Origin of the sequence: Streptomyces sp. CA-288835 (assembly GCF_050936385.1) — a bacterium.
Lineage (GTDB): Bacteria > Actinomycetota > Actinomycetes > Streptomycetales > Streptomycetaceae > Streptomyces.
Genome location: NZ_JBNJMW010000001.1, coordinates 5,458,238 through 5,573,028, shown reverse-complemented (window position 1 = coordinate 5,573,028; position 114,791 = coordinate 5,458,238). Strand labels below are relative to the sequence as shown.

The following is a 114,791-nucleotide window of genomic DNA, read 5'->3' as shown; positions in this document are numbered from 1 at the left end:
GGTGGCCTCGACCGGCGCGCCCGCGCCCGTGTCGAGGTCGACCGTGTTCATGCCTTCCTTGGCGTACGACAGCTCCATGTAGCCGATCGCGCCCTCGGTCTGCTTCACCTGCGCGGCGACACCGGAGGACTGCGGAGCGGACTGGCCGCCCGGGGCCTCCCAGGCCTTACCGCCCTCGTACTTGCCCCAGACGTCGGGGGCCGCTTCCTTGAGGTACTTGGTGAAGTTGTCCGTGGTGCCGGACTCGTCCGAGCGGTGGAAGGCCTGGATCTTGGTGGAGGGCAGCTTCGCGTCGGGGTTCAGCTTCGCGATCGCCGGGTCGTTCCACGCCTTGATCTCGTCGTTGAAGATCTTGGCCAGGGTCTCGGCATCCAGGACCAGGTTGTCCACGCCGGAGAGCTTGTAGCCGACCGCGATCGGGCCGCCGACCATCGGGAGGTTGATGCCCTGGCCGCCCTCGCACTGCTTCTTGGAGGCGGCGACCTCTTCGGGCTTCAGCGCGGAGTCGGAACCCGCGAAGGCGACCTGCCCCTGAGTGAACGCCGTGACACCGGCACCCGAGCCGCCGGCCTTGTAGTTGATCTCCACCCCGCAGGCGGGCGAGAACTGCTTGACCCAGGCCTCGATCGCGTTCTTCTGCGCGGACGAACCATCGGCGAGCAGCTGCTGCCCCTTGGTGTCGTCACACTTGATGTTGCTTTCCGCAGCGGTTTCGCCGCCACTGCCGCCGGTGTTGCCGCCGGTGTCGTCGGAGCCGCACGCCGTCAGGGCCAGGGCGCTGGAGACGGCGACAGCACCGAGGGAAAGGGCGCGAAGCCGGTTCTTGCGCTGAAGCTTCACTTTCGGGAGTTCCTTCCAGGAGCCGCCTCAAAGGCGGCGTGCGAAGTCGTGGTGCAGCCTCTCGTCCGCACGAGGCTGCCGTCTGTAACTTGCCAACGTCGTACATGCCGATACGTACCGGTTCAGGCACGCACCTGCCGAATTCGAGTGATACGTGAGCGAACCTCAGCTCGCACAACGCACCGCGTAAGGCCGAAATTAGGCAGAAGAGGTGAAGCGGCCGATGGCCGTGAGTGAACGGAAGGTGAACCCCTGCCGTCAGTGCGGTGAGGTCACGGAATGCTCACGGGGAGAACACGTGAGGGTTTCCGCACCTCCCTGCTTCCTGGTCAACGTATAGGGCAGGCGCCCGGCCCTCACCGACCATCTCCCCAAGTCTCGCTCACCTCCCACTCACCGGCAGGAGATGGAACCCTCGACTCCGCAAGCCCGTCTCGTTCCACGTGAAACAACGGGAGGCAGCCATGCGACGGCGTACGTTCGTAGGCGGAGGCACCGCGGCCCTCGCCGCCGCGGTCACCGCAGGGTGCAGCGGCAGCGGGTCCAAGCCGCAGTCCACCGAGGGGGCGCCCACGTCAAGTACGCCGATCAAGACGCAGAGCGGGCCGGCCGCGGCCAACCTCGCGGGCCTCGCGAAGGACCTGGACGGCAGCCTGGTCCGCCCGGGCGACGAGGCCTGGGCAGCCGCCCGCCAGCTCTACAACACGCGGTTCGACTCGCTGAAGCCGACGGCCGTCGCGTACGTCTCCCACGCCGAGGACGTCCGTACGGCACTGGCGTACGCCCGTGCCCGCAAGGTCCCCGTCGCCATCCGCAACGGCGGCCACTCCTACGCCGGCTGGTCCTCGGGCAACGGCCGCCTCATCGTCGACGTATCGAAGATCGCCAAGGTCCGGGCCTCGGGCAACGAGGCGGTCATCGGCGCGGGCGCCAAGCTGATCGACGTCTACCGCGCGCTCACCGCGAAGGGCGTCACGATCCCGGCCGGCTCCTGCCCGAGTGTCGGCGTCTCGGGCCTCACGCTCGGCGGCGGCCACGGTGTGGTCTCCCGCGCGTACGGCCTGACCTGCGACAGCCTCACCCAGGCCACGCTGATCACCGCCGACGGCAAGGAGCTGACCGCCGACGCCGGCGACAACAAGGACCTCTTCTGGGCGCTGCGCGGCGCGGGCAACGGCAACTTCGGCGTCGTCACCGAGCTGCGTTTCCGCACCCACCCGGCCCCGCAGGCGGTCACCGCGAACCTGACCTGGCCCTGGTCCCGGGCCGCAGCCGTGCTCGCGGCCTGGCAGGAGTGGGGCCCGGACCAGCCCGACGAGATCTGGTCCTCGCTCCACCTCGCGAACACGGCCGGCGCCGCCCCGACCATCTCGATCACCGCCTTCTCCCTCGGCACCCAGGGCGAGCTGCAGAACGCGGTGGACCGCCTGGCCGACCGCATCAGCGTCCAGCCCAGCAACGCCGCCCTTCAGCGCCGTACGTACGAGGAGTCGATGGAGGTGTACGCGGGCTGCTCGTCCTTCTCCTCCGACGCCCAGTGCCATCTGCCCGGTACTACCCCCGGGCGCTCCCCCGAGGGCGCGCTGAGCCGCGAGACGTACGCGGCCCGCTCGGACTTCTTCGACCGCGCGATCTCGACGACGGGCATCCAGACGCTGCTGAACCAGATCGAGTCGGTACGGGGCGGAGCCGGCACCGTCCAACTGACGGCGCTCGGCGGCGAGATCAACCGCGTGGCCCCCACGGCAACGGCCTTCGTGCACCGCCGCTCCCGCCTGCTGGCCCAGTACATCGCGTCCTGGCGCGCGGGAACCTCGGGCACGGCGGCCCAGTCGTGGCTGGGCGAAGCCCACGCCGCGATGAGGCGCCACGCGTCGGGAGCGGCGTACCAGAACTACACGGACTCGACGCTCAGGGACTGGCGCAAGGCGTACTACGGACCGGCGGCGAACCGGCTGGAGAAGCTGAAGAGGCGCTACGACCCGGACGGCTTCTTTGCTTACCCGCAGGCGCTGTAGGGCGGTGCGGGTCGCTGGGGCGGGATCGGTGGCGGGACGGGGGCGCAAGGCGCGTATGCCGTCCTATGCGGCGAGGTCCCGTTCCTCCGCATCGGCCTCAAGGTCAGCCTCGGCGTCGGCCCCGGATATCGCCTGCTCATCCCCCTCATCGTCGTCCTCATCAGGGGAGTTGCCGCGAGCCCGGATCACCCACCCCGCCCGAGCCGACCGCTCCGCGGCCCGCGTCACCGGCGTCAGCAACGCCATGGCGAGCGGCGAGAGCAGCAGCACGACGGCCGTCCCCAGGGCGAACCCGCCGATGACGTCGGTCGGGTAGTGCACGCCCATATAGACCCGGAGGAACCCCTCGAGCAGCGCAAGCCCGAGCCCCAGCAGCCCGAACTTCCGGTTCGCCATGAACAGCCCGACAGCCAGCGCCATGACGAGCGTCGCGTGATCGCTCACGAACGAGTAGTCGGTCTTGCCCCCGATGAGGACCTCGAGTCCTTCGTGCTCGCGGAAGGGCCGCGGCCGCTCCACAACGCCCCGTATCGGCACGTTCACCAGCACCGCGATACCGGCCGCGAGCGGCGCCCAGATCAGCGCGGCCACGGAGGCGGCGGCGTCCTCGCCACCCCGTCGCCGTACGGTCCACCAGCACCCGAGCACCAGCAGGACCATGGCGAGCAGGATCCCCCACTCACCCACGAACCTCATGATCCCGTCGAACCAGCCGGGGGCGTCCTTGGCCAGTCCGTTGATGTCGTAGAGCAAGTCGACGTCGGGGTTCGACCCGGATTCGGCGAGTCCAGCCATGGTGCAGCGGCCCCTTCGTCATGATCTTTCGTCGTGCAATTCGTGCAATTCGAGCGCACCTGTCCGATGCGCCGAGCCATCTACCCCCGTGATCGGCTACGTCGTACATCCATCGCTAGTCGCTGGTCGCTCTAGTCAGGCGTACGTCCATGGAACGCATGGTCCCCTCCTCTACGTTCCACAGTCCACCGAATGATCACGCAGACGTTATCGAAGAGAGATACGTTCTCGCAGCTCAGAGGCTGGGCGAGAGAGCGACTGTAACAGCCAGTAACAGAAGGATTCGGCCAGATCACACGGGAGTGGGCAACGCCTTCGCGCCATCTTCGGTGACCCTGGTCGCCCCGAAGTAGTCGGGCGTATCGATCGGGTCGAACCGGATCACGGCACCCGGCCGCGGCGCGTTGATCATGTATCCGCCGCCCACGTAAATGCCCACATGCCGGATGGCCCGGGAATTGGTGAGGTCGTCCGAGAAGAACACCAGATCGCCCGGCAGCAGTTCCTCACGCTTCGGGTGCGGCCCGGCGTTGTACTGATCGTTGGCGACCCGAGGCAGCTCGATCCCCACACTCTCGTACGCGGCCTTGGTCAGCCCCGAACAGTCGAAGCGTCCGCCCTGGTCAGCGGTACCGTTCCCGCCCCACAGATACAGCGTCCCGAGCTTCTTCTGCGCGTACCCGATCGCCCCGGCCGCCTGCTGCGAGGGCTGCACGCGACCGACGGGCGCGGCAAAGCTGTCCTGGAGCGTGGTGATCGTCTGGACGTAGTTCTGCGTCTCCTTGTACGGCGGCACGCCCCCGTACTTGATGACGGCGTACGCCCCCGCGTTGTACGCGGCGAGCATGTTCTTCGTCGGGTCGCCGGGCGCGTCCTTCACATACGAGGCGAGCTTGCAGTCGTACGAAGCGGCCGACGGAATCGCGTCATTCGGATCCCATACGTCGCGATCACCGTCACCGTCCCCGTCAAGCCCATGCGTGGCCCAGGTCCCCGGAATGAACTGAGCTATCCCCTGCGCGGCGGCCGGACTCTGCGCCTTCGGATTGAACCCGCTCTCCTGATACAACTGCGCCGCCAGCAACGCCGGGTTGATGGCCGGGCACAGATTCCCCCACTTCTGCACCAGCGCCTGATACGCCCCCGGCACAGCCCCCTTGGCGAGCCCGACGGCGCCCTTCCCTACCCCGTTGGCAAGGTTCCCCGCGGTCATGTAGACCCCGACAACGAGCAGCATGACGAAGCTGAGCCCCGTCCCCGTGACGGCGATCCCCGCGACCCACGCCTTACGCACCGTCAACCGCCCCTCGCCGCACGGTAGTCCTAGTCCGCCGACCGTCAGTGTAGAGGCGGGCGCCCCACCACGGAATGATCACCGCCCGCCCACCGGCCGGCAGAGCACCAGACCTCGCCACGTGCCGGCCGCCTCCTACAAGCCAGTCCTCCGCCCGGCACGTGGCGAATCCCCGTACAAAGGGAAGCGATCCGTGGCGACTTCGAACCCGAGAGGCGCGGGAAGCGGCACCGGCTCCCCGAACTTGCCGGGCAACACGTCCTGATAGGCGCCGTTGTCCGGACGGGTGTGCAGGGCCCAGGTGCCCTTGCGGGGGTCGATGACGAGGAGAACACGCACGCGCGCGACCGCGTACCAGTCGGCCTTGTCCCTGATCTCGCGGGACTTCTCGGACTGCGAGATGACCTCAACGGCGAACACGGTGTCCTCCGGGTCGGCAAGCCAGTCATCGTCCTCCTCCCACTCCTTGGGCAGGACGATCAGATCCGGCGTCACATAGTCGTCCGGGTCTTCCGGCAGCGCGATCGAGGACATCTCATACGCCCCCAGCCCGTCCGGCAGCAGCGCTTCGAGCTGCCGACGCATCCTCACCACCGCACCCGCGTGCTTTCCACGCGGAGTAGGGGACATCACGAGCTTTCCTCCCACAATCTGCACGCGCAGACCCGTAGCGTCCTCGATCTTCTCGGCGATCTCACGCAGATTCCCCGGGCGAGGGCGCGGGTACATCCAGGCACCCGGCGATACCGACATGGCTCGCTGCCTCCGTCCCTCCACGTCTGCGGCTGCGCGAGCGGGGTCGATGGGAGGTCCGACGTCCCGCTCGGCGTCGTATTCACCGTACTGTCCGGCCCCCTCCATCGCCTCGGCTTCACGGCCCGCACGTGTGCACGCAGCCCTCGTGAGCCGCTCCTCAAGCTGTGCCATGCCATCCCCGTTCACGCTCCGATTACGTGCAATCACCGTAAGGCATTGCACTGACACTCGGCCCACAGCAGCTTGCCTTCCTCGGAGCCGCCCAGCTCGGGCGGCACGGAGGCCCCCCACGCGTCGGCGCAGGCCCGTACAAGGTGCAGGCCACGGCCGTTTTCAGCTTCTGGGGCGGCTTCCGGCGGCACGTAGGTCGCGTCGCCGAAGCCGGGCGGGAGTCTCGGGTCGGAATCCCATACGGCGACGTAGAGCCCGTGGGGTTCGCTCGATCGGAGCCGGAGGGCGTACGGGCCCTTGGTGTGCAGGTGAGCGTTGGTGAGGAGCTCGGAGGCCAACAGCTCGGCGGTTGGGGTGAGTTCGGTGAGGTCGTGTGCGACCAGGACCGTACGGAGGGTTGCACGGGCGATACCCGGTGCGCGTGGATCGTGCGGGAGTTGGAGTGTGTAGGACCAGGGCGGAGATACGGTTGCCATCGGAAGTCTCCTGATTCGGAGGGAAGTTGGGTGGTTTGGGAAGTGGGTTGGTTACGTTGCCCAGTGACCGCGGCCGCTCCGTCGAGCGGGGTGCTTCTGGGCGGAGGCGCCGAGTTATAAGCTAGCGGCATCCGTGTAACGCATTACACGATTCCTCTTAAATCCGTGATACACCACCCGTGTGGGTGACCCGCAACGAGGAGGCGGACCAAGCCCGTGAGAAGCAACCCGACGGGTCGTCAACTCCGCTTGGGCGTTGAGCTGCGCAAGCTTCGAGAGCGCGCAGGGCTGAATGCCACCGAGGCCGGTCAACTGCTTGGCGTCAAGCAGAACCAGATCAGCAACATGGAGGCCGGACGGGCGGGCGTGAGCCCTGAGCGCGTACGCACCATGGCCTGCCAGTACGAGTGCTCGGACAAGGCACTGATCGAAGCCATCGTCGCGATGACCGGCGACCGCAGGCGCGGCTGGTGGGAGCAGTACCGCGAGATCCTGCCGAGCCCGCTACTCGACCTCGCCGAACTGGAGCATCACGCCCAGTCGTTGCGCACCACCGTCACGGCACGCATCCCCGGCCTGCTCCAGACCGTCGACCACGCCCGCGAGATCTTCCGCCAAGGCGTCACGGAACTTTCCCCGCCGGACATCGAGCACCGCATCTCGTTCCGCGTGAAGCGCCAGGCCGTGCTCTACAGGGATGACCCCACTCCGTACGAGGCGATCATCCACGAGGCAGCACTGCGGATGAAGGTCGGCGGCTCGTCAGTGTCCCGCCAGCAGCTCAAGCATCTACTCGACGCAAGCGAGCGGGAGCACATCACCTTGCGCGCGATCACCTTCGACGCCGGCGCTTACCCCGGCTCAGGCCAGTCCATCTACTACGCACACGGCCCAGTGCCAGAACTCGACACGGTCCACCTGGACCAGTCCCACGGCCTCAAATTCCTGGATGCCGAGGCCCAACTACGCAAGTACCGCATCCTCTTCGAGCGCCTCGATGCCGTCGCTCTTCCACCCGACAAGACCCGAGACTTGATCCTCGCCGTCATCCACGACCTATAAGGGAGCACCCATGAGTGCGTACGCCTGGCAGAAGTCGACCTACTGCTCCGAGGGCGACTCCTGCGTACACGTCGCCGCAAGTGCAGGAACGCTCCATCTCACCGAAAGCAGCGATCCCACCCAAGCGATACTCAAGACCACCCCAACCACCTTCTCCACCCTCCTCACCACCCTCAAATCCCCCAAGGAAACCCACCGTGGCTGACATCCCCCCGAACCTCGACTGGGTCCGCGCCGCACCCGACGACGCCGAAGGCCCCGGCCCCTGGATCGAAATCGCCTTCGGCGAGGGAGACGACGCCGAATCCCCCGTCTACATCCGCGAAACAAGCGACCCGGAAAACGTCGTCACAACCAACCGTCGCAAGTGGGACGCCTTCGTACTAGGCGTACAGGCAGGCGAGTTCGACCATTTCGTGGAGGGCATCGAAGACGCGGAAAACAGCGCACCATAGGTCGAGCCCCGAGCCTCATCCGCGCGAGCCGACCTCAGGAGCCACCCGCCCAGCCATGACCGCTTCAATGAACGGATCAGGCGGCAAGTAGGAATGGGCCGCTACGTAGTGGTAGACGAGATCTGGCGCAACGAGCCAGTCTCCTGACCCCGCATCCCCATTTCCCTGGCCACAGATCAGGCGCGGTAACTCCACAGCACCTCGCCGCCCTCGAGCTCCCCGAAGGGATCCGTTCCGCCCAGCAGGGCACGGACTCCTCTGCACAGCACCAGGCCGGTGCCGGCCTCGGTTCGCAAGGCGAGGGCGATGTGGCGTACGCCTGCACCTGACTGAGCCAATGCCTCCAGTTCCGCGCGCTCGCGCTCTGTGGCGAGCAGCACCTCGGGGGCGACGTACCGGATCCCGAGCTGGACAGCGGCGACGCCGTCAAAGTGCAGGTCGGCACAGCGGGGCTCAGCTCCGCTCGGGGCCGCACGTAGCAGCAACTGGGAGTGGCCCACTCCGTAACGCCACATTCGAAAGATGCGGGACGACTTGAACCGAATCTCGCTCCCGACTTCCTCTGCAGCCATGGCCCTACGTTACGAGGGTTGCTGTTGGCGAATCCTCTCCGGCCAGGTGGTCTGTCGCGGGAATGTGACAGGTGGGCGGCAGACTGTCACATTCCCGCGACTGCATACCGAGAGTCCGGGAGCGTCGGGCGATGCGCTCATACTGCCGCCGGGATTCGCCAACAACATCCCTACGCGACGAGGAAACGGGCATTCGCGGAGTCCGTCTCACCGCGGCTTCCGTTGTTGCACCGCCTGCCCGCAAAGGCCAGGTGGCATGGGCCAGCCAACCCGAGTGAGTGGAAGGTTTGGGACGCCCTGGCCGCTCATCTGGTGTCCCAAAGCTTCCAATCACCCTCGGCCCGACGCTTTGCGGCGGGTGCGAAGGGCGTCCGTCGCGCGCGTGGTGCCGTAGCCGAGCAGCCAGGGCAGCGCCGTGATGCCCAGAACGTAAACGGCAAAGTAGACCAGAAGGTCTTCCGTGCACGTCGGCTGGTCCCGGACCGTCATGACCATCAAGGTCGACGAGGACACGACCGGCGCCAGCGGTAACAGGACCGACCACAGGCGTGGCGCCCGGCCAGGAATACGGGCGCACCACACCCCCATGCCGAGCATGATGAGGGGGCCGAATAGGACCCACAGCAGCGCCGGGTAGAGCAGCAGCTGCCACCCGTCCTGCGAACAGCAGCCGATCATGGAAGCCTCCACGCTTTCGGGCGAGCCTCCCATCCGCCGGCCCCGGGGACTTCCGTGGAACTACGCGTTCGCATACGTACGTTGACCTGCGGTCAGCGGCTCGGTGCCGCAACGTCGTCTCCGTCGGCCGCATCTGAGGTCAGGCACGTACGCATGGCAATGGGCCCGGGCGGAACGGCTCTGTCGCCGTCGCGTCCGGGCCCGCGGTAGAGGGGAGGGAGTGCGGAAGGACCAGGATCAGTCCACGGAATCCGCCGAGCCGGCCGAACCGGCAGAGTTCGCGGAGGAGACGCTCGCGGCACTGGCCGCGCTGTTGCCGGAGTCCGCGCTACCGGGTGCCGGAGCGGCAGGAGAGTCGGCCGAGTCGTCCGCAACCGGCTTGGGCGCGGCGGGCTTCACGGGCGCGTTCGGGCTGTCGCCGGAGGCGGCGGACGGGCTGTCGGCGGACGAGCCGGACGGGCTGTCGGCCGAGTTACCAGCCGGACTGTCAGCCGAGGAACCCTCCGGGCTGCTGCCCGAGTCCGCTCCACCACCAGGCGCGTTGGGCGAGTCCGCCGAGTCGAACGGCGAGGCGAGCGGGCTGTCCGCGGACTCCGGCGAGCCGTCACGGGAAGCCGGAGACCCGGCCGACGAGTCCGCGGACCCCGACGAGTCGTCGGCGTCGTCGCCACGGCCGTCATCATCGCGGCCGTCGTCCCCACGACCATCATCGTCGCGGCCGTCATCGTCCCCGAGCTGCGTGCTGACACTCACTGCGTCGGACTTGTCGTGCAGGTCGATGCCGCGGTCGGTGGCTGCCGCCGCGCCGCCCAGTCCGGCGAGTACTGCGGTGGCGCCGACACCGGCAACGGCTATGCGCCACGGTCTGGTGATCCGCATGATGGTGTTCCTTCCTGGGTGCCCGCCCCTGAGCGGTTCGGGCTCTGCTTCCAAGTTCGGCCCCGGCGATGAAGCCTTCATGGGCCGCCCGTGAAAGACCCCTCATCCGAACGTGAAGGCCCCCTCATCCGGGGATCGAACGACCCCACCCCTCATCCGGGATGCAGCCAGCGCATAGCCAGGTCCAGCCGGGCACGCGTAGCCGCCTGCCACCCCGCTTCCTGCACCCGATGCGGACCGGTGGCAAGCGACAGCACCACGGCAGCAGTACGACGCCGCAGCTCGACGGGGTCCACCAGTCCCGCAAACGCCGTCAGATAAGCGGCGCCCAACCGATTGATGGCATCGGCCCGCTCCCGGTCGATCTGGGCGAGAACGGACAGATGCCCGAGAAGACAGCCCAGGTCATCGACACGTTCACCGGGCCCCGCAGTGTCCACGTCCAACAGCCCGCTGATCCGCCCGCCCTCCACAAGCAGCTGACTCTCGTACAGGTCACCATGCACAGCGACGACAGGCCCGGAGCCGACGCCCACCGTCACCTCCTCAGCCAACTCCCTCGCCTGAGCCGCCAGTTCAGGCACCGCAGCCCCGACAACAGCCGCGTAATGCGGAGCCTTGGCAGCCCACGAGGGCCGAGCCGCCCCCGAAGCCAGTTCGGGCGGCAACCGGTCGAGCAGGCCAAGCACCGCCTCCGCGGACGGCGCGCGGCCACCGCCACCGCCCCCACGCAGCACCTCCCGCAACGTTCGACCGGGCAGAGCCTGAAGGACGACCAGCCCGTCCGGCGTAAAACCGAGGCTGGCCGGCGCGGGCACACCGGCCTCGGTGAGCAGACGGTGCCGCCGATGCAGGGCGTCGACACGGCTCGGACGTACGACCTTGATGAACAGCCGCCCGTACGAACCGGTCACCTCGACGACGGCCCGACGCCCGGGCCGGTACGCACGCACCCGATACCGAACCGGACCACCCCCACAACCGACGTCCTCCAGCAACCGCGCGAGCGCCCCCGAATCGCAGGCCGAAGGAAGGGCAGGCAGCCACGGGTCGTACGGGAAACGCCACACAGCGACCCGGTTGACCCCGTCCTCCAACACCGTCGCCCCGCGCGGCAAACGCCCGGCACGGGCACCGATCCGCTCCTCATCGGTACGCCCGTCGGACCCCCGGACCTGCACCCGATACACAGCGGTACAACTGTCCCCGGGCTGATGGTCGACGTTCTCGACGCGCCAGGTCAGCAACTGCCGGCCGGCCGGCTCAAGGGCCGCCGCCAACAGCTCACCGGCATCGGGACCGGTCAGCAGACGCAGATCCGGTACGCCGTCGGAGGCACCGCCCGCCAAAGGCACAGGCTCGGACGCCGAAGGCAGCGGCAGAGAAGACTGCTCAGGAGGTATAGGCAGAGGCATGCGCACGACGGTGCCCGCCCTTGATGAATCGCCCCCGCGCCTTCGATGAAGGTTCTTTCATCTACCGCCGCCCCTCCCCGCTTCAGGACTCCGGCGGCGCCTCCGCCCCGGTGTACGCGGCAGTCGTCGCGTCCGCCGCCGCCCGAGCCGTATCCGGGTCCTCGCCGGAGGCCACATTCGCCTCGTACCAGCCCTCGCTGCTCAGCTCGACGAAGCGCTTGCCCTCGTCGGACATGACCCAGGCCTCCGCCACCTCGTGATCCACAGGGCGACCGGAGGACAGATGCAGATACAGGCCCATGACCATCAGGTCCCAGCCGACACCGACCGCACCGGGCCCGTACTCCGGCCACTTCGTGTCGTCGTCGACGTGGGCGATGTGGTCGACCTCGAAACGCGTCCGCCCCTCCGCCTCCGGCGTGAGCCGCAGCTCGATCCAGGTGACGCTCTGCTCGAACTCCCAAGTGGCGGCGAAGCCCTTGGGCGGATCGCAGCGCTCGATCGTGCCGTGCGCGTTGCCGTGCAGCTGGTACTGGCCGCCCAGCCTCAGCTCGCCGGAGACGGGCATGAGCCAGCGCGGGATGCGCTCGGCGTTGGTACACGCGTCCCAGACGTCCTCGATGTCCGAGTCGTACGTCTGACTGATGGTCACGACGCGCGCCTCGCCGGCCTTGAACACACGCTTGCCGACCTGGCGCCGTACGGCATTGATCTGCTGGGTGACATCGATCATGGCTTGCTCCTTGGAGGAGGTACGTGGTCTTCTGCGCCCCCGTCCTCGCCGGCTTCGCGGAGCCGCCGCCCGCGCTTGCCCCGGGCGAGCTCGGTGGCCAGGGCCTCGAGCGGCGGGGTCCAGAACCGCCGGAACCGGTCCAGCCACGCGTCGATGTCACGAAGCGGCTCCGAGTTCACCGCGTAGAGCCGCCGGGTGCCTTCCGCCCGCACGGTGGCGAACCCGTTCTCCCGCAGCACCTTGAGATGCTGCGAGACCCCAGGCTGCGATATCCCGAACTCCCGCCGGATGACCTCGCTGACCTCCCCCGAGCTCATCTCCCCCTCGGCGAGAAGCTCAAGAATCCGCCGCCGTACGGGATCTCCGAGCACATCGAACGCGTGCATACGGAGCACTGTATCACTGCACACTTATATAAGCACGGGCTGAGAAAAGATGGCCTACGACTCGGACCAGGCCAAGGTCACTCGAAGCCCGGCGGACGGCGCACGGTCCAGTCGGCCGGCTCTTCAAGGGCGGAGGCCAGCCGCAGGAGTGTCGCCTCGTCCCAGGGACCGCCGATCAGCTGGCTGCCGATGGGCAGACCGTCGGGCGAGGTGTGGACCGGCAGTGAGATGGCGGGCAGACCGGTGATGTTGCAGACGGAGGTGAACGAGATCATCTGGTTCTCGGTCATCCGGAACCCGCCGGGATCGGCGTTGGCCTCGGCCAGGCAGGCTCCGGCCGGCGGGGGCGGGCAGGCCAGGGTCGGGGTGAGCAGCACGTCGAAGTCGCGGCCCCACTGGGCCCGGACCTCCACGGCCTCCTGCTGCAGAAGCGCGGCCATCCGTGTGTACTCGCCCGCGTGGCGCGTCTTGGCGCGCTCCATCCGGAACCGCAGATGCGGTTCGGCCAGCTCCGGCCGGTCGTAGGGCGCGGTCCACAGTGCCGCGTCCAGGACGGTCTGCGCGTACCCGAGGCCCGTCTCCTCGCTGAAGAAGCGCGGCGACACCGGGAAGACCGCGTGGCCGAGCGACTCCAGCAGCTTTCCGGTCCGCTCGGCCGCCGCCACGCACACCGGGTCCACCGGAACTCCGGTGGGCGCCTCCAGCAGCAGGCCCACCCGCAGCGGTGCGGACTCCCGCCCCACTTCCTCGGAGAACGGCCGCTCCGGCGCGGGCGCACCGTACATGACCAGGCTGTCCGGCACGCTCATGACATCCAGCAGTGCCGCCGCGTCCTGCACCGTCCGGGTGATCGCTCCCTCGACCGCGGCGTGCTCCCAGGCCGCCAGGTACTGCGGTACCCGGCCGCGGCTCGGCTTGAGCCCGACCAGCCCGCAGCACGAGGAGGGCATACGGATCGAGCCTCCGCCGTCGTTGGCGTGGGCGACGGGCGCGAGCCCCGCGGCGACGGCCGCCGCGGCACCGCCGCTCGATCCTCCCGGCGAGTACTCGGTGTTCCAGGGGTTGCGGGTGATGCCGTAGCGGGAACTCTCCGCAGCCGTCAGCATGCCCATGTCCGGGGTGCTCGTCCTGCCCATCAGCAGGAAGCCGGCGTCCAGGAACCTGGTCACGACCGGGTCGGTGACCGTGCGAGGCGTGTCGTCACACCCGAGGCTGCCGAACGTGGCGGGCTGCCCGGCGACCAGGTTCACGTCCTTGATGGGTATGGGCACCCCGTGGAAGGCGGGCAGTCCCCCGCCCTCCATCACCGCCCGCTCGGCCTTCAGCGCGGCTTCGCGGACCTCCTCGTCGTTGCGCCAGACGAACGCTCCGATCTCAGGATCGAACCGCTCGATGCGCTCCAGATAGGTGTCGGCGATCTCGACGGGGCTCAGCTCGCGCTCGCGTACCGCCTCTGCCAGACGCACGGCGGAGTCGAACGGGTCCATGGGGGCTCCAACCTGTAGCCATTTGGGGGGAGTTGAGGGAAGGGAGTGGCGGAGAAGTGGCGGGGCAGGGAGTCAGGCGACGGCGAGCAGCCGGTCGAGCTCCTCGCGGTTGTCCGTGCTGCTCGTGCCGTCGAAAACGACCCGGCCCGTCTGCATGACGATCGCGCGGTCGCAGCGCTCGAGAAGGAGCCCGGCATGCTGGTCGACCATCACCACTGCCACTCCGGTGGCGGCGATACGGGTCATCGCCTCCAGGACCTGCTGGACGAACGACGGCTGCAGACCCTGGGTGAGCTCGTCCACGACGATCAGCGACTGCCCGGACAGGATCGACCGGGCGATGCCGAGCTGCTGTTTCTGCCCGCCGGACAGCGTTCCGGCGGGCTGCCGGCGGCGTTCGGTCAGCAGGGGGAAGATCTCGTGGGGATCGACCGCGGGGACGAAGCCCCGGCGCGTGGCCAGGCGGAGGTTCTCCGCGACGGTGAGGGTGGGGAACACTCCCCGGTCCTCGGGCATCAGTGCGGCGCCGCGGCGCGCGAGCAGGTCTGGGCGGCCGCGCGGCACGGGGCGTCCCGCCAGACGCACCTCGCCGCCCTGCCGGTCGGCCAGCCCGAAGACGGTGCGCAGCAGGGTGGTCTTGCCGGTGCCGTTGCGTCCCAGCAGGGCGATCCGCTCGCCCTCGGCGACCCGCAGGGTCACATCGCGGACGACGGCGGCCTGACCGTACCCGCCGCCAAGTCCCTCCAGTTCCAGCATCATCAGCTCACCCCCAGGTAGGCCTGACGCACCGCCGGGTCGGCGGCGATCTCGTCCATCGACCCATGGGCGATCACCTGACCCTCGTGCAGGACGACGACGTCGTCGGCCAGCTCCCGGACGATCGCCATGTCGTGTTCGACGACGACCAGTGCGCATCCCGTACGCCGGGAGACCTGCTTCAGCTCGTGGACGAGCGCGCGGGCGTCGTCGGGTCCCAGCCCGGCCGCGGGTTCGTCGAGCAGCATCAGCCGGGGCGCTCCGGCCAGCACCATGGCCAGCTCCAGCCGGCGCCGGTCGGCCAGCGGCAGGGCCCCGGCCTCACGAGTCTCGTCGCCGGCCAGGTCGTCGTACTCGGCGGGCAGCTCGACATGCCGTGGCGCGTCCAGGCGGGCCAGCCGGATGTTGTCGGCCGGAGACAGCGCCGTCAGGACGCTGGGGATCTGGAACATCCGGCCCACGCCCAGGCGTACGCGGTCCTGGACCGGGAGCGCGGTGGCGTCCGCGCCGAAGATCCGCACCTCGCCCGCGTCGGGGGCGAGTTGGCCCGCGACGACGGCGAGCAGGGTGCTCTTGCCCGCGCCGTTGGGGCCGATCAGGCAGACGGTTCGGCCGTCCTCGACCGTGAGGTCCACGCCGCACAGCACGTCCACCGGGCCGAAGGACTTGCGGATCCCCGTCAGCGCGAGGGCGGCTCCCTCGCGGGCCGTGTCGTCAGCACGGTGCCGTGGCGCCGCCGCAGCCGGGGGCAGCTTCACCGCCGGGCCGCGTGCCCATGGGCGGGCCAGCCCCGCCAGACCCGCCGGGGCGACCTGTACGACCAGAACGAACAGGGCGGCGAGCGCGAGAACGTACCAGCCCTGCCACGTACTGCCGAGCATCTGAGCGCCCGCCGTGATCAGGATGGCGCCGAGGAACGGGCCCACGGTCGACTCCCGTCCGCCCAGTGCGAGCCAGACCAGCACGCTGGTCGACAGGGCGAGCCCGAAGACCTGCGGTGACACCAGCCCGGCGGCGGGCGCGTACAAGGCGCCCGCGACCGCCGACACGGCCGCCCCGACAGCGAACGCCGCGGTCCGCACGCGCACCGGGTCGATGCCGGCCTGGGCGGCGCGCTCGGGGTTGCGGGACGCAGCGATCAGCCGCGCGCCGAACCGGCTGCGGACCACCGTCACGCTGGTGACGGCCACCACGGCGGCCACCACCACGAGCGTCAGGTAGTAGGCGGAGACCACTCCCCGGCCGCTCACCGACAGCCCGTTGGTCCCGCCGGTCAGATCCGTGAGGCTGTTCGCCGCGTGCTGGAGCAGCAGGCCCACTCCGATCGTCAGCAGGATGAGCGGCGCGTCGGGCACACGGGACGCCAGCCCGATCCGGACCACCAGCACCGCGATGCCCACGGCCGCCGCCAAAGCCGCCGCCAGCAGGACGGCAAGCGGCCAGCCGTGCTCCTGGCTGAGCGCGACGGCGTAGGCACCGAGCCCGAAGAAGGACGCGTGACCCACGCTGAGCAGCCCCGCCCGCCCCCAGGAAAGGTCCAGGCCGTAAGCGAACAGCCCGTTGCACAGGCCCAGCGTCAGGGTGGCCACCGCGAAGGCGCTCAGCCCGAACGGAGCCGCCGCCAGCAGCACGAGCAGCAGCGCGAAGCGCACCGCCGGCCCCACTCGGGCGCTACGTCCGACTCGGGCGCTAGGTCCGACTCGGGCGCTACGTCCGAGAGGCGCGGCCGGGAGCCGACGGCGTACACCGCGCGCGGACGGTGCCGACAGCACCTTGACCTGCTCGTCGCCGCGCCCGTCGGTGTTATGGCCAGGGCTGATCATGAGCACCCCGGCATGGGCGTGGTGTCGGCGAAACGACCGAGCTCGCGGCTGACCTCGTACGCTCCACCCGGCTTGATCGTCGCCTGGAACATGTCGGCCTGCAGGATGTGATTGGCCGCCGAGAAGCGGGTGTTCTCGCCGAGCGGCGAGTCGAAGGTCAGCCGCCCGATCTCGGTGTTGATCGCCTCACCGTCGGCGCTCTCGGCCTTCTTGGCGGCGGCCAGGAAGAACTGGATGCCGAAGTACGCGTTGCCCGCCACCTCGGGCATCGGGCCTTTGAACTTGTACGCCTTCCGGTAGTCGGCCACGAAGGCGCGGCTGTCCGGGTCGTCCAGCCGGTCGGTCCAGCGCACGGTGTGCGTACGACCGTCCACCAAGGCGTTGAGGGCGGGGTAGTAATCGCTGTCCAACGGAGCGCCGTCGTAGCCGAGTTGTGGGCTGAGCAGACCGAACTGCTTGGCCTGCTGGCTGAACGACACCGCGTCGGAACCGACGACCATGGCCAGCAGCACATCCGGCTTCGCGGCCTTGAGCCGCTTGATCACCGGCTGCCAGTCGGTCTGCCCGATCGGGCTGAACTCCTCGGCGACGACCGAGCCGCCGGCGCGTTTCACCTGCTCCTTGGCGACGCGCAAGTAGTAGTGCGGGAAGTTGTAGTCGGAGCCGACGACGGCGACCCTCTTCCCGTACTTCTCCAGCAGCGCGGGGATGGTCGGGGTGAGCAGCTGGCGCGTGCTCTCGCCGAACCCCCACGCGTAGGGATGGCACTGCCCGGTGTCGCCGAGGATCGCCGTCCCGAACGGGACCTTCGCGTCATCGGCGACCTTGGTCACGGCCTCGGCCGTGTCCCCGGTGATCGTGCCGAACAGCATCGACACCTTTTCCCGCTGGACGAGCCTGCGAGCCAGCTGGGTGGACGTGGCCGGGTCGCCCCCGTCGTCGACGACGACGAACTCGACGTCCGCGCCGTTCACGCCACCGTCCTCGTTGACCTTCTCGACGCCCAGTTCGAAGGCGTTGCGCAGGGCCTTGCCGGTCGAGGAGACGGGCCCGGTCAGCGGCACGATCAGGCCGACTTTCAAGGGTCCGTCCCCCTCGCTCCCGGTGTCCGAGATCGCCGAACCACCGCAGCCGGTCACCGCCAGCAGAGCGGCGGCGGTCAGGATGCCCGCGCCGGCACGCGAACGCGTGTGAGCCATGACATGTACCTCCGAATCCAGGGACGCGAGCGCAGCGCCGCGACCGCGACGACGATCAGGTAGAAGAAGACCTCGGCCAGCACGTCGGTCAGCCAGGTGCGCAGCAGCACCGACAGCGCGGCGATGGCCAGGGCGGCACCCGCCGCCGTCCCGAGCGCGCCGGGGCGGCTGAGCAGCAGACCGAAGAAGACGGGGACCAGCAGGCCGAAGCCCATGGTCGGATTCACCGCGAGCAGCGGGCTGTACAGCGCTCCCGCCAGCACGGCCAGCAGCCCGCCGAGGATGAACGCGATGGTGCGCAGCCGTCGCGGGTCGGTGCCCAGCAGCGCCGCCATGGCCGGGTTGTCGGCCACCGCGCGCAGGGTCAGGCCCCAGTCCGTGCGGTAGGCGGCGAGCAGCACAAGACCGATGACCGCGACCGCGATCAGGCCGCACACCAGCCGGTACGCCGGATAGGGCGTGCCCAGGACCGTCACCGTGCCGCCGACCGGCGCATCGACCGACCGGGAGGTGGAGGTGAACCACAGCTCCGCCGCCTGCCGCAACGCCATGCCGACACCCCAGGTCACGAGCATGGTCGCCAGCCCGTCCGCGAGGGGACGCCGCAGCAGCAGCCGTTCGATCAGCAGCAACAGCGGTGCACTCGCCACCAGGGCGAGGGTCACGCGCCAGCCGAACGCCGGGCCCGTGAGGACCGCCGCCGTGTAGGCGCCCACCATGATGAGGTCGCCCTGCGCGAGGTTCACCACCCGGGTCGCCGCGAAGATCACGGCCATGCCGAGGGTGGTGAGCCCGTAGAGGCCGAAGAGCGTGATGATGGCCAGGAGTACGTCCACGCGGTGACGTCCTTCCACTTCCGCGGACCGGGGATGAGTGGGACTATCGGCCAATTCCCGCCGCCGTGCTGTCACCAGAGCGCACGCTTCTGGTGCTGGAGTGCAGAGGAGGAACCGATGCCTCTCGAAGCCCGGACGGACGGCACGCTCGTCTCCGGCTACCTGGACCCCGTCTCCGACGACCGCGCCAGGGCGTCCGACGCCGTACTGGTCAAGACGGCGACGCCCTGGGCCGCCGAGCTGCGGGCGGAGCGGTTCGGCGCGATCACCACGTGTGACATCGCCGGCGAGCAGCGGGCGCAGGTCGTGCCGCACGCGTCGGTCTCCCCTGTGGGAATCGACTCCCTGGTCGGGGTGCTTCTGGCCGGAGAGGTGACGATCGAACAGAACGGCCGCCAATGCGCCCTGTCCCCGGGCGACTTCGTCCTCTACGGCGGCGGGCGTCGGTTCCGTCTCGACCTCGGTCGCGACTACCGCTGGTTCCTGATGAGACTCGATCCGGGCACGAGCACGCTCCTGCGGCAGACCCCCGACGCGATGGTCGCCCAGGAGCTCACGTCTTCCCCCGGCGGCCGGATCCTCTCCTCAATGCTCGTCGAACTCGCCGACCGCGGTCATCGCCTCGGACCGCTGTCGAAAGGGGAGATGGGCGAGCACGTGACCGGCGTCCTCCGGACCCTCGTCCGCGAGTACGCAGGCCGGCACACGCCCCCTGCGCACGCGCACCGGCTGCTGCGCGTCCTGGAACACATCGACCGGCACCTGACCGAGGAACTCTCGCCCGCCCGGATCGCCGCCGCCCACCACATCTCGGTCCGCTCCTTGCACGCCCTGTTCCAGCATCGAGGGGAAACACTCGGCGACCACATCCGGCAACGGCGCCTGAGCCGAATCCGCCAGGACCTGGCCGATCCCGCCCTGGCCGATGTCCCGGCGTATGCCGTGGCGGCCCGCTGGGGCATCACCGACCCGAGTTACTTCGGCAGAGTCTTCAAAAGCGAATTCGGCCTCTCCCCACGGGAGTTCCGCCGCCGGTCACTTCCCGACGGGTACGCCCCGTAAGGGACGCGGGAAAGTCGCAGGCTTCTGCTCTTCCAGGGGCGCGAGGCTGTGACATTTGCGGCTCCGCCGCGGGGCGACGCCCCTTTAGGGCGCGGGGCTGTATCTATTTGCGGCTCCGCCGCGTGGGCGCGCCCAGCCACAACGCCCCGTAAGGGGCGCGGGGAACTGCGCGACAAGCCACATCAAACCCGCAGCCGCGACACGCAGTGTCACCGACCACCCCCTGGCGGGGGGCCTGGGGCGCAGCCCCAGTTTCGGGAAGGGGCGGGACTGGGGAAAGAAACCCCCACCAGCGAACCGCACAGCGAACGTCACATTGACGCCAGCCAAACCCGAGCCCCACGCTCAACTCCATGACCACGCACCCGTACACGAGATACGTAGCCATCGGCGACAGCCAAACCGAGGGCATCGGCGACGGCGACGAGGCAATCGGGTACCGAGGCTGGGCCGACCGCCTCGCAGAACTCCTGGCGGAAGGCCAGCCAGACCTCACGTACGCCAATCTCGCCGTACGCGGAAAAGTGACCGCCGACATCAAGGCGGAACAACTCGCCCCAGCCCTGGCACTCAAGCCAGACCTGGCAACCGTGGTGGCCGGCATGAACGACGTGCTACGCCCCAGCTTCAACGCCGACCGAGTCATGGCAGACATAGAGGAGATGTTCGCGAGACTCACCGAGGCAGGCGCCCAGGTAGCCACCGTCACGTACCCCGACATGGGCAAGCTTTCCCCCCTCACGCGCCGCGCACTCCCCCGCGTACTCGACCTCAACGCCCGCCTACGCGCAGCCGCCGACCGTCACGGAGTAGCCGTCCTGGACGTGTTCCCACACCCGGTCACCACCGACCCCCGCCTCTGGAGCCAGGACCGCATCCACGCAAGCCCACTCGGCCACACCCGCATCGCCGAGGGCATGGCCCACACCCTCGGCCTGCCGGGCCACGAGGACTGGTACGCCCCGCTGCCACCGCTAGCCCCCGTCCCCGCCCTACGCACCCTGACCGCCGACACACGCTGGGCGATGGGCTTCCTCGGCCCCTGGCTATGGCGGCGCCTGAGGGGCCGCTCCTCGGGAGACGGACGTACGGCCAAACGCCCCGAGCTGACACCGTGGACGGCCCGGACCGCAGACCCTGCCCCGGAGCCCCACTCCTGACACCCCGACAGCTCCCCCACCGCCACATCGAGATAGCCTTCGCGAAGCCGGAACGGGCGGCGTCTACACACCAGGAGACGCAACGACCCAGAGGGCATCGTCTCGACGGACCGGCGCACATGGGACGTGAGCGGACTCACGAAGGCGGGGCGGAGTAGTCGACCGCCGCGTAGAGGGGGTCGACGACGGAACCACACAGCAGGTTCCGGAACTACTTCATTGCCCGGCGTGACCTGCCGTGATACACAGAGTGACTGTACTACTACTTGCCTACCGTCCCACGCACCGCAGCGGTTCCCGAGGGCCGGCGGCAAGCGGTACGTACGAAACCCGCCAATCAATGACGCCAAGTCGACATACGACAGCGTCATCGTCGGCGACAATGATGCCTGACCTCTGCGCGGAGGCAGGGGATACGGAACTACCCACAAGGGGCGGTGACTTACATGTTCTTCGCAGCCGAAGAGGGCGACATCACCACGATCATCGGCGGAATCGCCCCGGACTGGGGCCCGTTCGGCGACTTGGGCAACGAAGCTCGAGTGATGATCGAAGTCGTGATGGCGGTCGCCATCCTGCTCTGCCTCGGCATCGCGATCTGGGGCGCGGCCAAGCAGCGTATCGGCGCGACGGCCCTGCGCGACACCTTCAGCGCGGAACAGGGCAAGGGCCTCATCATCGCGGGCCTCACCGGGGTCTTCATCATCGGCTCACTGGGCACGCTGTTCACCATCGTGTACGGAATGGCCGTGTAGGCCCGCCCGGCCCGTTGACCCGGCCGGGTGCGCCCGGTTCCCTCCAACCCACCCGTCCGACGTGCCCACCGGCTGAGGTTGCGTTTCCCTGATGTCGAGTCACCACACCGCGCCCGCGAAGGAAGCAGCGCGGCTACCGTCGTACTACGACTACGCGGTCCAGCACGAGGTTGAAGGGGCGTACGCGGCATGAGTCTCGGCGACGAGCACGGTTCGCGCGGCGACAACGGCGGATACGGGGGCTCCGGCCAGACCCGTACGCGCTACCCCGACAGCGCCGGCGACGTCTACGGCGGCGCGCGCCGCGGCGGCCGTTCGTCCTCCCGCAGCCTCATCACGGTGGTGGGCGTGGTGGTCCTCCTGATCGCGGCCATCGCCTTCGCGAACCGTGGCGGTGGTGATTCCGGTTCGTCGGAGGGGGGCGAGGAGAGAGCGGACGTGGCGCCTACGGCGGCGTCCGGGGAGCAGCCCGTTGAGACGAAGGCCGGGGGGATTCCTTCGGGGTTCGCGCAGGATGAGCAGGGGGCGGAGTCGGCGGCGGCGAACTACTCCGTGGTGCTGGTCTCGGCCGACATCGTCAAGCCCGCGCGGCGGGACGAGATCGTCCAGCAGGTGTTCGTCGCGGACAAGGTCGCCGAGCTCAAGGACAGGATGGACAAGGCGTACTCCACGGAGTTCCTGCGCAACGTCGGCCTGGACAAGAACGGCAACGCAGCCGCCGGACAGACGTACGTCTCGCGCACGATGCCGGTGGGCACCAAGGTCACGGACTACTCGGAGAGCGCGGCGACCGTCGAGGTCTGGTGCACGGGCGTGTTCGGCACGGCGGGGGACGACTCGAAGAACCCGGTCAGCAACGACTGGTTCACCATGACGCTTCAGCTGCGATGGGCCGACGGCGACTGGAAGGTTGACAACTTCTCCCAGAAGGAAGGCCCAGCGCCCGTGAACGGCGACAACAAGATCTCGCCGTCCGACGAGATCTCGAAGGCCGTCGAAGAGTACGGAGGCTTCACCTATGCCCGGTAGCCGACGCCGCGTACTCAAGGTCACCGGCGCCCTCACAGCCGTACAGGCCACGCTTGTCGTGCTGGCCACGCGCGCGGCTGCCGCGCCGACACCGACGCCAACGCCGTCCGAGGACAACTGCGACCTGATCGTCGGGCCGGCCAAGGAGTACTGCGAGAACGGCGAAGGCGGCTCCGGAGGTGGAGGCGGCGGCGGCCTGACCGACCCCACCTCCACCCTCGACCCCCTCTCCTCCCTGGCAAAGGGCTGCGCCGACGCCGCCTCCTGGACCATCGACAAGCTCAGCGAAGCCGTCAAAGAAACCGCGGGCGTCGACTTCACGAACCCCAAGTTCCTCCAGCAGTACGCCGTCGTCTTCGCGGCCTCGACAATCCTCACCCTCGTCCTCTGGCTGCTCGCGGTCGCCAAGCGAGCCGTACGAGGCGTGCCGCTCACCACGGCCATCTCGGAGGCGATCGGCTTCCTCTGGCTGACCGTGCTGGCCTCGGCGTTCACGCCGCTGATCCTCTACACCGTCGTCTCGGCGACCGACGGCGTATCAGAAGTCCTCGCCCAGAGCACCGGCAACCAGACGGACACCTTCTTCGGCAACTTCTCCGGCGCCCTGGAGAAGGGCGAGGACATCGGCGGCGGCCCGATCATGCTGATCGTCGTCTCCCTGGTGTCCATCCTCGCCGCGGGCGTCCTGTGGCTGGAGCTGGTCATCCGAGCCGCCCTCCTCTACGTGGGCGCGCTGCTCGGGACCGTCGTATACGCGGGCCTCGTCGACAAGAACCTGTGGGGCCACGTCCGCCGCTGGGCGGGCATCATGATCGCGGTGATCCTGGTCAAGCCGGTGATCGTGATCGTGCTCGGCCTCGCGGGCGCCCTGTCCGCCGAGGACGGGCCCGACGCCTTCTCCGCCGTCGTCTCCGGCCTCTCCATCATCCTGCTGGCCATCTTCGCGAGCGCGATGATCTACCGCTTCGTACCGGGCTTCGGCGACGAGATCGCCAACTCCCGCAACAACCGCATCATGCAGGGCGCCGAAGGCAAGGCCGCGGCCGTCATGACCTCTCCGGCCACCTTCGTCGCGCAGGGCATCAAGACGCACAGCACCCGCGCCGACAACGGCGGCGGCAACCAGGGCGGAAACCAAAGCGGCCCCCGCCCCTCCAACCCGGCCTCCGGCGGAGTCGCCGCCCACAGCACCCGCCCGTCCTCCAACGGAGGCGGCGGAGGCGGATCCGTACCAGCCGCAGCACCCCCGCCGCGCAACAGCCCGGCGAACACCCCCCATGCCGGCACACGTAACAGCAGCAGTAGTACCAACCGCTCGGGAGGTGAAGGGCGTTGACGACCGAGTCCCACGTGTCCGTGTCCCATCCGGTCACGCCCCGCCGTACATATCTGATCGGCCGCGCCCGGCCGAACGCGATCGTCGGGAAGAACCGCGAGACCGGCGAAATCGCGCTGATCATCGTGGGCGCGTTCCTCGGCATGATGTGCGGCCTGCTCGTCCCCGTCCTCTCCCTGCGCATCGTCCTGCTCGTGGGCTTCCCGATGGTGGCGCTGGCCGCGGTGTACGTGCCGTACAAGCGCCGCACGTTCTACAAGTGGTTCGAGATCAACCGCAGTTACAAGCGGACGCTGCGCAACGGCACCACGTACCGCAGCAACGTCATGGAGGCCGGCACCCGCATCGACGGCCGCGAGGTCGAGATCGGCCCGCCGCCCGGCATCGGACGCATTACGTGGCTGGCGGCGCCCTTCGGCCCCGACGAGATCGCCGTCCTGCTGCACGCCGACCGGAAGACCGTCACGGCCGCGATCGAGATCGAGGGCCCGGGCGTCGGCCTGCGCGACTCCGAGGACCAGGAAGCCCTCGTCGACCGCTTCGGGGTGCTGCTGAAGCACGTCGCGAACGGCGACGGCTTCGTCACCCGCCTCCAGATGCTCGCCCGTACCCTCCCCGCCGACCCGGACGCACACGCCAAGGACGTCGCCGTACGCGGCGACGAGCGCGCCCCCGGCTGGCTGCAGCAGTCGTACGACCAACTCCAGTCCATGGTGTCCACCAGCAGCGAGCAGCACCGCGCCTACCTGGTCGCCTGTATGCACTACTCGCGCGAACTCGCCGCCGAGGCGCACGCGATGGCCCGCGCCGCGCGCGGCCAGGGCGGCAAGAAGCTGGACAAGGACGCGGGGCTCGCGGTCGTGATGGCGCGTGAGCTGACGGACATCTGCTCCCGGCTGCAGGAAGCCGACATCCGCGTACGCCAGCCACTCGGGCAGGGCCGCCTGGCGTCCCTCGTCCACTCCATGTACGACCCCGACCACCCCATCGACCACATCCAGGCGATGACGAAACGCAACGCCTGGCCGGCCGAGCTGGACGCCATGGAGCCGACGTACCTCCAGGCGAAGACCCGCGAGTCCTCCACCCGCGCCCCCTGGTGCCACGCCACGGCCTGGGTGAAGGAGTGGCCGATGACCCCGGTGGGCGTCAACTTCCTTGCCCCGCTGCTCGTCCACACCCCGGACGTCATCCGGACCGTGGCCGTCACGATGGACCTCGAACCCACCGAGGTCGCCATCGAGCGGATGCTGACCGAGAAGACGAACGACGAGGCGGAGGCCAGCCGCCAGGCCAAGATGAACCGGACCGTCGACCCCCGCGACATCGCCTCGCACAGCCGCCTGGACCAGCGCGGCGAGGACCTCGCGAGCGGCGCGGCCGGCGTCAACCTCGTCGGCTACATCACCGTCTCGTCCCGTACCCCCGAGGCACTCGCCCGCGACAAACGGACGATCCGCGCCTCGGCCGGCAAGTCGTATCTGAAACTCGAGTGGTGCGACCGCGAGCACCACCGCGCCTTCGTCAACACACTCCCGTTCGCGACCGGCATCCGGAGGTAGGACTCTATGCGGGACCCGCTGTCCGCCCTCACGGAAACCTTCACGTCCTTCCTGTTCGGCAAGGTCGAGACGACCCGGCTGCCGGTGCGCACCTCGACGGGGCAGGCCCAGGCGGTCTACCTCCCGACCGCCGCGCCCGGCCTCGGCGACTCCGGCGTCATCATCGGCCGCGAGGTGTACTCCGGGAAGGGCTACATCTACGACCCCTTCCAGCTGTACGGACAGCAGCTCCCGGCACCGCACTGGCTGGTGCTCGGCGAGTCCGGCAACGGCAAGTCGGCCCTGGAGAAGACGTACGTACTACGGCAGTTGAGGTTCCGCGACCGCCAGGTCGTCGTCCTGGACGCACAGGGCGAGGACGGCGTCGGCGAATGGAACCTCATCGCCCAGGAGCTGGGTATAACTCCCATCCGCCTCGACCCGACAGCGGCCCTGGACATGGGAATCCGCCTCAACCCGCTCGACCCCGCGATCACCACGACAGGCCAGCTGGCCCTGCTCCGCACGATCATCGAGGTCGCGATGGGCCACGGCCTCGACGAACGCTCCGGCTTCGCCCTGAAGGTCGCGCACGCCTACGTCAACGAGACGATCACCAACCGCCAGCCCGTCCTCACCGACATCGTCGAGCAACTGCGCCACCCCGAACCGGAGTCGGCCGAGGCGATGAACGTCGCCCTGGACGACGTACGCGCCTGGGGCCTGGACGTAGCCCTGGTTCTCGACCGCCTGGTCGACGGCGACCTGCGCGGCATGTTCGACGGCCCGACGACGGTCGGCATCGACCTCGACGCCCCCCTCATCGTCTTCGACCTGTCCCACATCGACCGCAACTCCATCGCCATGCCGATCCTGATGGCCATCGTCGGCGTCTGGCTGGAGCACACCTGGATCCGCCCCGACCGAAAGAAGCGCATCTTCCTCGTCGAGGAGGCCTGGCACATCATCAACAGCCCGTTCGTGGCCCAGCTGTTCCAGCGCCTGCTGAAGTTCGGCCGACGGCTCGGCCTGTCCTTCGTGGCGGTGGTCCACCACTTGAGCGACGTGGTGGACGGAGCGGCGGCAAAGGAAGCGGCGGCCATCCTCAAGATGGCGTCGACACGGACGATCTACGCCCAGAAGGCGGACGAGGCAAGAGCGACAGGCCGCGTCCTCGGCCTCCCACGCTGGGCGGTGGAGATCATCCCCACCCTCTCGCCCGGCATCGCGGTCTGGGACGTCAACGGCAACGTCCAGGTGGTCAAACACCTGATCACCGAGATGGAACGCCCCCTCGTCTTCACCGACCGCGCCATGACCGAGTCCTCCACCCCCGACCTCTCGGACGACGCCCTACGAGCCGCCGAGCTCGAGGCGGAAGAACGAGCGGCGGCCTTCATGGAACAACACCTCAGCGACCTCGACGACTCGTCCGAGTCCACAGTGGCGTAAGCAGGGTGAGAGCGGTGGGGGCAAGATGAGTCCGTACGACGACCGACACCGGTCTCACGAACGCGCCGAACGGTCCGAAGGAGGCGTCCCCGACGGCCTGCTGATCGGGGTCCTCGCCTTCCTCCTGGGCATGACGTTGCTGGTGTGGTCGGCGACGGGCTTGGCGGCCGTGTTCGACCACGGCTCCTGGCCCTCAAAGGTCACCTTCGCCCGTACGCCCCTGGCGATGCGCCACCTGGTCCAGCACCCCCACGACGTGACAGGCGCCTGGCCGGACACTCCGGAGAGCGAGCTGACGGGGTACGGCCTGTTCTGGGGGCTGTTCATCGGCCAGCTGATGGTGCTGGTCGTGCTGACGGTGTTCGTGATGGGAACGGTGGCCAGGTGGCGGGCGGGGAGGGCACGCCGGCGTAAGGCTGCGGCGTACGGTCCGGAGTTCGGGCCGGGGGACACGGCGACGGCTGGGTCGGGCGCTGCGACTGGGGGCTCGGGTGTTCCGCAGGGCGAGGTGCCCGGTTCGGGGGTTCAGCGGGGGGACTCGGGGCTCCGGCCGGGCGAGCGACCCGACTCGGAAACGGCGCTGGGCGGGGCGTACGGCTCGGGTGTTGTGCCCGGGGGTGCAGCTGGTTCGGACGGTCGATCTGGGACCGGCTCGGGACTCCGGCCGGGCGTCGACACCGGCCGCGGCTTCCCAGCCGGGGGCGCCACCGCCCCAGGGTTCCCATCCACCGCCGGTATCGAAGTTCCGTCCGCGGGCGCGACAGGCTCCGGACATCCGTCTTCTACCGACTCCGGCTCGGGTTTCCCAGCCGGAGGCACGGCAGGCTCCGGACTACCGGCGGCCGGCGTCGGCTCGGACCGCTCGCCCGGGGGCGCCGCCGACTCAGACCTCCACCCCACGGCCCACTCCGGCTCCGACCCAGTCCTCCGCCCCTTGGGCGCCTCCGGCCCGACGGACCCCCACGCGCCCGCTCCCCCCGCAACCCCCTTCGCCCCGGCGGAGCCGACGGGCCCGGCGGCGGAGCCGCCGTCCGGTACGGCTCCCTATGCAGCCGACAGTAAACGGGCGGGCGGGCGGGAAAAGCCCCCCATCCCAAACCCGCGGCGCCGCGGCCCCGTAATCCTCGGCCCCCCACAAACCCGCCACCCCCTGGCCACCGAGGCAGTCCGCGACGCCGAGGGCCCCGCCCTCGTTATCACCTCCAGCCCCACCCTCTGGTCGGACACCAAGGACGCCCGCGCAAAACTCGGCCCCGTCCTCCTCTACGACCCCTCCCACCTCTGCGACACCCCGGCCCGCCTCCACTGGTCCCCCTCAACCGGCTGCCAGGACAAGGACACCGCAAGGGCAAGGGCGGCAGCCCTCCTAGCCCCCGTCCGCCCCGCCGCAAAAATGGACCAGGCGGTCGCAGACACCGCGGAAACCCTCCTCCGCAGCTACCTCCACGCCGCCGCCACAGACGGCCGCGCCATCCGCCACCTCCACCGCTGGGCCCAGGGCACAGGCGTCCAAGAAGCCGTACGCATCCTCCGTACGAACCCCAAGGCCGCCGCCGGCTCCGCAGGCGAACTCGAGGCCGCCCTCACCTCGTACCCCGAACGCCGCGACATCGCCCAGGAGTTGACAGCTCGCGCCCTCTCCTCCCTCTTCACAGTGAACGTCCGCGAGGCCTGCACCCCCAACCGAACTGACGCCCTCACCTTGGATTCCTCCGTCAACGAAGGGGGCACGCTTTATGTGGTGGGTGAACCCATCGAGGACCCCAAGGCGAACCCGGGCGCGATGCCACTTCTGACGGCGCTCGCCTCAAGCGTGGTCGAGCGCGGCCGGCGCATGGCCGAACGGTCATCCTCCGGCCGCCTCGACCCACCACTCACCCTCGTCCTGGAAGACGTAGCCGCGGTGGCCCCGCTCCCCCAACTCCCGGACCTGCTCACCACAGGCCCCGACCGAGGCATGCCCACCCTCGCGCTCCTACGCTCCAGAGAACAGGCCCGCACCCGCTGGCCCAACGAGGAACTCCCCACCTGAGCAAGCCCCTTCAGACCCGCGTCATCACAAGCTCCAATTCCCGCGCCCCACTCTCCCCCGGCGCCGGAGCACTCACCCCAGACGGCACAAACCCGAACTTCCGGTAAAACCCCTCGGCCCGCGAGTTCCGCTCATCCACAAACAACCGCACCCGTTCAACCCCGGCCACCTCCCACGCCCACTCCACCGCACACGCGAAAAGCCGCTCGGTAACCCCGCGCCCCCGCCACTCAGGCCGCACAAAAACCCCCACGAGATGCCCCTGCCGCACCTCACTAACGCCCCCGAACGTCCCCTCCGCCCCCGCCTCCTCAACCAGCACAACAACGGACCCAACCCACCGCCCGTCCACCTCAGCCACAAACTGCTGCCGCTCGACCACCCCCTCCGCAGCCCCAGCAGCCCGCTCCCGCCAAAAACTGTCAGGCTTCCCCACCGCCTCCTCATACGTCTCGAGAAAGGCAAGATGCGCCACCGGATCCCGAAGCGCATCCAGCCGAATCTCCTTCACCGCTGCCCACTCATCAGCACGTATAGAACGAATCACCGGCTCCATGAGCGCCACCGTAATACCGAGGTACTACGCCCCTCACCCCATTTCCCACCCCCGTCCGACGCCCCGCACACCGCCCCGGACGAGCATCAAAGCCATGACGACCACACAAGGAACGACCGGACGGGGAACGGCCGAACGGGGCATCAGCGCACAAGGACTGACCAAGCGTTACGGCGACAAGACCGTCGTAGCCGACCTCACGTTCACCGTCCGGCCAGGCACCGTCACCGGCTTCCTCGGCCCCGACGGCGCCGGCAAGTCCACCACCATGCGGATGATTCTCGGCCTCGACGCCCCGACCCGCGGCCACGCGACGGTCGGCAACCGCCCGTACGCCGCCCACCCCGCGCCGCTCCACGAGGTCGGCGCCCTCCTGGAGGCCCGATCGGTCCACCCCGGCCGCACGGCGTACCACCACCTGACGGCACTGGCCCTCACCCTCGGCATCCCCTGCAGCCGGATGTCCCACGTCCTGGACCTCACAGGTCTGGCAGAAGTCGCCCATCGCCGCGTCAAGGGTTTCTCCCTCGGCATGGGCCAGCGCCTCGGTATCGCGGCCGCCTCCTCGGCGACCCGGCCACCGTCATCCTCGACGAACCGGTCAACGGCCTCGACCCCGAGGGCGTCCTGTGGATCCGCAACCTCCTCAAGTCCCTTGCCGCGGAAGGCCGTACGGTCTTCGTCTCCTCCCACCTGATGAGCGAGATGGCCCTCACGGCCGAGCACCTGATCATCATCGGCCAGGGCCGTCTCCTGGCCGACACGACCGTCGACGCCTGCCTCCGCACCCTCCTGCGCGACGCCCCGGCCACCCTGCTCACCACCGACGGCCCGGCCCACGGCGCCTTCACCAAGCACTTCTACGACCAGCGCCTGACCGGCGCCCTGACCAACGCCAGTCGGAGGCATCGGCTCAGTCCGGCAGCCCCCACGGCTTCGCGTGGCCGACGGCCGGTACGTCACGCGGGCCCAGGTCCGGGTCGGTGCCGCGCGGGAGGACGATGGCCGTCTCGTCCCGGCCCAGCGGGATCTCGATGCGGCCGGGCGCCGTCTCCCGGTACCGCAGCCGCCGCCCGCGCGCGTCCCGTACGTCGATCGCGCCCTCGATGCCGTGACCCAGCACGAGCGGCGCGCCCGCCTCGCTGTGCACCCGTACCCACCTGGTCCGGCCACCCGAGCGGTCCGCGTCCACCAGGAACGCGCCCTGGGTGCGCAGGCTCTGGACGGAGGCGTCGGGCCAGCGCCGGGACACGGAGGGGAAGACCCGTACCACCCCGCCATGGCTCTGCACGGCCATGTCGAGGACCGACTGGGCCGCCGACAGCGGACTCTCCGTGGCCAGGTTCCCGCCCTCCACATACATGGTGTTCGGCGTCATCCAGGCGTTCTTGATGACATTGCCGTCGGTGAAGAAAGTCAGGAAGCCGAGGGCCTCCTCGGGCCGTTCCATGCGGGAGGCCATCGAGGATGCGGCGGCGTAGCTGTAACCGGCCCACAGACTCCGGTCCCTGACCCAGTGGTCGAAGGTCGTGCGCATGGCGTCCCGGTCGCCCGGCCGGTCCCAGGTCAGCTCATGCAGCGGGTACAGCCACAACATGTGCGAGAAGTGCCGGTGGGACTCGGTGAGCGGCTTCCCGGCGCCGATGATGATGCCGGTCGAGTCACGCGGATAGGGCACCAGGCGCTGGAGTATCTCGCGCCAGCGCGCAGCGCGCGGATGGTCCGTACGCAGAATGCGCAGGCAGTCCAGGAGGGTGGCGCAGCCCCAGCGAATCAGGGAGAGGTCGTAGACGCAGTCCTCGGCGTCGGCCCACTCGGGCGACCGGGTGAGCGGCAGGTGAAGCTTTCCATCGCTGCCCTCGTGCAGGAAGTGGTCATAGAAGTTCACCGCTTTGACGAGGATCGGGAAGAGGACGTCGCGCACGATCGACACGTCCATGGTGTGGCGGTAGCTGAGCCAGACGTTGTGCATGGCCCAGATGAGATTGCCGTTGTTGTCGGTCTTGGTGGAGGTGCCGGGGATACCGACGGTCTTGGCGCCGGGGCGCAACATCCAGTCCGAGGGGTGGGCCAGGGCGTAGGTCTGCCCGTCCTGGTACTCCGGCGGGACGGAGAGCGGCAGGTACTTCTCGAAGTTCTTGAAGGTGGAGGTGACGGAGTCGAGTTCGAGGTGATCGGAACCCTGGATCAGCCAGGTGGCGATCTGGACGTTGAGGTTCCACCACACGGCGGTCCAACTCCCGCCGGTCTCCGGGTACCACGGTCCCCACTCGGACATCGACGGACCGCCGGCCCGGGTGGCGCAGGCCGCTTTGTAGAGCTGGATCCAGTAGAAGTCCTGAATGCGTTTGTCGGGTACGGACACCAGGCTCCGCCGGTAGAAGCGGTGCCACCAGGCGCGGTGCTCGCGCACCAGCCGGTCCGGGTCCGCGGACAACGTGCGGGCCACTTCGGCGACGGCCAGTTCCGTCGTGCGCGACAGGTCCTCGGGGAAGCGGTAGACGATGTGCGCGGCCAGCAACCTGCCGGTGCCGACGCGCCGTTCGCGCCAGGCCGTGGTCCACCCGCCGCCGGCGATCAGCGGCTGCTCGACGTACCTGGTGGCCCCGGTGTCTCCGGCGGAGCCGGTGCGGGGGTCGGGGTTTCCCGTGTAGTCGGCGGGTTTGTCCTTCGTACGTGGCGAGGTCGCGGGCATCCATGTGAACGACCAGGCTGCCTCCTCCTCGCCCGCGCTGGGCCGGGTGGAGATCAGCAGCGCGGTACGGGTGTTGTGCACCAGCATCGAGAAGCGGACGCTGCCCCGAGTGGTGGTGATGGTGCCGCGCAGCTCGGCATCCCAGAGGTCGAGGGTCCAGTCGACGCCGGTCACCTCACCGGCGAGCGTGAGGTCGAAATGCCCTATGGGCAACCGGGAAAAGCCGTACGGGGCGCGCCACTGAGGCCGCTGGTCCTGCACATGGCTGTGGCTGACCATGACTTTCACGGAGTTGGCCGTCGCACCTCGGTAGACCTGCACCCCGAGCAGGCCATTGCCGAGGAAGGGGCCGTCCTTCCAGTCGCCGGGCATCCGCCGCCACCGCAAAGCAGCGGCCCTGGCCATCCGTTCGTGTAAGCCCTTCGCCGGGTTCGGCTTCTGAGACGCCGCCCAGACGGTGCCGGACCCGGCCGACCAGCCACCGGCGGCGACCGCGGCCGCCGTGCCGATCACACCTCTTCGAGAGATCCCGTTCCCTGGAGTCGCGGTCACGTAGGTGCCTCCCATCTCTGTTTGTGAACTACCTGCATGGTGCAGGGCGTTCAGTGAAGGGGGAAGACCTCCGACGTATCGGGAATCGAAGGGATCCGTATCCGCAGGTGAGCTGCGGACGCCCGGCCATGTCGGACCGATCGGGGGGCGAGCCGACCGATGTCTGCCGCAGAGCGGCCCTGATTCCCCCGTCGATGCCGGGATGCGATCACTCGGTAAAACGCGTCGTCGCGGGCCGGTCAGACAAGCAAGGTTCCGTAAGCGGTGATGACCGCTGATCCGCTGACCTCGACCGTGTGCGGACGCTGACCGGTGCCGTCCGCCCTGGCGGACATGTGCGACGGGCGCCCCATCTCCACACCTTGCAGGATCTCGATCTGCTGTCCGAACGGGACCAGGCCGTACCGCGCGAGGTGGACCGCGAGTGGCCCGGCGGCCGATCCCGTCGCCGCGTCTTCGGCCACCCCGTAGGCCGGTGAGAACATCCGCATCCGCCAACGCTTTCCCGAACCCGCGAAGCAGATGGCGGCCATGTCCGGATGCCGCGCCAGCGCGCGCAGATCGGGTTGGACGCGGGAGAGGGCCGCCTCGCTGTCGACTCCGACATAGACGTGCCGTGGCCCGTTGCGGTAGGCGTCCACCGGAAGGGTGGAGGACTTGATGCCGAGCGCGTCGAGGAGGTCCTCCTGCAACCGGTACGGCTCCCAGACGGGGATGGGCTGACGCATGCAGGCCGAGACGGTTCCCTCACTCGGGTACTGGAGGTCGACCGGGATGGTGCCGGCCTCGGTTTCGAGCCGCAGCCGGCTGCGCGCCATGGACTTGCCGAGCACCGCTGCGGTGCCCAGTACCGGGTGTCCGGCGAACGGCAGTTCATTGACCGGGGTGAAGATCCGGACCCGCCGGTCCCCGTCGCCCCGGGCGGGGAGGACGAACGTCGTCTCCGAGAGGTTCATTTCGCGGGCGATCAGTTGCATCCTGCCGGCCGGAATATCAGCGGCGCTCAGGAAGACGGCCAACGGGTTGCCTTCCAGGGCCACCGTGGTGAACACGTCGACGATCACGTAGTGGTTCATCTTGATTGAGATCAGTCCCCGTTGTGTGAGATCAGTCCCTGGCCGCTGCTCTGCCCGCCTGGACGCCTGAGACGAGAGCGAGGCCGATCGTCGTTCCGGTTCCCGGGTAGGCGGACCCGAACGGGCTCGACGCGACGTTGCCCGCGGCGTACAGCCCGGGCACGGCCGTACCGTCGTCGCACAGCACGCGCCCGTCGAGGTCGGTACGCGGGCCGCCACTCGTTCCGCCGAGTCCGAGGTGCACCGGAACGGCGTAGAAGGGCGGCTCACGCAACGGCCCCAACGTCGGATGCTCAGCTTGGGGATCGCCCATGACGCAGTCGTAGGGGTCTGCCCCGCGGTTGAAGTCCGGATCCAGGCCGTCGACCGCCGCCTGATTGAACCGGCTGATCGTCTCGGCGAGCGTGTTGCCCGGAATGTCGATGAGTCGCGCCAGTTCCGACAGGGTGCCCCCTCGTCGTAAGGGCCGGACCGGAGCGATGGGATAGCGGCGGCGGTAGGCGGCGTCGACGATCAGCCAGGACGGCTCGGCGTTGCGGAAACCGTGTCCCGTGGCCCCGGACCGGTGCAACGATCGCCCCACCTCGTGATAGCTCTGGGCCTCGTTGGTGAACCGGCGACCATGGCGGTCGACCAGCACGGAGCCGGGGCGCGCACGCTCGGCGAGGAGTACCCGGTACACCGGCTCGCCGTCGATCGCGTCGCCGGGTATCCGGATCGTCGGGCACCACCAGGCCTGCGACATGTTCCGCAGCTCCGCCCCGGCGGCGATGGCCATGCGCAGTCCGTCACCGCGGGCGCCGGGCGCTCCCGCGAGGCCGGGGACCGGGCCGCCCAGAAACCTGCGGACGAGCGCTTCGTCGCGTTCGAACCCACCGGTCGCGAGGACGACCCGCCCCGCGAGCGGTACGCCGTCGACCTCCACGCCGGTGCCCAGGAACCGTGTCGCTCTGGCGCGTGTGCGGATGGCGACGCCGGCGTCGAGGGCGGCGGTGAGCAGCGCGGCCACCAGCGCCTGCCCCGACGTGCGTGTCCGGGCGCGGCTGCGCTGCTCGATGAGGCCGGGTGAGGCCTGTCCGGTGACGAGTTCGGTGAGGGTCGCCGGCCGTCGCCAGGGCAGGGCGGCACGCACCAGGGCAGCGACCTGCGGCGCGGCGTCGAACGGCCGTGGCCCGAGTGACCGGCCGCCGGACCTGTACGCGCCGGGCAGACCACCATGGCAATCCGGGATGGGAAGGGCGGCCCAGCGCAGCGGTGTCCTCTTCTCCAGCCATCGCGCCACGTGTGGCGCCTCGGCGACGAACCGGTCGAGTGCGGCGGTGTCCGTGTCCGCGGGCCCGCCGACGCGGCGGAGGTGACACAGGTACGTGCGGGTGAGTTCGGGGCTGTCGCCGGCCGCGGGCGGCAGGTGGTTGTTCGGTAGCCAGACCGCCCCGCTGGACAGCGCGGTGGTGCCGCCCAACGCCGACGCCGCCTCCAGAACAGTGACGTCGGCGCCCGACTCCCGTGCGGAGAGGGCCGCGGCCAGGCCTGCCGCACCTGAACCGACGACGATCACCGAGGTCATTTCAGATCCCCGTCATCTCCCTCATCCCCGTCCATGGGAATCCCGCCTCGCTTGACGACAGGCACGTCGATGCCGAGGGCACGCATCTGCTCACACGGGTTCATGAACTCCCGCATCTCCGTGATCAACCCGTTGTCGAGGCGGAACGAGTGGATGAAGTGGTTGCGGTAGATGCCTGGGGGATAGTCGGGGAAAAGGATCTGCCCTTCTCCGTCGCACTCGACCCAGATCCGGTTGGGATCCTGGGTCTCGTGGATCTCGATGTTGGTCCACCGCCAGTCGGGGAAGCATTCCAGCGACCACGCGGCCATGCGGTACAGGTTCTGCTTCCCCGCGACCGCCGCCGGTTGTCCGGTGTCGGTCGTCCACAGACCGCCGACCGCGTCTTCGGTGAAGAGGTGGTGGCGTTGGAGCCTTGCCGGGCCTTCCGTCATGGCCAGATACCGCTCCACGGTGGCCCGGTTCGTACGGCGGAGCTCGGCGTCTCGGTCCCATCGCTGGGACGTTGTGTCCGGTGTCACGGTCGACCTCCTGGGTCGTCGGGTTCGGCGTATGTCAGGGGGCGGAGGGAGCCGGATAGGTCGGGCGCAGCGCCTCTTCGATGCGCGCGGCGAGAATGGCGGGGCCGTTGCGGGTCAGCACTGACTCGGCATGGAACTGCAGGGAGGCGAAGCCAGGTCCGCGGAGTGCGTGGACCTCCCCGGTGTCGATGTCGCGGCTGATCTCCACCAGGCCGACGCCGGGAACGTCGAGCTTGTCGGTGTCGCTGTGCGCGGAGAAGGTGTTGTAGAACCCGACCGTTTCGTTCCCGCCGAACAGCGCGATCTCGCGTTGCGTGCCCTGGTGGGGCACGGCACGGCGGCGCGCCTCCAGGCCGAGGATCAGGCTGAGTATCTGGTGGCTCAGGCACACGGCGAGGAACGGCTTTCGCTGGGACAGCAGCATGTCGATCGCCTGGCGGACGTGCGACATTCTGGGATCGCCGGCGTCTTGGGGGTCGCCCGGCCCGGGACCCATCACGACGAGGTCGTCCGCGTCCCACTCGTACGGGTCGTCCCAGCCCCGGACGGTCACCTCCCAGCCCAGCGACCGGAGTTGTGACGCGATCATCGCGGTGAACATGTCCTCGGCGTCCACCACCAGGACCCGGCGCGAGGGCGAAGCCGGCGCGAGTTCCGGCGGTGAGTGTGCCTCGCCGAGCCAGAACCCGGCGAGGCCGCGTCTGCGGCGATCGAGTGCTGCTCGTACGACGGGAAGCTCGCCGAGCGGGCCGCGTGCTGCTCGTACGACGGGATGCGGGCCGGGCGGGTCGGGGCGCATGGCACGCAGCAGGGTCGCTGCCTTCGCGTGGGTCTCGGCCGCCTCGGCTGCCGGATCCGAGTGCCGTACCAGCGTCGCGCCGACGCCGATCTCGACCCGGCCCGTAGGGTCGAGATCGGCCGTGCGGATCAGGATGGCCGAGTCGAGGCAGGGACCGCCCTGGCCGTCCCGGCCGATCAGCGCGGCGACCCCGCCGTAGTAGCCGCGTCCGGTCGGCTCGTACCGGGCGATCACCCGGCAGGCGCTGGCCAGCGGGCTGCCGGTCACCGTGGGTGCGAACATCGTCTCCGACAGGATGTCCAGCGGATGCCGGTGGGATCGGCCGGTGATGAGGTACTCGGTGTGCGCGAGTCGGGCCATCTCCTTGAGCCGTGGCCCCACGACGCGGCCACCGCCGTCACAGATACGAGCCATCATCTTCAGTTCCTCGTCGAGCACCATGTGCAGCTCGTCGGATTCCTTGTCACTGTCGAGGAACTCCATCAGTCCGGCCAGGCAGGGGCCGTCTGCGGGATAGCGGTACGTGCCGCTGATCGGGTTCATCACCGCGTTGCCGTGGTGCAGGCTGACGTGACGTTCCGGTGTGGCGCCGACGAAGGTGCGTGTTCCGGTGTGGATGAGGAACGTCCAGTACGCGCCGGACTCCTGTTCGCACAGCCGACGGAAGACTGTGCGTGCCACGGCGACGCGGTCGTCGGCGATGTGCCCGACAAACGATCGTCTGATCACGAAATTCGACCCTGTACCCCGGCCGATCTCTTCGGTGACGATCTGTCTGACCGTACGGGCATAGGTGTCGTCGTCGATGTCGAAGTGACCGTCCCGGAGTCGGACCGGCGTCTCCGGGATGAGCCGGAGCACGTCGGGCAGCGGCGCCACCGCCTGCTCGGTGATCCGCATCGCGGTCAGCGGCGCGCCGTCGTCGACGCATGCGAGACCACGTTCGCCGAGTTGCCGGTAGGGGATGACCGCAAGAACCTGATGACCCGGCCCGTCGAAGTCCTCGGCGACCGGGATGCCGGCAATCGTCTCCGGCTCGTACTGCTCACCCGTCAGCACCTCGAGCCGGTGCGGACCGGTCCAGTCCGGACGGTGCAGCAGCGCGAACGGGGGCGGATCCGGCGCCAGCACCCGGGTGAGAAGGTCTGACGTGGCGGTCACGGCAGGACCTCTGCCCTCGTGCCCACGACGGCGCAGTGTTGCGCCGCGTACTCCATGGCGCGTCGGTGGTCCTCGGCCGAGAAGCCGACGGTCGCGTCGGCCACGAAGAACGGTTGGATGTCGTTGCTGAACGCGTCGACCGCGCTGATCAGGACGCCCACGCGGGCGTACACACCGCAGATGACAAGCTGATCAGCACCGTGCCGACGCAGCCATGGCAGCAGATCGGTACGGAAGAACGCGCTGTACCGCCACTTCGTGAACACCGCGTCCTGCGGGCCGGGGGCCAGCGGTTCGGGCACGTCGCGATGGGCCGGTACGGCCTCCATCCCGGCCCCCCAGAAATCGGCCAGCAGACCGCGCTGCCGTGAGCTCATGCCACCGGGCTGCATCGTGTACGCCACCGGCATGCCCAGTTCCCGGCACCGGTCCCGCACCGAGACCGTGTTCCGCACGAGTTGTGCGGCCATGGCTTCGGGTAAGGGGCGCAGGAAGAACTGTTGCATGTCATGTATCAACACAGCGCTGCGCCGCGGGTCGACAGTCCAGGCAGCCACATTTTGCGGCATATCCGCTGCCGTCGGCAGCGGATATGGCTCGATCGCCGGAATGCCTGTCATTGGATACCCCAAGTTGTACGGCGACCGGCAATTGCGCAGGACGGCTCCGCTGCAGGAGCATTCGCTGGGTCGACGGTGCCGGGCGTCACGTCGGTCACGACAACCGATTCCTTTCGTATGCCGGAATCAGCTTCTCCGTTGACCCTAGGAAGATCCGTACAGTGCACGCTTGAATCTCAGCGACACTCTGACGGAACATCAGCGCCTGGTCAGGGGTGAAGGCCGGCTCCGGCGAGGCCGCGTGCGGCGACGAAGGCCCTGGACGCCGTCACCCACGCCCAAACGCCCGCGGACATGGCCTCACCAGGCGCGGCCCTGCTCGCCCTGTCCCTGAAATGCAGAAAGCCCCACACCGAAAGGTGTGGGGCTTTCTCAATATTTGTTCGGCGGTGTCCTACTCTCCCACAGGGTCCCCCCTGCAGTACCATCGGCGCTGTAAGGCTTAGCTTCCGGGTTCGGAATGTAACCGGGCGTTTCCCTCACGCTATGACCACCGAAACACTATGAAACACTCAACCGGCAACCGTCCTGTGGCCCAGGACAGGGGTTGTTCGTGGTTTCAGAACCAACACAGTGGACGCGAGCAGCTGAGGACAAGCCCTCGGCCTATTAGTACCAGTCACCTCCACCCGTTACCGGGCTTCCAGATCTGGCCTATCAACCCAGTAGTCTCCTGGGAGCCTTAACCCCTCATAGGGGGTGGGAGTCCTCATCTCGAAGCAGGCTTCCCGCTTAGATGCTTTCAGCGGTTATCCCTCCCGAACGTAGCCAACCAGCCATGCCCTTGGCAGAACAACTGGCACACCAGAGGTTCGTCCGTCCCGGTCCTCTCGTACTAGGGACAGCCCTTCTCAAGACTCCTACGCGCACAGCGGATAGGGACCGAACTGTCTCACGACGTTCTAAACCCAGCTCGCGTACCGCTTTAATGGGCGAACAGCCCAACCCTTGGGACCGACTCCAGCCCCAGGATGCGACGAGCCGACATCGAGGTGCCAAACCATCCCGTCGATATGGACTCTTGGGGAAGATCAGCCTGTTATCCCCGGGGTACCTTTTATCCGTTGAGCGACGGCGCTTCCACAAGCCACCGCCGGATCACTAGTCCCGACTTTCGTCCCTGCTCGACCCGTCGGTCTCACAGTCAAGCTCCCTTGTGCACTTACACTCACCACCTGATTGCCAACCAGGCTGAGGGAACCTTTGGGCGCCTCCGTTACTCTTTAGGAGGCAACCGCCCCAGTTAAACTACCCATCAGACACTGTCCCCGATCCGGATCACGGACCCGGGTTAGACATCCAGCACGACCAGACTGGTATTTCAACGACGACTCCCCCACCACTGGCGTGGCAAGTTCACAGTCTCCCAGCTATCCTACACAAGCCGAACCGAACACCAATATCAAACTGTAGTAAAGGTCCCGGGGTCTTTCCGTCCTGCTGCGCGAAACGAGCATCTTTACTCGTAGTGCAATTTCACCGGGCCTATGGTTGAGACAGTCGAGAAGTCGTTACGCCATTCGTGCAGGTCGGAACTTACCCGACAAGGAATTTCGCTACCTTAGGATGGTTATAGTTACCACCGCCGTTTACTGGCGCTTAAGTTCTCAGCTTCGCACGCCCGAAAGCGCACTAACCGGTCCCCTTAACGTTCCAGCACCGGGCAGGCGTCAGTCCGTATACCTCGCCTTACGGCTTCGCACGGACCTGTGTTTTTAGTAAACAGTCGCTTCTCGCTGGTCTCTGCGGCCACCCCCAGCTCACCGTGCAAAACGGATCACCAAGAATGGCCCCCCTTCTCCCGAAGTTACGGGGGCATTTTGCCGAGTTCCTTAACCATAGTTCACCCGAACGCCTCGGTATTCTCTACCTGACCACCTGAGTCGGTTTAGGGTACGGGCCGCCATAAAACTCGCTAGAGGCTTTTCTCGACAGCATAGGATCATCCACTTCACCACAATCGGCTCGGCATCAGGTCTCACCCACAAGTGCGACGGATTTGCCTATCGCACGGGCTACACCCTTACCCCGGGACAACCACCGCCCGGGCTGGACTACCTTCCTGCGTCACCCCATCACTCACCTACTACCAGATCGGGTCACCGGCTCCACCACTCCCCTCAACTCCGAAGAGATCAGGGCGGCTTCACGGGCTTAGCATCACTGGATTCGATGTTTGACGCTTCACAGCGGGTACCGGAATATCAACCGGTTCTCCATCGACTACGCCTGTCGGCCTCGCCTTAGGTCCCGACTTACCCTGGGCAGATCAGCTTGACCCAGGAACCCTTAGTCAATCGGCGCACACGTTTCCCACGTGTGAATCGCTACTCATGCCTGCATTCTCACTCGTGAACCGTCCACAACTCGCTTCCGCGGCTGCTTCACCCGGCACACGACGCTCCCCTACCCATCACAGCGGGCGTTGGCCCTCATGCTGCAATGACACGACTTCGGCGGTACGCTTGAGCCCCGCTACATTGTCGGCGCGGAATCACTTGACCAGTGAGCTATTACGCACTCTTTCAAGGGTGGCTGCTTCTAAGCCAACCTCCTGGTTGTCTCTGCGACTCCACATCCTTTCCCACTTAGCGTACGCTTAGGGGCCTTAGTCGATGCTCTGGGCTGTTTCCCTCTCGACCATGGAGCTTATCCCCCACAGTCTCACTGCCGCGCTCTCACTTACCGGCATTCGGAGTTTGGCTAAGGTCAGTAACCCGGTAGGGCCCATCGCCTATCCAGTGCTCTACCTCCGGCAAGAAACACACGACGCTGCACCTAAATGCATTTCGGGGAGAACCAGCTATCACGGAGTTTGATTGGCCTTTCACCCCTAACCACAGGTCATCCCCCAGGTTTTCAACCCTGGTGGGTTCGGCCCTCCACACGGTCTTACCCGCGCTTCAGCCTGCCCATGGCTAGATCACTCCGCTTCGGGTCTTGAGCGCGCTACTATGTCGCCCTGTTCGGACTCGCTTTCGCTACGGCTCCCCCACACGGGTTAACCTCGCAACACACCGCAAACTCGCAGGCTCATTCTTCAAAAGGCACGCAGTCACGAGAATGAAGACAAGTCTTCATTCCGACGCTCCCACGGCTTGTAGGCACACGGTTTCAGGTACTATTTCACTCCCCTCCCGGGGTACTTTTCACCATTCCCTCACGGTACTATCCGCTATCGGTCACCAGGGAATATTTAGGCTTAGCGGGTGGTCCCGCCAGATTCACACGGGATTTCTCGGGCCCCGTGCTACTTGGGTGTCTCTCAAACGAGTCGCTGACGTTTCGACTACGGGGGTCTTACCCTCTACGCCGGACCTTTCGCATGTCCTTCGCCTACATCAACGATTTCTGACTCGTCCTGCCGCCGGCAGACGACAGAAGAGAGATCCCACAACCCCGTACACGCAACCCCTGCCGGGTCTCACACGTATACGGTTTAGCCTCATCCGGTTTCGCTCGCCACTACTCCCGGAATCACGGTTGTTTTCTCTTCCTGCGGGTACTGAGATGTTTCACTTCCCCGCGTTCCCTCCACACCGCCTATGTGTTCAGCAGTGGGTGACAGCCCATGACGACTGCCGGGTTTCCCCATTCGGAAACCCCCGGATCAAAGTCTGGTTGACGACTCCCCGGGGACTATCGCGGCCTCCCACGTCCTTCATCGGTTCCTGGTACCAAGGCATCCACCGTGCGCCCTTAAAAACTTGGCCACAGATGCTCGCGTCCACTGTGCAGTTCTCAAACAACGACCAACCACCCGTCACACACCACAACCGTGATGCTGCACCGGGGCCGGCAACCGAAGACAACCGGGCTTCCGCCCGTGCCTTCAGACACCCAACAGCGTGCCCGACACCCTCGCCACTGCCCGTTCCGATCCACGCCCGAAGGCAGTACTAGGAAGAGAAGCTGGTCGAGTGTGCCGAATAATCAACGTTCCACCCATGAGCAACCACCGCAGAACATTCGCCTGCGTTGTGGCCCTGGACGCCGACTCCAGTGGAGTGGGCGCCTAGATGCTCCTTAGAAAGGAGGTGATCCAGCCGCACCTTCCGGTACGGCTACCTTGTTACGACTTCGTCCCAATCGCCAGTCCCACCTTCGACCGCTCCCTCCAGACAAGCTGGTTGGGCCACGGGCTTCGGGTGTTACCGACTTTCGTGACGTGACGGGCGGTGTGTACAAGGCCCGGGAACGTATTCACCGCAGCAGTGCTGATCTGCGATTACTAGCAACTCCGACTTCATGGGGTCGAGTTGCAGACCCCAATCCGAACTGAGACCGGCTTTTTGAGATTCGCTCCACCTTGCGGTATCGCAGCTCATTGTACCGGCCATTGTAGCACGTGTGCAGCCCAAGACATAAGGGGCATGATGACTTGACGTCGTCCCCACCTTCCTCCGAGTTGACCCCGGCGGTCTCCCGTGAGTCCCCAACCCTCCGAAGAGGTTGCTGGCAACACGGGACAAGGGTTGCGCTCGTTGCGGGACTTAACCCAACATCTCACGACACGAGCTGACGACAGCCATGCACCACCTGTACACCGACCACAAGGGGGGCACCATCTCTGATGCTTTCCGGCGTATGTCAAGCCTTGGTAAGGTTCTTCGCGTTGCGTCGAATTAAGCCACATGCTCCGCTGCTTGTGCGGGCCCCCGTCAATTCCTTTGAGTTTTAGCCTTGCGGCCGTACTCCCCAGGCGGGGCACTTAATGCGTTAGCTGCGGCACGGACAACGTGGAATGTTGCCCACACCTAGTGCCCACCGTTTACGGCGTGGACTACCAGGGTATCTAATCCTGTTCGCTCCCCACGCTTTCGCTCCTCAGCGTCAGTATCGGCCCAGAGATCCGCCTTCGCCACCGGTGTTCCTCCTGATATCTGCGCATTTCACCGCTACACCAGGAATTCCGATCTCCCCTACCGAACTCTAGCCTGCCCGTATCGACTGCAGACCCGGGGTTAAGCCCCGGGCTTTCACAACCGACGCGACAAGCCGCCTACGAGCTCTTTACGCCCAATAATTCCGGACAACGCTTGCGCCCTACGTATTACCGCGGCTGCTGGCACGTAGTTAGCCGGCGCTTCTTCTGCAGGTACCGTCACTTTCGCTTCTTCCCTGCTGAAAGGGGTTTACAACCCGAAGGCCGTCATCCCCCACGCGGCGTCGCTGCATCAGGCTTGCGCCCATTGTGCAATATTCCCCACTGCTGCCTCCCGTAGGAGTCTGGGCCGTGTCTCAGTCCCAGTGTGGCCGGTCGCCCTCTCAGGCCGGCTACCCGTCGTCGCCTTGGTGAGCCATTACCTCACCAACAAGCTGATAGGCCGCGGGCTCATCCTTCACCGCCGGAGCTTTTAACCTCCACTCAGGAGAGTGGAAGTGTTATCCGGTATTAGACCCCGTTTCCAGGGCTTGTCCCAGAGTGAAGGGCAGATTGCCCACGTGTTACTCACCCGTTCGCCACTAATCCCCACCGAAGTGGTTCATCGTTCGACTTGCATGTGTTAAGCACGCCGCCAGCGTTCGTCCTGAGCCAGGATCAAACTCTCCGTGAATGTATTCCCGTAATCGGGATGACACCACGAGAGCGGAACAGCCAGGCGGAATAAGCCCGGCCGTTCACAGCGTCCTCGCTGTGTTTTCTTCAAAGGAACCTCGTTCCCGACCGAATGGCCGGAGACGGGGTATCAACATATCTGGCGTTGATTTTTGGCACGCTGTTGAGTTCTCAAGGAACGGACGCTTCCTTTGTACTCACCCTCGCGGGCTTTCCTCCGGGCTTCCCTTCGGTCTTGCGTTTCCGACTTTAGCAGACGTTTTCGCGTCCGATTCCCAGTCGGGGGGTCTCGCTTTCCGGCCTTTCGGCCTTCCGGCGACGTTGACTGTATCAGATCCTTTCGGGCCTGACTCCAGTCAACTGGCTTTGTCCTCGCGGCTGTTGGGCCGTTCCGACGTTCCAAACTTTAGCGGATGCTGTCGGCAGTTCCTAATCGGGGCTGCCGGTCCCCATGGGAATTCAATTCGGGCATGCCGAAATTGACCCCGTAGGGAGATCGCACTAGTGGTTTGGTGTGCCGCTTCTGCGGCGGGAGGTGCTGTCGCAGAACCGTTACGGCCCCGTGGCAACTCGAAGAACCTTACGGATCCACGAGGGGGTTGTCAAGCTTCCCCTTGGCGACGGCTCGGCAAACCTCGGGGTGCCGTCAGTCCAGGTCGGTGAGCCGGCCGCCGGCGTCCGGCTGGGCGTGTTCCACGCGGCGGAGGAGGCGGGTCAGGACGTCGCCGAGTACGCCTCGTTCCTCCTGGGAGAGGTCCTGGAGCAGGTCCTCCTCGAAGACGCTGGCCTGGCGCATGGCTGCCAGCCACTTCTCGCGGCCTTCGGTGGTGAGCTCGACGATGACGCGAACGCGGTTGGACTCGTCGCGTTCTCGGGTGACCAGGCCCTCGGCCACCATGCGGTCGATCCGGTGGGTCATCGCGGCCGGAGTCAGGCCTAGGCGCTTGGCGAGGTCGCTCGGGCCCATGCGGTAGGGGGCGCCGGAGAGGACGAGGGCCTTGAGGACCTCCCACTCGGCGTTGCTGATGCCGAGGGTGGCGGTCTGGCGGCCGTAGGCGACGTTCATACGGCGATTGAGGCGGCCGAGGGCCGAGACGATCTTCTCTACCTGGGGGTCGAGGTCCTGGAACTCGCGCTGGTACGCGGCGATCTGCTCTTCGAGTGTCGGCTCGCCGGCGCCGGGGGTGTCGCCCATGGGCCGAAGTATGGCATGCGCTCGCTTGGCGTCTAAGTCCTTCAGTGTGTAGAGTTCAGAGTCTAAGTTTAGCTTTGAAGTCTTCACTTCTAAGTTCTCTGACTCTACTGAAGCAGGTGACAGTGACCAGGGCGAGGGGCGCGGCAATGCGTCGGATCCATGTCGGCAACGCACTTGGCGCGTTCGGGCTCGGCTTTACCGTTCCGTATCTGTACGTCTATGTGGCGCAGGTGCGGGAGCTCGGTGCTGTGACGGCGGGGCTTGTGCTCGCCGTGTTCGCGGTGGCCGCGCTGGTTGTGCTGCCGTTTGCCGGGCGGGCCATTGTGCGGCGTGGTGCGCTGCCGGTGTTGCTCGTTGCCCTGGTCACCGCCGCGTTGGGTGCGCTGGGTTTGGGGCTTGCCAGCAGTGCGACGGCTGTGTTGGTGGCTGCGGGGGTGCTCGGGGCGGGGCAGGCCGTGATGCAGCCGGCGCTGGCGACGATGATCGTGGACTTTTCGACGACCGGGACGCGGTCGCGGGCCTTCGCCATGCAGTTCTTTCTGCAGAATCTTGGGCTTGGGGTCGGTGGGCTCATCGGGGGGCATCTCGTTGATGCCACGCGGCCGGGTTCCTTCACGTTGCTGTTCTCGATCGAGGCGGCGATGTTTCTGCTGCTGGTCGTGGTGATGGGGACCGTACGGATGCCGCGTGCGCCGCGGATCGGAAGTGAGGCGCCGCGGGCCAAGGGGAGCTGGACGGAGCTTCTTGGTAATCGGGCCATGGTGCAGTTGTGTGTGCTGGGGTTTGTGCTGTTCTTCGCCTGTTATGGGCAGTTCGAGTCGGGGCTGAGTGCGTACGGGGTTGAGGCGGCGGGGATCTCGACTTCCGCGCTGGGTACGGCTCTTGCGGCGAACACGGCGGTGATCGTGGTCGCGCAGTTCGTGGTGTTGAGGTTCGTGGAGCGGCGTCGGCGGTCGCGGGTGATCGCGGCTGTGGGGCTGATCTGGGCCGTCGCGTGGGGCGTGGCCGGGTATGCGGGGCTCGGAAACGGGAGTCAGGCGATGGCGACGGCCGCGTTCGTCTCGACGTACGCGCTCTTCGGGCTTGGGGAGGCGATGTTGTCGCCGACTGTGGCGCCGTTGGTCGCTGATCTGGCGCCGGCGGGGATGGCGGGGCAGTACAACTCGGCGTTCGCCCTGGTGAAGCAGCTTGCGTTGGCGGTCGGTCCGGCTGTGGGTGGGCCTATGGGGGCGGCGCTGCACGGGCCGTACGTCGTGACGTTCCTGCTGTTCTCGCTGGGCATCACGTTCCTGGCCGTGCGGCTGGGGCGGCAGCTGACGCCCGTACAGAATCAGCCGTCGATGGCGAGGAGTCGGGTGGTTGCGCGGGGTGCGGAGCCCTCGGAGTCCGTAGCGGCGAAGGTCTGAAGGCATGCGGAGGCGGCCGTCACCTTGTGGTGGCGGCCGCCTCTGGCATGTGTCAGCGGGTGGCTGTGATCAGGGTCGAGGTGAAGGAGAGCGTCGCTGTGCCGTCGGGGGCCGTGTGGTCCTTGAGGAGGGTGTGGACCATGCGGCCGGCGTTGGTGAGGGCTTCCTGACCGCCGGTTTCGGCGATGGTCTGGCCCCAGGGGAGCGCGGAGAGGTGGTTGGCGGCGTAGTCGGGTAGTGGGGGCAGGGCGATGCCGAAGGTGACCTCGCGGGCGACCACGTCCTGGAAGCCCGCCTGGCGCAGTGCGGCCGTGACGCGTTCCGCGGAGGAGAAGGCGGCGGCGAAGCCTGCGGCGGCTTCTGGGCCGCCGTGTTCTGCGATGGCTCGGTGCTGGGCGGCGAAGTAGGGGGACTTGTCGAGGGAGGCCCATGTGGTGGCGGCGAAGTGGCCGCCTGGGCGGGTTACGCGGGCCGTTTCCGTGAGGGCCGCGTTCAGGTCGGGGAAGAACTGGGCGCCTTGTTGGCAGACGACCGCGTCGAAGGTGTCGTCGGCGTACGGGAGTTGGTCGGCGGGGGCCACGGTGAACTCGATGTCCGGGTACATGCGGGGGTGGTGTGCTTCGGCCACCTTGAGCATGGCGTCGTTCGGGTCGGCGCCGAAGACCCGGCCCGCGGGACCGACCCGGGCGGCGGCCACCCGTGCCGCGAAGCCGGTGCCGCACGCGAGGTCGAGCACGGTGGCTCCGGGGAACAGGTCGACGGCGTCCACGACCGCCTCGACGAATGGCGCCATGATCGGCGCGACGTACCGCTCGTAACGCTCGGGAGCACTGCCTGAGAGCTGGAAGCCCGTTTCCGTTTCCTCTGCCATGGAGGAGCTACTAGCACTGTGTGGGGCGATCGGCCAGATGGCGCGCGGCCTCGGATCTATGTGACACGCGGAAGTGCGAATTCGCACCACACCGACTTGCCGCCGCCGGGTGTGCGGCGGGAGCCCCAGTTGGAGGCGATGGTGGCGATGATCGCGATGCCGCGGCCGGCCTCGTCGGCGGGTTCGGCGCGGCGGCGGCGTGGGAGGTGGTCGTCGCCGTCGGTCACTTCGACGATCAGGCGGCGGTCCGTGCGGCGCAGGCGCAGGCGCATGGGCGGGGTGCCGTGCTGGAGGGAATTGGCGACGAGTTCGCTGGCGGCGAGGACGCCGAGGTCGTGCAGGTCCGTGGGGAAGCGCCAGCTCGTCAGGACGCCGGAGGCGAAGGCACGCGCGCGCGGGGCCGCTTCCACGCCGCCGAGCAGCTCCAGGGCGGCGTTTCGGAAGAGTTCGCCGTCGGAGCCCGTACGGGACGGGTGCTGGAGTACCAGGACCGCCACGTCGTCGTCGTGGTCGGCCGTCATGCCGGCCGAGCGGACGAGGCGGTCGCAGATCACCTGGGGTGTGCCGGTGGCGCCTGCGAGGGCTTCTTCCAGGGCGGCGATGCCCTCGTCGAGATCCTTGTCGCGGCGCTCGACGAGGCCGTCCGTGTAGAGCACGGCGGTGGAGCCGGGGCCGAGCGGGATGGAGCCGGAGGAGTGCATCCAGCCGCCCGTGCCGAGGGGCGGGCCGATGGGTTCCTCGGCGCGCAGGACGGTGCCGCTGTCGTCGCGTACGAGGATCGGGAGGTGGCCGGCGGAGGCGTACACGAGGCGGCCCTCGTTGGGGTCGTGGACGGCGTACGCGCAGGTGGCGATCTGGTTGGCGTCGATCTCTGTGGCGAGGCCGTCGAGGAGCTGGAGGACCTCGTGCGGGGGCAGGTCGAGGCGGGCGTACGCGCGGACGGCGGTGCGGAGTTGGCCCATGACGGCTGCCGCGCGGACGCCGCGGCCCATGACGTCGCCGATGACCAGGGCCGTACGGCCGCCGCCGAGGGTGATGACGTCGTACCAGTCGCCGCCGACCGCGGCCTCCGTGCCGCCGGGGTGGTAGACGGCGGCGACGCGCAGGTCGTCGGGTTCTTCCAGGTCCTGGGGCAGCAGGGAGCGTTGGAGGGTGACGGCGGTCTCGCGCAGCTCGCGCTCGCTGAGGCGGAGGCGGTCGGCGGCTACGGCCTGGTCGGTGACGTCGGCGGCGAAGATCAGTACGCCGCCCCCCTCAGGGGTGGATCCGTCGATGGGCACGGGGGTGCACGTGAAGGTGTACGAGCGGCCGCTGGGGACCTTGCGGGACAGGACCGTACGCGGCTTGGAGCTGCGCAGGACCTGGTCGAGGAGGGACAGGAGGCCGATCTCCTCCAGCTCGGGCAGCGCCTCGCGCGCGGGCTCGCCGACGGGACGTGCGCCGAAGGCCGCTACGTAGGCGTCGTTGACGTACGCGAGGCGGTGTTCCCGGCCGTGTACGAGGGCGACGAGGGCCGGGATGCGGTCGAGGACCTCGCGGACCGGCAGTTCGTCGACGGCGGGGACCGGTTGGTTTTTGGGGTCGTCGGTGTCGGCGTCTTCGGCGGCTTCCTTGCCGTGTTGCCGCTCGGCGCGGGCCGCGGGCACGGAGCCGCCCTCCGGGGAGAGCGCGTTCGACGAGCTGCCGGTCCGCGCCTCGGCGCGGCGCTGCGTTCCGGGGAGCAGGGCGCTCAAGCGCGTGAAGTTCACTGTGGGACAGGCCTCGTGGGATTGAAGGGCGAGCGGTCGGCCCGCCCATGGTCGTGGACCAGTGTGTCCGACCGGACCGACATCCGTCAGACGCCGGTCCCTGAGGTGGAGTTCCTGAGTCCGGTCAGGACGACCCCTTCGGGTCCTCTGGAGGCTTTCCACCGGCCGCGAGTTCGAACTCCGCACGGGGATGTTCGAGCGAACCGAGGGAGACGATCTCCCTCTTGAAGAGCCCCGCCAGCGTCCACTCGGCCATCACGCGGGCCTTGCGGTTGAAGGTCGGCACCCTGCTCAGGTGGTACGTGCGGTGCATGAACCAGGCGGAGTAGCCCTTCAACTTGCGCCCGTAGACGTGCGCGACGCCTTTGTGCAGTCCCAGGGAGGCCACCGAGCCGACGTACGCATGGGAGTACGTCTCCAGGGGCTCGCCGCGCAGGGAGTGGACGATGTTGTCGCCGAGGGTCCTGGCCTGGCGCACCGCGTGCTGGGCGTTGGGGGCGGTCTCCGTGCCGGGCTCCTTGGAGGTGACGTCGGGGACGGCGGCGGCGTCTCCGGCGGCCCACGCGTGCGTGACGCCCTCGACGGTGAGCTCGGCGGTGCACTTGAGGCGTCCGCGTTCGTTCAGCGGCAGGTCGGTGGCGGCCAGGATGGGGTGCGGTTTGACGCCGGCGGTCCAGACGACCGTACGAGTCGGGAAGCGCGCACCGTCACTCAGTACGGCGACCCGGTCAACGCAGGACTCGAGGCGAGTCTCCAGGCGTACGTCGATATTGCGGCGGCGCAGCTCGGTGACGGTGTACTTGCCCATCTCCTCGCCGACCTCGGGCAGGATGCGGTTCGAGGCCTCTACGAGGATCCACTTCATGTCCTCGGGCTTGACGTTGTGGTAGTAGCGCGCGGTGTAGCGGGCCATGTCCTCGAGTTCGCCGAGGGCCTCCACTCCGGCGAAACCGCCCCCTACGAAGACGAAGGTCAGGGCGGCGTCGCGGATCGCGGGGTCGCGGGTGGAGGAGGCGATGTCCATCTGCTCGATGACGTGGTTGCGCAGGCCGATGGCCTCTTCGACGGTCTTGAAGCCGATGCCGTGGTCGGCGAGGCCGGGGACCGGGAGGACGCGCGAGATGGAGCCGGGCGCGAGGACGAGCTGGTCGTAGGAGATCTGCTCCGGCTCCGCGCCCTCCTCCTGGGTGGCCAGGGTGGTGAGGGTCGCGGTGCGCTTGGCGTGGTCGATGGACTGGGCCTCGCCGATGACGATCTTGCACTGGTCGAGGACGCGGCGCAGCGGCACGACGACGTGGCGGGGGGAGATGTTTCCTGCGGCGGCCTCGGGCAGGAACGGCTGATAGGTCATATACGGGTCTGGCGTGACCACGACAATTTCTACGTCGCCACGTTTGAGCTCCTGTTTCAGCTTCCGCTGGAGACGCAGAGCCGTGTACATCCCGACGTAACCGCCGCCGACGATGAGAATGCGCGTACCGTTCCGGGGTCCGGGGGTTGCCCCCCGGTTGATCGCAGTCTTCACCCACCCATGACGCAACGCGCTCTTGATTTTGTCCACAGCCCCGGCAATTTGTGTGACCGACCGCCTGAGACGCGCAGAGTTGGCCGATTTGCCGGAGTGCGGGGAATATGCGCAGGTCAGATGGGGGGTATGGGGCGACGGTACGTGTCTTAATCGGGACGTAAGCGGCCCGTACTCCGATCGAGGGGCGCACTGTGCGGAACCTGCCCCTTCTGAATTGACCCTTGCTCAACTATTGTTCGTCTCTCATCGGGGTGTAGGGGGAAGCACTCGGCCGGCCCGCACGACTGGTACGACGGGTATCCGGGTCGTGGGACCGATGCCTGTTCCGCTCCGCTCCGGCTTGTCAATGGCGGGGAGAGTCTCCGGGGGGAGACGTCATTACCGGGGGAACACATATGCATGTTCAAGAAACTCATTGGTCAACTGCGTCTGCCATCGCTTCCGGCGGCGCGGTCGGTGCGGCGATGGGGAACGGACGTGGTGCGGGGGACGCATCACGGTCGACACCGCTGCGCGTGGATGCACAGCGCAATCTGGAGCACGTACTGCGTGCGGCGCGCGAAGTCTTCGGCGAGCTGGGATACGGCGCGCCGATGGAGGACGTGGCGCGGCGCGCACGGGTCGGCGTCGGCACGGTGTACCGGCGCTTCCCGAGCAAGGACGTTCTCGTCCGGCGGATCGCCGAGGAGGAGACCTCCCGGCTGACCGACCAGGCCCGTTCGGCGCTCGGCCAGGAGGACGAGCCGTGGTCGGCGCTCTCGCGCTTCCTGCGGACGTCTGTGGCGTCGGGGGCGGGGCGGTTGTTGCCTCCGCAGGTGTTGCGGGTGGGCGTCGTGGAGGACGGTGCGGGTCTCGACGAGGCGCTGGTGCCGCAGCAGCGGGCTCAGCCGGTGGCTGTCTCCGGGTCGGGATCCGGCAACGGGTCGGGGTCCGTCTCCGGTTCGGGGTCCGTCTCGGGCTCGGGTTTGGCCTCGGGCTCGGGCTCGGGTGAGCTGCGGCTCGTGGAGCAGCGGTCGGCCTCCGACGGGGAGGTCGCGGAAGTCGACGACGCCGGGGCTGCGCAGTTGCTCGAGGTTGTGGGGCGGCTTGTGGAGCGGGCTCGGGCTGCGGGTGAGCTGCGGGCGGACGTGACCGTGTCGGACGTACTGCTGGTCATCGCCACGGCGGCGCCTTCGCTGCCGGATGCGGCGCAGCAGGCTGCGGCTTCGGCTCGGTTGCTGGACATACTGCTGGAGGGGCTGCGGTCGCGTCCCGCGTAGGGCGTTGGGGCCGGGGGCGGGTGTGGGGTTTCTTTTCCCCAAGCCCGCCCCTTCCCGTAGCCAAGGGGCTCCGCCCCCTGGACCCCCGCTGGGGCTGCGCCCCTGGCCCCCGCTCGGGGCTCCGCCCCGGACCCCGTTCGGGGGCCAGCCCCCGGACCCCGTTCGGGGGCCAGCCCCCGGACCCCCGGTCCTCAAACGCCGGACGGGCTGATTTTTCAGCCCGTCCGGCGTTTGAGGACGAGGCCGTTCAGGCCGATGGGGGTCTGGGGCGAAGCCCCAGCGGGGTCCAGGGGCGGAGCCCCTTGGTATGGGACGGGTAAGGGCGGCGGGGGCGAGACACCTACCCCCGTCGAGCCGTCGCTCCCGCCCCCAACGCCCCCCGCTCCGGAGCAATCCCCCCAGGCACCGCCCGCGCCCGCGCAGGCGTGCCCGTCCAGCACGTGCCCCTGCGGTCCAGCAAGCGGCCCAACCACAGCTCCAGGGAGACGAGGTCTGCCAGGCCCTCCAGGGGCAGGGGTTCGCCCTCTGCTGCCGCTCGGAGGGCCTTGCGGACCACCCTGGCCTCTATGAGGCCCGCCTGGGCCAGGAGGGGCGTGTCGAAGAGGTCCACGAGGGTGTCGGCGGCGGCGCGTAGACCCGTGCGGGCTGCGGCTGCTGAGGTGGCGTGGGAGGGGGCGCCCCAGCCCGGCGGGAGGTCTGCTACTCCGGCGCCTTCCAGGACCGTACGGAGTATGGCGGCTCGGGCTCCGGGCTGGACTCGGAGGGCCTCGGGGAGGGCGCGGCAGGCTCGTACGACCTGGTTGTCCAGGAAGGGGGCGTGCAGGCGCTGGAAGCGGACCTCGGCGGCCTGTTCGAGGATGCGGAGGTCGGCGGCGTGCCGGGCGAGGGCGGCGCGGGCGCGGAAGTCGCCGGGGCGCTGGCCGGGGCCGACGCTCGCCCGGCTCGTCGCGCCCGTCAGGCGAACCGATACTTCAGCGAGCGCCTCGCCGGTGAGCCAGCGCGCGGCGGGGCCCGGTCTGCCCCAGGTGAGCGCGGCGAGGGACGCCCCTACGGCACCTCCGGGCTCGTCGAAGTTCCGGTGCAGCAGGCGGTCGGCGAGGCCCTGTATGCCGACGAGATAGGGCGTACGGGCGAGCTTGCGCGCCGCGCCGTACACGCGCGCGGGGACCAGGACCGAGCCGTCGGCCTTCGCCAACGCGGCGACCGGGCGGACGAGATGACGGCGCTTACGGTCCATCAGGAGGTCGGCGAGGCGCGCCGGGTGTGCGTCCAGGACCTGCCGGGCGCCGTACCCCGTGAAGTGGTCCGCGCTGCCCGCGGCGAGCCGCGCGCGGTGGCGGGCGGCAGTCACCAGGGAAGGGCCCGGCTCGTCCGTCAGCGGGCCCTCCAACTCGGCGTAGGGGAGGACCTCTTCGCCGCCGGTGACCACTACGTGGTGCAGCCGCGGGTTCGCGGCCAGGGTTCCGGCGCGCTCCAGTTCGGCTTCGCGGCCCTTCACGGCGAGGTCGTTGAAGGTGACGGCAAGGAGACGCTCACCGGCGCCCGTGCCGTGCCCCAGGACGGTGCCCGGCATTCCGGGGAGGCCGGCGGCAAGGAGGGCCAGGGTTCCCGAAGCAGGGCCTCCGGAGAGGTCGGCTCCTATGCCGGGTACGGGCATGCCGCGCGCCGCACGCCGCTCGGCGGGGCCCATACCGGGCACGGGGCCGGGGTCCACATCGGTACCGGGGACATGGCGGGGAGCGGCGAGACGGGCGCGTACGGCCTCCACGAGGGCGTCGCGTACGGCGTCCACCGCGCTGTCGGGGTCGGCGATGGGGGCCGCGACGGCGAGGGAGGCGACCGGTTCGTAACCGGCTATCTCGCGGGCGCCGGCGCGCAGGATCAGCGCGTGCCCCGGCGGAATGCGCTGTACGCCCTGGTAGGGCGTGGAGTCGTGCAGGGCGGCGGGTACGTCGGGGGCGGCGAGGATGGCCGCGAGGTGTCCGAAGTCGAGGTTGGCCTCGATGAGGTCGGCGAGGGGGAGCGCGGCCGTGGCGTACGCCGTGCCGCCCGCCCAGGGGGTGTAGAACACCGGCCGGGCGCCCGCCAGATCGCCGCACACCATGACCCGGCGGCCGACCTGGACGATGGCGGTGTAGCTGCCGGACCAGGCCGTCAGATGGCGAAGTGCCCCTCCGCGCGCGGCGACCAGGCCCACCCGCAGCTGTTCGTCGGAGGCGCCGCAGGTGCCGAGCACCGCGATCCGGTTCTGTGCGTCGGCCTTCACGACGCGCACCTCGTCGGGGCGCCAGTCGCCGACCGCCCAGAGCGGATCGGGGTCGCCCCACAGGAGTTGGGACCCCACCGGGTGCACGGTCTCGCCGTCGCTTCCCGTGGCCCCCGCCGAGCCGATTTCAGGAGCCGCAGTGGCGGTACTGCTCCACCCCACCAACCACCGCATCGCCGCCTCCACAGGCTGTGGACAACCAGTGCACCGTACGAACTGGGCACCATGCTGCCACGAAGAGAGCGCGCCGGTGGGTCCCTGCCGCCGCTTATGCACCCCAGAGTGCGCCCCTTGGGAGATGCCCGCAATGGAGCGAACGCACGCACGGAGCACGGAGATTACGACGCGAATGCGCCCCCGGTTCGCTCCCCCAGGACACCCAACGCGCCCTCAAGTGCCATGGTAGAAGGGATTTTCGGGCGCAGAAGGCAGGGGCGAAAATCAGCCAAATCGGCGGCGGGCGCACGGGCGTGCACACGCTCCGTACAGGCTTTGCTCAACGCACGATCCGGGAGGCGGAGTTCGCCTCCCGGACCGGTCCGCCGCCCGCGGGGATATGTGACGGCGGTGTCCCCCAGCCCGCTGGATCCAGTACAGCGGGCCGACCCACGCAGGATCCATGGAAGCGATTCGACGATGGCCGGAGAAGAGCGCACGGCCGGGCGCACAGCCACACACCGGGAGCACACCACAACGCTGCGTACTTCCCCGCGGACCACAATCCCGCCATCCGGAACTATGCCTCTTAACGCATGGGATGCGGCGAACTACGCTGGGTTTACGAATGCCGCGTGGTTATGCCAACGCGGCAGCCGTCTGTGTCGAGGGGTGGCGCATGTCCAGGGAGCAACGCGGGCCGAACGAAAAACTCGGCGCCGTTCTCGCCCTCGCGGGAATCAGCAACGCAGGCCTCGCCCGTCGCGTCAACGATCTTGGCGCACAGCGCGGACTGACTCTTCGCTATGACAAGACCTCGGTGGCGAGATGGGTGTCGAAGGGCATGGTGCCGCAGGGTGCGGCCCCGCATCTCATCGCCGCGGCCATCGGCCAGAAGCTCGGCCGCCCCGTACCGCTCCACGAGATCGGTCTGGCGGACGCGGATCCCGCCCCGGAAGTGGGCCTCGCCTTCCCCCGTGACGTAGGACAGGCCGTGCGCGCCGCGACGGACCTGTACCGTCTCGACCTCGCCGGGCGCAAAGCCGGCTCCGGAGGCATCTGGCAGTCGCTGGCCGGATCGTTCGCGGTGAGCGCGTACGCGACTCCCGCCTCCAGGTGGCTGATAACCCCGGCCGACAGTTCGGTGGCCCGCGACGCGAGCCCTGTGGATGGCTCCGGAGCACCGCTGAAAGTCGGCCACAGCGACGTACAGAAGCTGCGTGAGGCCGCCGAGGACGCCAGGCGCTGGGACTCCAAGTACGGAGGCGGCGACTGGCGTTCGTCCATGGTGCCCGAGTGCTTACGAGTCGAGGCGGCGCCGCTGCTGCTCGGCTCGTACTCCGACGAGGTGGGCCGGGCGCTGTTCGGCGCCTCGGCCGAGCTGACCCGGCTCGCCGGGTGGATGGCCTTCGACACCGGCCAGCAGGAGGCCGCCCAGCGCTACTACATCCAAGCGCTGCGTCTCGCGCGCGCGGCGGCCGATGTGCCTCTGGGAGGCTACGTACTCGCCTCCATGTCCCTCCAGGCGACGTACCGCGGCTTCGGCGACGAGGGCGTCGACCTCGCCCAGGCCGCCCTGGAACGCAACCGTGGCCTCGCCACGGCCCGCACCATGAGCTTCTTCAGCCTCGTCGAGGCACGCGCACACGCGCGCGCCGGTGACGCCCAGGCGGCCGGCGGGGCCCTGAAGGCCGCCGAGGGCTGGCTGGAGCGGGCCCGCGACGGCGACCAGGATCCGTCCTGGCTCGGCTTCTACTCGTACGACCGTTTCGCCGCCGATGCCGCGGAGTGTTATCGCGATCTCAAGGCTCCTCGGCAGGTTCGGCGCTTCACCGAGCAGGCGTTGTCCAAGCCGACGGAGGAGTTTGTGCGGTCGCATGGGCTACGGCTCGTCGTCTCAGCTGTCGCCGAGCTCGAGTCCGGGAACCTGGACGCGGCGTGCGAGCAGGGGGTGCGGGCGGTGGAAGTGGCGGGGCGGATTTCGTCGGCCCGCACGACGGAGTACGTGAAGGATCTTCTGCATCGGCTGGAGCCGTATGGGGATGAGCCGCGGGTTGTTGAGTTGCGGGAGAGGGCTCGGCCGTTGCTTGTAGCTCCGGCGTAAGCGCTCCGCTGGGGGCGGGTTCCTTCGCGTCTGCCTGGTTGACGTGTTCTGAGGGCTGCGGGCTTCGTCGTGGCTTGTCGCGCAGTTCCCCGCGCCCCTTTCGGGGCCTGCGGCCCCTCAAGCGGCCGCGCGGCCTTGCGGCGACTTGCGGGTTTCGGCGCGTTGTCAGTGGCGCAGTGCACTATCTAAGTGGGAGGTGGGAAAGTGCGGCGCGTGATCGTTTATGACTGTGATGTGGTCGTGGTCGGCGGGGGGATCGTCGGGCTGTCCACGGCCTATGCGATTACGCGGGCCGCGCCGGGGACTCGGGTGATGGTGCTGGAGAAGGAGCCGGGGCCGGCTCGGCACCAGACGGGGCGCAACAGCGGGGTCATCCACAGCGGGATCTACTACCGGCCCGGGTCGCTCAAGGCGCGGTTTGCCGTGCGGGGTGCGGCCGAGATGGTCAAGTTCTGTGCGGAGTACGGGATCGCGCATGCCGTGACGGGGAAGCTGATCGTCGCCACGGAGCGGGACGAGTTGCCTCGGCTGCATGCGCTGGTGCAGCGGGGGCGGGAGAACGGGATTCCGGTACGGGAGCTGGGGGCGTCCCAGATCGCCGAGTACGAACCGGAGGTGCAGGGGCTCGCCGCCATTCACGTCGCAACGACCGGCGTCTGCGACTTCGTGGGGGTCGCCCGCCAGCTTGCCGAGGCTTCGGGGGCGCAGATTCGGTACGGGGCGGAGGTCACGTACATCGATCGGCGGCCTGACCTCGGGGTGGCCGTGCGTACGGGCGATGGGGACGTCGTACGGGCGCGTGTGCTCGTCAACTGTGCGGGGCTGCACTGTGACGAGATCGCTCGGCTTGCGGGGGACGAGCCGGGGATGCGGATCGTGCCGTTCCGGGGGGAGTACTACTCGCTGGCGCGGCCTTGGCTGGTGAAGGGGCTGGTGTATCCGGTGCCGGATCCTGCGTTTCCATTCCTCGGGGTGCATCTCACTCGGGGGATCGACGGCGGTGTTCATATCGGGCCGAATGCTGTGCCTGCGTTGGCCCGGGAGGGGTATGACTGGCGGACTGTGCGGGCTCGGGAGTTGGGGGCGACGCTTGCCTGGCCGGGGGCTTGGCGGATTGCTCGGCGGCACTGGCGGTATGGCGGGGGTGAGCTTCGGCGGTCGGTGTCGAAGAGGGCGTTTGCTGAGGCTGTGAGGCGGTTGTTGCCGGCGGTGACCTCGGATGACCTGGTTCCGGCTTCTGCGGGGGTTCGGGCGCAGGCCGTTCTTCGGGACGGCACGTTGGTCGACGACTTCCTTCTGCGGGAGGGGGCGCGGACGGTTCATGTGCTGAACGCGCCGTCGCCTGCGGCTACCGCTTCGCTGCCGATTGGGCGTGAGGTTGGGCGGAGGGTTCTGGTGGCGCTGGGGCGGGCGTAAACGCGGGGTTTTCTTTCCCCAGCCCCGCCCCTTCCCGAAACTGAGGGCTCCGCCCCCAGGCCCCCGCCTCCGGCGGGGTGGGTGGCGCCTACGGCGGGTGGGTGGGGGCGGGTGCCTACCGGGGTGGGGGGTGACAGTCGTGTCGCGGCTGCGGGTGCGTCGTGGCTTGTCGCGCAGTTCCCCGCGCCCCTAAAGGCAAAAGCCTGCGACTGCCCGCACCCTCATGGCCCCGCAGCCGCCCACGGCGGCAAGGGGACGGGGCGGGGGTGTGCGCCCGCAGCGGCCGGCGCGCCAACACCGGCACCCTCTACCAGCCAACAGCAACGCGCGCCGGTCCGAGGACGGACACCCCCGACGCGGCCCCGCACCCACCAGAAACCCAGGGGCGCGAGGAACGGCGCGAGCAACCACACACAACCCGCAGCCGCCCAACCGCCGGAGGCACCCCGCGTGGGCGCGACCAGCCACAACGGCGCCGCAGCCGACAACAAACCCAACCGCCCCACCGCCGGAGGCACTCGTACAATCAAACCCACTGTGTCTGAGCGTCAAAACACCGAAGAGCCGCGCCGCTCCCGCCCCCGTGCCAAAGGCGAACCCCGTTTCCCCGATGGCCCCCGCGCCGACCCGGCCGGCTCCCACTTCGAGCGCCGGATCCGTAGCTTTCAGCCGCGCCGGAGCCGGGTCACCCATGGGCAGGCGGACGCCTTGCAGCGGCTGTGGCCCAAGTGGGGGCTGGATATCGATGGGCGGCGGACGATCGATCTGAGCGATCTGTTCGGGAACGACAAGCCCGTGGTGCTGGAGATCGGGTTCGGGATGGGCGAGGCCACCGTGCAGATGGCCGCCGATGATCCGGACACGAACATCCTCGCCGTCGATGTGCACACCCCGGGCCAAGGGAACCTGCTCAATCTCGCCGACCGGAACGGGCTGTCCAACATCCGGGTCGCCAACGGTGACGCGATCATCCTGCTCAGGGAGATGCTCCAGCCCGACTCCCTCAGCGGACTGCGCGTCTACTTCCCGGACCCCTGGCCCAAGAAGCGTCACCACAAGCGTCGCCTCATCCAGCCGGACTTCCTCACGCTCGCCGCGTCCCGCCTCAAGCCCGGTGCGCTGTTGCACTGTGCCACGGACTGGGAGCCGTACGCCGAGGTGATGCTCGAAGTCCTCAGCGCGCACCCGGACTTCGAGAACACCCAGCCGGACGGCGGCTACGCGCCCCGCCCGGACTTCCGTCCGCTGACCCGTTTCGAGAGCCAGGGCCTGGACAAGGGCCATGTGGTGCACGACCTGCTGTTCCACCGCGTGCCGCACCGCACCCCAAACGGCGCCCGACGCAGCACCCCATAAGCCATCCCGAACCCAGCGAACCCAGCGGGGCGCAAACGTACCGTCGCGTGCCCACCCCCTCCCTGGTTAGGGTCGATGTTGTGGCCACCAGTCCCCCGTATCCGGCGTACCCGCCGTACCCCCCACCCCCCGGCACCCCGGTCGGAGGCACCCGGCGGCATACGCACTGGTGGCGCCGCAGATGGGTGCGTTACGGCGCGCTGATCACCCTGCTCGCCCTCTCCGGTCTCGTCATCCTGGCCCTGGTCCGCGAACAGACCGGCACCGAGGGCTTTTTGGTGGGCCTCGGCCTCGCCGTGCTGCCCGTCCCGCTGCTGATCGCCGCGTTCCGCTGGCTGGACCGGGTCGAGCCGGGCCCCTGGCGGAACCTGACGTTCGCGTTCGCCTGGGGGGCCTGCGCGGCGGCGCTGATCGCGATCGTGGCGAACAGTTTCGCGACGCGTTGGATAGCCACGGCCACCGCGGACCCCTCCAGCGCCGACACGATCGGCGCGACCGTCATAGCGCCCATCGTGGAGGAGAGCGCGAAGGCCGCCGCCGTCTTACTCGTCTTCCTGTTCCGCAGACGGGACTTCACCGGCATCGTCGACGGCGTAGTGATAGCCGGAGTCACCGCGACCGGCTTCGCGTTCACCGAGAACATCCTCTACCTCGGCACCGCCTTCGGCACCGACCAGCTGAGCGGCGACGGCGGCATCGCCTCCGTCACCGCCGCCACCTTCTTCGTACGCGTGATCATGTCGCCCTTCGCGCACCCGCTGTTCACCGTGCTCACCGGCATCGGCTTCGGCATCGCGGCGCTCTCCGCGGACCGCCAGCACATACGACGCGTGCTCCTGCCCTTCACGGGCCTGCTGCTGGCGATGGGCATGCACGCCCTCTGGAACGGCTCGTCGACCTTCGGCACGTACGGCTTCTTCGCGGTGTACGCGGCCTTCATGGTGCCCGCGTTCGGCCTGCTGACCTGGCTGGCCATCTGGACCCGGCAGCGCGAACTCGGCACGATCCGCACCGAACTGCCCGCGTACGCGATGGCGGGCTGGCTGACGGTTCCCGAGCCGTTCGTGCTGGGCTCGATGAAGGCGCGGAGGCTGGCCCGCGAGTGGGCCACGCATCACGGCGGCCGCCCGGCGGGGCGGGCGGTCGCGGAGTACGAGGCGTACGCGACCTCTCTCGCGTTCCTCCGCCACCGGGGGCGCCGCGGCCGCGCGGGCACCGATTTCGTCGTACGGGAACGGGAGTTGCTCAACGAGCTCTGGGCCCGCCGTGAGCTGGCTCGCCCCGCGCTGGCGTACGCGGCCCGGGCCACGGCTCCGCCGCCGGCGCCGCCGCCGTGGCCGACGTACGGGAACTCGTACGGGCAGGCGTCGCCCTACCCGGCGTACAACCCCTACCGGAACTAGGCGCTCCGCTGGAGGTGCAGTGATTCGGCTGCGGGCCGGTGGGGGCTGGTCGCGCCCACGCGGCGGAGCCGCAAATCGACGCAGCCCCGCGCCCCTATCGGGGCCTGCGGCCCCTCAAGCGGGCGCGGTACCGCACTGGGCTTCACCAAAGCCGCCCAGCCCGGAACCAGGCGAAAACCAAGACGCCACCCGCTTCTCGTCCGAAAGCGAATGGCGTCAAAGATCTTGCAGGACTTACGGGTTGAGCCCCTTGCTCCGCAGCCAAGCCATCGGGTCGATCCCATCCCCGCCCGACGTCTTGACCTCCATGTGGAGGTGCGCCCCGGTGACATTGCCGGTCGCGCCGACGCGGCCGATGACCTCGCCCGTGCTGACCTTCTGGCCGACGCTGACGCTGATCGAGGACTGGTGGGCGTACCAGACCTCCGTGCCGTCGTCGAGCTTGAGCTTGGTGAGGTAGCCGTACGAGCCGTTCCAGCCGGCCTCGGTGATGGTGCCGCTGTGGACGGCCTTGAGCGGCGTGCCCGAGGGAGCGGCGAAGTCCAGGCCGGTGTGGGTCCCGGAGGACCACAGCGCGCCGGACTGCCCGAAGGTCGAGGTGATGGTGTACGAGGACGTCGGCAGCGCGAAGCTCTTGGCGAGCTCGGCGAGGCGCTCCGCCTCAGCCTTCTGCCGGGCCTCCTCCGCCGCCTTCTCCTTGGCGGCTTCGGCCTTGGCCTTGGCCTCTTCCCGCTCCTTGGCGGCCTGGTCGGCGGCCTTCTTCGCGGCGGCGGTCGCCGCGGCCTGCCGGGCCTCCTGGTCCACCTGATCCTGCTGGCGCTCGGCCTGGAGGATGATGCGGGCGCGCAGGGCCTCGCCTGCGTCGGAGTTGCCCTGCTCGGCGTCCGCGGTGCTCAGACCGGCGTGGGTGAGCGGAGTCGTGGAACCGGGCTCTTCGTCCGTGTCGCCCGAGATCAGCGGAAGGTCGGGAAGCGTGATCGAGACCGGCGGCTTGCCGGTGTTCGCGCTGGCCATGCCGCCCGCGCTGACGGCGGCGATGACGCCGACGCCCAGAACCGTGGAGCTGCGTGCGAGGCCTCCGCCGCGCTGCTTGCCGACGCGGTGCCTGCCGCGTACGGGCTTGAGGGAATCCTCAGAGGGGTTCCACTCCTCCCAGGTCTCCTCGTCCTGGCGTTTGCCGTAGCCGAATGTGTCGGGCTCCTCATTCGGCGCGAACGAAGTCTGGGGGGCAGGCCGGTTGGACGCCACGTAGGCGCACTCCTTTCCTTCCTTCCGCCTACCGGGTTAGCTGACGGGTTCGGAGCAGGAAGGTCTCCTACGCGCGTTGCTCACGGTGTCTCCACCGGAACAACGCCCGATTCACCCCAAGTTGGTGGTTCCCCGGTTCCCTTGCGGGATTCGGCGCGTGCGCACGGAGCCGACTCTTGTGTCGGCTGGGACGACCGCGCTGCGTTATCGAACGTTAATAGAGGCAGGCCCTGGATTCCAAGCTGTTCTGGAGATTCGTTGGCAGTCTTGGCCTGGACTTTCAGGTCATCACTGGGATGAATCGGGCGAGTTGATCGTGACTCAGCTCCAATTCACTGCTGTGACTGCTGTTGACAATGTTTCAGTTGTTATGCGGAGTGGGTTCGTCCGACTACGGAAGGTGATACGACGCCGCCTCCGGCATCATGCGTCCGCCTCACCAGTCGCCCTCACGGTCTCCGGACCGCCAGCAGCGCCATGTCGTCCGTCGCGCCGCCGACTCCCGTATGCCGTACGACTTCCTCCACGAGCGTGGCCAGCAGCGCCCGGGGTCCGTGGAAGGTCCGGCCCGCGAGCCTGTCCGCCGGGTCGAAGAAGACGCCGTGCCGGTCCCGGGCCTCGGTCACCCCGTCCGTGTAGAAGAGCAGGGTGGCTCCGGCGGGGAACGGGACCTCCTGCGCCCGGTCGGGCCACGGGCCCAACTCGCCCATCCCGAGCGGCAGTGCGGGGTCCTCGTCCTTCAGCGTGTCCAGCGAGCCGTCGCCGTAGAGCATGAGCGGCCCCGGGTGGCCGCGGTGGACGAGGCGTACGACGGCGTCGGCGTGCGGGATTTCGGCCAGTACGGCGGTGGTGAAGCCCTCGAACGCCTCGAGGCCGCCGCGCCGGGCGGCCTCGCGCACCAGTGCTCGCTCCAGCCGCTGCGCCACCGCCTCCAGGGTCGCCTCCTGCTCGGCGGCCTCCCGGAAGGCCCCGATGAGCACGGCCACGGCCGCCACCGCGCCCATGCCCTTCCCGCGTACGTCGCCGACGACGAGCCGTACGCCGTGCGGGGTGTCCTGCACGGCGTACAGGTCGCCCCCGATGAACGCGTCCGCCTGCGCCGCCTCGTACCGCGCCGCGATGTCGAGCCCGCCGATCCGTTCGGCCGGTTCGGGCAGTACGGCGCGCTGGGCCGCCTCCGCGATCTCGCGGGCGGAGGCGAGACGTTGGTCACTGCGGCGCACGAGGCGGTTGATGGCGAGCGCCAGCACGGCAACCGCGGTCGCGGTGGCCACCTCGGTGGCGGCGCCCACGTCGAAGTCGCCCCTGATGTGCAGCAGGGACAGGGCGGCGACGGAGACGACTCCGGTGCGCAGCGTGTTGGCGAAGGTGGAGAGGGGCGCGGCGATGAGCGGGGCGACCGTGAAGAAGGGCACCGCGGTGAAGGGAGGAGGGGTGAGGAGGTCGTAGCAGACGCCCGCGATGATCAGCAGCACCGGGAGGGCCTGGACGAGGGTGCGGAGGTACGCGACGCTCCGTCCGCCAGTCTCCACTTCTCCGGGCCCCGCCACTGGTCTCCTGCCCTTCACCGCGTCACCGCGCTCCGTCCAGGGTTCCCGGCGGGTGGTCGGGGGGCGACCTGTGCGGGCCGAGTGGGTGAGCGTTGCCATCGGGACAGGACCGGCGGGAACCCCGGAAAGCACTCAGGGCCGGAACCCGTAGGTTCCGGCCCTGAGTGTTCAGTAGCGGGGACAGGATTTGAACCTGCGACCTCTGGGTTATGAGCCCAGCGAGCTACCGAGCTGCTCCACCCCGCGTCGGTAAGACCAGTGTACGCCATCCGCGGGACGCTCAGCACACGGGTTTTCGCTCCCCGCTCTTAACCGAGCCGGCACCCTGCCTTCCACCGACCCTCAACCGAGCAGATGGCGGTTGGGCTCGGCGGCCCGTTCCGCGTATTCCGGGAGTACGACGACCTCGGCGCCCTCGGCGGCCAGCAGACCGCTGCCGTCCGCGGACCGGACGAACGTGTCCGGCTCGCGCCAGGCGGTGACCACGCGGCGTACTCCCGCGTCGAGGATCAGCCGGGCGCAGGGGGCGGGCCGGGAGGCGCGGCGGGCACAAGGTTCCAGGCTGCTGTAGACGGTGGCGGTGGGCAGGCGCGGATCGGCCGGGTCGAGCTTCGCGAGCGCGGCCTCCTCGGCGTGCGAGACCGGGTCGGACTCGCGGGAGTAGCCGCGGGCCAGTTCCGTACCGTCCGCGGCGACGACGACCGCGCCGACGCTGAACGCGGTCCGCGAGGGCGGGCACTGGGCGGCGAGCTCGCAGGCGATCTCCAGCCAGTGACGGTCGGCGGCGGAGGCGAGCCCGCCCGCTCCGGGCGCCGTGGGCACGTAGCGCATGAGCACCACATCGCCTACGGGCCGCGTCTCCACCAACCGCATCCGGTTGCGGATCCCGCCCGGGTAGCCGCCGGGTCCGAACATCCGGGGGGCGTCCGGCTGCCCCACGAGGAGGGGCGCGAGAGCGAGTTGCAGCTCGTCTGCGAGGCCCTCCTGGAGCAGCTGTGTGTGCACGCGCCCGCCGCCCTCGACCATGAGCCGCCGTACGCCTCGTACGTCGTGAAGGTGCTCGAGTACGGTCGGCCAGTCGAGCTCCGGGCCGACGGGGACGACGTCGACGCCCAGGCCGCGGAGGGCAGCGGTGGCTTTCGGGGCGCCCTGGTCCGTCGTGTACACGACCTTCTCGCCGCCCGTGGACCAGAAGTTGAGGGCCGGGTCCAGGTCTCCGCCGCCGCTGACGGTGACCTTCAGCGGGTACTCCGGGCGGCCTTCCGCGACCCTGGCCGCGCGCCGCTCGGCGGAGTTGACCAGGAGGCGGGGGTTGTCGGCGCGCAGGGTGCCCGCGCCGACCAGGATCGCGTCGGAGTGGGCCCGCACCTCGTCGACCCGGTCGAAGTCGGCGGGGCCGGAGAGCCGCAGCCGTTCGGGGCCGGTGTCGTCCAGGTAGCCGTCGAGGGAGACGGCCGCGGACAACAGGACGTAAGGGTGGGGCATGGGGCGTACTCTCCGCTCGTACTGGGCCAATGGTGGTTCAATTTTTAAACAGTACCTACAATGGTGGCATGACGACCCGCTGGCTCACCCCCGAGGAGCAACGCGCCTGGCGCGCGTACATCGCCGCCTCCTACCTCCTGGAGGACGCGCTCGACCGGCAGCTCCAACAGGAGGCCGGTATGCCGCACCTGTACTACACGATCCTGTCCGCCCTCTCCGAGACTCCGCGGCGCACGCTGCGGATGACGGATCTCGCCCAGGCGTTGAAGATCACCCGCAGCCGGCTGACGTACGCCGTGACCCGCCTGGAGAAGGACGGTCTCGTACGCCGCGAAGACTGCCAGATGGACAAGCGCGGGAGCCTCGCGGTCCTGACCGACGAGGGGATGGCGGTGCTGGAGCGGGCGGCGCCGGGGCATGTGGAGATGGTGCGCACGGCGCTGTTCGAGCACCTCACCGAGGAGCAGGTGGGGCAGTTGGAGGAGATCTTCACGGGGGTTGCGGCGGCGCTTCAGGGGGACGGGGGGAAGGCCGCGTCGGACGACCTGCCGTGGCGGCGGCGGTCGTCCAGCCAGCAGTGCTCGTAGATTCCAGTGCGGGCGTCAGGTAGTGGTGAGGATGACGAGTTGCTGGGTCGCCCGGGTCATCGCGACGTAGTGGTCGACGGCTCCTTCGATGCCCTCGCCGAAATGCTCCGGGTCGATCAGGACGACCAAGTCGAACTCGAGTCCCTTTGAGAGCTCCGGGGTGAGGGAGCGGACGCGGGGCGACGCCGTGTGGAATCGGGACGTCGCCGGGGATGTCGTACGGGATCCGGATGTCGTACGGGATGTGGGGGCGGCGATGACGCAGGCGGTCCCCTCCGCGTGTGTGGCCAGCCAGTCGTCGAGGATCGAATCCAGCTCCGAAGCTGATCCGTGGACGACGGGGACGCCGCCGCTGCGGATGGAGGTCGGGACGTTGGCGTCGGGGAGGGCGGCGCGGATGACCGGCTCGGCTTCGGCCATGATCTCTTCCGGTGTGCGGTAGTTGATGCTCAGGGACGCCGGGTTGATGCGGTCGAAGCCGATTCGGGCCAGCCGTTCCTGCCATGACTCCGTGAAGCCGTGCCGGGCCTGGGCGCGGTCGCCGACGATGGTGAAGCTGCGGGACGGGCAGCGGAGGAGCAGCATCTGCCATTCGGCGTCGGTCAGTTCCTGGGCCTCGTCCACGACGATGTGCGCGAACGGGCCGGCGAGCAAGTCCGGGTCGGGGGTGGGCAGTTCGGACTCGTCGACCAGGCTGACCTTGGCGTCCTCGCCGCTCAGCATCCTCACCAGGCCGATGCCTTCGTCGCCGTCGGCGCCGGAGTTGGCCACGGCCCCGATCAGGTTGTCGACGACCTGCTCCATGCGTTCGCGCTGGGCGGCGAGGATGGCCTGGTGCCGGCGCTTGCGCCGGGCCGTCTCCGGGTCGCCGAGCCGCTGCCGGGCCGCGTCCAGGAGGGGCAGGTCGGACACCGTCCAGGCCTGCGGGGCCTCCTTGCGCTGCAGCTTCTTGACCTCGTCGGGGGTGAGCCAGGGGGCGCATTTGCGGAGGTAGGCGGGGACCGACCACAGGTCTCCGACGAGGTCGGCCGCTTCGAGCAGTGGCCAGGCGTGGCTGAAGGCCGCGAGGAGTTCCCGGTTCTGGTTGAGCGACTTCCGGAGCAGGGCGGGTGTGGCCTCCTCGGCGTCGTGTTTGTCCGACAGGATGGCTAGCAGTTCGTCCCAGACCTGGGCGCGGGCGTCGTTGTGCGGAGTGCCGGGTTCCGCGGCTTCGAACGCTTCGGTCCAGTCGTCGGCGCTCAGCCAGACATCGGACCAGTGGGTGGTGACGGTCATCCCCTTGGCGGGCGGCTCCTCGTAGAACCGTACGGCCGTCTCGATCGCCTTCACCAGGTCCGCGGACGACTTCAGCCGGGCCACGTCCGGGTCGGTCTCGACCGACGCCGAGGCTCCCTCGTCGACGAGGTCGCGCAGGGTGCAGGTCTGCACGCCCTCCTCTCCCAGGCTGGGGAGGACATCGGCGACGTAATCCAGGTACGGCCGGTGCGGGCCGACGAACAGTACGCCGCCGCGGCGGTGTCCGAGGCGGGGGTCGGAGTAGAGGAGGTAGGCGGAACGGTGCAGGGCGACGACCGTCTTGCCCGTACCCGGACCGCCGTCCACGACGAGAGCACCGCGTGATCCGGCGCGGATGATGGCGTCCTGGTCGGCCTGGATGGTGCCGAGCACGTCGCGCATCCGTGGCGACCGGTTGGTGCCCAGGCTGGCGATGAAGGCGGACTGGTCGTCGAGCGCGGCGTGCCGTTCCAGCCCGTCGGCGGTGAACACCTCGTCCCAGTAGTCGCTGATCCGGCCGCGGGCCCAGCGGTACCTGCGGCGGCTCGACAGGCCCATGGGGTTGGCGTGGGTCGCTCCGAAGAACGGCTCGGCCGCGGGGGAACGCCAGTCGACCAGCAGCCGACGGCCCGTGCTGTCCGTGAGGCCCAGTCGTCCTACGTATACAGGTTCGGAGCCGTCCTCGGCGACCATGTGGCCGAGGCACAGGTCCAGGCCGAAGCGGCGCAGTGTGCGCAGACGGGCGGTCAGCCGGTGGATCTCCGTGTCCCGGTCCATCGCCTGCCGGCCGGTGCCGCCGGGCGCCCTGCGCTCGGCGTCGAGTTGGTCGGACACCTCGGCGATCGTCTGCTCGAGGCACTCCGCGATGGCCGCGAAGTGCCGCTCGTCGGCGGCGATCAGCTTGGGGTCGGCCTTGGAGGAGAGGTTTTCGGGGAGGTCGAACGCGCTGGTGGTCAGGGGGTTCACGGCGATGGGCTCCGATCTGGGGTCGCTGGCGACCGTTGCGCGCGGGAAGACATTTTGGAGCGGTGTGACGACGTACGCACCTGTGCGTGCGGGTTCTCGTGTTCTGGTTCTCGAGTTCCGGTTCTTGAGTTCCGGTTCTCGTGTTCTCGGGCCTGGATCGACCGGCCCGCGTGGTTCACGCGGGACAGTCGATCAAGGCCCTGCTCAGCCGCCCGCTTCGAGCAGCAGCTTCGCCGCGACCGCCGCGCCATCAGTGCGGACCGTGCCGGCCACGGCGGTCGCTCGGGCGCGGGTCTCGGGCGTCAGGGCCGTGGTGAGCGCGGCCGACAGGGACTCGAAGGTCGGAGTCGGACCGTCGTGTGCCGCGCCGATGCCCAGCTCGGCCACCCGGCCCGCCCAGTACGGCTGGTCAGCGAGCTGGGGTACCACCACCTGGGGCGCGCCTGCCCGCGCGGCCGTCGTCGTGGTGCCCGCGCCTCCATGGTGCACGACCGCGGCCACCCGGCCGAACAGCGCCTGATGGTTGACCTCACCGACGGCGAAGCAGTCGTCCTGGTCGTCGATCAAGCCCAGGTCCGCCCAACCGCGGGAGACGAGTACGCGGCGGCCCTGCGCGCGAACCGCCTCGACGGCCACCTGGGCGGCATCCGCCGAGCCGTGCAGAGGCATGCTGCCGAAGCCCACGTACACCGGCGGTTCGCCCGCCTCAAGGAACCCCAACAGGTCGGCGGGGAGCGGGCGTTCGTCGGGCAGGATCCAAGCGCCGGTCTGTACGACGTCCAGGTCCGGCGTCTGCTGCCAGGGGTCCAGGACCGGGTCCGTGGCCAGCCACGGCTGGTCACCGATGACGTAGTCGCGGACGTTCTCCACCGGGGGCAGGCCGATCGACGCCCGGTTGGTGTTGAGCGCCTCGCCGAACAGCGCGTTGATGTTCTGGGCGTCCAGGTCCCAGAGTGCCCGGTTGTCGGTCACCTCCGGCGGGAGCGGACGACCGGGATACGCCAGCGGCGGGCGGTGCGGCGAAGGCAGGGTGATCTGCTGGAAGGTCGCGGACAGGGAGCGGATGCCCAGTTTCTCGGCCACCGATCGCGCGCCCGCCGCGGCCGGCATCATGCCGGTCGACACCAGCGCGTCACAGCCCTCGGCCGCCGGCAGGACCACGTCGAGCAGTCCGGCGATCACCTCGGCCGCGCGCCGGGGCAGGCCCTCCGGGGGCAGCGACGGCGCCGCCTTCGTCAGCGCACGCGCCGACGGGCCGAAGGGCAGCAGCTCTACGCCGACACCGGCCAGCAGCTTCGCGAACTCCTCGTCCGCCGGCGCGCACACAAGCACCTCCGCGCCGAGTTCTCGTAACCGCGCCGCGAGTCCCGCCATCGGCTGGACATCCCCGCGCGACCCATACGTCGACAACAGCACACGCACTTCGCGACTCCCCGTTTCCGCTGGTCCTGGCCATTTCCTGGCCTTAGGCGGGCAATTCTGCGGCACCACGGGGGCCTTGCCGCAAGCCCCCCGGTGCGCTATAAGTTGAGAGTGGCAAGGAGATGGGTGAACCTCCTTGCCTTTTGTTTTTGCCGCCCGCCGCGCATGGGTTTCGGACCATCGCGTACGGGCTTCGGACCGCAGCGCACGGATCTCAGGCCATCACCCACGGGTTTCGGAACTGTTGCTTCAACTTTTAACCATGAGGTAGGGTCTCGATCCAAGCTCCTGCTTCAAATCTGAAGCAGACCGCAAGCTGCACGCACCCGAAAGCTGCTCGGATCCTGGACTCGGAGAACCCGCATGCCCGAACTCCCCGCCGCCACCCCGCGCGCACGCGTCCGGGTCCCGCTGCGTTTCCACGACGGTTACGGCGTCGACGCCGACGCGGTCACCTTCCACGGGCTGACCGACGGCCAGGAACACGTGGCCCTCGTCCTCGGCACTCCGTCGGCGACCCCGCTGGTCCGCCTCCACTCCGAGTGCTTGACGGGCGACGTCTTCGGCTCGGCCCGCTGCGACTGCGGCCCGCAGCTCCGTGAGGCGGTCGAGCAGATCGCCACGCGTGGCGGCGTACTGCTCTACCTCCGCCAGGAAGGCCGCGGCATCGGCCTCTACAACAAGCTCGACGCGTACGCCCTCCAGGACCAGGGTCTCGACACCTACGCCGCGAACACGGCCCTCGGCCTGCCGGAGGACGCCCGCGACTACACGTCGGCGGCCCAGATGCTCAGCGCCCTGGGCATCTCGTCCCTCGACCTGCTGTCCAACAACCCGGACAAGGCGGAACAGCTCCGCGCACTCGGGGTCGATGTTCAACGCCGGGTCCCGACAGGGGTGTTCAAGACGGCGCACAATGTCCGCTACCTGCGGGCCAAGGTCCTCCAGACCCAGCACACGCTGCCGCTGCCGGAACTCAGCGCGGGCTGACTTCGCCGCCGCCCAGTCGCCGGTCAGCTTGTGGCCCGCCTGAACGCGGGGCCGAGGGCTCACGTCGTACGACCTGCGCGGCCCGGTCGTCGCGTACGCGCTCGACGAGATCCTCGGCGGCCTGCGGCCATGTGGCGTGGTCGAAGGTGAAGCCCGCTTCGAGCAGGCGGCCGGGGATGACGCGACGGCTCTTGAGCAGGAGTTCGGTGTCCGAGCGCATCACGAACGCGCCGAGTTCGGCCATCCACTTCGTGGCGGGCAGGCCCACGGGAACGCACCATGTGGCGCGCAGCGTGCGCATGAACGTGCGCTGCGGCACAGGCTCGGGAGCGGCGACGTTCACCGGCCCGGCGAGGTCGTCCCGGTCGATCAGGAACTCGACGGCGCGTACGAAGTCGCGGTCCTGAATCCAGGACACGTACTGCGCGCCGCCCGCGACCGGGCCGCCGAGCCCGAGCCGCGCCAGTCGCAGCAGGACGTCGAAGACGCCTCCGCGGTCCGGGCTCATCACCATGGCGGTGCGCAGGGCGACCTTGCGGGTGTGCGGGGTGTCGGCCCGTTCCTGCTCCCGCTCCCAGGCCTTGGCGATCTCGACGCTGTACGCCCAGTAGTCCGGGACGCCGGGCTCCGTGCCGCCGAACACGCCGGTCGCCTCGTCATGGGGTGCGTCGAAGCGGTGGGCGTAGATGGTGGCCGTACTCATCTGCAGCCAGACGCGCGGAGGTTGAGCGGCTGCGGCGATCGACTCCCCCACGACACGGGCGGAGTTGACGCGGGAATCCATCATCGCCTGGAGGTTGGCGGCGGTGTAGCGGCAACTGACGCTGCGTCCGGCCAGGTTGATCACGATGTCGCTGCCGTCGATCGCCTCGGCCCAGGGGCCCAGGGTCTCGCCGTCCCAGTGGATCTCTCCCTTGCGTCGCGGCTGTCTGGTCAGGACCACGACGTCATGGCCGGCCGCGGTCAGCGCGCGGTTCAGGATCGTCCCGACCTGCCCGGTTCCTCCGGGTATCACGATCTTCATCAGGCTCCCCTAGGTAGGCACGGGGAGCCTATCGCGGAAATTTGAACGCGTTCAAAACTGGGCCAAAAAGAAAGGCAAGGAGGGTTACGTCCGCTCCTTGCCACTCTCAACGTATAGCCCACCCGGGGGCTTGCGGCAAGGCCCCCGTCGTACCGCAGAATTGCCCGGCCAAGGCCAAGACCTGCGGAAATGGGGGGTTTCATGATCGACGTGATTGTTGCCGGCGCAGGTCCGACCGGCTTGATGCTGGCCAGTGAGTTGCGGCTGCACGGTGTGCACGTGGTCGTGCTGGACAAGGAGCCGGAGCCGACTCCGGTGGTCCGCGCGCTCGGTCTGCACGCGCGGAGCATCGAGGTGATGGACCAGCGCGGTCTGCTGGAGCGGTTCCTCGCGCACGGGAAGCAGTACCCGGTCGGCGGCTTCTTCGCCGGCATCCCCAAGCCGTCGCCGGAACGGCTGGAAACGGCACATCCGTACGTCCTCGGCATCCCGCAGCCGGTCACGGACCGCCTGCTGACCGAGCGTGCCGTCGAGCTCGGCGCGGAGATCCTGCGCGGTTGCGAGGTGGTCGGGCTGAGCCAGGACGAGGACGGGGTGACCACCGAACTCGCAGATGGCACGCGGCTGCGCTCGCGCTATCTCGTCGGCTGCGACGGCGGGCGCAGCACGGTGCGCAAGCTGCTCGGCGTCGGCTTTCCCGGTGAGCCGGCCAAGGCCGAGACGCTGCTGGGCGAGATGGAGGTGACCGAGGACGAGGAGACGATCGCCACCGTCGTCGCGGACGTCCGCAAGACGCAGCTGCGGTTCGGCCTCGGGCATCTCGGGGACGGGGTGTACCGGGTCGTCGTACCCGCCGAGGGGCTGGCCGAGGACCGCGAAGTCCGGCCGACCATCGAGGAGTTCAAGCGGCAGCTGCGGGTGTACGCCGGCACCGACTTCGGCGTGCACTCACCGCGCTGGCTGTCCCGCTTCGGCGACGCCACCCGGCAGGCCGAGCGTTACCGCGTCGGCCGGGTGCTGCTTGCCGGCGACGCGGCGCACATCCACCCGCCGATGGGCGGGCAGGGGCTCAACCTCGGTGTCCAGGACGCGTTCAACCTCGGCTGGAAACTGGCCGCCGAGGTGGCCGGCTGGGCACCGGAGGGGCTCCTGGACAGCTACCACGCCGAACGGCACCCGGTGGCCGCCGACGTACTGGACAACACCCGCGCCCAGGCCGAGTTGATGTCCACCGAGCCGGGCCCCCAGTCCGTACGCCGGTTGGTGTCGGAGCTGATGGACTTCGAGGACGTACGCCGCTACCTGGTCGAGAAGATCACCGCGATCAGCGTCCGCTACGACTTCGGCGAGGGGCACGAGCTTCTCGGCCGACGCCTGCGGGACGTGAAGCTGGAGAAGGGCGGCCGCCTGTACGAGCTGATGCACGCCGGTCGCGGTCTGTTGCTCGACCAGACCGGCGGCCGGCTCTCGGTGGCGGGCTGGGAGGAACGGGTCGACCATGTGGTCGACGTCAGCGAGGAGTTGGATGTGAAGGGCGTGCCTGCGGTGCTGTTGCGGCCGGATGGGCATGTGGCGTGGGTCGGTGAGGATCAGGAGGAGTTGGTCGGTCGGATGGCGCCGTGGTTCGGTGCGGGGGTGGGCTGAGCGGCGGTGGGCTGAGTGGGAGGTTGCGGATCGAAAGCCGGAGCCTCAGACCAGCCAGCGGCCCTCGCGCATCAACTCGCGGTCGCGCAGCTCGTTTTCCTCGCGCCAGGCCTGGATGCGGCGTGGGGTTATGCGGAACCAGCGGTACGGCGTGGTCAGTTGGCGTGGGTCGAAGCCGGTGCGGGCGGCGAAGCGGTCGGCCTGCTGTTGCGGTAGCTCGTCGATCTCGAGGACCTCGACGTCGCCGTCGATCATGGCCACGTCGCGGGTGTGGCCCAGCGCGAGCCGGGCGGTCCGGGTGGCGGCCAGGTTCCTGCCGGTCGGGCTCTTGGCCGGGGTGGCCACCAGCAGGGTCTCGCCGTCCCAGTCGTGGGACAGCGGTACGAGGTACGGTGCGCCGTCCGCCGAGGCACTGGCCACCCAGACGTCGTCGTCGTGGGTGAGGCGGTGCTCGGTGTCGCGGCGGCGGTGGGCACGGGGGCGGGGGTCGGCGTACGCCACGGTCATGGTCACTCCTGGAGTCGGGGCACGATCGCTGTGGCCACAGCCTCTCCCGGCCCGTATGCGGTCCACCTCCGTGCTGACCACGGAAACCGCCACGGATAAGCGGATACGGATACGGATAATGAGCCGGTGTCCACTCCAGCGATCTCCGCCCGGGAAGCCGAAGTCCTCGCGCTGCTCGGGGAGCACCTCAGCAACGCGGAGATCGCCGCGCGGCTGTTCATCTCCGTACGTACGGTCGAGTCGCACGTTTCCTCACTGCTGCGCAAGCTGGAGGTGCCGGACCGGCGGGCGCTGTCCCGGCGCGCGGCCGAGTCCGCTCACGCCGAGCGGTCGCGGTCGGCGCCCGCCCTGCCGGTGCGGCTGACGCCGTTCGTCGGACGGGCGCGCGAGCGGGGCGAGTTGGCCGAGGCGGTGAAGACGTACCGACAGGTGACCGCGGTCGGTCCGGGCGGGGTCGGCAAGACCCGGCTCGCGCTGGCGGTGGCGGCGGAGGTGGCCGGCGACTTCGCGGACGGGGTGTGGTTCGTCGACCTGGTCCCGGTCACCGATCCGGAGCGGGTGGGGGCGGCCGTCGCGGCTGCCGTGGGTGTGGGCGAGCAGCCAGGGCGCGGTGTCGACGACGCGGTGGTGGCCGCGCTGGCGGATCACCGGGCGCTGCTGGTGCTGGACAACTGCGAGCAGGTACGGGACGGGGTGGCGTCGTTTCTGGAGCGGCTCCTGACGGCCTGTCCGCGGTTGCGGGTGCTGGTGACGAGCCGGGCCCGGCTGATGGTGCCGTACGAGCGGGTCATCCCCGTACCGCCGATGTCGCGGGCCGGTGGCGACGCGTCGGAGGCGGTGGCCCTGTTCATGGACCGGGCGGCGGCGGTCGGCCAGGCTCCGCCTCCGGCGGTGAGCGAAGGGGTCGTGGCCGTCTGCGAACGGCTCGGCGGTATGGCGCTGGCGATCGAGTTGGCGGCGGCGCGGTGGTCCACGCTCGGCCTCGACGGCCTTACGGCCGGTCTCTCCGATCAGTTGCGGATCCTCACCGGTGGAGCCCGCGCCGACGACAGGCACCGGTCGGTGCGGGCGGTACTCGACTGGAGCCATGACCTGCTTCAGCCGGAGGATCAGGCGCTGTTGCGCCGGGTGTCGGTGTTCGCTGTGCCGTTCACCGCCGAGGCGGCCGGCGCGGTGGCCGGGTTCGCTCCGCTGGATCCGGCCGCGGTCACGGACGGGCTCGGCAGGCTTGCCGAGCAGAGCCTGCTCGCCGTGAGACCGGCCGCGGGCGGCACCCGTTACCAGCCGCTGGAGACGATCCGCCAGTACGGGACGGAGCGGCTCGTCGACGCCGGTGAGCTGACCGACGTCCGCTCCCGCCACGTGGACTGGTGCCTGGCCGGCGCGAGGGCCCTCATGGGAGCCGGCGGCGCGGACTGGCGCGCTCGGTTCGACGCCGTGGCGGACGACCTCAGGGCTGCTCTCGCCTGGGCCGCCGAGCAGCCGTCGCGTCGCGGGGCAGCCTGCCAACTGGCCTTGTCATTGGCCGAGTTGGCGTTCACTCGGAACCTGCTGGGTGAGGCTCAGCAGCGGTACGAGCAGGCGGCTTGGCTTGCTGATGATGCTGTGGGTGCGACCCGCGCGGCCGGTGCCGCAGGTGCCGCCGCCGATCCTGCCAGTGCCGCCGATGCTGCGGCTGCTGCAGGTGTCTTTGATCCCGCCGATCCCGCCGATCCTGCCGGTGCGGCCAGTACGGCCAGTGCCGTCGATGCTGCGGCTGCCGCAGGTGCCGGTGCCGCAGGTGCCACCGGCGTGGCGGGGGCCGCCGGTGCCGCCGATCCCGCCAATCCCGCCGGTGCGGCCAGTACGGCCGGTGCCACAGGCGCCACCGCTGCCTCCGCGCTGCGGCACGCCGCCTCAGTGGCCGGTTGCCGCAGGCTCGGCGACGACATGTTCCGGCTGCATCGTGCCGCTGCGGAGGCCGCCCGCCGGGCCGGGGACAGCGCCGGTGCCGGCCGCGAACTGGCGGCCGCCGCCACCGTCGCGTACCGCTTCTCCACCTCGTTCACGCGGCTTCCCCCGGTGCCGGAGGTGACCGCCATGCTCGCGGAGGCGCGCGAGCTGTCCGGCGAGGACGACCCCGCCGCCGAAGCGGCCGTCGCGCTGGCCGAGGCGGCGGTGGTCACGGACGCGTACGGCGCGATTCAGGGTGACGCGGACAACACCGTCGAGGAGACCGTCGCGCGAGCCGAACACACCGTCGCCCTCGCCCGGCGTACCGGCGACCCGGTGGCGGAGTCGGCCGCCCTCGACGCGCTCTCCGGCGCCCTGAGCTGGGCCGGTGATGCCTTCGCCGTGGCAGGGCTCGCCCGGCGGCGTATCGGCCTCCTGGCTTCCGTACCGCCAACTCCCGCCCGTACGCACGAGTTGATGGACGCCCTCGCCATGGCGGCCGGAACCGCCCTCGGTGTGGGCGAGCTGCCGGAGGCCCGGCGGTGGGGCAGACAGCTCGCCGACCACCCCCAGCTGGCGGAGGCGGGCCACCACGCCACGTCCTGGCTCCTGACCGCGGACGCGTTCGCAGGCCATGCCGACGACGTGCTCACCCGCAGCGTGCGGTTCCTCGACGCGTGGGAGCACAGCGGCCGCCAGCGCTCACTCTCCCTCGGCGCCGCGGCCGCGTCGGTGGCCATGGTCCACGGGCTACGCGGCGACCAGGACGCCCGTGCGGACTGGCTCGCAGTCGTCGATCAGGCGGACACGGCAGTGGAGCAGCACAGTCTTGGCTACGGTGCGGTCCTCGACGCCATGGTCCTGCTCCACCACGGGGACGCGGACGCCGCACTGGAGCGGGTCGCGCCGGAGCCGGACGAGGTGTGGAAGTGGGTGTGCTGGATCTGGCACCACTGGTACGTGGCGCTCCGCGCGGAGACGGCCGTGCTCGCCCGGCACCCGGAGGCCCGGGCCCGCATCGACGCCGCCCGCGCCGTGGTCACCGGCAACCCGGTCGCGACCGCCCAACTGGACCGCGTGGAGGCCCTGTTGGACGGCGACCTGCCACGCCAACTCGCCGCCGCGGCGGCGTTCGACGCGGCCGGCTGCCCGTACCAGTCGGCGCGCACACTGCTCCTCGCGGGCGGCGACCATGCCACGGCCGGGACGGCTGCACTGGCCGACCTCGGCCTGACACCCAAGGCCGTCCAATAACCGGCCGCCGCTGTACGTACCTTCAGCTCACCGCCTGCTTGACCAGCGCGGCGATCCGCGCCTCCGCCTCGTCCGTCATCTCGGTCAGAGCGAAAGCGGTCGGCCACATCGTGCCCTCGTCCAGCTTCGCCGTGTCGTTGAACCCGAGGGTGGCGTAACGCGACTTGAACTTCGCCGCGCTCTGGAAGAAGCAGACGACCTTGCCGTCCAGTGCGTAGGCGGGCATCCCGTACCAGAGCTTCGGCGCGAGGACGGGGGCGTTGGCCTTGACGATGGCGTGGACGCTCTCAGCCATGATCCGGTCCGAGTCCGGCATCTCGGCGATCTTCGCAAGCACGTCCCGCTCCGCCTCAGCCGCCTTGTCCGCCCGCGCCCCACGCCGCGCCGCCTTCTTCTGCTCCTGAGCATGCTCCTTCATCGCGGCCCGCTCCTCGGCCGTGAATCCCTCGTACGAGCTGTCCTTGGCGCTGGCCATGATCACTCCTGCGGTCGTGAGTCCCGATCGGCCGGTGTGCCCTGCCGGGCCCGCCCTGCCGCTGTGCTCACAGCTTGTCCCGACCGGAGTACGGGCGACATCCGTGCTGACCACGGAATCGACGACGGACACGGAGTCGGTGTCGCCCCGGAAGGCGGTCGCGAGAATGTGACAGTGAGGCGGGTCGGTGTCACATTTTCGCGACCAGCCACCTGGCCGGGGAGGACGCGCCGACAGGGTCTTCCCTGGGCGCCGCCGGGTGTCGGCCCCGTTACGCCGTGCTGCGTTCGGCCGCTTGGGCCTCCTCGAAGCCCTCGGCGCCTTCGGCATCTTCGGTGTCCGGTTGAGGCAGGCGCAGCCCTCGGGACTCGGCGATGCGCAGGGCGTCGGTCAGGCACTCGGCGAGTCGGAGGCCTGCGTAGCGGACCTCGGTGTACGGCGACGTGGGGTCATCCAGCACGCTGCGGGCGAGGCCGAGTACGTCGGCGCCCATGTCGAGCTGCATGGACTCCAGGTCGTCGGCGAGGCGGGAGACGTATCCGCCGCCGCTGTCTGTCATCAGGTAGCAGGGGTTGCCGTCGGGGGACGGCCAGGGCAGCAGGCGGGGAGAGTTGGAGGTCGCTGCGGGGCCGGTGGTGTGCTCCATCAGGCGGCCACCTCCTGCGCGCCGATCAGGTGCCGGTCGAGGTCGATCCCGAAGTCGGCGGCGAGCACGAGGGCGAGGCGACGGCGCGCCTGGAGGGCGGCTTCTTGTTCTGCGGCGGCGAGGTAGGGGCGTACGAGGGCGGAATCTGCGCCGTCGAGGGGAGTGACGAGGCCGTACGGGGAGCGGTGCCGGGGAAGGCTCGGGGGTTCGGGAGAGGACGGACGGCGTACGACGGTGAAGTGGACGCAGAAGTGAGGGTGCCGGTGGGGACGGCGGCGCCGCTTGCCCGTGCCCGGGGCGAAGAGGAGTCGCAGCCATTCGAGGGTGCGGCGGATAAGGTCGTGCATGTCGACGCTCCTGGTAAGCGTTGGCCGTGCCCCGGGAGGTCTCTCACACCTCGCCGGGGTTTTGTCATTTCGACCATACCGGGAACTGCGTCCCCCTGCACCCCTCTGGTTAATACTGCGTCCCACCGCGTCGGGACGCGTTCGACCCCTGCGATACGCGTTTGGCTGCGGCACCGTGGAGGGATGAGTGAGCTTCCGCGCTACGAGTACGTGAAACTCGCCGATGCCATCGCGGCGGAGATCGCGTCCGGCAAGCTCCCGCAGGGGGCCGCGCTGCCGGGCGAGCGAGCCATGACTGAGCTGCACCGCGTGAGCATCGGCACCGTGCGCCGCGCCGTCGTCGAACTCCGCAAACGGGGGCTCGTCGCCACGCTGCCCGCGAAGGGGACGTACGTCATCGGAATGCCGGAGCAGGCCGGCGATGCGCCCGAAGAGAGCGAGCCGAAAACCTGAAGGAGCCGCATCGCGCGGCCACTTCGGCGTGAGTCACCCCGTACCGTCAGCCGCTCGGCGGCCGACCGCCCCGCTCCTCCTCGGAGTCGTGCCCCGCCGCGTGGTGTAGCCCACGGGCTCCTCTGCGAGGAATCCGGTACAGCACACACTGGCGAAGCGGCCCTTCGGGCACGCTCGGGTCCTCGAAGTCGTCGGCCGGGTCCCGGGCCATGCCAATCCGGCGCATCACGGCCTGGGAACGAAGGTTGTTGACGGTCGTCGATGCAACGATCTCCGGCAGCCCGAGGCCCTCGAAGCCGAAGGCCAGGCACGCCAGGGCAGCCTCGGTGGCGTAACCGTGCCCCCACGCCGAACGCATCAACCGCCACCCGATATCCACCCCCGCGAACGGCATCTCCTCGTCCACCACGTCCAAGCCGACGCGGCCGATGAACTCACCGGTCTCCCGTGCTTCCAGCGCCCACCACCCAAAACCTCGCTCGTCGAACTCGGCCTGCATGACTGCCACCGCGGCATCGCTTTGCTCCCGCGTCAGCAGTTCACCCAGGTGCTCTCGGACGTCGGGATCGGCGTTCATCGCCGCCCACGGCTCGAGGTCGGACTCCCGCCACCGTCGGAGCAGAAGGCGATCGGTACACAGTTCTGGCATGCCGACCAGCTAACGCCCACCACACACAGGGCGTCGATCGGTTATGTCGAACCCCACGGTGCTCGCCGATGCCAGCCGCGTTGCACAGGGCAGCGCGCCGGGCAGGCGGGCACGGGATGCGTGTGGCCCGTACGGGGAGGGCTGGTGATCTTCCGGCGAGCATGCGGAGGCCCGGCCGCGCGCAGGCGCGAGCCGGGCCGGCAGCGTCTGATCAGAAGTTGCCGTTCGACAAGATCTCACCCGACTTGTCGTACACCGTCACCAACCCATTCTCCGACTCGTAGCACGAGCCGAACGCCGACGCGATCAGCTTCCCGTCCGACGCGTGTGGGCCCACCAGCCCGCCGGTGTAGTCCGTGAACACCTCGGCCGCGTCGAGGATGTCGTTCTGCTCGTCCGCGCCGGTCACCTTCGTGACGTGCTTGACGGCCGACTTCTCCGTTGCCGTGCCGCTCTTCGCAACGCAGTCTTTGAACTGGTCGGCCTGGCTCTTGGCCGGCGCTTTCTCCTCTGGGGCGTCCTCGGCAGGTGTGTCTTCAGCCGGAGCTTCTGCGGCGGGCTCGTCCTTAGCGGCGGGCTCGTCCTTGGCGCTGGGCTCGGAGCTGACCGTGCTGCCCTTGCTGCTGTCGTCGGAGCCACCGCTGAGTGCAGCGCCGAAGATGCCGATGACGACGAAGAGCCCGACCACGCCGGCGCATCCAATGCCGATGACCTTCCCCGTGCTGGACTTCTTCGGGGGCTGCGGCGGCGGGGCACCCCAGCCCGGCTGCGGCTGCTGGTGGGGCGCACCCCATTGGGTCGGCTGCTGCGGTGGCCCGTACCCGGGCTGCTGCGGGTATTGCTGGCTCATGGATCCCCCCATGGTGCGGTGTTGCGTGAGATGGGTGACGTTATCCGATGTGTGCATGATGTGAAGGGAATCAGTAGTTCCTGTTACGAACCTGAGGCGAAACGGTGAGGGCCCGCCCCGGCGACGGGTCCACGGGGCGGGCTCCGCGTGCCGTGGCGGGTCAGCCGTCATTGCCCGCCGAGCGGCCGGTCTCGAAGGCGCAGCCCGGCACTCCTCACATGCCACACGAGTGCCATCACCTCGATCACCCGCAGGTCAGAGCCAACACACCGCATCCCCTATGCGGTTAGAGGCGCTCCGTCGAGCGTCGTCCAGCGGGAGGCAGGGCCGCCACCGCCGCCGAGGAAGAGCCGCACGAACGCGATCATCATCGGCTCCGCTGCCGCCGTCATCGCCGCGATCGTCACCACCGGCATCGTCGGGGTGCAGTCCACAAACGACGACAGCGGATGCTCACGGAGCACGGCTACACGGACGTGCGGGCAGAGGTGCTTGCGGCTCCGCCCGGCAGACGGAAGATCGGCACGCTCATCGTCCAAGCGCGCCTGACCTCATGATCGCCGTGAAGCCCCTGCGGGACGTCGACCCGGCCGGAGCCCCTCCATGCCTTGGTCGTCCGGCCTTCGGGCCAGCAGCGGGCCAGCTACCGATCAAGCCCCAAAACGCGCCGAAGCTCCAGATGAGATCCGTGGCGCGCGCACGAGCCCGCCCCCGGCAAGGGCTTGGACGGCTGGCCTCAATCATGCCGATAGCCTGCATCCAAGTTCAGGAGCGGAGCTCGCCTTCCAGCAGGCCCATGGTGAACATGTCGTACCACTGGCCATCGCGTCGGAAGACCTGACGCAGCCTGCCTTCCTCGACGAAGCCGACCTTCTGGTAGACGCGGTAGGCGGCGAGGTTCTCGGTGACGACGGTCAGCGTGATCTTGTGCAGGCGCATCTTCTCGAAACCGTAGCGGCAGATCGTCCGCATGGCGTCGGTGGCGTAGCCGCGGCCCCAGTACTCCTTCTCGCCGAGGTAGATGTCGAGTTCGGCGCATCCGGTCTCCGGCTCGGCTTCGCGTAGTGTGACCAGGCCGATGAGCTGTGCGTCGGAGAGCACCTCGACCCCGAAGAGGACGTCGCCGTACGCGTTGCGCGGCCGCTCCTCCATCCGCTTTCGGACCTGGGCCAGCGGCTGGGCGTAGCCGTCGTTCATCCAGCGCATGACGTCAGGGTCGTGGTTCCACCGCCACAGAGCCTCAGCGTCCGACGGCTCCATCGGCCGCAGCTTCACCGTGTCCCCGAGCACCATGTCGGCCAGCCCTTCGGATGCTCTGTGATCAACCTTCGCGAACTGCCAGAGGTAGCACGGGCTGATCTTCGTACTCAACCGAATTAGCGGCTGAGGCCGGCGCTTCGCGTGCGTGGCGGGCGAGTTGAGCGGCTCCGGGTACTCCACAGATCCACGTCCGGGTCGGGTGGCGTGGACATGGGACCTCCTTGTGGCGCGAGCGTTGCGGCAGGTTGCCACGGTGCGGCGGGGAGGGGTCCCGAGAACGAAACAGCGCCCGAGTCGGCCGAAGCCGACCCGGGCGCTGCGGAGCAGGTCAGAGGGCGTGCAGCCCGCCTGCGAGGCGTAGGCCCTGTGGGACTCGAACCCACAACCAATGGATTAAAAGTCCACTGCTCTGCCAATTGAGCTAAGGGCCCTGGCGATGTTGCTCCCCCGAGCATAGCCGGACGTGGCCGGGTCTCCGATCGGGTATCGGGGTCCCGGCCACGGCGGGTGGGGCGATGCGTCAGGGATCTACCGGTTCCGGGGCGTTCGCGCGGGCCGCCTCTCGGGCGCGGGTGCGTTCGTGGTCGGGGTTGAGGAACCAGTGGCGGGCCGAGGCGTACCACCAGGCGGCGGCGAAGCCGAGGACTACGAGGACGGCGATGGGGGCGTAGTTGAAGGTTTCCCAGGTGACCGGGGAGACCTGGGGGAGCATGAACAGGATCGTGATGAAGATGACCCAGGACACCGCGATTACGCCGATCGGGCCCGACCAGCGGCCCAGGTGCCACGGTCCGCGTTCGAAGCCGTCGCCCTTGCGGAGCCGGAGCAGGGTCGGGATGACGTACGCGATGTAGAGGCCGATCACGGCGATCGAGGTCACCGCCGCGTACGCGGTCACGTTGATCAGGTACGGCAGTCCGAGCAGTAGCGCTCCGCCCGCCGCCAGCCACACGGCCGCGACAGGCGTACGGGTGCGCGGGCTGACCGTGTGCCAGATGTGTGAGTAGGGCAACGCGCCGTCGCGCGAAAAGGCGTAGATCATGCGGGAGTTGGCGGTCACGGACGCCATGCCGCAGAACAGCTGGGCGCCGATGATCACCAGCAGGAGCAGCTTGCCCGCGGTCGCGCCGAGCGCGTCGAGGAGGATCTGCGCGGGCGGTACACCCGTGGCGGACCCGAGGGCACCGTCGTACGACTGGATGGCGAAGGTGAAGCCCAGCAGGAGCACGAAGCCCGCTATCCACGATGTCCAGATGGATTGCACGATGCCCTTGGGGCCGGCCGTGGACGCGTCGTGCGTCTCCTCCGTCATGTGCGCGGAGGCGTCGTACCCGGTGAAGGTGTACTGCGCCATCAGCAGGCCGAGGAGGACGACGTACACGCTGCTGCTCCACCCCGTGTTGTTCACGAACTCCGTGAACACGAAGGACGCCGACTGGTGGCTGTCCGGGGCGAAGGTGAGTGCGCCGACGATCACCGTGACGCCCAGCACGTGCCACCACACGCTGACGCTGTTGAGGAAGCCGACGATGCTTACGCCGAAGGTGTTGAGGAGGCCGTGCAGGACGAGGATTCCGGCGAAGAGCAGGATCGTACGGCCGGGTGTGACCTCGAAGTCGAACTGCAGGTTCAGGTACGCGCCGAGGAACGAGGCGGCGCCGAAGTCGACGCCCGCCGTCACCGCCACCTGGCCGAGGACGTTGAACCAGCCCGTGAACCAGGCCCAGGCGGCGGCCGTTCGCTTCGGGGCCAGCCGGTGCGACCAGAAGTACAGGCCCGCGGAGGTCGGGTACGCCGAGCAGATCTCGGCCATCGCGAGGCCGACGAACAGCGTCATCAGGCCGACCGCCGCCCAGCCCCACATCATCACGGCGGGGCCACCGGTGTTCATGCCGAACAGGTACAGGGTCATGCACCCGGACAGCACGGAGATGATCGTGAACGAGACCGCGTAGTTGGAGAACGCGGACATGCGGCGGGCCAGAACCTGGGTATAGCCGAGCTGCGCCAGACGTTCCTCGTCGGAGACGGGCGGCGCGGTGACCGATGCGGGGGCGGCGACGGTGGAGTCGCTCGCGCCGGAGGGTGGGGACGGTGTTGTCATGCCCCGAGCGTTTCCCTTGCCGGGGGCGTGACATGCGCTACGGATGAGCTCGGTTTGGCCAAAAATAAGTCTCGGGTAAGCCGACCGGTTTACGGCCCGTGAACGCCGCGGCGCTCCGCTGGTTATGCGGTTCGAAGCTGCGGGTTCGTTGTGGCTGATCGCTCCCCCACTCTCGACTTCGCTCGAGCGGGGGCCCCCATCGCGGCGGAGCCGCAAATTGATACAGCCCCGCGCCCCTTGAGGGCCTGCGGCCCCCTCGGGCGCGATACCGCGCCGCGAACGCCGTGGGGCCCCGGCGACCGAAGTCGTCGGGGCCCCGCGGGCTAGCGTGTGTCAGCCGTTGCGCTTCCAGCGCGGCTTGTCGTCGCGGCGGCCGAACGATGAACCAGTGCCGGAGCCGGAGCCCGCGCCACGGTGGTCGTCACGGCGGCCGTACGGGCGGTCGTGGCCGCCGGAGCGGAAGCCGCCCGAGGGACGGTCACCCTGACGGTCGCGGTTGAAGGGGCGGTCGCTGCCCCGGTGCCCGGAGGGACGCTCGTCCCGGCGAAAACCACCGGTGGGACGGTCGCCGTCACGACGGTCATCGCGGCGGAAGCCACCCGAGCCCGAGCCACCCGACGGACGCTCGTCCCGACGGAACCCACCACGGTCACCATCACGACGCTCATCACGACGGAACCCACCACGGTCACCATCACGCCGGTCATCACGGCGGTCATCGCGACGGAACCCGCCACGCTCACCGTCACGGCGGTCGAAGGAACGGCCACCCCGGTCACCGTCACGCCGGTCGTCGCGGCGGAAGCCACCCGAGCCCGAGCTACCCGACGGACGCTCGTCCCGACGGAAACCACCACGGTCACCATCACGACGCTCATCCCGACGGAAACCACCACGGTCACCGTCACGACGGTCATCACGGCGGTCGTCGCGGCGGAAGCCACCGGACGGACGGTCGTCACGCCGATCCCGACGCTCGTAGCTGCCCCGCTCATCCCGACGCTGACGCGGCTGCTCATACGCCGGCGCGGACGCCTGCTCCGGCACGGAGGCAGCGGCAAGCGCCTCGGCCGCGGCGGCCTCCACGACGGCGGCGGCCTCGGCGAGCGCGGCCTCCGGGTCGTCGCCCCGCTCGCGCGCGGCGCGGGCGAGCAGGCGGTCGGCCTCCTCGCGCAGCTCGGTGGCACGACGCTGCGCGCGCTCCAGCTGCTTGGTGAGCTGGGCGACCTCACGCTCGGCCTGCTGCGCGGCGTTGCCCGCCGACTCGGCCTGCACCTCGGTCATGGACCGGGCGCCGGTGATCTCCGCGACCTCCGGGTCGAAGGCGGCACCGCCCTGGATGATGTGGCGCGAGGCGTCGACGCCCGCGTCCTCCATCTGACGGAAGATCTGCCGCCGCTGGTGCGGCAGGGACAGCGATACGACCGTGCCGGAGCGGCCCGCGCGGGCCGTACGGCCGGAACGGTGCAGGTAGTCCTTGTGGTCACCGGCCGGGTCGACGTTCAGGACCAGGTCGATGCCGTCGACGTGGATGCCACGGGCGGCGACGTCGGTGGCGACGAGCGCGTTGACGTAACCGTCCTTGAAGTCGGCCAGCGTCCGCGTCCGCGCGCCCTGCGTCATACCGCCGTGCAGCGCGTCGGCCTTCACGCCCGCGTCACGGAGCTGCTCGGCGATACGGTCGGCGCCCAGCTGCGTACGTACGAAGATGATCGTGCGGCCCTTGCGGGAGGCGATCGCGGCGGTGACCGGCGCCTTGTCCTTGGGCTTCACGATGAGGATGTGGTGCGACATGGTCGTGACGTTGCCCTGGGCACTGTCGACCTCGTGCGTGACCGGGTTGGTCAGGTAGCGCTTGACCAGCGTGGAGATCTCGTTCTCCATCGTGGCGGAGAACAGCATGCGCTGGCCGCCGGCCGGGACCTGGTCGAGGAGTTCGGTGACCTCGGGCAGGAAGCCCAGGTCGGACATCTGGTCGGCCTCGTCGATCACGGCGACCTGGACGTTCTCCAGGGAGCAGGCGCCGCGGTTGATGATGTCGCGCAGCCGGCCGGGGGTGGCGACGAGGATGTCGACGCCGCGCTCAAGGGCGTAGATCTGGTTGCCCATCGACGTACCGCCGCAGACGACCTTCATTTTCAGGCCGAGCACGTCGCCGTACGGCTGGAGGGCGTCCGCGACCTGCATCGCGAGCTCACGGGTCGGGGTGAGGATGACGCCGCGGGGCTTCTTCTTGTCGGTGTGGCCGCCGGACAGCTGTGCGAGCAGCGGCAGACCGAAGGAGAGGGTCTTGCCGGAGCCCGTGCGGCCGCGGCCGAGGATGTCCTTGCCGGCCAGGGCGTCCGGGATGGTCGCGGCCTGGATCGGGAAGGGGGTGGTCACGCCGTTCTGCGCGAGCTTGCGCACGATGCCCTCGGGCAGCCCCAGGGTGCCGAAGGTGACCTCGGGGGTCGTGGGAGCCTCGGCCTCGACGGCCTGAGCCTCAGCGGCCTGGGCCTCGACGGCCTCGGCAGACTCGGGCACTTCGACGGCCTCGTTCTCGGGCACGACGACGTGATCAGTACTGGAAATGGACATGCGAATGCGAAACCTTCCGGAGTCTCGTCGGCACGCGCCCGTCAACTCCGTGTTCGCAATTCGACCGCCTCAATGCGATCCAGCCACGGCAAGGGAGAGTACGCGCCACACGGCGCGCTCTGTATTGGCGCCGGGCAAATGGGATCAAACGATCTACCAAGATACGCACCCTCCGACCCTCAAGGCAAATCGGCCCGTCAGCCCCGGCCCGACCCTGGTCGCGTAGCCCAGGTCGGCCACCGTCGGCCCTGGTCAGCCGCTTACGCCCGCCTGCGGCGCGGGCTCCCGCTGCGCGAGCTGCGTCGTGGGTTCCGGGTGGGCCGAGGAGGACGGCTCGGCGGTCGTCGGGGTCGGCGAGGGCGTGGGCGACTGCTTCGGCGGCGTAGGCGGCTTCGGCCGGGGAGTCGTACGGGACGGGGTCGGATGCGTCTTGGTCGGCCCGGGGACCTGCGGGTTCGGCTCCTTCTTCCCCGGCTCGGACGGCGACGAGGGGTCGCTTCCGGCGTCCCCCGACGCCGCTGCCGACCCGTCCGCGTCCCCGCCTTCGCCCCCGCCTCCCGACGCCGACGCACCGGGCTCCCTCGAGCCGTGTTCTTCGTCACCCGCCCCGCCGAGCCCGGAGCCACCGCCGCCGCCCGTCACCGCCGAACCTCCGTCGGGCGCCGCACCACCCCGCTGCCCCGCGGAGTGCGAGGGCCGGGCACTGCTCGCATCGTCGTCGTCATCGCTGACGTTCATACAGCCGGCGGTCGCCGTGACGGCCAGGGCCACGGCGGCCAGACGGACGGGTACGTACAGGGCGCGCACGGGCAGCCACCTCCGGGGCGAGGACGAGCAGTCCCCCTGCCCAACTCCCGCCGCCCGCAAGAGGACACGCCGCCGCAAGAACAGGTTTCAACAGTCGTACGGTACGGATCTCATCCCTATCCGCGCCCCTACGCGAAGCCGCACGTATGAGCCTCGTACAGACAGGCCTCGTACAGACAGGCCTCGTACAGACAGGTCTCGTACAGACAGGTCTCGTACGTACGGGCCTCACCCGTACCCGAGGGCGTGCAGCCGCGCATCGTCGATCCCGAAGTGGTGGGCGATCTCGTGAACCACCGTCACTTCCGTTTCCGCCACGACGTCTTCCCGCGACTCGCACATCCGCAGCGTCGGCCCCCGGTAGATCGTGATCCGGTCCGGCAGCACACCCGCGTACCACTCGCCGCGATCCGTCAGCGGAGTCCCCTCGTACAGCCCGAGCAGCTCGGGATCGTCGCTCGGCGGTTCGTCTTCGACGAACACCGCCACGTTGTCCATCAGCCGTGTCAGCTCCGGCGGGATCCGGTCCAGGGCCTCGGAGACCAGTTCCTCGAACTCCTCGCGCGTCATCTCCAGCACAGAGCCATTGTCGGGTACGGACGTCACCCGCGAGAGCCGTACGAAGCCCCGATCGGTGGGCATATCCGGTCCCGGACTTGGGCATACGGGATCAATGGCCCGCGTCCCCGCCGCCGCTCTGCACCACGTACGCAAGGCGCCAGCCGCCCTGGTACGCCACTATCGCGCTCGCCGCGCACACCCCGTCATCGAACTCGTCCACCAGCCGCACCCGTACACCCGCGCCCTCGGTCTGATCATGGTCGTGCTGGTCGGGGCCTGGCTGGGCCTGCTGATCGTGGGGAACGTACGCGCCCCGGTCGGTCCCATGGACACCACGATGACCCTGCGCCCCTCCTTCACCGGCGGCACGAAGATCAACGTCTCGCCGCTCGGCGCCCTCGAACTGCGCAGCCATGTCGCGCCCATCCGCCTGGACGTCGACGTGGACCAGCTCGACCCCGTCCGCTCCCAGGCCCTCGTCGACCACCCCGAACGGCTCTCCGGCCTCCAGGACGAGGTCACCAGCGACGTCGGCGACGGCACGCTCGACCTGGCCGTACGCTCCGGAGTCGCCGTCGTCTCCGGCGCCACCGCCCTCGGCCTCGCCGTCTACCGCCGCCCACGCCGCGCCCTCGCGGCCGGCGGCCTGGCCCTCGCCCTGCTGGCCGCCTCCGGGGCGACGGCCTTCGCGACCTGGAACCCCAAGTCGGTCCTGGAGCCGAAGTTCTCGGGCCTGCTGAGCAGTGCCCCCTCAGTGGTCGGCAACGCCCGCAGCATCGTCAGCGAATTCGACGTCTACCAGAAGGAGTTGGCGCGCCTGGTGACGAACGTGACGAAGCTGTACGACGCCACGTCCACGCTTCCCGCGTACGCCCCCGACCCCTCCACCATCCGTGTCCTGCACGTCTCCGACATCCATCTCAACCCGGCGAGCTGGAAGATCATCGCCTCGCTGGTGAAGCAGTACAGGATCGATGTGATCGTCGACTCCGGCGACACCATGGACCACGGCTCCACGGCGGAGAACGGCTTCCTGGACCCGGCGGCCGACCTGGGCGCCCCGTACGTATGGGTGCGCGGCAACCACGATTCGCGGGACACGCAGGCATATCTGGAGCGCATGAAGAACGTGCACGTACTGGACGACGGGCGGGCCGTGTCCATCGCGGGCCTGCGGTTCGCGGGTATGGGCGACCCGCAGTTCACCCCGGACCGCTCCAAGGAGGTGACCGCATCGGAGGAGCTGGCGGGCGCCCGTCTGGCCTCCGCGATCCGCGACCAGGAGACGGCGGGTGCGCCCGTGGACATCGCCATCGCGCACAACCCGGACGCCGCGCGCGAGGTGGACGGCACGGTCCCGCTCGTACTGGCGGGCCACCTCCACCACCCGGAGATGGAGGTCATGAAGTACGGCACGCGCCTGCGCATCGAGGGCTCGACGGGCGGGAGCGGGCTGCGCGCGCTGCAGAACAAGTACCCCGACCCGATCGAGACGTCGGTCCTCTACCTGGACCGTGAGACCCGGCGCCTCCAGGCCTGGGACGAGATCAAGCTGGGCGGCCTGGGCCTGACCACGGCGGAGGTCAGCCGCCACCTGCCGGAGGAGAACCGACCGGGCGCGTCCCCGACGCCGTCGCCGTCTCCTGGTTCCCCATCGCCTGGATCCCCATCCCCTGGTTCCCCGTCTCCTGGCACGGCGTCGCCGTCTCCCGGCTCCCCCTCGCCTCCCCGTTCTCCGTCCCCCTCCCCCTAACCCGTTTTGCCGATCCCTCCCGACTCCCATATGCTGCTGACGTCCCCGACGCGCCGTGAGGCGCCCAGGCAGGCCCCAGCCCTCATCGTCTAGCGGCCTAGGACGCCGCCCTTTCAAGGCGGTAGCACGGGTTCGAATCCCGTTGGGGGCACCAGCTACTTTGCGTGACTACAGTCACGCCTTCTCCGTCTTCTCCGGCGACATGGTTCATAACCCCGCGTTCTTCGACGCGTTCCGCGCCCTTCAAGACTTGGTGGACAGCTCGCCACGTGGCCCGATGGCATCGGCCACGCCCAAGCACTTCCCGCCGCGAAAGATGCCGAGCTCGTAGTGCACGGAATCGACGGAATCGTCATCGAAAGCCCGGACACGAATCCCGATCTCGTAGTCGCCGGGGTAAGTCACCTCGCCGACGTACTGAATTCGATACGACCACGGGGCCAGGTCCGGCACGAGACCTCCCTCGCCCAGTCCGATTGCCTCTAGTGCGAACGCCGTGATGGCCTCGTCGTACCAGGTGGCCAGGGCGATGAAATTGACGTGCTGGTTGGAGTCGACGTCACCGATCCGAGCGCGCAGCGGGGCGAAATACGCATAGTGATCTCGCTGATGCCGCTCGGCGCCCGGACGGGTCATGCCCGTCTGGCCCGACTCCGGCAACTGCAGGTCGGCCAGATCGGCGATCAATTCATCAGGAAGTGCCAGAGGTCCCGCCGCACCGCTCAGCACGATGGTGGCCTCGCCGCTCCCCACGCGTTTGCTGCCGACGAAGACCGCATGCTCGAAAGTGAATGACGATCGCCCGATGCGACGAACCCCGGTATGCACTTGAATACCCGCATCTGCCCGGCCGACGGGTGCGAGCCGTTCAACGCGTTGGCTGACGAGCAGGATGTGAAACGGGTCAAATTGGCCGGCAGCTACGAGTCGTTCGAAGCGGCGCAGTCGCACTCGTAACCGCGCATCCTCCAGCCACCGCGCCACCCCCGTCGTGCTTACCGAGCCATCCCGGCCGAGGTCGGCCTGGCGCACCCGGACATCGAGCTGGGTCGGGAACGTGAAATCTCGTACTTCAGTCATCGATAAAGCTCCCTAACGGTGAGTTCTTTGCGTACTGACTCCTGGCGCCACAACAGCCCCTGAAGTCAGCCGAGTTGAAGACCCACATGGAGCGTAGGGGGTTCGGCCGCCGTGACTGAAGGCAACCCCCTCGGGGCGGGCCCCCAAAGCGCGGCGGACGGCATGATGCTCACTCAGACCGGCTGGAACCGACTCCGCCCAGTGACAAGCCGGTCTGCGAGCTGACTCCGAGCCCCTACGCGCCGTCGGGCTCTCCCGCTGTGATCACCGGACGCGGTTCGCCGCTCTCGACGATGCGTTGTACGAGTCGCTGCCTCAGCTCCGCTCGTACGTCGGCGTATGCCGGGTCGGCCGCGAGGTTGGTCAGTTCGTGGGGGTCAGAGTGCAGGTCGTAGAGGTAGGCGTCCTGGTAGTGGTCGGCGCGTGGGTCGTTCCAGGGGTCGGCGTTCGGGGCGGTCGCGGCGTACTTCCAGCGGTGTGTGCGCAGGGCTCGGGCGACCTCCGATTCGCTGATCTGGATCAGGACCTCCTGCGGCCAGTCGGGGGCGGTGCCGTGCAGTAGCGGCAGCAGGGAGCGGCCTTGCATCTGTGGGGGTACGGGCAGGCCCGCCGCCTGCAGCAGGGTGGGCGGCAGGTCGACGTGGGCGACCAGGTCCGGCAGTCGTACGCCGCCGCGCAGGCCGCCCGGTCCGCGGAGCACGGTGGGCACGCGTACGGAGGCGTCGTGGACGCTGCGTTTGTACTCCTCGTTGCGCGTCTTGAAGTGGCAGCCGTGGTCGGAGGTGAAGAGGATGACGGTGTCGTCCAGTTCCCCGCTTCGCTCGAGGGCGGAGACGAGGCGGTCGAGCACCTCGTCCAGCCGGCGCACCATTCCGTAGTAACCGGGCAGGTGCTGCGCCCAGTTGCCGCCGCCGAGGGCCGCCAGGTCGGAGGGCACCCAGGGGTCGTCGTAGCGGTCGCTGTAGCCGGTGGGAGCGGGATAGTCGTCGCGGGAGTTCTGGTGATGCGGCTCCAGGAACGACAGGAAGAGGAAGAACGGCCGGTCGCCGTCCCGGCCCCCGCCCCGCTCGCTCTCGATGAAGTCGATGGCCGCCGTGCCGAGCGCGTCCGCTCGGTAGCCGTCGAAGTGGTGCGGGGCGCCGTCGCCGTCGTACAGCGTGGTCTCGTACGCGTCCGAGGTGAACTCCAGCAGGTTGGCCGCGAGCCAGTACTCGTAACCGGCCCGGTCCTCCTCCGGCACCGGGCCGGCCGTACTGCCGCCGGCGAGGTGCCATTTGCCGATGTAGCCGGTCGCGTAGCCCGCGTCCCGGAACGCCCGGGCCAGGGTCGGGGTGTCCCGCGGGAGGCGGAGGCCGTTGCGGAAGACCCCGGTGGTGGTCGGGTACTGCCCGGTCTGGAGGCTGGCGCGCGAGGGCGCGCAGACGGGCTGACACGTGAAGGAACGGTCCACGCTCACGCCGTCCGCGGCGAGCCGGTCGAGGGCGGGGGTGAGGCCCATGGGATTCCCGTGGAGGCCGGTGGTGTCCCAGCGCTGCTGGTCGGTGAAGAAGACGAGGACGTTCGGACGGCGCGCGGGCGCGGCGGGCCCGTCGGGGGAATCGCCAAGGAGCATGGTGCATGGTCCGTTTCGGTGTGACGTCGGTGGCGAAGTGGTCCTCCGGTGGTGAACCAGTCCGGTGACGAATGGGGCCCTTCGTTCATGACGTACCCCGGCAGATCATGAGGTGGTCCGGTCGCTCATGACGCGCCCCGCCGATCACGAGTTAGGCCGGCCGTTCGTGAGGCGCCCCCGCCGATCACGAAGTGGCCCTGCCCTTCCGGCCCTTCATCAACAGACCGGGATCACCCGCAGGCTCCCCCTCCGCCCCACCCCGCGTCTCCGACAACAACCACGCCGATACGAACGAAATCGCGCCCACAACCGCCAACAGCACCCCCACCGGCCAGCTTGCCCCAGCCCCCGCCACCAGTGCGGTCGCGATGGCCGGGACGAAACCGGCCACCATCGCCGAACCCTGCGTGGCGATCCCGAGCGCCGAGTACCGCACACGCGCCCCGAACAGCTCCGCGAAGTACGCGCCCTGGATGCTGGACATACACACCGCACCGCCAAGTCCCGCCAGTGCCATCGCACTCCACGCGGCAGCGGTCGATCCCTCGTCGACCAGGGCGAGATACGGAAAGCCCGAGGCGGCGACGAACGCGGCGCCGGTCAGATACAGCGGCTTACGGCCGATCCGGTCCGAGACGGCGCCCGCCACGGGCATCAGCAGCAGCCCGAGCACGTTGTAGAGGACCACGCCGACGAGCGCGACGTACTGGGGATAGCCACGGGTCGTGGTTGCGTACGCGATGATGAACGGCTGGTAGACCTGCGAACTGCAGGCCTCGCCCAGTCGCGCGCCGAAGGCGAGCGCGGTCGTACGCGGGTACTTCCGCAGCGTCGCGGCAAGAGGCGCCTTCTCCCGCACACCGGCGGACTTGACCCGCTCGAAGTCCGGGGTCTCCTGGATGGTGCGGCGTACGAGCAGGCCCGCGACCATCAGCACGATGCTCAGCAGGAACGGCACCCGCCAGCCCCAGCTCAGGAACTCGTCCTCCGGCAGCAGAGCGAACAGGCTCACGAGGCCGATGGCCATCAGGTACCCCACGGGGCCGCCGGCCTGCGGAATGCTGCCCCAGAACCCGCGCCGGTGACGCGGGGCGTGCTCGACGGCGAGCAGCGAGGCGCCGGCCCATTCGCCGCCCAGGCCGAGGCCCTGGGCCATGCGCAGCGTGACCAGCAGCACCGGCGCCCAGATGCCGATGGCGTGGTAGTCGGGCAGCAGCCCGATCAGGAAGGTGCACGTCCCGATGATGAGCATGGTCGCCACCAGGGACTTCTTACGGCCGACGCGGTCACCGAGGTGCCCGAAGAGCAGCGCCCCCACCGGTCGCAGGACGAAGCCCACACCGAAGGTGGCCAGTGAGGCGAGGGTGCCGAGCACGGGGCTGACGTCGGGGAAGAAGAGCTTGTTGAAGACGAGGGCGGCGGAGAGCCCGTACAGGTTGAAGTCGTACCACTCCAGTGCGGCGCCGGAGAGGCTGGCGGCGATCACCTGGCGCATGGGCTGCGCGGGTGGTGCGTCGCGGTCTCCGGCTAAGTCTGCGTCCCCGGCGGGTGCGGCATCCGCGGGGACATGGTCGTCAGCCATGGCGGTGCGCTCCGATCGGCGTTGATGCGAGCGGTTGCGGGCGCGAACCTTTCCAGCGGAACGATCAGGCTTCCAGCCGGTGCGCGCCAGGGTCAAGACCGCGTACGGGACGCCACGACGCGACCGCAGGTCCCCGGCCACGACCCCGCCGCTCCCTGGCCCCAACTCCGCGACCGCCACCCGTACATGACAGATGTCATGAGGGCCAATGACAGACCGCACTCCCAACTGCCCCCGCTCGCCGGGAGCCTGGAGTGCATGGACGCAGTCATCGAAACCGCCGGTCTGCGGCGGCGCTATCAGGGCTTCGAGGCCGTACGAGGCGTCGACCTCACGGTCGCCCAGGGCGAGCTCTTCGCTCTCCTCGGGACCAACGGGGCCGGCAAGACCTCCACCCTGGAACTCCTGGAGGGCCAGGCCGCCCCCGCCGCCGGAACCGTCCGCGTGCTCGGCCGCGACCCGTACCGCGAACGCGCCGACGTCCGGCCCCGTATCGGGGTGATGCTCCAAGAGGGCGGCTTCCCCACGGAGTTGACGGTCATGGAGACCGTACGCATGTGGGCGGGCTGCACCAGCGGGGCCCGGCCGGCGGCGGAGGCCCTGGAGCTAACCGGGCTGTCGGGGCGGGGAAGAGTACGGGTCAAGCAGCTCTCCGGCGGCGAGCGGCGCCGGCTCGATCTCTCGCTGGCGCTGCTGGGTCGGCCGGAGGTGCTCTTCCTCGACGAGCCGACGACCGGCCTGGACGCGCAGTCCCGCCGCGACACCTGGGACCTGGTCCGCGAGCTGAAGGAACAGGGCACGACGGTGCTGCTCACCACGCACTATCTGGAGGAGGTGGAGGTGCTGGCCGACCGACTGGCGATCATGCACGGAGGGATGATCGCCACGTCCGGCACGGTGGCCGACGTGGTCGCCGAACGGCCCTCCCGGATCAGCTTCGAGCTGCCTCTCGACCGCTTCCTGGGCGATCTGCCGCCGCTCGCGGCGCTGGGCGTGACCGGGCACGAGCAGTCCGGCCGGACGGTCCGGCTGGAGACGGGCGATCTGCAACGGACCGCCACCGCCTTGCTGTTGTGGGCCCGCGACGAGGGCGTGGAGCTGCGCGGCCTCGACGCCCGGTCGGCGACGTTGGAGGAGGCGTTCATGGAGATCGCCAAGGGTCTGGAGAACGGCACGGGTCTGGAGAACGCGGGCCTGGAGAACGGCAAGGGTCTCGCGGGAGCGGACCCGGAGCGCGAGGGGACGCGACGATGACACCAGTAGCCCGTACCGAACAAGCGCCCTCGGCCACGTCGACGGCCACGACCCCGACCCCAAAGACCACCACCACCACCGCCGCGGCCCGCATGATCGCCCTCGGCCGCGCCGAGCTGACCCTGCTGCTGCGCAGCAAGGCGTCCATGGTCAACGCGGTGATCCTGCCCAGCGCGGTGGCCTTCGCGATGCGCGGCGCGGTCGAAGGGATGGACCTCAAAGGCACCGGCCTGTCGGTGGCCACCGTCCTGCTCCCCGCCGCACTGGCCAACGCGCTGTTCTTCGCCGTCTATACGAACCTGGTCGGCGTGTACGTCCTACGCCGCGAAGGCCTCGTACTGAAGCGGCTGCGCACCGGCGAACTGCGCGACTGGGAGATCCTCACCGGCGGCGCACTCCCGGCACTCATGCTGGTACTCGTGCAATCCGTGCTGCTGGGCGCCGGGATGACCGTGTTCCTGGACGCGGAAGCACCGGCCGCCTGGCACCTGGTGGTGGCCGGCCTGCTCATCGGCGTGGCGATGCTGGTCGCCGCGGCGGCACTGACCGCGGCGTTCACCCGGACCGCGGAGAGCGCACAACTGACGTTCCTGCCCTTCCTGTTGGTGACCATGTCCGCCTCCGGGGTCTTCGCGCCCCGCGAGGTGCTGCCGGACGCGATGGCCGACATCGCCGCCTGGCTGCCGTTCTCCCCGGTGATGGACCTGCTGCGGGGCGGCTGGACAGGAGACCTGGGCGCGACGGAACAACTCCGGGCGGCGCTGGTCGCCTTGGCGTGGACGGCCGTCGCCGTGTACGGCGTACACCGCCGCTTCCGCTGGGAGCCCCGCCACTGAGCGACGCCTGTAGCCAAACCGCCAGGCCTACGGCCCGACCGGCACATGCCCCGCAAAGGCATGCCCCGCTCGGGCCGAAAGCCGTTCCCCCAGCGGCAGTTGGAGATCCGCTCCCGAGACGCGCACGTACGTCGCTCGGACGGCAGAATGACGCCCACCGGCAGCCCGTACCAAGCCCGTGACCAACTGCCCGGCGCCATCCGGCCCTTGGGCATACGAGGCGTACGAGACTTACGCGGCGGACGAGGCGTCCAAGGACGTACGAGGAGAGGACGACGTGAGCGAGAACCAGCCCGACGGCACGGAGACCCCGCGCATCGACACGACGACGGCGCACAACGCCCGCGTATGGAACTACTGGCAGGGCGGCAAGGACAACTACCCCGTCGACGAGCAGGTGGGTGACCATGTCGCCGGGATGATCCCCGTCATCCGCGACATCGCCCGCGCCGACCGGGCGTTCCTGAGCCGTGCGGTGCGTTTCCTGGCCGAGGAACGCGGCATACGCCAGTTCCTCGACATCGGCACCGGGCTGCCCGCGCTGGAGAACACCCATGAGATCGCCCAGCGGATCGCCCCCGAGTCGCGGATCGTGTACGTCGACAACGACCCCATCGTGCTCTCACACGCCCGCGCCCTGCTGACCAGCACCGCGGAAGGCGCCACCGACTACATCGACGCCGATGTGCACGACCCGGACGCCATCCTGCGCATCGCGGGCGACACCCTCGACTTCACCAAGCCCGTCGCCCTGATGCTGCTCGGCATCCTCAACTTCGTCCTCGACGACACCGAGGCCCGCTCCATCGCACACCGCCTCGTAGCGGCGCTCGCCCCCGGCAGCTTCCTGGTCCTGACCCACCCCACCACGGAGCCCGAACTCGGCGGCGACCTCCAACTGGAGGCCATGGCCTTCTGGAACGCCAACGCCAAGCCGCCGGTCACGGCCCGCAGCAAGGACGAGGTCGCCACGTACTTCGACGGCCTTACGCTCCTGGACCCGGGCCTCGTCTCCTGCTCCCGCTGGCGCTCGGAACCCGGAACGGAAACCGGCCTCGTTCCCCAACTGGGAGCCGTGGCGGAGAAGGCCTGAGCTCAGGGCGTTCCGGTCGGTCAGTCCGAGGTGGGCGCCTGCGACGGGGCGCCGGTGGGAATGGGACTTGAGCTGGACCCGGACCCGGACCCGGAGCCGGAGGTGGGCGGAGGCGACGAGGCGGCAGGGCCGCCCGGAGGGGTCGCGCCGGTGGGCTCGAGGGTGGAGGGTTCGGCGCTGGAGGGCTCCGAGGGCGTCGGTACCGGCGGAGCGGACGGGGCGGACGGGTCCGCGGAGTTGGGCGGAGTGGACTGGTCGGGCGGGGCAGTGGGGCTGGTCGCGGGAGGCGGGGCCAGCGGGGGCGCAGGCGACTCGGGCCCGCCGGAGGACCGCAGCAGCGGCACGGCGACGAGAACGGCGACCGCGCACGTGAGACCGGCCCCGGCCGCGGCACGGAGAAGCCGTCGGCGAGCCGCACGGCGACGGATCGCCTCGTAACGGCCGGATGGCGGGGCAAGGTGCTCGGAGGGCGGCCGGAGGATCACCGCGAGAGGGTCCTCGCCGTCGAACTCCGGGCTGCCATCGTCAAAGCGTGTGGTCAAAGCTTCTCCTCAGATGGGCACGGAGCAGTTCACGAGCGGCATGAAGATCGGCCTTGACGGTTCCTTCCTTTCGCCCGGTCACCAGGGCCACCTCCCGGACCGGCATATCGGCGTAGTAGTGCAACAAGATCGGTACGCGCAGCCGCTCCGGCAACGACTGCACCAGTAACCGAACCGTGGGGTCAGCCTGCTCGACCGGCCCCCGAACGGCAGCCTCCGAGGTAGCCCGGCGCACAGCTCTCCGCTCACGCTCCATTTTGCGCCAGTGGTCCCGCACAAGATTGGCCGCGGTGACGTAAAGAAACCCCCGCGGCTCCTCGACGGAGGCCCACCGCCCCCACAACCGAGTAAACGCCTCAGAGGCGACCTCATGAGCCGTCTCATCATCATCAACAAGCCGCCGACACCAGCCGGCAAGCCGCGGATAGAGGGCAGCAAAAAGCTCAGAGGCTGCCGCGTCACGGGACCGTTTCAACGCTCTCCAGGTTCGTCGGACACTCGAAGGAAAGGAGCCTGAATCGGTGGCATACGTTCCACCGGCCAGGTATCCGCGCCCTCTTGGGGGGCCGCAGGCCCCTTAAGGGGCGCTGGGCTGTGTCAATTTGCGGCTCCGCCGCGTGGGCGCGCCCAGCGCCCCGCTAGGGGCGCGGGGAACTGCGCGACCAGCCACAACCCACCCGCAGCCGCGACACGCAGTGTCACCCACCACCCCCTGGCGGGGGGCCTGGGGGCGCAGCCCCCCCGTTTCGGGAAGGGGCGGGACTGGGGCCAACCACTCACGCCCGCAACACCGCAAAAGCGATCACGTTGTCGCGATACCAATCCCCCCGCCGCGGCCCCCCGCACGTAATAAGCCGCAGCTCCGGCCGACCAACGTCCCCATAAACGTCATCCGCCGGAAACTCCGCCTTGGCAACCGTCCGCACCTCGGTAACCCCAAACTCCGCAGCGCTGCCGTTCTCGAGCTGCACCACAATCCCGTCCCCCCGACGCAACCGCCCCAGGTCCCGGAACACCCCATCCCCATACGACCCGACCGTGACATGCCCGAGGATCACCGAGGGCCCAACCTGCCCGGGCGTAGGCGAGTGCCGGTACCACCCCGCCCGGTCATCCGCGGCAAGCGGAGGCACCTCCACGCTCCCGTCCCGGGCCAACCCCAGCTGCATAACCGGGGTCTCGACCTCGATAGCCGGAATCCGCAGAGCAACCGGCTCCGAACGCCCAATCGGCCGCGCAGACTTCACCTTCGAGGCAGACGGCGAAGGCGAAGGCGAGCCCCCGGCCCGAGCACTCGCATCCCCACCACTCTCACCGCCACCGCCGCCGCACCCGACGAGCAAAGCCCCCAGCCCCGCCGCGACGACCGCACGCCTGGACGGCGCCGTCATACCTCCGTCGCCCTCCGCCGACGTACGAGATAGACCACCGCACCACCCCCGACGAGCACCGCCGCACCGCCCCCGATCAGCGCGCCGTCACCACCGGACTCCTCGGACCCCGACGTCGCACCGGTGTCGGGCGCCCCGCTGGGCACAACGGAGACCTGCCCCTCCGACGGCAGGGCGGTCGGCTCGCCGCTCGGCGCCACGGAGGTCGGCGCCTCAGTCGGAGCCGGAGTCTCAGAGTCGCCCGGAGCGGTGGTGGCGCTCGGCGACGGAGCCGAGGTGGGCGGCTCCGACGGGGGCAGAGTGGCGCTCGCCGTGGCGGACGGAACCGCCGTCGGGCTCCCCCCATCGGCAGCCGCGGGCACCGCACCCCCCAGCACAGCCGTACCCACAAGTGCCAAGCCGGCAAGGACAGTTCGACGCATCAGTCGCTCTCTTTCGTCGCTCCGCCCACCCACGAATTCAGTGGGCGAGTCACAGATCGAGCAGAGAGACGAGACAGCGAGGACTCGCGTTGTAAAGAACAGGCAAAGACACCGGAGACCGTACGGGCGGGTCTAAAACTCAGGCCTCCTGAAGCCGCCGGCTCTCCAGCCGCACATGCAACTCCTCCTCCTGGTCCCCCGACGCCGTACTGACCTCATGCACGGAGAACAGCGAATCCAGGGTGGCCCGGAACCGGTCGATCGCCCAGTACCCGCCCTGCACATCGGCCGTGACGGACGCCGCGAGGCGAGCGGGAGGCGCGGGCCGGGCACCTCCACGCGGATCGGCGACATCGAACGTGCCGAGCCACACCGTAGGCCGCGTAGCCGAAAGCTCCTGCGGTACGTCCTCGGCGCACCGATCGGAGCTGAAGCAGGCGCACAACGTGTCGAACACGACGCGGGCGTCTTCCTTGCTGCACCCGCTGAGCTCCACGGAGACGGTTTCCGGATGCGATCGTGCCTTGTCCATCGTGAACGCTCCTCTCGTCACCGCGCCGCGGTACCTCGAGACGGCCCGGCCAAACCACGCCCACCCCCAGAAAACCACCATCTCCGGCGATGAGCACCCCGCCGGGACGCCCCGTAAGGGCGCGGGCCCTCAGCGGCTCGAGGCCCCCAGCCAGTACCCAAAACCCCGCCGGGTATGGATCAGCGCGGGCTCCTCCTGATCCACCTTGCGCCGAAGCCGCGACACAAGCTGCTCGATCGCGTTACGAGCCCGGAACTCACCCCACACATGCCGGCTGATCTGCTCCTTCGACAACACCCGCTCCGGATTGACCAGCAGATGCCGCAACAGCCGGTACTCGGCAGGCGTGAGATCGAAAACCCGCTCCCCGCGCCGCGCCTGGCACGTCGCATCGTCCAGCACCAGATCCCGATAACAAGGCGCCCCACCTGCCCGTACGGGATTCCGCCCACGCAGTAAAACCCGCGCCCTGGCCAGCACTTCAGCGATACGAAACGGCTTGGTGACGTAATCCTGCTCCCCCGGCCCGATCTCGGGCACCAGACAGTCCAGCGACTCACACGCGGTCAGAAAAAGCATCGGCGGCCGGTCCAGCGCGGCAACGCGCCGCCCCCGCGTGAGCCCGCCCAGATCCGGCACCGTGGCATCGAGCACCACAAGATCGAACCGGTACTCCGCGACCAGCAACGCGGCCTCGGCCCCCGTACCCGCCGTACCGACCCGATATCCCGCCAACTCCAAGGTGGTCGTGAGGAGTTCTGAGGTACCCGGATCATCGACGACGACCAGAACATGCTGCCCGTCCCCACGAGCCGGCGACGGCTTCTCGCCGGCACTCCCGTACCTGGCACTCCCGTACATGGCAGGACCATCCGTGTAGGTCGTGTACTCCGGAGGCGGCGGCACCTTAAAGTCCCGCCTCCGCCCGCCTCATGAAGTCGTCGACCATCCGATGGACGAGCGAGGCGAGCTGCCGCAACTCCTCGGGCGACCAACCGGCGAGAGCCATCTGCATCCCCCGGGCGCTGGCCTCCCGTATGCGAGCGAACGCGTCCTCACCGGCCGGCGTGAGCCGAACCCGCTGCGCCCGGCGATCATCCGGATCACGGACACGGCTCGCGTAACCGCCCCTCTCCAGATGCTGCACTTGGCGGGTGACGTGCGAGGCCTCCACCGACAGCCGCGCCGCCAGCTCCCCGAGCCGAAGCGGCTCACTCTCGGCGAGCTGCCGCAGTACCGCCACGGCGGCACGGTCCAGCGGCAGCCCCGAGAGCGCCATGAGGCGCTCGTGCTGCCGGGCTCTGCCGGAGAGGTACGCAGCGCGGGTGAGCGCGCGCTCGATCATGAGCACGTCTGGGGAGACGTCACCTGCTGCAGGGGGCGGTGTGGACATGCTCTGCACTTTAACAGCGAGAATTTGCTTGACTCAAGTAATCCCACATGCTTGCCTAACTTAAATAAGCCCCCCGGCCAACAACCTTAGGGAGCACCCCCATGAGCAGCACCGGCCTTCAGGGACGCGGCGTCATCGTCACCGGAGCAGGCTCCGGCATCGGCCAGGCCACAGCCGTGAAGTTCGGCGAGGAGGGCGCGAGCGTCCTGGTCGCGGACGTCAACCAGGAAGGCGCCGAGCAGACCGTCAAGACCATCGAAGAAGCGGGCGGCACAGCCAAGGCGGTCATCGGCGACCTCCGCGACCAGAAGGTCATCGACGAGATCGTCGACACCGCCGTACAGGCCTTCGGCGGCCTGAACGTCCTCGTCAACAACGCCGGAATCATGGACCACATGTCGGCCCTCGGCGAGACCGAAGACGACGAGTGGGACAGCGTCATCGGCGTCAACCTCACCGCGCCCTTCCGCCTCACCCGGGCCGCCCTGCCGCACCTGCTCACCGCGGGCAACGCCGCAATCGTCTTCACCGCCTCCGAAGCCGCCCTCCGCGGCAGCGCCGCCGGAGCCGCCTACACCGCCTCCAAGCACGGCATCGTCGGCCTGACCAAATCCCTCGCCGTGATGTACCGAAAGTCCGGCATCAGGACCAACGCCATCGCCCCCGGCGGCACCGCCACCAACCTCCGCCCCGAGGTACGCCCGGACGCCCACGGCCCCTCCGTAATCGGCCCCCACCTCGGCCTCGGCGTCGGCGACAAACTCGCCACCGCCGAGGAACAGGCCGCCGCCATCGTCTTCCTCGCCTCCGACGCCGCGAGCTACATCAACGGCGCCATCCTCCCCGTCGACAACGGCTGGTCGGCCACCTGACGTGACAGGGCTCGTACGAACCCGGCCGCGACCGGTGTCGTACGGGCCCGGCCACTGACGCCCGGGGCCGCCGAGAAGGTCGTGGTCACCTTCGACGAGTAGCCGAGCACGCATGGACGCAGAACCGGGAAGCCGTGGCCCCGCAGGTCAGAGGTGCGGGCCACGGCCCCCGGTCTGATACGCTGATCCAGCGACATTTCGCCGCCACAGCGTGAACCCCCGGTCACAAATCCCGTTGGGAGCACGCCACCCCGTGTGCGACACTGTTCGCACGCAACAGCTTGGTCCTGTGGAGCAGTTTGGAGTGCTCGCCACCCTGTCAAGGTGGAGGCCGCGGGTTCAAATCCCGTCAGGACCGCTGCAACCTCAAAGGTTGCGCGGCTGGGTAGCTCAGTTGGTACGAGCGATCGCCTGAAAAGCGATAGGTCGCCGGTTCGACCCCGGCCCCAGCCACAGTCAAGGCCCCAATCTCCGGATCGGGGCCTTCTCATGTGTCCCATTCCTCGCTGTACGAGCGTCCGCGTCCGCTGCCAGGCAATTGCGCTCCGGCTTGCAGCTCGGCCCACCGATGGCTTCGGCAGAAACCGGCGCATCCAGTCCTCAGGCCACGAGCCTGAGGACAGGGACCTGTGACTCGGCCCCGCAGACCCACATCCACCAGCCGCGTTGGGCGATGGTGTGGGACGCATTCAGATCCGCGTGCTCAACGAAGCCGCAGGTTCTGCACGTGAACACGGCCTGGCGAGGCCGGTTGCGTTTGTCGATGTGGTGGCACTGCGAGCATTCCTGGCTGGTGTACGCCGGGTTGACGTACACCACGGGCACTCCGGCCTTACGTGCCTTGTAGGCGATGAAGGAGCCGAGTTGCCCGAAGGCCCAGGAGTTCAGCGTGACGCGTTGGGGCTTTTTCAGCCGTGCCCGTTCGCGGATGCCGCTCAGGTCTTCGAGAGCGATCCCGCGGCCGGTGCGTTCTGCCTCCGCCACGATGTGCTTGCTGATCTTGTGATTGATGTCGCGGGTGCGCCGCGCCTGCTTGCCCGCGTTGCGCTTGGCTCGTCGTTTGGCCGAGCGGGTGTTCTTCTTGGCGAGGTCGCGCTGGAGGCGCCGGTCGTTCTCGCGGGACCGGTTGGTCCGTCGGCCGCTGTGGCGTCTGCCGGTGGATGTGGTGGCGATGTTCTCGATGCCGAGGTCGACGCCAAGGAAGCCCTGTGGTGTGGGGTTCTCCGGGGGTTCTGGCACGTCGATCGTGGCCAGCAAGTACCACTTGCCGTTGTGCTGGACCAGGTCGGATTCGCCCTGCCGTCGGCGGGCAAGGAGGAGCAGTTGGTCCTCTTGGCCGGTGTAGGCGAGGTGTTTCATGCGGCCTTGGACGGTCCAGATGGAGACGGTTCGCTGTTCTGTCTGCCAGGAGAGCATCCGGTCGTCGTACGGCTGAGCGGCACCGGGGCGGAAGGTGATCGGTTTGCCGGTGGCCCTGGCGCGGCGCTTGGAGCCGGGGCGGCCGAGGGTGCCGGCTTTGAGGCCGCCCGCGAGTGCCGCGTAGGCGTCGCAGGTCTTCTTGATGACGTGCTGGGCGGCTTGAGCCCCGAGACCCCAGCGGTCTTTGAGTTGGGCGTAGATCTGTGCCCGCAGTTCGCGGTTTCGTTTGATGCCGGTTGTGAAGGCGCAGCGGGACGCGTGGTTGGCTGCTTCGTTGCAGGCGTGCAGGGTCGCCTGTAGTGCCGACGCCTGGTGCGGCGTCGGCAGCAGCTTCACGCGGATGACGAGCTTCACGAACAGAAATCTAGATCTCGTCGCCGGATTCGATCTGAGAATCGAAGATCGACCACTCGACTGAGTGATGTATCGCACGGACGACCGGAACCGTTCTGGCGTGGGGGTGTCGCCTGCGGCGGCGGCCCCTGACATGGACGGTCAGGGCGGAACGCAAATCCATTCGCCACCACTTTTCCCGAGGTGCGATCCTGGACCCCGTATGTCTACGTACTCTGCCCCCGCCCTCGGTGATCTCGCCCCTCGTCTGGCTGAGCTGTCTCTGCGCGATGCGCATCGGCTTGGGCGCAGGCTGGAGGGGGCGCGTCGGATTCGTAAGGATGAGGCTCGGGCTGCCGTACTCGCCGAGATCGAGGCGGAGGTGGCCAGGGCCGAGGCGCGTATGGCGGAGCGGCAGGCGCGGGTGCCGGCCGTTTCGTATCCCGAGCAGTTGCCGGTCAGCCAGAAGAAGGATGAGATCGCGGCGGCCATCCGTGATCACCAGGTTGTGATCGTCGCCGGTGAGACGGGGTCTGGTAAGACGACGCAGATTCCGAAGATCTGTGTCGAGCTGGGTCGCGGCGTTCGGGGCATGATCGGGCATACGCAGCCCCGTCGGATCGCCGCGCGTACCGTCGCCGAGCGGGTCGCCGAGGAGCTCGACACTCCTCTCGGTGAGGCCGTGGGCTGGAAGGTGCGGTTCACCGATCAGGTGAATCCGGACGCCACCTTCATCAAGCTCATGACGGACGGCATCCTGCTCGCGGAGATCCAGACGGACCGTGAGCTGCGCGCGTACGACACGATCATCATCGATGAGGCGCACGAGCGGTCGCTGAACATCGACTTCCTGCTCGGCTATCTCGCGCAGTTGCTGCCGAAGCGGCCGGATCTGAAGGTCGTCATCACTTCGGCGACCATCGATCCGGAGCGGTTCTCCCGGCATTTCGGGGATGCCCCGATCGTCGAGGTCAGTGGGCGGACGTATCCCGTCGAGGTGCGATATCGGCCCCTCCTCGAAGAGGACAGCGAAGACGTCGACCGGGATCAGATCACCGCGATCTGCGACGCCGTGGAGGAGCTTCAAGGGGAGGGGAAGGGTGACATCCTCGTTTTCCTCTCGGGCGAGCGGGAGATCCGGGACACCGCGGATGCCCTCACCAAGAAGAACTACCGGTTCACGGAAGTACTCCCCCTCTACGCCCGGCTCTCGCACGCCGAGCAGCATCGCGTCTTTCAGCCGCATACCGGCCGCAGGATCGTGCTGGCGACGAACGTCGCGGAGACGTCGCTGACGGTTCCGGGGATCAAGTACGTCATTGATCCGGGTACCGCCCGTATTTCCAGATACAGCCACCGTACGAAGGTCCAGCGCCTCCCCATCGAGGCGATCTCGCAGGCCAGCGCCAACCAGCGCAAGGGCCGCTGTGGGCGTACCAGTGACGGCATCTGTATCCGCCTGTACAGCGAAGAGGACTTCAACGCCCGGCCGGAGTTCACGGACGCCGAGATCCTCCGTACGAACCTGGCTTCCGTCATTCTCCAGATGACCGCCGCGGGTTTGGGGGACATAGAGAAGTTCCCGTTCATCGATCCGCCGGATCACCGCAACATCCGTGACGGTGTCCAACTCCTCCAGGAACTGGGCGCGTTGGACCCCAAGCAGAAGGACGTACGACAGCGTCTCACCGAGACCGGGCGCAAGCTGGCCCAGCTGCCCGTCGACCCCCGGCTGGCGCGGATGGTCCTGGAGGCCGACAAGAACGGCTGTGTGCGCGAGGTCATGGTGATCGCGGCCGCGCTGTCCATCCAGGATCCGCGTGAGCGTCCGGCCGACAAGCAGACGCAGGCGGATCAGCAGCACGCCCGCTTCAAGGACGAGACGAGCGACTTCCTCGCCTTCCTCAACCTCTGGCGGTATATCCGGGAGCAGCAGAAGGAGCGGGGTTCGTCGTCGTTCCGGCGGATGTGCAAGCAGGAGTATCTGAACTTCCTGCGGATCCGGGAGTGGCAGGACATCTACTCCCAGCTTCGTACGGTCGCCAAGCAGATGGGCATCCATCTGAATGAAGAGGACGCGGGCGACCAGAGCGTCCATGTCTCGCTCCTCGCCGGGCTGCTCTCCCACGTCGGTATGAAGGACGTGAAGGAGGGCGCGAAGAACGAGTATCTGGGCGCGCGGAACGCCAAGTTCGCGATCTTCCCGGGCTCGGCGCTCTTCAAGAAGCCTCCGCGTTTTGTGATGTCCGCCGAGCTTGTCGAGACGTCCCGTCTCTGGGCGCGGGTCAACGCGAAGATCGAGCCGGAGTGGGTCGAGCCTCTCGCCGGGCATCTGCTGAAGCGCACGTACAGCGAACCGCACTGGGAGAAAGACCAGGCGGCGGTGATGGCGTACGAGAAGGTCACGCTGTACGGCGTGCCGATCATCGCGCAGCGGAAGGTCAACTACGGGCGGATCGACCCGGAGACGTCTCGCGAGCTTTTCATTCGCAACGCGCTGGTCGAGGGCGACTGGCGTACGCACCACAAGTTCTTCGCCGACAACCGCAAACTCCTCACCGAGGTCGAGGAGTTGGAGCACCGCGCGCGGCGCCGCGACATCCTGGTCGACGACGACACGCTCTTCGACTTCTACGACCAGCGGGTGCCCGAACATGTCGTATCGGGCGCGCATTTCGACTCCTGGTGGAAGCACAAGCGGCGCGAGGAGCCCGAACTGCTCGATTTCGAGCGGTCGATGCTCATCAATGAGCGCGCCGGCGACGTCAGCAAGGACGACTATCCGGATGCTTGGCGTCAGGGGCGGCTCAAGTTCCGTGTGACGTACCAGTTCGAGCCGGGAGCCGACGCGGACGGTGTGACCGTGCACATTCCGCTCCAGGTCCTCAACCAGGTCACGGACGAGGGCTTCGACTGGCAGATCCCGGGGCTCAGGGAGCAGGTCGTCACGGAGCTGATCCGGTCGCTGCCGAAGCCGATCCGGCGGAATTACGTCCCTGCCCCCGACTTCGCGCAGAAGTTCCTGGAGCGGGCGGTTCCCCTCCAGGAGCCGCTGACGACGACGATGGCGCGCGAACTGAAGCGCATGGTCGGCGTGCCCCTCACTCCCGACGACTTCGACTGGGCGAGGGTCCCGGACCATCTCCGCATCACCTTCCGGATCGTCGACGAGCGGCGGCGCAAGCTGGCCGAGGACAAGGATCTGGAGTCGCTGAAGCTGCGCCTGAAGCCGAAGGCGCGGCAGGCGATCTCACAGGCGGCAGCGGCCACGGCCGAGCGGACGGGCGGGGAGGCCCTGGAGCGCAAGGGGCTCACTGACTGGACGATCGGGTCGCTCTCGCGCGTCTTCGAGACGCGTCGCGCCGGCCAGCCGGTGAAGGCGTACCCGGCGCTCGTCGATGACGGTGACACCGTCTCCGTACGGCTCTTCGACACCGAGGCCGAGCAGCAGCAGGCGATGTGGAAGGGCACGCGGCGGCTGATTCTGCTGGGGATTCCGGTGAACCCGGCGAAGTTCGCGTCGCAGAAGCTCACCAACCCGCAGAAGCTGGCGCTGTCGGCGAACCCTCATGGATCGATCCAGGCGCTGTTCGACGACTGCGCGATGGCTGCCGCCGACAAGCTGATCGGGGACTTCGGGGGGCCGGCCTGGGACGAGGAGTCGTATCGGAAGCTGTACGACAAGGTGCGGGCCGAGATCGTGGACACGACGATTCGTACGGTCGACCAGGTTCAGCAGGTCCTGGCCGCCTGGCAGGCGTGTGAGCGGCGTCTGAAGTCCCTACGGAGTCCTGCGTTGCTCGCGAACCTTGCGGACGTACGGGGGCAGCTGGACGGGCTTGTGAAGCCGGGGTTCGTGACTGAGGCGGGGATTCGTCGGCTGCCGGATCTGATGCGGTATCTGGTGGCGGCGGATCGGCGGCTGCAGCAGATGCCTACGAATGTTCAGCGGGATACGACTCGTATGGCGAAGGTGCATGAGATGCGGGACGAGTACGCGTGGCTGCTTGAGCAGATGTCTGCGGGGCGGCCTGTGCCTCAGCAGGTGCTGGAGATTCGGTGGATGATCGAGGAGTTGCGGGTCAGCTACTTCGCCCACGCGTTGGGCACGGCGTACCCCGTCTCCGACAAGCGCATCGTGAAGGCGATCGACGCGGCTGTTCCGTAACTGCGTCTGTACGTTGGGTGAGTTCGCCCCTCGGGCGTCCCCTCCTGTACAGTTTCTTCTCGCAGCGCAACGCGACAATCGCCCTGCGAAACCTGGTCCTGTGGAGCAGTTTGGAGTGCTCGCCACCCTGTCAAGGTGGAGGCCGCGGGTTCAAATCCCGTCAGGACCGCCTAGGTGAAGGGCCCGCATCCGGTAAGGGTGCGGGTCCTTTTGCGTGGGGTTCTTTTCCCCAGCCCCGCCCCTTCCCGAAACTGGGGCTGCGCCCCAGGCCCCCTTGCCTCCGGCGGGGTGGGTGGGGGCCTCACGCGGGTTGGTGGGGTTCGCGCCCAACGGGGTGGGGTGTGGGGTTCGCTGGCTGGTGAGGCGCCCAACGGGGTGGGGTCTTGGGATCGTGCGCGGCTGCCGGTCCGTTGTAGCTGATCGCGCAGTTCCCCGCGCCCCTTCAGGGCGCTCCCCGAGCCGTCCGCCACCATGCCCCCCACCACCACCGCGCGACCGCCAACCACTCAACCGCTCGCCCAACCGCCCTCCGCCGCCCATTGACGGCGTCACATTCCGCGGGTACTCAAACACCAAGGGCTACCGATGCCTTGGAGGTGGCGTATGGCCGTGTTCGTTCGGCATGAGACTCGGGCTTTGCTTCGGGCTCATCTGCAGGCTGCCTCGGGGTACCGGCATCTGACTCGGCACTGTCCGATCTGTCACCGGCTGCAGAACCTGGCCATGGCGATGGAGCTCGCTTCGGACGACGCGGACTGCCCGGAGGGCTTGGCGGAGGACGAAAGCCCCGCATCGGCATGAGCTGCCCCCTCTACCGGAGGTAACACCGCCTCACAAGGGCTCTGCTGTGTGACGGGTGTCACTGCATAGGTTTCCGAAACGGCGGTACTCACACCCCACTCACAACGGGTCAATTTAATATGTGCAATTGCACCCTGCCCTAGGGGCCAGCCCAAACCGGACTCAAAGAGCCCTCCAGATCGCTCACAGAGCACCCGCACACCACAGGAACGCTCACGCCCCGTCAGGTCCCGACAGGCTCCGTCGGCCCCCCGCGCACAAAAAAGATCGCGCTGGACCCGGCGGAGTCCAGCGCGATCGACGACGCACCCTTGTTGCTTGAGGTTCTGGCTCGGGCGTGGGCTCTGTTGGGGCAGAACCCGCGTCGCTTGGAGCTTTGGTTCGAGCAGTTCGGCACGTTGGGGGAACCTGCCGAAATGCCCTGTTATGCAGTTGTTCAGGCTTCGCTACGCTGCTGCGGGATGCCCGCGAGCAACGCGCGGACCTCAGCTTCGCGGTAGCGGCGATGCCCGCCGAGCGTACGGATCGACGTGAGCTTGCCGGCCTTCGCCCACCGCGTGACCGTCTTCGGGTCAACGCGGAACATCGTGGCGACCTCAGCGGGGGTCAGCAGCGGCTCGGCATCAGGGGTGCGAGCGGTCATGAGCGGCCTCCTCGGGGGAACCGAACGTTCTCGGTTCATTCCTCTAAATTCTGCACCTTGACCCGCGTTGCCCGAAATGGCGGACGCGGGTCGAGTCGGTTATAGGACGAACGGCTTGTCCTCGGCACTACAACTACACCATCTGTCCAGCCGCGTCGGCCAAACCGATGGAATTGCCCTCTCAGGTGTTCATCAGCGACGGAAGCCGATGGACCATGCCATAGCGGACAGTCACGCCCCTGTGACGATCAGTCACAGGGGTGATCGGGAGTCACGAGACCCCCCATAGCGTGCAATGCTGAGATTCCACCCATACGTGGGCAGATGGAGCCCTCCCCGGACTCCTTGTCCTATTTTGACATGAGGAGGGGTGTCTGGGGCAAGGTCCGTGTTAGTGCTATCCATCACCCTTACCCGCAAAGTCCTGATGGCGACTTACGTCCCGTCAGTTCGCCGAACGGCGATCCCGGACCGCCCGCCAGCGTTCGACCAGCCGACCGTACGCCTCCCCGGCACCGACCCCGTCGCCCGTACGCAGCGCCTCGATCCCCTCGGCCACATCTGCCGCCGAGTGATCGCCGTCGAGCTGTTCGGCGGGCAGGACGTGCACCAGGCCGCCGTAATCCAGCTCCACCAGCGAGCGCGGATGGAACTCCTCCAGCCAGCGCCCCACATCGACAAGCCCGTCGATCAGCGGCCCCTCGTCGATGGCGTCCTTGAGCGCCTTCAGCCCCCGCGCCACCCGCCGCCGCGCCTGCACCATGGGCGTCCGGTAGCGCAGTACGGGCGATTCCTTCTCCGAGCCCTTGTCGTACTCGCGCTCCTCGTCACCGACGAGCACGAACCAGTTCAGCGGTACGTGCCAGGTCGAGGTGCGGATCCAGGGGCGGGCGTCGGGGTTGCGGCTGAGCCAGCGCTCGTAGTCCTGGGCGGCCTGGCGGCGTACGACCGGGGGCAGCACCGCGTCCAGGACCGGCGCCGGCAGCTCCTCGGCCAGCTCGCCCAGGGCCTGCCAGCCGCGCAGCCGAGTGCGCCAGGGGCAGACGCACAGCACGCCGTCCACGTCCGCGACGAAGGCGTCGCCGCTCTCGTGCACAGGCACCGGGATCGGGGGCGTGGGCAGCAAGTCGGCCAGGGAGCGGCGCAGTTCGTCCTGGTACGAGGGCCGGTCGGGGCGGCGCGCGTACCGCGCCCAGTGGCCGCGCTCCGGTTCCGGGAAGGCGGCCAGCGGTTCGTACACGCGCAGATACGACGCGTACGGGACGATCACCGAGGACACCTTGGGCACGCTTGCTCCCTCCCCCGCGGACCTGACGGAAAACCCTGGAAACCCCCGCGCGGGGACACGGGGACACACTGCTCGACGTCCGATGCCACAACGTGACCGTACTCCGGGAGAAGGTGATCCTGAGCGCTGCGCCTGTGGCGGGTACGCGGAGGCTCTAATCTCAAGTCACGGAACCCGCCACCCTTACGGGCCCCGCCCTCAGAACCGCCGCTACTTACCCAGGAGTCACCACCGTGACCTACGTAACCGACGGCGTCCTGCACACCCTGTTCCACTCGGATCAGGGGGGTCATGAGCAAGTCGTGCTCTGCCAGGACCGCGCCAGTGGCCTCAAGGCCGTCATCGCCATCCACTCGACCGCCCTGGGCCCCGCCCTCGGCGGCACGCGCTTCTACCCGTACGCGAGCGAGGAAGAGGCCGTCGCCGACGCGCTGAACCTCGCGCGCGGGATGTCGTACAAGAACGCCATGGCCGGGCTGGACCACGGCGGCGGCAAGGCCGTGATCATCGGGGACCCCGAGAAGATCAAGACCGAGCAGCTGCTGCTCGCGTACGGCCGGTTCGTGGCCTCGCTCGGCGGCCGGTACGTCACGGCCTGCGACGTCGGCACATACGTGGCCGACATGGACGTCGTGGCCCAGGAGTGCCGCTGGACCACCGGCCGCTCGCCGGAGAAGGGCGGGGCCGGCGACTCCTCCGTGCTGACCGCGTACGGCGTCTACCAGGGCATGCGGGCCTCGGCCCAGCACCTGTGGGGCGATCCGTCGCTGCGGGGCCGCCGGATCGGCATCGCGGGCGTCGGCAAGGTGGGCCGCCACCTGGTGGAGCACCTCGTGGCGGAGCGCGCCGAGGTCTTCGTCACGGACGTGCGCGAGGATGCCGTACGGCAGATCACCGAGCGGCACCCGGACGTGGTGGCCGTCAAGGACACCGACGAACTGATCCGCGTCGACGGCCTCGACGTCTACGCCCCCTGCGCACTGGGCGGGGCGCTCGACGACGACTCCGTGCCGGTCCTCACCGCGAGGATCGTGTGCGGCGCCGCCAACAACCAGCTCGCGCACCCGGGCGTCGAGAAGGACCTCGCCGACCGCGGGATCCTGTACGCGCCGGACTACGTCGTGAACGCCGGCGGGGTCATCCAGGTGGCCGACGAGCTCCATGGCTTCGACTTCGAGCGGTGCAAGGCGAAGGCCGCGAAGATCTACGACACCACGTTGGCGATCTTCGCACGTGCGAAGGAAGACGGGATTCCGCCGGCCGCTGCGGCCGACCGGATCGCCGAGCAGCGGATGGCTGAGGCGCGGTCCCGCTGAGGGTCGCGCGCGGTACCGGACTCCGCGGGGTACCCGTCGGCGGGTCGTGGAGATTACTCTCACGTTGGTCGGCGGGTCGTGCGTCCAGAAGAGGTTAAAATCGTGGTTGACCAGCGGGGACAGGGCTCCCCGAGGGTCCTGGGCGGCGGCACGTCCTGCGGGCGACGTACCGTATGGGCGCGGGCTCAGGTACCGTGGAAGCCCTACGGACCGGTCTCTCCACGGAGAGCCCGTTCCAGATCATGAACGCGTGTCAAGACTCTGGGGCCGTCGAGCCCCGTCACCGAGGGGGTCGAGCCATGGGGCGCGGCCGGGCCAAGGCCAAGCAGACGAAGGTCGCCCGCCAGCTGAAGTACAACAGCGGCGGGACTGACCTGTCGCGTCTGGCCAGTGAGCTGGGCGCTTCGACTTCGAGCCAACCGCCGAACGGCGAGCCGTTCGAGGATGACGAAGACGATGACCCGTACGCCCAGTACGCGGATCTGTACAACGACGACGATGAGGACGAGGACGACGAGTCCGGTCCGTCGTCGCAGCAGCAGCGTCGCGGCGCTTGACTGTCTTAGTTGCGCTTCACCCGGTCCGGAGCGGTTGATATCGCGCCGGGCCGGGTTTTGCGCGTGGCGCTCCGCTGGGTTCGCGGTTTAAGGCTGCGGGTTCGTTGTGAACTGCGGGTCCGTCGTGGCTGGTCGCGCCCACGCGGCGGAGCCGCAAATTGATACAGCCCCGCGCCCCTAAGAGGCCTGCGGCCTCCTTAAAGGGGCGCGTTGCTGCACCGACTTCAGCCAGTACGGTTACGTGGCGTAGTCTCCGGTCAGCTCCGCGCCCGACTCATAGTCGCCTCGCTCCGTGATCTCGCCTGCCACCCAGGCGTCCACGCCGCGGTCGGCGAGTGTGGCGAGGGCCGCGTCCGTGGATTCCTCGGGGACGATCGCGATCATGCCCACGCCCATGTTCAGGGTCTTCTCGAGTTCCAGGCGGTCTACCTTGCCCGTCGTGCCTACCAGGTCGAAGACCGGGGACGGGGTCCACGTGGTGCGGTCGACCCTCGCGTGCAGGGTGTCGGGGATCACTCGGGCCAGGTTGGCTGCCAGGCCGCCGCCTGTGATGTGGGAGAAGGCGTGGACCTCGGTCGTGCGGGTGAGGGCCAGGCAGTCCAGGGAGTAGATCTTGGTGGGCTCCAGGAGTTCCTCGCCTAGCGTGCGGCCGAAGTCCTCGATGTGCTGGTCGAGGCTCAGGTGCGCGCGGTCGAAGAGGACGTGGCGGACTAGCGAGTACCCGTTCGAGTGAAGGCCGGAGGACGCCATGGCGATGACCGCGTCACCCTTACGGATGCGATCGGCGCCCAGGAGCCGGTCGGCTTCGACCACTCCGGTGCCGGCGCCGGCTACGTCGAAGTCGTCCGGGCCGAGGAGCCCGGGGTGCTCGGCGGTCTCGCCGCCGACCAGGGAGCAGCCCGCGAGGACGCAGCCTTCGGCGATGCCCTTCACGATGGCGGCGACGCGCTCGGGGTGGACCTTGCCGACGCAGATGTAGTCGGTCATGAAGAGCGGTTCGGCGCCGCAGACCACGATGTCGTCCATGACCATCGCGACCAGGTCGTGGCCGATGCTGTCGTACACACCGAGCTGCCGGGCGAGGTCGACCTTCGTACCGACGCCGTCCGTGGCGGAGGCCAGCAGGGGACGCTCGTAGCGCTTGAGGGCGGAGGCGTCGAAGAGGCCGGCGAAGCCGCCGAGGCCGCCGAGGACCTCGGGGCGGCGCGTCTTCTTCACCCACTCCTTCATGAGCTCCACGGCGCGGTCGCCCGCTTCGATGTCGACGCCGGCAGCCGCGTAGCTGGCACCTGAGGTCTCAGTAGTCATGACTTTGAGAGCTTTCGTGTCGTACCGCTGGGTGTGCTGCGGTGTCTTACGGGCGACGGATCGCGTCGGCCGCGGCTGTGGCCGCCGGGCCCGCGGCCAGCTCGGTCTCCAGGAGCTGCTTGCCGAGCAGTTCGGGGTCCGGGAGGTCCATCGGGTACTCGCCGTCGAAGCAGGCGCGGCACAGGTTCGGCTTGGCGATGGTGGTCGCGTCGATCATGCCGTCGATGGAGATGTACGCCAGGGAGTCGGCGCCCAGGGACTTGCCGATCTCCTCGACCGTCATGCCGTTGGCGATCAGCTCGGCGCGGGTGGCGAAGTCGATGCCGAAGAAGCAGGGCCACTTCACGGGAGGCGACGAGATCCGGATGTGGACCTCGGCGGCGCCCGCCTCGCGCAGCATCCGTACGAGCGCGCGCTGGGTGTTGCCGCGCACGATCGAGTCGTCCACGACGATCAGGCGCTTGCCCTTGATGACTTCCTTGAGGGGATTCAGCTTCAGTCGGATGCCCAGCTGGCGGATGGTCTGTGAAGGCTGGATGAAGGTGCGGCCGACGTACGCGTTCTTCACCAAACCGGCACCGAAGGGGATGCCGGAGGCCTCCGCGTAACCGATCGCGGCGGGCGTGCCGGACTCCGGGGTCGCTATGACGAGGTCGGCGTCGACGGGGGCTTCTTTGGCGAGCCTGCGGCCCATCTCGACGCGCGAGAGGTATACGTTCCGGCCGGCTATGTCGGTGTCCGGGCGAGCCAGATACACGTACTCGAAGACACAGCCCTTGGGCTTCGCTTCCGCGAATCGCGACGAGCGCAGACCGTTCTCGTCGATGGCGACGAACTCGCCCGGCTCGATCTCGCGTACGAAGCTGGCGCCGCAGATGTCGAGGGCGGCGGACTCGGAGGCGACGACCCAGCCGCGCTCCAGGCGGCCCAGGACCAGCGGGCGGATGCCCTGCGGGTCGCGGGCCGCGTACAGCGTGTGCTCGTCCATGAAGGTGAGGCTGAAGGCGCCCTTGACCTGGGGGAGGATCTTGGCGCAGGCCTCCTCGATGGTCAGCGGCTTGCCGTCCTCGTCGACCTGGGCGGCGAGGAGCGCCGTGAGCAGGTCGGTGTCGTTGGTGGCCGCCACGCGCGGGGTGCGGCCCTCCTGCTTGGGCAGGTCGGCGACCATCT

94 protein-coding genes, 6 tRNA genes, 3 rRNA genes, 1 pseudogene and 1 riboswitch (2 of these 105 running past the window's edge) are annotated in these 114,791 nt (G+C 68.8%); of the genes and pseudogenes, 37 read left to right on the top strand and 67 right to left on the bottom strand.

The window, feature by feature from the left end; all coding sequences use genetic code 11:
• Nucleotides 1–840, bottom strand: the 5' portion of a protein-coding gene (gene pstS / locus ACQEVY_RS25195; RefSeq protein WP_432951728.1) for a phosphate ABC transporter substrate-binding protein PstS. 294 nt of this gene lie to the left of the window's left edge; only the first 840 of its 1,134 coding nucleotides appear in the window; the start codon lies at nt 838–840; its stop codon lies beyond the left edge, outside the window.
• A gap of 464 nt (nt 841–1,304) precedes the next feature.
• On the opposite strand from pstS, the gene ACQEVY_RS25190 reads away from it, so the two are divergent.
• Nucleotides 1,305–2,858 (top strand): FAD-binding oxidoreductase, encoded by a 1,554-nt coding sequence (locus tag ACQEVY_RS25190; RefSeq protein WP_432951727.1) that lies wholly within the window; start codon nt 1,305–1,307, stop codon nt 2,856–2,858.
• 63 nt (nt 2,859–2,921) lie between these two features.
• Here the strand turns inward: ACQEVY_RS25190 and ACQEVY_RS25185 are convergent, their stop codons facing one another.
• The 4 genes from ACQEVY_RS25185 to ACQEVY_RS25170 all read right to left on the bottom strand — a co-directional run bounded on the left by ACQEVY_RS25185 (nt 2,922) and on the right by ACQEVY_RS25170 (nt 6,350).
• Nucleotides 2,922–3,653, bottom strand: coding sequence for a phosphatase PAP2 family protein (locus tag ACQEVY_RS25185; RefSeq protein WP_432951726.1), 732 nt, complete (start codon nt 3,651–3,653; stop codon nt 2,922–2,924).
• Nucleotides 3,654–3,945: 292 nt separating this feature from the next.
• Nucleotides 3,946–4,947, bottom strand: a complete 1,002-nt coding sequence (locus ACQEVY_RS25180; protein WP_432951725.1) for an NlpC/P60 family protein — start codon at nt 4,945–4,947, stop codon at nt 3,946–3,948.
• A 135-nt stretch (nt 4,948–5,082) separates the two neighbouring features.
• Nucleotides 5,083–5,700 carry a Uma2 family endonuclease gene (locus tag ACQEVY_RS25175; protein WP_432951724.1) on the bottom strand — a complete coding sequence of 206 codons (618 nt, stop codon included), beginning with the start codon at nt 5,698–5,700 and terminating at the stop codon, nt 5,083–5,085.
• 206 nt (nt 5,701–5,906) lie between these two features.
• A complete protein-coding gene (locus ACQEVY_RS25170; RefSeq protein WP_432951723.1) occupies nt 5,907–6,350 on the bottom strand; it encodes an ATP-binding protein in 444 nt (147 codons plus the stop codon).
• 216 nt (nt 6,351–6,566) lie between these two features.
• Here ACQEVY_RS25170 and ACQEVY_RS25165 point away from each other — a divergent pair, with 216 nt between their 5' ends.
• The 3 genes from ACQEVY_RS25165 to ACQEVY_RS25155 are packed head-to-tail and all read left to right on the top strand — an operon-like array spanning nt 6,567 to nt 7,867.
• Nucleotides 6,567–7,412, top strand: a complete 846-nt coding sequence (locus ACQEVY_RS25165; protein WP_432951722.1) for a helix-turn-helix domain-containing protein — start codon at nt 6,567–6,569, stop codon at nt 7,410–7,412.
• 10 nt (nt 7,413–7,422) lie between these two features.
• Entirely contained in the window at nt 7,423–7,617 is a 195-nt protein-coding gene (locus ACQEVY_RS25160; RefSeq protein WP_432951721.1) for a DUF397 domain-containing protein, read from the top strand.
• Nucleotides 7,610–7,867 (top strand): DUF397 domain-containing protein, encoded by a 258-nt coding sequence (locus tag ACQEVY_RS25155; protein ID WP_432951720.1) that lies wholly within the window; start codon nt 7,610–7,612, stop codon nt 7,865–7,867. Before ACQEVY_RS25160 ends, ACQEVY_RS25155 begins: the two co-directional genes overlap by 8 nt.
• Nucleotides 7,868–8,043: 176 nt before the next feature.
• On the opposite strand, the gene ACQEVY_RS25150 is transcribed toward ACQEVY_RS25155, so the two are convergent.
• The 11 genes from ACQEVY_RS25150 to ACQEVY_RS25100 form a co-directional block, all read right to left on the bottom strand.
• The gene (locus tag ACQEVY_RS25150) at nt 8,044–8,439 is read right to left on the bottom strand and encodes a hypothetical protein (protein ID WP_432951719.1); all 396 of its coding nucleotides are present in this window, start codon (nt 8,437–8,439) and stop codon (nt 8,044–8,046) included.
• A 330-nt stretch (nt 8,440–8,769) separates the two neighbouring features.
• Nucleotides 8,770–9,117 carry a hypothetical protein gene (locus ACQEVY_RS25145; protein ID WP_432951718.1) on the bottom strand — a complete coding sequence of 116 codons (348 nt, stop codon included), beginning with the start codon at nt 9,115–9,117 and terminating at the stop codon, nt 8,770–8,772.
• Between the two features lie 237 nt (nt 9,118–9,354).
• Complete coding sequence (locus ACQEVY_RS25140; protein ID WP_432951717.1) at nt 9,355–9,996, bottom strand: hypothetical protein; 642 nt, start codon at nt 9,994–9,996, stop codon at nt 9,355–9,357.
• Nucleotides 9,997–10,148: 152 nt separating this feature from the next.
• Nucleotides 10,149–11,411 carry an aminoglycoside phosphotransferase family protein gene (locus tag ACQEVY_RS25135; protein ID WP_432951716.1) on the bottom strand — a complete coding sequence of 421 codons (1,263 nt, stop codon included), beginning with the start codon at nt 11,409–11,411 and terminating at the stop codon, nt 10,149–10,151.
• Between the two features lie 82 nt (nt 11,412–11,493).
• Nucleotides 11,494–12,144, bottom strand: a complete 651-nt coding sequence (locus ACQEVY_RS25130; RefSeq protein ID WP_432951715.1) for an SRPBCC family protein — start codon at nt 12,142–12,144, stop codon at nt 11,494–11,496.
• Nucleotides 12,141–12,530, bottom strand: coding sequence for an ArsR/SmtB family transcription factor (locus ACQEVY_RS25125; protein WP_432951714.1), 390 nt, complete (start codon nt 12,528–12,530; stop codon nt 12,141–12,143). The genes ACQEVY_RS25130 and ACQEVY_RS25125 overlap by 4 nt, the downstream gene beginning before the upstream one ends.
• Nucleotides 12,531–12,607: 77 nt before the next feature.
• Nucleotides 12,608–14,017 carry an amidase gene (locus tag ACQEVY_RS25120; protein ID WP_432951713.1) on the bottom strand — a complete coding sequence of 470 codons (1,410 nt, stop codon included), beginning with the start codon at nt 14,015–14,017 and terminating at the stop codon, nt 12,608–12,610.
• Between the two features lie 72 nt (nt 14,018–14,089).
• A complete protein-coding gene (locus ACQEVY_RS25115; protein WP_165345185.1) occupies nt 14,090–14,776 on the bottom strand; it encodes an ABC transporter ATP-binding protein in 687 nt (228 codons plus the stop codon).
• Nucleotides 14,776–16,425 (bottom strand): branched-chain amino acid ABC transporter ATP-binding protein/permease, encoded by a 1,650-nt coding sequence (locus tag ACQEVY_RS25110; RefSeq protein WP_432951712.1) that lies wholly within the window; start codon nt 16,423–16,425, stop codon nt 14,776–14,778. The genes ACQEVY_RS25115 and ACQEVY_RS25110 overlap by 1 nt, the downstream gene beginning before the upstream one ends.
• A 167-nt stretch (nt 16,426–16,592) precedes the next feature.
• Complete coding sequence (locus ACQEVY_RS25105; RefSeq protein ID WP_432951711.1) at nt 16,593–17,795, bottom strand: ABC transporter substrate-binding protein; 1,203 nt, start codon at nt 17,793–17,795, stop codon at nt 16,593–16,595.
• The gene (locus tag ACQEVY_RS25100; protein ID WP_432951710.1) at nt 17,756–18,631 is read right to left on the bottom strand and encodes a branched-chain amino acid ABC transporter permease; all 876 of its coding nucleotides are present in this window, start codon (nt 18,629–18,631) and stop codon (nt 17,756–17,758) included. The genes ACQEVY_RS25105 and ACQEVY_RS25100 overlap by 40 nt, the downstream gene beginning before the upstream one ends.
• 117 nt (nt 18,632–18,748) lie before the next feature.
• On the opposite strand from ACQEVY_RS25100, the gene ACQEVY_RS25095 reads away from it, so the two are divergent.
• The 8 genes from ACQEVY_RS25095 (at nt 18,749) to ACQEVY_RS25060 (ending at nt 28,998) form a co-directional block, all read left to right on the top strand.
• A complete protein-coding gene (locus tag ACQEVY_RS25095) occupies nt 18,749–19,693 on the top strand; it encodes a helix-turn-helix domain-containing protein (protein WP_432951709.1) in 945 nt (314 codons plus the stop codon).
• Between the two features lie 353 nt (nt 19,694–20,046).
• Nucleotides 20,047–20,853 carry an SGNH/GDSL hydrolase family protein gene (locus ACQEVY_RS25090; protein ID WP_432951708.1) on the top strand — a complete coding sequence of 269 codons (807 nt, stop codon included), beginning with the start codon at nt 20,047–20,049 and terminating at the stop codon, nt 20,851–20,853.
• A gap of 446 nt (nt 20,854–21,299) precedes the next feature.
• The gene (locus ACQEVY_RS25085; protein WP_033328619.1) at nt 21,300–21,608 is read left to right on the top strand and encodes a hypothetical protein; all 309 of its coding nucleotides are present in this window, start codon (nt 21,300–21,302) and stop codon (nt 21,606–21,608) included.
• 189 nt (nt 21,609–21,797) lie between these two features.
• A complete protein-coding gene (locus ACQEVY_RS25080; RefSeq protein ID WP_432951707.1) occupies nt 21,798–22,637 on the top strand; it encodes a hypothetical protein in 840 nt (279 codons plus the stop codon).
• Nucleotides 22,627–23,973, top strand: coding sequence for a hypothetical protein (locus ACQEVY_RS25075; protein ID WP_432951706.1), 1,347 nt, complete (start codon nt 22,627–22,629; stop codon nt 23,971–23,973). Before ACQEVY_RS25080 ends, ACQEVY_RS25075 begins: the two co-directional genes overlap by 11 nt.
• Nucleotides 23,970–25,535, top strand: a complete 1,566-nt coding sequence (locus tag ACQEVY_RS25070; protein ID WP_432951705.1) for an SCO6880 family protein — start codon at nt 23,970–23,972, stop codon at nt 25,533–25,535. The genes ACQEVY_RS25075 and ACQEVY_RS25070 overlap by 4 nt, the downstream gene beginning before the upstream one ends.
• A 6-nt stretch (nt 25,536–25,541) precedes the next feature.
• Nucleotides 25,542–26,966: an ATP-binding protein gene (locus tag ACQEVY_RS25065; protein WP_432951704.1), complete on the top strand. Its 1,425-nt coding sequence runs from the start codon at nt 25,542–25,544 to the stop codon at nt 26,964–26,966.
• Between the two features lie 25 nt (nt 26,967–26,991).
• Entirely contained in the window at nt 26,992–28,998 is a 2,007-nt protein-coding gene (locus ACQEVY_RS25060) for a type VI secretion protein (RefSeq protein ID WP_432951703.1), read from the top strand.
• A gap of 10 nt (nt 28,999–29,008) precedes the next feature.
• Here the strand turns inward: ACQEVY_RS25060 and ACQEVY_RS25055 are convergent, their stop codons facing one another.
• Nucleotides 29,009–29,554 (bottom strand): N-acetyltransferase family protein, encoded by a 546-nt coding sequence (locus ACQEVY_RS25055; protein WP_432951702.1) that lies wholly within the window; start codon nt 29,552–29,554, stop codon nt 29,009–29,011.
• A 94-nt stretch (nt 29,555–29,648) separates the two neighbouring features.
• Here ACQEVY_RS25055 and ACQEVY_RS25050 point away from each other — a divergent pair.
• Nucleotides 29,649–30,343 (top strand): annotated as a pseudogene (locus tag ACQEVY_RS25050) (ATP-binding cassette domain-containing protein); the annotation flags it as partial.
• A 124-nt stretch (nt 30,344–30,467) separates the two neighbouring features.
• Here the strand turns inward: ACQEVY_RS25050 and ACQEVY_RS25045 are convergent.
• From ACQEVY_RS25045 to ACQEVY_RS25000, 10 genes are all read right to left on the bottom strand, one after another.
• The gene (locus ACQEVY_RS25045; RefSeq protein ID WP_432951701.1) at nt 30,468–32,801 is read right to left on the bottom strand and encodes a glycosyl hydrolase family 95 catalytic domain-containing protein; all 2,334 of its coding nucleotides are present in this window, start codon (nt 32,799–32,801) and stop codon (nt 30,468–30,470) included.
• A 239-nt stretch (nt 32,802–33,040) separates the two neighbouring features.
• On the bottom strand, nt 33,041–33,877 hold the full coding sequence (locus ACQEVY_RS25040) for a PhzF family phenazine biosynthesis protein (RefSeq protein ID WP_432951700.1): 837 nt from the start codon (nt 33,875–33,877) through the stop codon (nt 33,041–33,043).
• 31 nt (nt 33,878–33,908) lie between these two features.
• Entirely contained in the window at nt 33,909–35,444 is a 1,536-nt protein-coding gene (locus ACQEVY_RS25035; protein ID WP_432951699.1) for an FAD-dependent oxidoreductase, read from the bottom strand.
• Nucleotides 35,441–35,965: a PhzA/PhzB family protein gene (locus ACQEVY_RS25030; RefSeq protein WP_432951698.1), complete on the bottom strand. Its 525-nt coding sequence runs from the start codon at nt 35,963–35,965 to the stop codon at nt 35,441–35,443. The genes ACQEVY_RS25035 and ACQEVY_RS25030 overlap by 4 nt, the downstream gene beginning before the upstream one ends.
• Nucleotides 35,966–35,999: 34 nt before the next feature.
• Nucleotides 36,000–37,925, bottom strand: coding sequence for an anthranilate synthase family protein (locus tag ACQEVY_RS25025; protein WP_432951697.1), 1,926 nt, complete (start codon nt 37,923–37,925; stop codon nt 36,000–36,002).
• Nucleotides 37,922–38,431, bottom strand: coding sequence for an isochorismatase family protein (locus tag ACQEVY_RS25020; RefSeq protein WP_432951696.1), 510 nt, complete (start codon nt 38,429–38,431; stop codon nt 37,922–37,924). Before ACQEVY_RS25020 ends, ACQEVY_RS25025 begins: the two co-directional genes overlap by 4 nt.
• Nucleotides 38,432–38,926: 495 nt before the next feature.
• Nucleotides 38,927–39,043: ribosomal RNA gene (rrf, locus tag ACQEVY_RS25015) — 5S ribosomal RNA — on the bottom strand.
• Nucleotides 39,044–39,134: 91 nt separating this feature from the next.
• Nucleotides 39,135–42,258, bottom strand: a 23S ribosomal RNA gene (locus ACQEVY_RS25010).
• 317 nt (nt 42,259–42,575) lie between these two features.
• Nucleotides 42,576–44,103: ribosomal RNA gene (locus tag ACQEVY_RS25005) — 16S ribosomal RNA — on the bottom strand.
• Together the 16S, 23S and 5S rRNA genes form the textbook arrangement of a ribosomal RNA operon.
• A gap of 648 nt (nt 44,104–44,751) precedes the next feature.
• A complete protein-coding gene (locus ACQEVY_RS25000) occupies nt 44,752–45,300 on the bottom strand; it encodes a MarR family winged helix-turn-helix transcriptional regulator (RefSeq protein WP_432951695.1) in 549 nt (182 codons plus the stop codon).
• 146 nt (nt 45,301–45,446) lie between these two features.
• Here ACQEVY_RS25000 and ACQEVY_RS24995 point away from each other — a divergent pair, with 146 nt between their 5' ends.
• Entirely contained in the window at nt 45,447–46,706 is a 1,260-nt protein-coding gene (locus ACQEVY_RS24995) for an MFS transporter (RefSeq protein WP_432955383.1), read from the top strand.
• A gap of 52 nt (nt 46,707–46,758) precedes the next feature.
• Here the strand turns inward: ACQEVY_RS24995 and ACQEVY_RS24990 are convergent, their stop codons facing one another.
• The 3 genes from ACQEVY_RS24990 to ACQEVY_RS24980 form a co-directional block, all read right to left on the bottom strand.
• Nucleotides 46,759–47,577: a class I SAM-dependent methyltransferase gene (locus tag ACQEVY_RS24990; RefSeq protein ID WP_432951694.1), complete on the bottom strand. Its 819-nt coding sequence runs from the start codon at nt 47,575–47,577 to the stop codon at nt 46,759–46,761.
• A 56-nt stretch (nt 47,578–47,633) separates the two neighbouring features.
• Complete coding sequence (locus ACQEVY_RS24985; protein WP_432951693.1) at nt 47,634–49,325, bottom strand: ATP-binding SpoIIE family protein phosphatase; 1,692 nt, start codon at nt 49,323–49,325, stop codon at nt 47,634–47,636.
• Between the two features lie 124 nt (nt 49,326–49,449).
• Nucleotides 49,450–50,850, bottom strand: coding sequence for an NAD(P)/FAD-dependent oxidoreductase (locus ACQEVY_RS24980; RefSeq protein WP_432951692.1), 1,401 nt, complete (start codon nt 50,848–50,850; stop codon nt 49,450–49,452).
• A 398-nt stretch (nt 50,851–51,248) separates the two neighbouring features.
• On the opposite strand from ACQEVY_RS24980, the gene ACQEVY_RS24975 reads away from it, so the two are divergent.
• A complete protein-coding gene (locus tag ACQEVY_RS24975; protein ID WP_432951691.1) occupies nt 51,249–52,112 on the top strand; it encodes a TetR/AcrR family transcriptional regulator in 864 nt (287 codons plus the stop codon).
• Nucleotides 52,113–52,452: 340 nt separating this feature from the next.
• Here ACQEVY_RS24975 and ACQEVY_RS24970 read toward each other — a convergent pair whose 3' ends face one another.
• A complete protein-coding gene (locus ACQEVY_RS24970; protein ID WP_432951690.1) occupies nt 52,453–54,552 on the bottom strand; it encodes an asparagine synthase-related protein in 2,100 nt (699 codons plus the stop codon).
• A 661-nt stretch (nt 54,553–55,213) separates the two neighbouring features.
• Here ACQEVY_RS24970 and ACQEVY_RS24965 point away from each other — a divergent pair.
• From ACQEVY_RS24965 to ACQEVY_RS24950, 4 genes are all read left to right on the top strand, one after another.
• Entirely contained in the window at nt 55,214–56,638 is a 1,425-nt protein-coding gene (locus ACQEVY_RS24965; RefSeq protein WP_432951689.1) for an MFS transporter, read from the top strand.
• Between the two features lie 204 nt (nt 56,639–56,842).
• Nucleotides 56,843–58,054 (top strand): L-2-hydroxyglutarate oxidase, encoded by a 1,212-nt coding sequence (gene lhgO, locus ACQEVY_RS24960; RefSeq protein WP_432951688.1) that lies wholly within the window; start codon nt 56,843–56,845, stop codon nt 58,052–58,054.
• A gap of 537 nt (nt 58,055–58,591) precedes the next feature.
• Nucleotides 58,592–59,410 (top strand): tRNA (guanosine(46)-N7)-methyltransferase TrmB, encoded by an 819-nt coding sequence (gene trmB, locus ACQEVY_RS24955; RefSeq protein ID WP_432951687.1) that lies wholly within the window; start codon nt 58,592–58,594, stop codon nt 59,408–59,410.
• Between the two features lie 80 nt (nt 59,411–59,490).
• Complete coding sequence (locus ACQEVY_RS24950; RefSeq protein ID WP_432951686.1) at nt 59,491–60,813, top strand: PrsW family intramembrane metalloprotease; 1,323 nt, start codon at nt 59,491–59,493, stop codon at nt 60,811–60,813.
• A gap of 234 nt (nt 60,814–61,047) precedes the next feature.
• Here ACQEVY_RS24950 and ACQEVY_RS24945 read toward each other — a convergent pair whose 3' ends face one another.
• The 4 genes from ACQEVY_RS24945 to ACQEVY_RS24930 all read right to left on the bottom strand — a co-directional run bounded on the left by ACQEVY_RS24945 (nt 61,048) and on the right by ACQEVY_RS24930 (nt 65,096).
• Nucleotides 61,048–62,061 carry a M23 family metallopeptidase gene (locus ACQEVY_RS24945; protein WP_432951685.1) on the bottom strand — a complete coding sequence of 338 codons (1,014 nt, stop codon included), beginning with the start codon at nt 62,059–62,061 and terminating at the stop codon, nt 61,048–61,050.
• A 10-nt stretch (nt 62,062–62,071) separates the two neighbouring features.
• Nucleotides 62,072–62,227, bottom strand: a riboswitch (cyclic di-AMP (ydaO/yuaA leader).
• A gap of 283 nt (nt 62,228–62,510) precedes the next feature.
• Complete coding sequence (locus tag ACQEVY_RS24940) at nt 62,511–63,710, bottom strand: PP2C family protein-serine/threonine phosphatase (RefSeq protein WP_432951684.1); 1,200 nt, start codon at nt 63,708–63,710, stop codon at nt 62,511–62,513.
• A 73-nt stretch (nt 63,711–63,783) separates the two neighbouring features.
• A tRNA-Met gene (locus ACQEVY_RS24935) sits at nt 63,784–63,857 on the bottom strand.
• 96 nt (nt 63,858–63,953) lie between these two features.
• Nucleotides 63,954–65,096, bottom strand: a complete 1,143-nt coding sequence (locus tag ACQEVY_RS24930; RefSeq protein ID WP_432951683.1) for a dihydrofolate reductase family protein — start codon at nt 65,094–65,096, stop codon at nt 63,954–63,956.
• A 68-nt stretch (nt 65,097–65,164) separates the two neighbouring features.
• On the opposite strand from ACQEVY_RS24930, the gene ACQEVY_RS24925 reads away from it, so the two are divergent.
• Nucleotides 65,165–65,683: a MarR family winged helix-turn-helix transcriptional regulator gene (locus tag ACQEVY_RS24925; RefSeq protein ID WP_432951682.1), complete on the top strand. Its 519-nt coding sequence runs from the start codon at nt 65,165–65,167 to the stop codon at nt 65,681–65,683.
• A gap of 15 nt (nt 65,684–65,698) precedes the next feature.
• On the opposite strand, the gene helR is transcribed toward ACQEVY_RS24925, so the two are convergent.
• Both helR and ACQEVY_RS24915 read right to left on the bottom strand, forming a co-directional pair.
• On the bottom strand, nt 65,699–67,924 hold the full coding sequence (gene helR / locus ACQEVY_RS24920) for an RNA polymerase recycling motor ATPase HelR (protein ID WP_432951681.1): 2,226 nt from the start codon (nt 67,922–67,924) through the stop codon (nt 65,699–65,701).
• A gap of 204 nt (nt 67,925–68,128) precedes the next feature.
• The gene (locus ACQEVY_RS24915) at nt 68,129–69,298 is read right to left on the bottom strand and encodes a glycosyltransferase (protein ID WP_432955381.1); all 1,170 of its coding nucleotides are present in this window, start codon (nt 69,296–69,298) and stop codon (nt 68,129–68,131) included.
• 411 nt (nt 69,299–69,709) lie between these two features.
• Here ACQEVY_RS24915 and ACQEVY_RS24910 point away from each other — a divergent pair, with 411 nt between their 5' ends.
• Nucleotides 69,710–70,336 carry a GTP cyclohydrolase II gene (locus tag ACQEVY_RS24910; RefSeq protein WP_432951680.1) on the top strand — a complete coding sequence of 209 codons (627 nt, stop codon included), beginning with the start codon at nt 69,710–69,712 and terminating at the stop codon, nt 70,334–70,336.
• On the opposite strand, the gene ACQEVY_RS24905 is transcribed toward ACQEVY_RS24910, so the two are convergent.
• Entirely contained in the window at nt 70,323–71,360 is a 1,038-nt protein-coding gene (locus ACQEVY_RS24905; protein WP_432951679.1) for a TIGR01777 family oxidoreductase, read from the bottom strand. The two genes, ACQEVY_RS24910 and ACQEVY_RS24905, sit on opposite strands and share 14 nt — an antisense overlap.
• A 201-nt stretch (nt 71,361–71,561) precedes the next feature.
• On the opposite strand from ACQEVY_RS24905, the gene rox reads away from it, so the two are divergent.
• Entirely contained in the window at nt 71,562–73,004 is a 1,443-nt protein-coding gene (rox, locus tag ACQEVY_RS24900) for a rifampin monooxygenase (RefSeq protein ID WP_432951678.1), read from the top strand.
• 45 nt (nt 73,005–73,049) lie between these two features.
• Here rox and ACQEVY_RS24895 read toward each other — a convergent pair whose 3' ends face one another.
• A complete protein-coding gene (locus ACQEVY_RS24895) occupies nt 73,050–73,511 on the bottom strand; it encodes a pyridoxamine 5'-phosphate oxidase family protein (RefSeq protein ID WP_432951677.1) in 462 nt (153 codons plus the stop codon).
• Nucleotides 73,512–73,637: 126 nt separating this feature from the next.
• Between ACQEVY_RS24895 and ACQEVY_RS24890 the strand changes: the two genes are divergently transcribed.
• Nucleotides 73,638–76,697: an ATP-binding protein gene (locus tag ACQEVY_RS24890; protein WP_432951676.1), complete on the top strand. Its 3,060-nt coding sequence runs from the start codon at nt 73,638–73,640 to the stop codon at nt 76,695–76,697.
• A gap of 22 nt (nt 76,698–76,719) precedes the next feature.
• Here the strand turns inward: ACQEVY_RS24890 and ACQEVY_RS24885 are convergent, their stop codons facing one another.
• From ACQEVY_RS24885 to ACQEVY_RS24875, 3 genes are all read right to left on the bottom strand, one after another.
• On the bottom strand, nt 76,720–77,172 hold the full coding sequence (locus ACQEVY_RS24885) for an iron chaperone (RefSeq protein WP_432951675.1): 453 nt from the start codon (nt 77,170–77,172) through the stop codon (nt 76,720–76,722).
• Between the two features lie 271 nt (nt 77,173–77,443).
• Nucleotides 77,444–77,818 carry a hypothetical protein gene (locus ACQEVY_RS24880; RefSeq protein WP_432951674.1) on the bottom strand — a complete coding sequence of 125 codons (375 nt, stop codon included), beginning with the start codon at nt 77,816–77,818 and terminating at the stop codon, nt 77,444–77,446.
• The gene (locus ACQEVY_RS24875; RefSeq protein ID WP_432951673.1) at nt 77,818–78,165 is read right to left on the bottom strand and encodes a hypothetical protein; all 348 of its coding nucleotides are present in this window, start codon (nt 78,163–78,165) and stop codon (nt 77,818–77,820) included. Before ACQEVY_RS24875 ends, ACQEVY_RS24880 begins: the two co-directional genes overlap by 1 nt.
• Nucleotides 78,166–78,348: 183 nt before the next feature.
• Between ACQEVY_RS24875 and ACQEVY_RS24870 the strand changes: the two genes are divergently transcribed.
• A complete protein-coding gene (locus tag ACQEVY_RS24870; RefSeq protein ID WP_432951672.1) occupies nt 78,349–78,618 on the top strand; it encodes a GntR family transcriptional regulator in 270 nt (89 codons plus the stop codon).
• 46 nt (nt 78,619–78,664) lie between these two features.
• Here the strand turns inward: ACQEVY_RS24870 and ACQEVY_RS24865 are convergent, their stop codons facing one another.
• From ACQEVY_RS24865 to ACQEVY_RS24820, 10 genes are all read right to left on the bottom strand, one after another.
• Nucleotides 78,665–79,267 (bottom strand): GNAT family N-acetyltransferase, encoded by a 603-nt coding sequence (locus tag ACQEVY_RS24865; protein ID WP_432951671.1) that lies wholly within the window; start codon nt 79,265–79,267, stop codon nt 78,665–78,667.
• A gap of 211 nt (nt 79,268–79,478) precedes the next feature.
• On the bottom strand, nt 79,479–80,117 hold the full coding sequence (locus ACQEVY_RS24860) for a hypothetical protein (protein ID WP_432951670.1): 639 nt from the start codon (nt 80,115–80,117) through the stop codon (nt 79,479–79,481).
• Nucleotides 80,118–80,395: 278 nt separating this feature from the next.
• Entirely contained in the window at nt 80,396–80,581 is a 186-nt protein-coding gene (locus ACQEVY_RS24855; RefSeq protein ID WP_432951669.1) for a hypothetical protein, read from the bottom strand.
• A 301-nt stretch (nt 80,582–80,882) separates the two neighbouring features.
• Nucleotides 80,883–81,488 (bottom strand): GNAT family N-acetyltransferase, encoded by a 606-nt coding sequence (locus ACQEVY_RS24850; protein WP_432951668.1) that lies wholly within the window; start codon nt 81,486–81,488, stop codon nt 80,883–80,885.
• Nucleotides 81,489–81,735: 247 nt separating this feature from the next.
• Nucleotides 81,736–81,808, bottom strand: a tRNA-Lys gene (locus tag ACQEVY_RS24845).
• An 89-nt stretch (nt 81,809–81,897) separates the two neighbouring features.
• Nucleotides 81,898–83,481, bottom strand: coding sequence for an amino acid permease (locus ACQEVY_RS24840; RefSeq protein WP_432951667.1), 1,584 nt, complete (start codon nt 83,479–83,481; stop codon nt 81,898–81,900).
• A gap of 333 nt (nt 83,482–83,814) precedes the next feature.
• Entirely contained in the window at nt 83,815–86,058 is a 2,244-nt protein-coding gene (locus ACQEVY_RS24835) for a DEAD/DEAH box helicase (RefSeq protein ID WP_432951666.1), read from the bottom strand.
• Between the two features lie 252 nt (nt 86,059–86,310).
• Nucleotides 86,311–86,865, bottom strand: a complete 555-nt coding sequence (locus ACQEVY_RS24830) for a hypothetical protein (RefSeq protein ID WP_432951665.1) — start codon at nt 86,863–86,865, stop codon at nt 86,311–86,313.
• A 128-nt stretch (nt 86,866–86,993) separates the two neighbouring features.
• Nucleotides 86,994–87,125, bottom strand: a complete 132-nt coding sequence (locus ACQEVY_RS24825) for a hypothetical protein (RefSeq protein ID WP_432951664.1) — start codon at nt 87,123–87,125, stop codon at nt 86,994–86,996.
• Nucleotides 87,094–87,444 (bottom strand): metallopeptidase family protein, encoded by a 351-nt coding sequence (locus tag ACQEVY_RS24820; RefSeq protein WP_328770542.1) that lies wholly within the window; start codon nt 87,442–87,444, stop codon nt 87,094–87,096. Before ACQEVY_RS24820 ends, ACQEVY_RS24825 begins: the two co-directional genes overlap by 32 nt.
• Before the next feature lie 94 nt (nt 87,445–87,538).
• Between ACQEVY_RS24820 and ACQEVY_RS24815 the strand changes: the two genes are divergently transcribed.
• Both ACQEVY_RS24815 and ACQEVY_RS24810 read left to right on the top strand, forming a co-directional pair.
• Entirely contained in the window at nt 87,539–89,179 is a 1,641-nt protein-coding gene (locus ACQEVY_RS24815) for a metallophosphoesterase family protein (protein WP_432951663.1), read from the top strand.
• 78 nt (nt 89,180–89,257) lie between these two features.
• Nucleotides 89,258–89,333, top strand: a tRNA-Glu gene (locus tag ACQEVY_RS24810).
• 89 nt (nt 89,334–89,422) lie between these two features.
• On the opposite strand, the gene ACQEVY_RS24805 is transcribed toward ACQEVY_RS24810, so the two are convergent.
• The 3 genes from ACQEVY_RS24805 to ACQEVY_RS24795 all read right to left on the bottom strand — a co-directional run bounded on the left by ACQEVY_RS24805 (nt 89,423) and on the right by ACQEVY_RS24795 (nt 93,453).
• On the bottom strand, nt 89,423–90,259 hold the full coding sequence (locus ACQEVY_RS24805) for a hypothetical protein (protein WP_432951662.1): 837 nt from the start codon (nt 90,257–90,259) through the stop codon (nt 89,423–89,425).
• Nucleotides 90,260–90,494: 235 nt separating this feature from the next.
• On the bottom strand, nt 90,495–91,871 hold the full coding sequence (locus tag ACQEVY_RS24800; protein ID WP_432951661.1) for a sulfatase-like hydrolase/transferase: 1,377 nt from the start codon (nt 91,869–91,871) through the stop codon (nt 90,495–90,497).
• A gap of 184 nt (nt 91,872–92,055) precedes the next feature.
• Nucleotides 92,056–93,453, bottom strand: coding sequence for an MFS transporter (locus tag ACQEVY_RS24795; protein WP_432951660.1), 1,398 nt, complete (start codon nt 93,451–93,453; stop codon nt 92,056–92,058).
• A gap of 258 nt (nt 93,454–93,711) precedes the next feature.
• On the opposite strand from ACQEVY_RS24795, the gene ACQEVY_RS24790 reads away from it, so the two are divergent.
• From ACQEVY_RS24790 to ACQEVY_RS24780, 3 genes are all read left to right on the top strand, one after another.
• Nucleotides 93,712–94,707: an ABC transporter ATP-binding protein gene (locus tag ACQEVY_RS24790; RefSeq protein WP_432951659.1), complete on the top strand. Its 996-nt coding sequence runs from the start codon at nt 93,712–93,714 to the stop codon at nt 94,705–94,707.
• Nucleotides 94,704–95,543, top strand: a complete 840-nt coding sequence (locus tag ACQEVY_RS24785) for an ABC transporter permease (protein ID WP_432951658.1) — start codon at nt 94,704–94,706, stop codon at nt 95,541–95,543. The genes ACQEVY_RS24790 and ACQEVY_RS24785 overlap by 4 nt, the downstream gene beginning before the upstream one ends.
• 277 nt (nt 95,544–95,820) lie before the next feature.
• Nucleotides 95,821–96,636 carry an SAM-dependent methyltransferase gene (locus tag ACQEVY_RS24780; RefSeq protein WP_432955379.1) on the top strand — a complete coding sequence of 272 codons (816 nt, stop codon included), beginning with the start codon at nt 95,821–95,823 and terminating at the stop codon, nt 96,634–96,636.
• 20 nt (nt 96,637–96,656) lie between these two features.
• Here the strand turns inward: ACQEVY_RS24780 and ACQEVY_RS24775 are convergent, their stop codons facing one another.
• The 7 genes from ACQEVY_RS24775 to ACQEVY_RS24745 form a co-directional block, all read right to left on the bottom strand.
• Nucleotides 96,657–97,178 (bottom strand): hypothetical protein, encoded by a 522-nt coding sequence (locus ACQEVY_RS24775; protein ID WP_432951657.1) that lies wholly within the window; start codon nt 97,176–97,178, stop codon nt 96,657–96,659.
• Nucleotides 97,162–97,653, bottom strand: coding sequence for an RNA polymerase sigma factor (locus tag ACQEVY_RS24770; RefSeq protein WP_328770493.1), 492 nt, complete (start codon nt 97,651–97,653; stop codon nt 97,162–97,164). The genes ACQEVY_RS24775 and ACQEVY_RS24770 overlap by 17 nt, the downstream gene beginning before the upstream one ends.
• Before the next feature lie 301 nt (nt 97,654–97,954).
• Nucleotides 97,955–98,569, bottom strand: coding sequence for a class F sortase (locus tag ACQEVY_RS24765; RefSeq protein WP_432951656.1), 615 nt, complete (start codon nt 98,567–98,569; stop codon nt 97,955–97,957).
• On the bottom strand, nt 98,566–98,991 hold the full coding sequence (locus tag ACQEVY_RS24760) for a sortase-dependent protein (protein WP_432951655.1): 426 nt from the start codon (nt 98,989–98,991) through the stop codon (nt 98,566–98,568). The genes ACQEVY_RS24765 and ACQEVY_RS24760 overlap by 4 nt, the downstream gene beginning before the upstream one ends.
• A 139-nt stretch (nt 98,992–99,130) precedes the next feature.
• A complete protein-coding gene (locus ACQEVY_RS24755) occupies nt 99,131–99,523 on the bottom strand; it encodes a hypothetical protein (protein ID WP_432951654.1) in 393 nt (130 codons plus the stop codon).
• A 129-nt stretch (nt 99,524–99,652) separates the two neighbouring features.
• Nucleotides 99,653–100,384, bottom strand: a complete 732-nt coding sequence (locus ACQEVY_RS24750; protein WP_432951653.1) for a response regulator transcription factor — start codon at nt 100,382–100,384, stop codon at nt 99,653–99,655.
• 46 nt (nt 100,385–100,430) lie between these two features.
• Nucleotides 100,431–100,916, bottom strand: a complete 486-nt coding sequence (locus ACQEVY_RS24745) for a MarR family winged helix-turn-helix transcriptional regulator (protein ID WP_432951652.1) — start codon at nt 100,914–100,916, stop codon at nt 100,431–100,433.
• Nucleotides 100,917–101,017: 101 nt separating this feature from the next.
• On the opposite strand from ACQEVY_RS24745, the gene ACQEVY_RS24740 reads away from it, so the two are divergent.
• The 3 genes from ACQEVY_RS24740 to ACQEVY_RS24730 all read left to right on the top strand — a co-directional run bounded on the left by ACQEVY_RS24740 (nt 101,018) and on the right by ACQEVY_RS24730 (nt 102,241).
• Nucleotides 101,018–101,788, top strand: coding sequence for an SDR family NAD(P)-dependent oxidoreductase (locus tag ACQEVY_RS24740; protein WP_432951651.1), 771 nt, complete (start codon nt 101,018–101,020; stop codon nt 101,786–101,788).
• A 283-nt stretch (nt 101,789–102,071) separates the two neighbouring features.
• Nucleotides 102,072–102,146 (top strand) — tRNA-Asp (locus tag ACQEVY_RS24735).
• A 21-nt stretch (nt 102,147–102,167) separates the two neighbouring features.
• A tRNA-Phe gene (locus ACQEVY_RS24730) sits at nt 102,168–102,241 on the top strand.
• 147 nt (nt 102,242–102,388) lie between these two features.
• Here the strand turns inward: ACQEVY_RS24730 and ACQEVY_RS24725 are convergent.
• Nucleotides 102,389–103,561, bottom strand: coding sequence for an RNA-guided endonuclease InsQ/TnpB family protein (locus ACQEVY_RS24725; RefSeq protein WP_432951650.1), 1,173 nt, complete (start codon nt 103,559–103,561; stop codon nt 102,389–102,391).
• A gap of 202 nt (nt 103,562–103,763) precedes the next feature.
• Here ACQEVY_RS24725 and hrpA point away from each other — a divergent pair, with 202 nt between their 5' ends.
• The 3 genes from hrpA (at nt 103,764) to ACQEVY_RS24710 (ending at nt 108,509) form a co-directional block, all read left to right on the top strand.
• Nucleotides 103,764–107,708: an ATP-dependent RNA helicase HrpA gene (gene hrpA, locus ACQEVY_RS24720; protein WP_432951649.1), complete on the top strand. Its 3,945-nt coding sequence runs from the start codon at nt 103,764–103,766 to the stop codon at nt 107,706–107,708.
• 94 nt (nt 107,709–107,802) lie between these two features.
• Nucleotides 107,803–107,877, top strand: a tRNA-Asp gene (locus tag ACQEVY_RS24715).
• A gap of 434 nt (nt 107,878–108,311) precedes the next feature.
• Entirely contained in the window at nt 108,312–108,509 is a 198-nt protein-coding gene (locus tag ACQEVY_RS24710; RefSeq protein WP_432951648.1) for a DUF6274 family protein, read from the top strand.
• Between the two features lie 436 nt (nt 108,510–108,945).
• Here ACQEVY_RS24710 and bldC read toward each other — a convergent pair whose 3' ends face one another.
• Both bldC and ACQEVY_RS24700 read right to left on the bottom strand, forming a co-directional pair.
• On the bottom strand, nt 108,946–109,152 hold the full coding sequence (gene bldC / locus ACQEVY_RS24705) for a developmental transcriptional regulator BldC (RefSeq protein ID WP_003949541.1): 207 nt from the start codon (nt 109,150–109,152) through the stop codon (nt 108,946–108,948).
• A gap of 445 nt (nt 109,153–109,597) precedes the next feature.
• Nucleotides 109,598–110,440 (bottom strand): hypothetical protein, encoded by an 843-nt coding sequence (locus ACQEVY_RS24700; RefSeq protein WP_432951647.1) that lies wholly within the window; start codon nt 110,438–110,440, stop codon nt 109,598–109,600.
• A 233-nt stretch (nt 110,441–110,673) separates the two neighbouring features.
• Between ACQEVY_RS24700 and ACQEVY_RS24695 the strand changes: the two genes are divergently transcribed.
• On the top strand, nt 110,674–111,756 hold the full coding sequence (locus ACQEVY_RS24695; RefSeq protein ID WP_432951646.1) for a Leu/Phe/Val dehydrogenase: 1,083 nt from the start codon (nt 110,674–110,676) through the stop codon (nt 111,754–111,756).
• Between the two features lie 299 nt (nt 111,757–112,055).
• Complete coding sequence (locus tag ACQEVY_RS24690; protein WP_165342952.1) at nt 112,056–112,313, top strand: DUF3073 domain-containing protein; 258 nt, start codon at nt 112,056–112,058, stop codon at nt 112,311–112,313.
• 237 nt (nt 112,314–112,550) lie between these two features.
• Here ACQEVY_RS24690 and purM read toward each other — a convergent pair whose 3' ends face one another.
• Nucleotides 112,551–113,621 (bottom strand): phosphoribosylformylglycinamidine cyclo-ligase, encoded by a 1,071-nt coding sequence (purM, locus tag ACQEVY_RS24685; RefSeq protein WP_432951645.1) that lies wholly within the window; start codon nt 113,619–113,621, stop codon nt 112,551–112,553.
• A gap of 46 nt (nt 113,622–113,667) precedes the next feature.
• Nucleotides 113,668–114,791, bottom strand: the 3' portion of a protein-coding gene (gene purF / locus ACQEVY_RS24680) for an amidophosphoribosyltransferase (protein ID WP_432951644.1). Its footprint extends 403 nt past the window's final position; the window shows 1,124 of its 1,527 coding nt (coding positions 404–1,527); its start codon lies beyond the right edge, outside the window — the gene reads right to left on this strand; its stop codon occupies nt 113,668–113,670.

Bases quoted from the DNA above. Each gene is read 5' to 3' on its own strand.
- ACQEVY_RS25075 (WP_432951706.1), top strand. From the start codon at position 22,627: ATGCCCGGTAGCCGACGCCGCGTACTCAAGGTCACCGGCGCCCTCACA.
- ACQEVY_RS25145 (WP_432951718.1), bottom strand. From the start codon at position 9,117: ATGATCGGCTGCTGTTCGCAGGACGGGTGGCAGCTGCTGCTCTACCCG.
- ACQEVY_RS25000 (WP_432951695.1), bottom strand. From the start codon at position 45,300: ATGGGCGACACCCCCGGCGCCGGCGAGCCGACACTCGAAGAGCAGATC.
- ACQEVY_RS24975 (WP_432951691.1), top strand. From the start codon at position 51,249: ATGCATGTTCAAGAAACTCATTGGTCAACTGCGTCTGCCATCGCTTCC.
- ACQEVY_RS24745 (WP_432951652.1), bottom strand. From the start codon at position 100,916: ATGTCCACACCGCCCCCTGCAGCAGGTGACGTCTCCCCAGACGTGCTC.
- ACQEVY_RS24940 (WP_432951684.1), bottom strand. From the start codon at position 63,710: ATGGCAACGCTCACCCACTCGGCCCGCACAGGTCGCCCCCCGACCACC.
- ACQEVY_RS24875 (WP_432951673.1), bottom strand. From the start codon at position 78,165: ATGCACGACCTTATCCGCCGCACCCTCGAATGGCTGCGACTCCTCTTC.
- ACQEVY_RS24800 (WP_432951661.1), bottom strand. From the start codon at position 91,871: ATGCTCCTTGGCGATTCCCCCGACGGGCCCGCCGCGCCCGCGCGCCGT.
- hrpA (WP_432951649.1), top strand. From the start codon at position 103,764: ATGTCTACGTACTCTGCCCCCGCCCTCGGTGATCTCGCCCCTCGTCTG.
- ACQEVY_RS24710 (WP_432951648.1), top strand. From the start codon at position 108,312: ATGGCCGTGTTCGTTCGGCATGAGACTCGGGCTTTGCTTCGGGCTCAT.
- ACQEVY_RS24765 (WP_432951656.1), bottom strand. From the start codon at position 98,569: ATGACGGCGCCGTCCAGGCGTGCGGTCGTCGCGGCGGGGCTGGGGGCT.
- ACQEVY_RS24835 (WP_432951666.1), bottom strand. From the start codon at position 86,058: ATGTCCATTTCCAGTACTGATCACGTCGTCGTGCCCGAGAACGAGGCC.
- ACQEVY_RS24895 (WP_432951677.1), bottom strand. From the start codon at position 73,511: ATGACCGTGGCGTACGCCGACCCCCGCCCCCGTGCCCACCGCCGCCGC.
- ACQEVY_RS25040 (WP_432951700.1), bottom strand. From the start codon at position 33,877: ATGAACCACTACGTGATCGTCGACGTGTTCACCACGGTGGCCCTGGAA.
- ACQEVY_RS24965 (WP_432951689.1), top strand. From the start codon at position 55,214: ATGTCCAGGGAGCAACGCGGGCCGAACGAAAAACTCGGCGCCGTTCTC.
- rox (WP_432951678.1), top strand. From the start codon at position 71,562: ATGATCGACGTGATTGTTGCCGGCGCAGGTCCGACCGGCTTGATGCTG.
- purM (WP_432951645.1), bottom strand. From the start codon at position 113,621: ATGACTACTGAGACCTCAGGTGCCAGCTACGCGGCTGCCGGCGTCGAC.
- ACQEVY_RS24840 (WP_432951667.1), bottom strand. From the start codon at position 83,481: ATGACAACACCGTCCCCACCCTCCGGCGCGAGCGACTCCACCGTCGCC.
- ACQEVY_RS25090 (WP_432951708.1), top strand. From the start codon at position 20,047: ATGACCACGCACCCGTACACGAGATACGTAGCCATCGGCGACAGCCAA.
- ACQEVY_RS25160 (WP_432951721.1), top strand. From the start codon at position 7,423: ATGAGTGCGTACGCCTGGCAGAAGTCGACCTACTGCTCCGAGGGCGAC.
- ACQEVY_RS24785 (WP_432951658.1), top strand. From the start codon at position 94,704: ATGACACCAGTAGCCCGTACCGAACAAGCGCCCTCGGCCACGTCGACG.
- ACQEVY_RS25185 (WP_432951726.1), bottom strand. From the start codon at position 3,653: ATGGCTGGACTCGCCGAATCCGGGTCGAACCCCGACGTCGACTTGCTC.
- ACQEVY_RS24760 (WP_432951655.1), bottom strand. From the start codon at position 98,991: ATGCGTCGAACTGTCCTTGCCGGCTTGGCACTTGTGGGTACGGCTGTG.
- ACQEVY_RS24905 (WP_432951679.1), bottom strand. From the start codon at position 71,360: ATGAAGATCGTGATACCCGGAGGAACCGGGCAGGTCGGGACGATCCTG.
- ACQEVY_RS25140 (WP_432951717.1), bottom strand. From the start codon at position 9,996: ATGCGGATCACCAGACCGTGGCGCATAGCCGTTGCCGGTGTCGGCGCC.
- ACQEVY_RS25020 (WP_432951696.1), bottom strand. From the start codon at position 38,431: ATGCAACAGTTCTTCCTGCGCCCCTTACCCGAAGCCATGGCCGCACAA.
- ACQEVY_RS24885 (WP_432951675.1), bottom strand. From the start codon at position 77,172: ATGGCCAGCGCCAAGGACAGCTCGTACGAGGGATTCACGGCCGAGGAG.
- ACQEVY_RS24930 (WP_432951683.1), bottom strand. From the start codon at position 65,096: ATGCCCCACCCTTACGTCCTGTTGTCCGCGGCCGTCTCCCTCGACGGC.
- ACQEVY_RS25150 (WP_432951719.1), bottom strand. From the start codon at position 8,439: ATGGCTGCAGAGGAAGTCGGGAGCGAGATTCGGTTCAAGTCGTCCCGC.
- ACQEVY_RS24925 (WP_432951682.1), top strand. From the start codon at position 65,165: ATGACGACCCGCTGGCTCACCCCCGAGGAGCAACGCGCCTGGCGCGCG.
- ACQEVY_RS25190 (WP_432951727.1), top strand. From the start codon at position 1,305: ATGCGACGGCGTACGTTCGTAGGCGGAGGCACCGCGGCCCTCGCCGCC.
- ACQEVY_RS24970 (WP_432951690.1), bottom strand. From the start codon at position 54,552: ATGCGGTGGTTGGTGGGGTGGAGCAGTACCGCCACTGCGGCTCCTGAA.
- ACQEVY_RS24870 (WP_432951672.1), top strand. From the start codon at position 78,349: ATGAGTGAGCTTCCGCGCTACGAGTACGTGAAACTCGCCGATGCCATC.
- ACQEVY_RS25035 (WP_432951699.1), bottom strand. From the start codon at position 35,444: ATGACCTCGGTGATCGTCGTCGGTTCAGGTGCGGCAGGCCTGGCCGCG.
- ACQEVY_RS25085 (WP_033328619.1), top strand. From the start codon at position 21,300: ATGTTCTTCGCAGCCGAAGAGGGCGACATCACCACGATCATCGGCGGA.
- ACQEVY_RS25115 (WP_165345185.1), bottom strand. From the start codon at position 14,776: ATGATGCTGGAACTGGAGGGACTTGGCGGCGGGTACGGTCAGGCCGCC.
- ACQEVY_RS25060 (WP_432951703.1), top strand. From the start codon at position 26,992: ATGAGTCCGTACGACGACCGACACCGGTCTCACGAACGCGCCGAACGG.
- bldC (WP_003949541.1), bottom strand. From the start codon at position 109,152: ATGACCGCTCGCACCCCTGATGCCGAGCCGCTGCTGACCCCCGCTGAG.
- ACQEVY_RS24910 (WP_432951680.1), top strand. From the start codon at position 69,710: ATGCCCGAACTCCCCGCCGCCACCCCGCGCGCACGCGTCCGGGTCCCG.
- ACQEVY_RS25120 (WP_432951713.1), bottom strand. From the start codon at position 14,017: ATGGACCCGTTCGACTCCGCCGTGCGTCTGGCAGAGGCGGTACGCGAG.
- ACQEVY_RS24915 (WP_432955381.1), bottom strand. From the start codon at position 69,298: ATGGCGGGACTCGCGGCGCGGTTACGAGAACTCGGCGCGGAGGTGCTT.
- ACQEVY_RS24805 (WP_432951662.1), bottom strand. From the start codon at position 90,259: ATGACTGAAGTACGAGATTTCACGTTCCCGACCCAGCTCGATGTCCGG.
- ACQEVY_RS25170 (WP_432951723.1), bottom strand. From the start codon at position 6,350: ATGGCAACCGTATCTCCGCCCTGGTCCTACACACTCCAACTCCCGCAC.
- ACQEVY_RS24880 (WP_432951674.1), bottom strand. From the start codon at position 77,818: ATGGAGCACACCACCGGCCCCGCAGCGACCTCCAACTCTCCCCGCCTG.
- ACQEVY_RS24990 (WP_432951694.1), bottom strand. From the start codon at position 47,577: ATGGCAGAGGAAACGGAAACGGGCTTCCAGCTCTCAGGCAGTGCTCCC.
- ACQEVY_RS25105 (WP_432951711.1), bottom strand. From the start codon at position 17,795: ATGGCTCACACGCGTTCGCGTGCCGGCGCGGGCATCCTGACCGCCGCC.
- ACQEVY_RS25175 (WP_432951724.1), bottom strand. From the start codon at position 5,700: ATGTCGGTATCGCCGGGTGCCTGGATGTACCCGCGCCCTCGCCCGGGG.
- ACQEVY_RS24995 (WP_432955383.1), top strand. From the start codon at position 45,447: ATGCGTCGGATCCATGTCGGCAACGCACTTGGCGCGTTCGGGCTCGGC.
- ACQEVY_RS25055 (WP_432951702.1), bottom strand. From the start codon at position 29,554: ATGGAGCCGGTGATTCGTTCTATACGTGCTGATGAGTGGGCAGCGGTG.
- ACQEVY_RS25065 (WP_432951704.1), top strand. From the start codon at position 25,542: ATGCGGGACCCGCTGTCCGCCCTCACGGAAACCTTCACGTCCTTCCTG.
- ACQEVY_RS24750 (WP_432951653.1), bottom strand. From the start codon at position 100,384: ATGTACGGGAGTGCCAGGTACGGGAGTGCCGGCGAGAAGCCGTCGCCG.
- ACQEVY_RS25125 (WP_432951714.1), bottom strand. From the start codon at position 12,530: ATGCACGCGTTCGATGTGCTCGGAGATCCCGTACGGCGGCGGATTCTT.
- ACQEVY_RS25130 (WP_432951715.1), bottom strand. From the start codon at position 12,144: ATGATCGATGTCACCCAGCAGATCAATGCCGTACGGCGCCAGGTCGGC.
- ACQEVY_RS24755 (WP_432951654.1), bottom strand. From the start codon at position 99,523: ATGGACAAGGCACGATCGCATCCGGAAACCGTCTCCGTGGAGCTCAGC.
- ACQEVY_RS24690 (WP_165342952.1), top strand. From the start codon at position 112,056: ATGGGGCGCGGCCGGGCCAAGGCCAAGCAGACGAAGGTCGCCCGCCAG.
- ACQEVY_RS24860 (WP_432951670.1), bottom strand. From the start codon at position 80,117: ATGAGCCAGCAATACCCGCAGCAGCCCGGGTACGGGCCACCGCAGCAG.
- ACQEVY_RS24740 (WP_432951651.1), top strand. From the start codon at position 101,018: ATGAGCAGCACCGGCCTTCAGGGACGCGGCGTCATCGTCACCGGAGCA.
- ACQEVY_RS24815 (WP_432951663.1), top strand. From the start codon at position 87,539: ATGGCCCGCGTCCCCGCCGCCGCTCTGCACCACGTACGCAAGGCGCCA.
- ACQEVY_RS24825 (WP_432951664.1), bottom strand. From the start codon at position 87,125: ATGCGCGGCTGCACGCCCTCGGGTACGGGTGAGGCCCGTACGTACGAG.
- ACQEVY_RS25135 (WP_432951716.1), bottom strand. From the start codon at position 11,411: ATGCCTCTGCCTATACCTCCTGAGCAGTCTTCTCTGCCGCTGCCTTCG.
- ACQEVY_RS24790 (WP_432951659.1), top strand. From the start codon at position 93,712: ATGGACGCAGTCATCGAAACCGCCGGTCTGCGGCGGCGCTATCAGGGC.
- ACQEVY_RS24865 (WP_432951671.1), bottom strand. From the start codon at position 79,267: ATGCCAGAACTGTGTACCGATCGCCTTCTGCTCCGACGGTGGCGGGAG.
- ACQEVY_RS25095 (WP_432951709.1), top strand. From the start codon at position 18,749: ATGCCTCTCGAAGCCCGGACGGACGGCACGCTCGTCTCCGGCTACCTG.
- ACQEVY_RS25080 (WP_432951707.1), top strand. From the start codon at position 21,798: ATGAGTCTCGGCGACGAGCACGGTTCGCGCGGCGACAACGGCGGATAC.
- ACQEVY_RS24795 (WP_432951660.1), bottom strand. From the start codon at position 93,453: ATGGCTGACGACCATGTCCCCGCGGATGCCGCACCCGCCGGGGACGCA.